The 115343-nt window shown below is 28.9% G+C and carries 109 protein-coding genes, 1 tRNA gene, 1 riboswitch and 1 other annotated feature (1 of these 112 running past the window's edge); of the genes, 17 read left to right on the forward strand and 93 right to left on the reverse strand.

The features are described 5' to 3' along the window. Positions 1 to 103 carry the 5' end (the start) of a metal-sensitive transcriptional regulator gene (locus CRIB_RS09775; protein WP_243633514.1) on the reverse strand. Its footprint begins 158 nt before the window's first position, so the window shows 103 of its 261 coding nt (coding positions 1–103); its start codon is at positions 101 to 103; its stop codon lies off the left edge, out of view. 298 nt (positions 104 to 401) lie between these two features. Between CRIB_RS09775 and CRIB_RS09780 the strand changes: the two genes are divergently transcribed. Next, positions 402 to 650: a small, acid-soluble spore protein, alpha/beta type gene (locus CRIB_RS09780; RefSeq protein ID WP_180702188.1), complete on the forward strand. Its 249-nt coding sequence runs from the start codon at positions 402 to 404 to the stop codon at positions 648 to 650. 103 nt (positions 651 to 753) lie between these two features. Here CRIB_RS09780 and aspS read toward each other — a convergent pair whose 3' ends face one another. The 24 genes from aspS to CRIB_RS09900 all read right to left on the reverse strand — a co-directional run bounded on the left by aspS (position 754) and on the right by CRIB_RS09900 (position 24970). After that, positions 754 to 2544: an aspartate--tRNA ligase gene (gene aspS, locus CRIB_RS09785; RefSeq protein ID WP_180702189.1), complete on the reverse strand. Its 1791-nt coding sequence runs from the start codon at positions 2542 to 2544 to the stop codon at positions 754 to 756. A gap of 216 nt (positions 2545 to 2760) precedes the next feature. Further along, positions 2761 to 4023, reverse strand: coding sequence for a histidine--tRNA ligase (gene hisS / locus CRIB_RS09790; protein WP_180702190.1), 1263 nt, complete (start codon positions 4021 to 4023; stop codon positions 2761 to 2763). Then, positions 4013 to 5485 (reverse strand): coproporphyrinogen dehydrogenase HemZ, encoded by a 1473-nt coding sequence (hemZ, locus tag CRIB_RS09795; RefSeq protein WP_180702191.1) that lies wholly within the window; start codon positions 5483 to 5485, stop codon positions 4013 to 4015. Before hemZ ends, hisS begins: the two co-directional genes overlap by 11 nt. Before the next feature lie 14 nt (positions 5486 to 5499). After that, positions 5500 to 6114 carry an MBL fold metallo-hydrolase gene (locus tag CRIB_RS09800; protein ID WP_180702192.1) on the reverse strand — a complete coding sequence of 205 codons (615 nt, stop codon included), beginning with the start codon at positions 6112 to 6114 and terminating at the stop codon, positions 5500 to 5502. Positions 6115 to 6126: 12 nt separating this feature from the next. After that, on the reverse strand, positions 6127 to 6576 hold the full coding sequence (gene dtd, locus CRIB_RS09805) for a D-aminoacyl-tRNA deacylase (protein WP_180702193.1): 450 nt from the start codon (positions 6574 to 6576) through the stop codon (positions 6127 to 6129). A gap of 9 nt (positions 6577 to 6585) precedes the next feature. Continuing rightward, positions 6586 to 8796, reverse strand: a complete 2211-nt coding sequence (locus CRIB_RS09810) for a RelA/SpoT family protein (RefSeq protein ID WP_180702194.1) — start codon at positions 8794 to 8796, stop codon at positions 6586 to 6588. 70 nt (positions 8797 to 8866) lie between these two features. After that, complete coding sequence (locus CRIB_RS09815) at positions 8867 to 9379, reverse strand: adenine phosphoribosyltransferase (RefSeq protein ID WP_180702195.1); 513 nt, start codon at positions 9377 to 9379, stop codon at positions 8867 to 8869. Positions 9380 to 9767: 388 nt separating this feature from the next. Then, a complete protein-coding gene (gene recJ / locus CRIB_RS09820) occupies positions 9768 to 11534 on the reverse strand; it encodes a single-stranded-DNA-specific exonuclease RecJ (protein ID WP_180702196.1) in 1767 nt (588 codons plus the stop codon). A gap of 70 nt (positions 11535 to 11604) precedes the next feature. Beyond that, positions 11605 to 13266, reverse strand: coding sequence for an ABC1 kinase family protein (locus CRIB_RS09825; protein ID WP_180702197.1), 1662 nt, complete (start codon positions 13264 to 13266; stop codon positions 11605 to 11607). A gap of 57 nt (positions 13267 to 13323) precedes the next feature. Further along, positions 13324 to 13824: a gamma carbonic anhydrase family protein gene (locus tag CRIB_RS09830; RefSeq protein WP_180702198.1), complete on the reverse strand. Its 501-nt coding sequence runs from the start codon at positions 13822 to 13824 to the stop codon at positions 13324 to 13326. A 6-nt stretch (positions 13825 to 13830) separates the two neighbouring features. Further along, positions 13831 to 15204 (reverse strand): thioether cross-link-forming SCIFF peptide maturase, encoded by a 1374-nt coding sequence (gene scfB, locus CRIB_RS09835; RefSeq protein WP_180702199.1) that lies wholly within the window; start codon positions 15202 to 15204, stop codon positions 13831 to 13833. A 223-nt stretch (positions 15205 to 15427) separates the two neighbouring features. Then, positions 15428 to 15937 carry an HD domain-containing protein gene (locus CRIB_RS09840; protein WP_180702200.1) on the reverse strand — a complete coding sequence of 170 codons (510 nt, stop codon included), beginning with the start codon at positions 15935 to 15937 and terminating at the stop codon, positions 15428 to 15430. Positions 15938 to 16110: 173 nt separating this feature from the next. Continuing rightward, positions 16111 to 17658 carry a murein biosynthesis integral membrane protein MurJ gene (gene murJ, locus CRIB_RS09845; protein WP_180702201.1) on the reverse strand — a complete coding sequence of 516 codons (1548 nt, stop codon included), beginning with the start codon at positions 17656 to 17658 and terminating at the stop codon, positions 16111 to 16113. A 185-nt stretch (positions 17659 to 17843) separates the two neighbouring features. Continuing rightward, complete coding sequence (locus CRIB_RS09850; RefSeq protein WP_180702202.1) at positions 17844 to 18032, reverse strand: hypothetical protein; 189 nt, start codon at positions 18030 to 18032, stop codon at positions 17844 to 17846. Between the two features lie 131 nt (positions 18033 to 18163). Beyond that, entirely contained in the window at positions 18164 to 18307 is a 144-nt protein-coding gene (scfA, locus tag CRIB_RS09855; RefSeq protein ID WP_071119480.1) for a six-cysteine ranthipeptide SCIFF, read from the reverse strand. Between the two features lie 67 nt (positions 18308 to 18374). Beyond that, positions 18375 to 18737 (reverse strand): TIGR04086 family membrane protein, encoded by a 363-nt coding sequence (locus CRIB_RS09860; RefSeq protein WP_180702203.1) that lies wholly within the window; start codon positions 18735 to 18737, stop codon positions 18375 to 18377. A 70-nt stretch (positions 18738 to 18807) separates the two neighbouring features. Further along, positions 18808 to 19101: a preprotein translocase subunit YajC gene (gene yajC, locus CRIB_RS09865; protein WP_180702204.1), complete on the reverse strand. Its 294-nt coding sequence runs from the start codon at positions 19099 to 19101 to the stop codon at positions 18808 to 18810. Between the two features lie 84 nt (positions 19102 to 19185). Continuing rightward, positions 19186 to 20307 carry a tRNA guanosine(34) transglycosylase Tgt gene (tgt, locus tag CRIB_RS09870; protein WP_180702205.1) on the reverse strand — a complete coding sequence of 374 codons (1122 nt, stop codon included), beginning with the start codon at positions 20305 to 20307 and terminating at the stop codon, positions 19186 to 19188. Positions 20308 to 20353: 46 nt separating this feature from the next. Beyond that, entirely contained in the window at positions 20354 to 20851 is a 498-nt protein-coding gene (locus tag CRIB_RS09875) for a phosphate-starvation-inducible PsiE family protein (RefSeq protein ID WP_180702206.1), read from the reverse strand. Positions 20852 to 20878: 27 nt separating this feature from the next. After that, positions 20879 to 21904 (reverse strand): tRNA preQ1(34) S-adenosylmethionine ribosyltransferase-isomerase QueA, encoded by a 1026-nt coding sequence (queA, locus tag CRIB_RS09880; RefSeq protein WP_180702207.1) that lies wholly within the window; start codon positions 21902 to 21904, stop codon positions 20879 to 20881. Between the two features lie 177 nt (positions 21905 to 22081). After that, positions 22082 to 23098 carry a Holliday junction branch migration DNA helicase RuvB gene (ruvB, locus tag CRIB_RS09885; protein ID WP_180702208.1) on the reverse strand — a complete coding sequence of 339 codons (1017 nt, stop codon included), beginning with the start codon at positions 23096 to 23098 and terminating at the stop codon, positions 22082 to 22084. Between the two features lie 17 nt (positions 23099 to 23115). Next, positions 23116 to 23718, reverse strand: a complete 603-nt coding sequence (ruvA, locus tag CRIB_RS09890) for a Holliday junction branch migration protein RuvA (RefSeq protein WP_180702209.1) — start codon at positions 23716 to 23718, stop codon at positions 23116 to 23118. Then, positions 23711 to 24220, reverse strand: coding sequence for a crossover junction endodeoxyribonuclease RuvC (gene ruvC, locus CRIB_RS09895; protein ID WP_180702210.1), 510 nt, complete (start codon positions 24218 to 24220; stop codon positions 23711 to 23713). The genes ruvA and ruvC overlap by 8 nt, the downstream gene beginning before the upstream one ends. Before the next feature lie 147 nt (positions 24221 to 24367). Beyond that, complete coding sequence (locus CRIB_RS09900; protein WP_180702211.1) at positions 24368 to 24970, reverse strand: hypothetical protein; 603 nt, start codon at positions 24968 to 24970, stop codon at positions 24368 to 24370. A gap of 145 nt (positions 24971 to 25115) precedes the next feature. Between CRIB_RS09900 and CRIB_RS09905 the strand changes: the two genes are divergently transcribed. Both CRIB_RS09905 and CRIB_RS09910 read left to right on the forward strand, forming a co-directional pair. Next, positions 25116 to 25436 (forward strand): hypothetical protein, encoded by a 321-nt coding sequence (locus tag CRIB_RS09905; protein ID WP_180702212.1) that lies wholly within the window; start codon positions 25116 to 25118, stop codon positions 25434 to 25436. Positions 25437 to 25571: 135 nt separating this feature from the next. Then, on the forward strand, positions 25572 to 25892 hold the full coding sequence (locus CRIB_RS09910; protein WP_180702213.1) for a DUF1540 domain-containing protein: 321 nt from the start codon (positions 25572 to 25574) through the stop codon (positions 25890 to 25892). Positions 25893 to 26510: 618 nt separating this feature from the next. Here the strand turns inward: CRIB_RS09910 and CRIB_RS09915 are convergent. Together CRIB_RS09915 and nadE are read right to left on the reverse strand one after the other, a co-directional pair. Further along, positions 26511 to 27233: a YebC/PmpR family DNA-binding transcriptional regulator gene (locus CRIB_RS09915; protein WP_180702214.1), complete on the reverse strand. Its 723-nt coding sequence runs from the start codon at positions 27231 to 27233 to the stop codon at positions 26511 to 26513. A gap of 138 nt (positions 27234 to 27371) precedes the next feature. Beyond that, positions 27372 to 28127 carry an NAD(+) synthase gene (gene nadE, locus CRIB_RS09920; RefSeq protein ID WP_180702215.1) on the reverse strand — a complete coding sequence of 252 codons (756 nt, stop codon included), beginning with the start codon at positions 28125 to 28127 and terminating at the stop codon, positions 27372 to 27374. A 336-nt stretch (positions 28128 to 28463) separates the two neighbouring features. Here nadE and CRIB_RS09925 point away from each other — a divergent pair, with 336 nt between their 5' ends. From CRIB_RS09925 to CRIB_RS09940, 4 genes are all read left to right on the forward strand, one after another. Next, complete coding sequence (locus tag CRIB_RS09925; protein ID WP_180702216.1) at positions 28464 to 29741, forward strand: DUF1576 domain-containing protein; 1278 nt, start codon at positions 28464 to 28466, stop codon at positions 29739 to 29741. 5 nt (positions 29742 to 29746) lie between these two features. After that, positions 29747 to 30103, forward strand: coding sequence for a hypothetical protein (locus tag CRIB_RS09930; RefSeq protein WP_180702217.1), 357 nt, complete (start codon positions 29747 to 29749; stop codon positions 30101 to 30103). 334 nt (positions 30104 to 30437) lie between these two features. Next, a complete protein-coding gene (locus tag CRIB_RS09935) occupies positions 30438 to 30815 on the forward strand; it encodes a sulfite exporter TauE/SafE family protein (protein WP_334293956.1) in 378 nt (125 codons plus the stop codon). Beyond that, positions 30815 to 31192, forward strand: coding sequence for a sulfite exporter TauE/SafE family protein (locus CRIB_RS09940; RefSeq protein WP_180702219.1), 378 nt, complete (start codon positions 30815 to 30817; stop codon positions 31190 to 31192). The genes CRIB_RS09935 and CRIB_RS09940 overlap by 1 nt, the downstream gene beginning before the upstream one ends. Positions 31193 to 31485: 293 nt before the next feature. Here the strand turns inward: CRIB_RS09940 and CRIB_RS09945 are convergent, their stop codons facing one another. The 4 genes from CRIB_RS09945 to hflX all read right to left on the reverse strand — a co-directional run bounded on the left by CRIB_RS09945 (position 31486) and on the right by hflX (position 35083). Continuing rightward, positions 31486 to 32130 (reverse strand): YigZ family protein, encoded by a 645-nt coding sequence (locus CRIB_RS09945; protein ID WP_180702220.1) that lies wholly within the window; start codon positions 32128 to 32130, stop codon positions 31486 to 31488. A gap of 295 nt (positions 32131 to 32425) precedes the next feature. Next, the gene (locus tag CRIB_RS09950) at positions 32426 to 32866 is read right to left on the reverse strand and encodes an NUDIX hydrolase (protein ID WP_180702221.1); all 441 of its coding nucleotides are present in this window, start codon (positions 32864 to 32866) and stop codon (positions 32426 to 32428) included. Between the two features lie 262 nt (positions 32867 to 33128). After that, complete coding sequence (locus CRIB_RS09955; RefSeq protein WP_180702222.1) at positions 33129 to 33791, reverse strand: HEAT repeat domain-containing protein; 663 nt, start codon at positions 33789 to 33791, stop codon at positions 33129 to 33131. Between the two features lie 8 nt (positions 33792 to 33799). After that, the gene (hflX, locus tag CRIB_RS09960) at positions 33800 to 35083 is read right to left on the reverse strand and encodes a GTPase HflX (RefSeq protein WP_180702223.1); all 1284 of its coding nucleotides are present in this window, start codon (positions 35081 to 35083) and stop codon (positions 33800 to 33802) included. Positions 35084 to 35214: 131 nt separating this feature from the next. Here hflX and CRIB_RS09965 point away from each other — a divergent pair, with 131 nt between their 5' ends. Continuing rightward, positions 35215 to 35478 carry a cysteine-rich small domain-containing protein gene (locus tag CRIB_RS09965; protein ID WP_180702224.1) on the forward strand — a complete coding sequence of 88 codons (264 nt, stop codon included), beginning with the start codon at positions 35215 to 35217 and terminating at the stop codon, positions 35476 to 35478. 23 nt (positions 35479 to 35501) lie between these two features. On the opposite strand, the gene CRIB_RS09970 is transcribed toward CRIB_RS09965, so the two are convergent. The 4 genes from CRIB_RS09970 to CRIB_RS09985 form a co-directional block, all read right to left on the reverse strand. Then, a complete protein-coding gene (locus CRIB_RS09970; RefSeq protein ID WP_180702225.1) occupies positions 35502 to 36131 on the reverse strand; it encodes a TIGR01906 family membrane protein in 630 nt (209 codons plus the stop codon). 25 nt (positions 36132 to 36156) lie between these two features. Beyond that, the gene (locus CRIB_RS09975) at positions 36157 to 37707 is read right to left on the reverse strand and encodes an ABC-F family ATP-binding cassette domain-containing protein (protein WP_180702226.1); all 1551 of its coding nucleotides are present in this window, start codon (positions 37705 to 37707) and stop codon (positions 36157 to 36159) included. A 97-nt stretch (positions 37708 to 37804) separates the two neighbouring features. Beyond that, the gene (locus CRIB_RS09980) at positions 37805 to 38512 is read right to left on the reverse strand and encodes a zinc dependent phospholipase C family protein (protein WP_180702227.1); all 708 of its coding nucleotides are present in this window, start codon (positions 38510 to 38512) and stop codon (positions 37805 to 37807) included. An 18-nt stretch (positions 38513 to 38530) separates the two neighbouring features. Continuing rightward, positions 38531 to 39325, reverse strand: coding sequence for an N-acetylmuramoyl-L-alanine amidase (locus CRIB_RS09985; RefSeq protein ID WP_180702228.1), 795 nt, complete (start codon positions 39323 to 39325; stop codon positions 38531 to 38533). 162 nt (positions 39326 to 39487) lie between these two features. Between CRIB_RS09985 and CRIB_RS09990 the strand changes: the two genes are divergently transcribed. Then, positions 39488 to 39853 carry a hypothetical protein gene (locus CRIB_RS09990; RefSeq protein ID WP_180702229.1) on the forward strand — a complete coding sequence of 122 codons (366 nt, stop codon included), beginning with the start codon at positions 39488 to 39490 and terminating at the stop codon, positions 39851 to 39853. Between the two features lie 327 nt (positions 39854 to 40180). Further along, positions 40181 to 41170, forward strand: coding sequence for a SpoIVB peptidase S55 domain-containing protein (locus tag CRIB_RS09995; RefSeq protein ID WP_180702230.1), 990 nt, complete (start codon positions 40181 to 40183; stop codon positions 41168 to 41170). Between the two features lie 51 nt (positions 41171 to 41221). Here the strand turns inward: CRIB_RS09995 and yunB are convergent, their stop codons facing one another. Beyond that, positions 41222 to 41899: a sporulation protein YunB gene (gene yunB, locus CRIB_RS10000; protein ID WP_243633515.1), complete on the reverse strand. Its 678-nt coding sequence runs from the start codon at positions 41897 to 41899 to the stop codon at positions 41222 to 41224. 232 nt (positions 41900 to 42131) lie between these two features. Between yunB and CRIB_RS10005 the strand changes: the two genes are divergently transcribed. Continuing rightward, positions 42132 to 44738 carry a transglycosylase domain-containing protein gene (locus CRIB_RS10005; protein WP_243633517.1) on the forward strand — a complete coding sequence of 869 codons (2607 nt, stop codon included), beginning with the start codon at positions 42132 to 42134 and terminating at the stop codon, positions 44736 to 44738. Between the two features lie 85 nt (positions 44739 to 44823). Here CRIB_RS10005 and CRIB_RS10015 read toward each other — a convergent pair whose 3' ends face one another. The 10 genes from CRIB_RS10015 to CRIB_RS10060 form a co-directional block, all read right to left on the reverse strand. Further along, on the reverse strand, positions 44824 to 45186 hold the full coding sequence (locus CRIB_RS10015) for a SpoVA/SpoVAEb family sporulation membrane protein (RefSeq protein ID WP_180702231.1): 363 nt from the start codon (positions 45184 to 45186) through the stop codon (positions 44824 to 44826). A 12-nt stretch (positions 45187 to 45198) separates the two neighbouring features. Further along, positions 45199 to 46212, reverse strand: coding sequence for a stage V sporulation protein AD (gene spoVAD / locus CRIB_RS10020; RefSeq protein WP_180702232.1), 1014 nt, complete (start codon positions 46210 to 46212; stop codon positions 45199 to 45201). 12 nt (positions 46213 to 46224) lie between these two features. Then, the gene (gene spoVAC / locus CRIB_RS10025; protein WP_180702233.1) at positions 46225 to 46665 is read right to left on the reverse strand and encodes a stage V sporulation protein AC; all 441 of its coding nucleotides are present in this window, start codon (positions 46663 to 46665) and stop codon (positions 46225 to 46227) included. 4 nt (positions 46666 to 46669) lie between these two features. Next, positions 46670 to 47086, reverse strand: coding sequence for a stage V sporulation protein AB (locus CRIB_RS10030; RefSeq protein WP_180702234.1), 417 nt, complete (start codon positions 47084 to 47086; stop codon positions 46670 to 46672). 12 nt (positions 47087 to 47098) lie between these two features. Beyond that, positions 47099 to 47686: a stage V sporulation protein AA gene (locus CRIB_RS10035; protein ID WP_180702235.1), complete on the reverse strand. Its 588-nt coding sequence runs from the start codon at positions 47684 to 47686 to the stop codon at positions 47099 to 47101. An 83-nt stretch (positions 47687 to 47769) separates the two neighbouring features. Further along, positions 47770 to 48537 (reverse strand): RNA polymerase sporulation sigma factor SigF, encoded by a 768-nt coding sequence (sigF, locus tag CRIB_RS10040; protein ID WP_180702236.1) that lies wholly within the window; start codon positions 48535 to 48537, stop codon positions 47770 to 47772. A gap of 26 nt (positions 48538 to 48563) precedes the next feature. Further along, positions 48564 to 48992 carry an anti-sigma F factor gene (gene spoIIAB, locus CRIB_RS10045; protein WP_180702237.1) on the reverse strand — a complete coding sequence of 143 codons (429 nt, stop codon included), beginning with the start codon at positions 48990 to 48992 and terminating at the stop codon, positions 48564 to 48566. Positions 48993 to 49005: 13 nt separating this feature from the next. Continuing rightward, positions 49006 to 49341 (reverse strand): anti-sigma F factor antagonist, encoded by a 336-nt coding sequence (gene spoIIAA / locus CRIB_RS10050; RefSeq protein WP_180702238.1) that lies wholly within the window; start codon positions 49339 to 49341, stop codon positions 49006 to 49008. A gap of 294 nt (positions 49342 to 49635) precedes the next feature. Beyond that, the gene (locus CRIB_RS10055) at positions 49636 to 51261 is read right to left on the reverse strand and encodes a DEAD/DEAH box helicase (protein WP_180702239.1); all 1626 of its coding nucleotides are present in this window, start codon (positions 51259 to 51261) and stop codon (positions 49636 to 49638) included. 128 nt (positions 51262 to 51389) lie between these two features. After that, positions 51390 to 52349: a calcium/sodium antiporter gene (locus tag CRIB_RS10060; RefSeq protein ID WP_180702240.1), complete on the reverse strand. Its 960-nt coding sequence runs from the start codon at positions 52347 to 52349 to the stop codon at positions 51390 to 51392. 303 nt (positions 52350 to 52652) lie between these two features. Here CRIB_RS10060 and pflB point away from each other — a divergent pair, with 303 nt between their 5' ends. Together pflB and pflA are read left to right on the forward strand one after the other, a co-directional pair. Further along, positions 52653 to 54884 carry a formate C-acetyltransferase gene (pflB, locus tag CRIB_RS10065; RefSeq protein ID WP_180702241.1) on the forward strand — a complete coding sequence of 744 codons (2232 nt, stop codon included), beginning with the start codon at positions 52653 to 52655 and terminating at the stop codon, positions 54882 to 54884. A 423-nt stretch (positions 54885 to 55307) separates the two neighbouring features. Next, entirely contained in the window at positions 55308 to 56051 is a 744-nt protein-coding gene (gene pflA / locus CRIB_RS10070; protein WP_180702242.1) for a pyruvate formate-lyase-activating protein, read from the forward strand. A gap of 205 nt (positions 56052 to 56256) precedes the next feature. Here the strand turns inward: pflA and thiI are convergent, their stop codons facing one another. Both thiI and CRIB_RS10080 read right to left on the reverse strand, forming a co-directional pair. After that, positions 56257 to 57429 (reverse strand): tRNA uracil 4-sulfurtransferase ThiI, encoded by a 1173-nt coding sequence (thiI, locus tag CRIB_RS10075; RefSeq protein ID WP_180702243.1) that lies wholly within the window; start codon positions 57427 to 57429, stop codon positions 56257 to 56259. Positions 57430 to 57470: 41 nt separating this feature from the next. Beyond that, a complete protein-coding gene (locus CRIB_RS10080; protein WP_180702244.1) occupies positions 57471 to 58622 on the reverse strand; it encodes a cysteine desulfurase family protein in 1152 nt (383 codons plus the stop codon). Between the two features lie 728 nt (positions 58623 to 59350). Between CRIB_RS10080 and CRIB_RS10085 the strand changes: the two genes are divergently transcribed. Beyond that, positions 59351 to 60343 carry an asparaginase gene (locus CRIB_RS10085; protein ID WP_180702245.1) on the forward strand — a complete coding sequence of 331 codons (993 nt, stop codon included), beginning with the start codon at positions 59351 to 59353 and terminating at the stop codon, positions 60341 to 60343. A 39-nt stretch (positions 60344 to 60382) separates the two neighbouring features. Here CRIB_RS10085 and CRIB_RS10090 read toward each other — a convergent pair whose 3' ends face one another. Then, positions 60383 to 62425, reverse strand: a complete 2043-nt coding sequence (locus CRIB_RS10090) for an ATP-dependent helicase (RefSeq protein ID WP_180702246.1) — start codon at positions 62423 to 62425, stop codon at positions 60383 to 60385. A gap of 106 nt (positions 62426 to 62531) precedes the next feature. On the opposite strand from CRIB_RS10090, the gene CRIB_RS10095 reads away from it, so the two are divergent. Continuing rightward, the gene (locus CRIB_RS10095; protein WP_180702247.1) at positions 62532 to 63446 is read left to right on the forward strand and encodes a ribonuclease H-like domain-containing protein; all 915 of its coding nucleotides are present in this window, start codon (positions 62532 to 62534) and stop codon (positions 63444 to 63446) included. 28 nt (positions 63447 to 63474) lie between these two features. On the opposite strand, the gene CRIB_RS10100 is transcribed toward CRIB_RS10095, so the two are convergent. The 28 genes from CRIB_RS10100 to CRIB_RS10235 form a co-directional block, all read right to left on the reverse strand. Continuing rightward, positions 63475 to 64122: an FMN-dependent NADH-azoreductase gene (locus CRIB_RS10100; protein WP_180702248.1), complete on the reverse strand. Its 648-nt coding sequence runs from the start codon at positions 64120 to 64122 to the stop codon at positions 63475 to 63477. A 245-nt stretch (positions 64123 to 64367) separates the two neighbouring features. Then, positions 64368 to 64460: transfer RNA gene (locus tag CRIB_RS10105), tRNA-Ser, on the reverse strand. A gap of 526 nt (positions 64461 to 64986) precedes the next feature. After that, positions 64987 to 66411 (reverse strand): sensor histidine kinase, encoded by a 1425-nt coding sequence (locus tag CRIB_RS10110; RefSeq protein ID WP_180702249.1) that lies wholly within the window; start codon positions 66409 to 66411, stop codon positions 64987 to 64989. Beyond that, entirely contained in the window at positions 66411 to 67094 is a 684-nt protein-coding gene (locus CRIB_RS10115; RefSeq protein ID WP_180702250.1) for a response regulator transcription factor, read from the reverse strand. The genes CRIB_RS10110 and CRIB_RS10115 overlap by 1 nt, the downstream gene beginning before the upstream one ends. A 219-nt stretch (positions 67095 to 67313) precedes the next feature. Further along, a riboswitch (cobalamin riboswitch) is annotated at positions 67314 to 67492 on the reverse strand. Between the two features lie 149 nt (positions 67493 to 67641). Beyond that, a complete protein-coding gene (locus CRIB_RS10120) occupies positions 67642 to 68505 on the reverse strand; it encodes an ABC transporter ATP-binding protein (protein ID WP_180702251.1) in 864 nt (287 codons plus the stop codon). Next, positions 68505 to 69587 carry a FecCD family ABC transporter permease gene (locus CRIB_RS10125; protein WP_180702252.1) on the reverse strand — a complete coding sequence of 361 codons (1083 nt, stop codon included), beginning with the start codon at positions 69585 to 69587 and terminating at the stop codon, positions 68505 to 68507. Before CRIB_RS10125 ends, CRIB_RS10120 begins: the two co-directional genes overlap by 1 nt. After that, positions 69587 to 70612 (reverse strand): ABC transporter substrate-binding protein, encoded by a 1026-nt coding sequence (locus CRIB_RS10130; RefSeq protein WP_180702253.1) that lies wholly within the window; start codon positions 70610 to 70612, stop codon positions 69587 to 69589. Before CRIB_RS10130 ends, CRIB_RS10125 begins: the two co-directional genes overlap by 1 nt. A gap of 92 nt (positions 70613 to 70704) precedes the next feature. After that, positions 70705 to 71001 (reverse strand): hypothetical protein, encoded by a 297-nt coding sequence (locus CRIB_RS10135; protein ID WP_180702254.1) that lies wholly within the window; start codon positions 70999 to 71001, stop codon positions 70705 to 70707. A 16-nt stretch (positions 71002 to 71017) separates the two neighbouring features. Continuing rightward, positions 71018 to 71434, reverse strand: coding sequence for a DUF3842 family protein (locus tag CRIB_RS10140; protein ID WP_180702255.1), 417 nt, complete (start codon positions 71432 to 71434; stop codon positions 71018 to 71020). Positions 71435 to 71448: 14 nt separating this feature from the next. After that, entirely contained in the window at positions 71449 to 71643 is a 195-nt protein-coding gene (locus CRIB_RS10145) for a CooT family nickel-binding protein (RefSeq protein ID WP_180702256.1), read from the reverse strand. Between the two features lie 172 nt (positions 71644 to 71815). Continuing rightward, positions 71816 to 73744 (reverse strand): corrinoid activation/regeneration protein AcsV, encoded by a 1929-nt coding sequence (gene acsV, locus CRIB_RS10150; protein ID WP_180702257.1) that lies wholly within the window; start codon positions 73742 to 73744, stop codon positions 71816 to 71818. A gap of 117 nt (positions 73745 to 73861) precedes the next feature. Next, positions 73862 to 74236: a glycine cleavage system protein GcvH gene (gene gcvH / locus CRIB_RS10155; protein WP_180702258.1), complete on the reverse strand. Its 375-nt coding sequence runs from the start codon at positions 74234 to 74236 to the stop codon at positions 73862 to 73864. 23 nt (positions 74237 to 74259) lie between these two features. Beyond that, entirely contained in the window at positions 74260 to 76386 is a 2127-nt protein-coding gene (gene acsB / locus CRIB_RS10160) for an acetyl-CoA decarbonylase/synthase complex subunit alpha/beta (protein WP_180702259.1), read from the reverse strand. Between the two features lie 46 nt (positions 76387 to 76432). After that, positions 76433 to 77245: a carbon monoxide dehydrogenase/acetyl-CoA synthase methytransferase subunit gene (gene acsE / locus CRIB_RS10165; RefSeq protein ID WP_180702260.1), complete on the reverse strand. Its 813-nt coding sequence runs from the start codon at positions 77243 to 77245 to the stop codon at positions 76433 to 76435. Between the two features lie 81 nt (positions 77246 to 77326). Further along, positions 77327 to 78700, reverse strand: a complete 1374-nt coding sequence (gene acsC, locus CRIB_RS10170; RefSeq protein ID WP_180702261.1) for an acetyl-CoA decarbonylase/synthase complex subunit gamma — start codon at positions 78698 to 78700, stop codon at positions 77327 to 77329. A 28-nt stretch (positions 78701 to 78728) separates the two neighbouring features. After that, positions 78729 to 79673: an acetyl-CoA decarbonylase/synthase complex subunit delta gene (gene acsD / locus CRIB_RS10175; RefSeq protein ID WP_180702262.1), complete on the reverse strand. Its 945-nt coding sequence runs from the start codon at positions 79671 to 79673 to the stop codon at positions 78729 to 78731. Between the two features lie 19 nt (positions 79674 to 79692). Further along, on the reverse strand, positions 79693 to 80463 hold the full coding sequence (locus tag CRIB_RS10180; RefSeq protein WP_180702263.1) for an ATP-binding protein: 771 nt from the start codon (positions 80461 to 80463) through the stop codon (positions 79693 to 79695). A gap of 58 nt (positions 80464 to 80521) precedes the next feature. Then, positions 80522 to 81919, reverse strand: coding sequence for a dihydrolipoyl dehydrogenase (lpdA, locus tag CRIB_RS10185; protein ID WP_180702264.1), 1398 nt, complete (start codon positions 81917 to 81919; stop codon positions 80522 to 80524). A 37-nt stretch (positions 81920 to 81956) separates the two neighbouring features. After that, the gene (locus CRIB_RS10190; protein WP_180702265.1) at positions 81957 to 82838 is read right to left on the reverse strand and encodes a methylenetetrahydrofolate reductase; all 882 of its coding nucleotides are present in this window, start codon (positions 82836 to 82838) and stop codon (positions 81957 to 81959) included. Positions 82839 to 82874: 36 nt separating this feature from the next. Then, positions 82875 to 83555, reverse strand: a complete 681-nt coding sequence (locus tag CRIB_RS10195) for a methylenetetrahydrofolate reductase C-terminal domain-containing protein (RefSeq protein ID WP_180702266.1) — start codon at positions 83553 to 83555, stop codon at positions 82875 to 82877. Between the two features lie 28 nt (positions 83556 to 83583). Further along, positions 83584 to 84456: a bifunctional 5,10-methylenetetrahydrofolate dehydrogenase/5,10-methenyltetrahydrofolate cyclohydrolase gene (locus tag CRIB_RS10200; protein WP_180702267.1), complete on the reverse strand. Its 873-nt coding sequence runs from the start codon at positions 84454 to 84456 to the stop codon at positions 83584 to 83586. Positions 84457 to 84529: 73 nt separating this feature from the next. Then, positions 84530 to 85162 (reverse strand): cyclodeaminase/cyclohydrolase family protein, encoded by a 633-nt coding sequence (locus tag CRIB_RS10205; protein ID WP_180702268.1) that lies wholly within the window; start codon positions 85160 to 85162, stop codon positions 84530 to 84532. 82 nt (positions 85163 to 85244) lie between these two features. After that, the gene (locus tag CRIB_RS10210) at positions 85245 to 86921 is read right to left on the reverse strand and encodes a formate--tetrahydrofolate ligase (RefSeq protein WP_180702269.1); all 1677 of its coding nucleotides are present in this window, start codon (positions 86919 to 86921) and stop codon (positions 85245 to 85247) included. A 102-nt stretch (positions 86922 to 87023) separates the two neighbouring features. Beyond that, positions 87024 to 87809, reverse strand: coding sequence for an ATP-binding protein (locus tag CRIB_RS10215; RefSeq protein ID WP_180702270.1), 786 nt, complete (start codon positions 87807 to 87809; stop codon positions 87024 to 87026). Positions 87810 to 87944: 135 nt separating this feature from the next. Then, on the reverse strand, positions 87945 to 89861 hold the full coding sequence (cooS, locus tag CRIB_RS10220) for an anaerobic carbon-monoxide dehydrogenase catalytic subunit (RefSeq protein WP_180702271.1): 1917 nt from the start codon (positions 89859 to 89861) through the stop codon (positions 87945 to 87947). Between the two features lie 150 nt (positions 89862 to 90011). Continuing rightward, entirely contained in the window at positions 90012 to 90923 is a 912-nt protein-coding gene (locus CRIB_RS10225) for a bifunctional enoyl-CoA hydratase/phosphate acetyltransferase (protein ID WP_180702272.1), read from the reverse strand. Positions 90924 to 91141: 218 nt separating this feature from the next. Continuing rightward, complete coding sequence (locus CRIB_RS10230; protein WP_180702273.1) at positions 91142 to 92284, reverse strand: tetratricopeptide repeat protein; 1143 nt, start codon at positions 92282 to 92284, stop codon at positions 91142 to 91144. A 9-nt stretch (positions 92285 to 92293) separates the two neighbouring features. Then, complete coding sequence (locus CRIB_RS10235; RefSeq protein WP_180702274.1) at positions 92294 to 94048, reverse strand: B12-binding domain-containing radical SAM protein; 1755 nt, start codon at positions 94046 to 94048, stop codon at positions 92294 to 92296. Between the two features lie 165 nt (positions 94049 to 94213). Here CRIB_RS10235 and CRIB_RS10240 point away from each other — a divergent pair, with 165 nt between their 5' ends. Next, entirely contained in the window at positions 94214 to 94414 is a 201-nt protein-coding gene (locus tag CRIB_RS10240; RefSeq protein ID WP_180702275.1) for a hypothetical protein, read from the forward strand. Positions 94415 to 94417: 3 nt separating this feature from the next. Here the strand turns inward: CRIB_RS10240 and CRIB_RS10245 are convergent, their stop codons facing one another. The 4 genes from CRIB_RS10245 to CRIB_RS10260 form a co-directional block, all read right to left on the reverse strand. Continuing rightward, entirely contained in the window at positions 94418 to 95341 is a 924-nt protein-coding gene (locus CRIB_RS10245; RefSeq protein WP_180702276.1) for a hypothetical protein, read from the reverse strand. A 235-nt stretch (positions 95342 to 95576) separates the two neighbouring features. Further along, positions 95577 to 97277: an arginine--tRNA ligase gene (gene argS / locus CRIB_RS10250; protein ID WP_180702277.1), complete on the reverse strand. Its 1701-nt coding sequence runs from the start codon at positions 97275 to 97277 to the stop codon at positions 95577 to 95579. A gap of 89 nt (positions 97278 to 97366) precedes the next feature. Beyond that, positions 97367 to 97813, reverse strand: coding sequence for a DUF523 domain-containing protein (locus CRIB_RS10255; protein WP_180702278.1), 447 nt, complete (start codon positions 97811 to 97813; stop codon positions 97367 to 97369). Positions 97814 to 97837: 24 nt separating this feature from the next. After that, positions 97838 to 100216: an endonuclease MutS2 gene (locus CRIB_RS10260; RefSeq protein WP_180702279.1), complete on the reverse strand. Its 2379-nt coding sequence runs from the start codon at positions 100214 to 100216 to the stop codon at positions 97838 to 97840. 183 nt (positions 100217 to 100399) lie between these two features. Between CRIB_RS10260 and CRIB_RS10265 the strand changes: the two genes are divergently transcribed. After that, the gene (locus tag CRIB_RS10265) at positions 100400 to 101851 is read left to right on the forward strand and encodes an aminoacyl-histidine dipeptidase (RefSeq protein WP_180702280.1); all 1452 of its coding nucleotides are present in this window, start codon (positions 100400 to 100402) and stop codon (positions 101849 to 101851) included. Positions 101852 to 101936: 85 nt separating this feature from the next. Here the strand turns inward: CRIB_RS10265 and CRIB_RS10270 are convergent, their stop codons facing one another. The 12 genes from CRIB_RS10270 to infC all read right to left on the reverse strand — a co-directional run bounded on the left by CRIB_RS10270 (position 101937) and on the right by infC (position 115128). Further along, on the reverse strand, positions 101937 to 102284 hold the full coding sequence (locus CRIB_RS10270; RefSeq protein WP_180702281.1) for a hypothetical protein: 348 nt from the start codon (positions 102282 to 102284) through the stop codon (positions 101937 to 101939). A 31-nt stretch (positions 102285 to 102315) separates the two neighbouring features. Then, the gene (locus tag CRIB_RS10275; RefSeq protein WP_180702282.1) at positions 102316 to 103458 is read right to left on the reverse strand and encodes an XRE family transcriptional regulator; all 1143 of its coding nucleotides are present in this window, start codon (positions 103456 to 103458) and stop codon (positions 102316 to 102318) included. Positions 103459 to 103755: 297 nt separating this feature from the next. Further along, the gene (locus tag CRIB_RS10280; protein WP_180702283.1) at positions 103756 to 106167 is read right to left on the reverse strand and encodes a DUF3656 domain-containing U32 family peptidase; all 2412 of its coding nucleotides are present in this window, start codon (positions 106165 to 106167) and stop codon (positions 103756 to 103758) included. Between the two features lie 94 nt (positions 106168 to 106261). Continuing rightward, positions 106262 to 106870 carry a cell division protein ZapA gene (gene zapA / locus CRIB_RS10285; protein ID WP_180702284.1) on the reverse strand — a complete coding sequence of 203 codons (609 nt, stop codon included), beginning with the start codon at positions 106868 to 106870 and terminating at the stop codon, positions 106262 to 106264. A 22-nt stretch (positions 106871 to 106892) separates the two neighbouring features. After that, positions 106893 to 109283: a phenylalanine--tRNA ligase subunit beta gene (gene pheT / locus CRIB_RS10290; protein WP_180702285.1), complete on the reverse strand. Its 2391-nt coding sequence runs from the start codon at positions 109281 to 109283 to the stop codon at positions 106893 to 106895. A 16-nt stretch (positions 109284 to 109299) separates the two neighbouring features. Beyond that, on the reverse strand, positions 109300 to 110319 hold the full coding sequence (gene pheS, locus CRIB_RS10295; protein WP_180702286.1) for a phenylalanine--tRNA ligase subunit alpha: 1020 nt from the start codon (positions 110317 to 110319) through the stop codon (positions 109300 to 109302). Positions 110320 to 110508: 189 nt separating this feature from the next. Beyond that, positions 110509 to 110738 (reverse strand) — a binding site (T-box leader). A 50-nt stretch (positions 110739 to 110788) separates the two neighbouring features. Continuing rightward, positions 110789 to 111586, reverse strand: a complete 798-nt coding sequence (locus CRIB_RS10300) for a TrmH family RNA methyltransferase (RefSeq protein ID WP_180702287.1) — start codon at positions 111584 to 111586, stop codon at positions 110789 to 110791. A gap of 2 nt (positions 111587 to 111588) precedes the next feature. Further along, positions 111589 to 112260: a potassium channel family protein gene (locus CRIB_RS10305; RefSeq protein ID WP_180702288.1), complete on the reverse strand. Its 672-nt coding sequence runs from the start codon at positions 112258 to 112260 to the stop codon at positions 111589 to 111591. Positions 112261 to 112300: 40 nt separating this feature from the next. After that, a complete protein-coding gene (locus CRIB_RS10310; RefSeq protein ID WP_243633520.1) occupies positions 112301 to 113677 on the reverse strand; it encodes a TrkH family potassium uptake protein in 1377 nt (458 codons plus the stop codon). Between the two features lie 221 nt (positions 113678 to 113898). Beyond that, a complete protein-coding gene (gene rplT / locus CRIB_RS10315; protein WP_071119399.1) occupies positions 113899 to 114255 on the reverse strand; it encodes a 50S ribosomal protein L20 in 357 nt (118 codons plus the stop codon). A 60-nt stretch (positions 114256 to 114315) separates the two neighbouring features. After that, positions 114316 to 114510: a 50S ribosomal protein L35 gene (gene rpmI, locus CRIB_RS10320; RefSeq protein WP_071119398.1), complete on the reverse strand. Its 195-nt coding sequence runs from the start codon at positions 114508 to 114510 to the stop codon at positions 114316 to 114318. Between the two features lie 27 nt (positions 114511 to 114537). Further along, positions 114538 to 115128 carry a translation initiation factor IF-3 gene (infC, locus tag CRIB_RS10325; protein WP_330404865.1) on the reverse strand — a complete coding sequence of 197 codons (591 nt, stop codon included), beginning with the start codon at positions 115126 to 115128 and terminating at the stop codon, positions 114538 to 114540. Positions 115129 to 115343: the final 215 nt, after the last annotated feature.

Raw genomic sequence — 115343 nt, forward strand, 5'->3', positions numbered from 1 at the left:
ATATATCTATGCAATATCTTTCTTCATCTATCATTTTTTGTATACCTTTGACTTGTCCTTCTATTCTATTTAACCTTTTTATAAGCATGTCCTTATCTTGCATGTTCACACCTCTCATATACTCTTATATTATATATGGTTAATTATATTTGTAATCTCATACATATACATTAAAATATTATATTTTTTTATCCTTAATTACCATTTATTATATCTTATTTCATAACTTCTTACAATTTTGCCTAGAACTCTTTTATTTTAACCATACTTCAAGCATATTATAATCTTTAAAAATATCACTTTAATATTATATTTTAGTATTTTATTTCTAAATTTTATGTTATAAGTTTTTTATTTTGAGTTAATGATATCTATATATGAAAAATTTAAGGAGGGGTAATATGGATTTACAAAGTAAAAATAATGCTAGAGAAGCTTTAAATAATCTTAAGATGGAGATATCTTCAGAATTAGGATATTACGATAGTATGAGAACTGACAAAATAGAAGGATTAATTCCACAAGGTACTTTAAATTCTGTAGCTGAAAATATAAAAACAGGTATTGAGGTCGGTGGAATGAGTAGTAGAAAGCTTGTTGAAATGGGTGAAAAGGCTCTACTTGATAAATGCGATAATAGTATTAAGTAATCTTAATAAGAATACACATAAAATTAATTTTAGCTCTATAAATTACATGTAATACTGTCCTTACATATAAAAAAGTACCTCAATATGAGGTACTTTATATATATTACTCTTTATCTTCTAAATCAAGTTTTATACTTAATTCTTTAAGTTGGTCTTCATCAGCAACTGCTGGAGCGTTTGTCATTGGACAAACTGCACTTTGATTTTTAGGGAATGCTATAACATCTTTTATGTTAGTAGTTCCTGCAAGTATCATTATTAACCTATCAAGACCAAATGCTATACCTGCATGAGGAGGAGTTCCATATTTGAATGCATCTAATAAAAATCCAAACTTTTCGTAAGCTTCTTCATCAGAAAGTCCTAATGCACTAAACATTCTCTTTTGAACATCAGAGTTGAATATTCTAACGCTTCCTCCACCTACTTCGTATCCATTTATAACTATATCGTAAGCCTTAGCTCTTAAAGATGCTTTATCTTTGCTCTCTAATTTATCTAAATCTTCATCTATTGGAGATGTAAATGGATGATGTTTAGCTATAAATCTACCAGTTTCTTCATCTTCTTCAAATAATGGGAATTCAGTTACCCATAACATTTTATATTCATTGTTATTTAATAATCCAAGTCTTCTTGCAACTTCAAGTCTAACTTGTCCTAATGCATCAAATACTACTGAATCCTTGTCAGCAACAAATAATAATAAGTCTCCTTCTTTAGCATTCATTCTATCAAGTATCGCTGTCATTTCTTCTTCAGTGAAGAATTTAGCTATTGGTGAAGTAACTTCTCTGTTTGCTCCAACTTTCATCCAAGCAAGACCTTTAGCTTTGTAAGTCTTTGCGTGGTCTTCTAATTTACCTATTTGCTTTTTAGTAAATTCTTCTGCTTTACCTTCTACATTTATACCTCTAACGCTCATACCTTTTTTAGTAGCATTTGCAAATACTCCAAATCCACAGTTAGCAACTATGTCAGATATGTTAGTTAATTCGTATCCAAATCTAGTGTCAGGCTTATCTGAACCGTATCTTTCCATAGCTTCAGAATAAGGCATAACTGGAAGTGGTAATGTAACTTCTACATTTAATACTTCCTTGAATATTCTTTGTATCATTTTTTCCATTATAGCTCTTACATCTTCTTCTTCAACAAATGACATTTCGCAGTCTATTTGAGTGAATTCTGGTTGACGGTCAGCTCTTAAGTCTTCATCTCTGAAACACTTAACTATTTGGAAATATCTATCCATACCACTTACCATTAATAATTGTTTGAATAATTGTGGTGATTGTGGTAATGCATAGAACTTACCTTCATTAACTCTACTTGGTACTAAGTAATCTCTAGCACCTTCTGGAGTTGGTTTTATTAAGAATGGAGTTTCTATTTCACAGAAATTATTTTCAGTTAAATAATTTCTAACTATACCAGCAACCCTACTTCTTAACATTAAGTTCTTTTGCATAGATGGTTTTCTTAAATCTAAGTATCTATATTTTAATCTTAATTCTTCAGATACATTATCGTCATCTTTTATATATATTGGTGGTGTTTCTGATTTATTTAATATTTTTAATTCAGTAGCAAATACTTCGATATCTCCAGTTGGCATGTTAGGGTTTTTAGATGATCTTTCTGCAACTTTTCCCTTAACTGCAACAACATATTCTGAACCTAATTTTTCAGCTTTAGCAAAAGCTTCTGCATTTACATCAGTATCGAATATTATTTGACATAACCCACTTCTATCTCTTAGGTCAACGAATACTAATCCCCCTAAGTTTCTTTTCTTTTGTACCCATCCCATAAGTACAACTTCTTCATTTATATTGCTTTCTCTTAAGTCCCCACAGTAATGAGTTCTCTTTAAGCCATTTAGAGTTTCCATTGCTTTGCCTCCAAGTATTTATTTTAACTATAAATAGTTATTTCTATATTAAATATATATTATATGTATAAAACTTTTTAAATCTTATCTATAAATATATTAATAATATTATCACTAATATATTTCTTTTGTCTAGCAAACAGAATATGACTTAAGTTTACATTTTAAAATTAAATCATATTCTGAATTTATTTAATTAAACTGTATATTAATTAATTACAGTCTAGTCTTTAACTCCTTTACTATTTCACTTAATTTTATAGTTATTTGTTCTGATGTTGACATATTTTTTAATGTAGCAGTATCATTAGCTAATTCATCATCACCTATAACTATAGTGAATTTAGCATTTATTTTGTCAGAGTATTTAAATTGAGCCTTTACACTTCTATCTAAGTGGTCATTTTCTGCACTTATGTGGTTAGTTCTTAAATCTTTAAGTAATTTAAAACTCTTAGTCTTAGCTTCATCTCCTATTGTTACTATAAATATATCAGTAGCATAAGGATTTTCTATTTCTATATTATTATTTTCCATAGTTAATAATAATCTTTCAGCACCTATAGCAAAACCTATACCGCTAACACCTTTAGGCCCCCCTAATTGTTCAACAAGTCCGTCGTATCTTCCTCCACCACAAACTGTACTTTGAGACCCTATATCATTTGATATTATTTCAAATGCAGTTTTTTTGTAGTAGTCAAGACCTCTAACTATTGTTTTATCAACTACAAAGTTTATATCCATTTCTTTTAAGTATGTTTGTAACTTTTCAAAGTGGTCTTTACAATCATCACATATATGATCAACCATGAAAGGTATATCTGTTAAGTTTTCTTTACAAGTAGGATTTTTACAGTCTATAACTCTCATTGGATTTTTATCTTTTCTCTCTAAGCACGTTTCACATAATACATCTGACTTAGCATCAAGATATTCTTTTAATTTAGCATTATATTCGGCTCTACAAGTAGGACATCCAACAGAATTTATACTTACTGCTAAATCTTTAAGCCCAACTTCATTGAAAAATTGTACAGCTAACGCTATAACTTCTGCATCTAATGATGGTTTATCACTACCTAATGCTTCTATTCCGAATTGATGGAATTGTCTTTGTCTTCCTGCTTGTGGTCTTTCATATCTAAAGCAAGGAGTTATATAGAATAACTTTGTTGGTTGAGTATCAGCATATAATTTATTTTCTATAAATGCTCTAACTACTCCTGCTGTTCCTTCTGGCTTTAAAGTTATATCTCTTTCACCTTTATCTGTAAATGAGTACATTTCTTTTTGTACTATATCAGTAGTATCCCCTACACTTCTTTTGAATAATTCTGTATGTTCAAATATTGGAGTTCTCATTTCTTCATAACCAAATAATGAACATATTTCTCTAAATTTATTTTCAACATAATTCCATTTATATGCATCTTTTGGAGTTATGTCTTTTGTTCCTCTTGGCGCTTTAGTTAACATTTTGATATATTTCCTTTCTCTTTCTTTCTATCATTTCATCAACTCTATCTATATATTGTTCAACATTCTTTACGTTTTCAACTCTTTCAATTCTATCTTCATCAACATATACAAATTTAGATATAGAGCCTGCACCTAATGCGTAATTACTTTGCTTTTCTTCCATAATTTGCATATTATATATACATTCATATCCTTCTTTTGCATATCCTATGTTTTCTAAGTTTCCTAGCATATGTTTTTGTCGATACATATAATATGGATTAAGTCCCATTTCCTTCGCATATTCCATAGATAAATCTATCATCTTTATCATTTCTTCGTATCTTGTCAGTTCGTAATTTTCTATATCTTCTTTTAATTTAGATGCTCTCTTAACTGCTAAAGTATGAACAGTTAAACTTTCAGGATTTAACTTTTTAATTTCTTCTAATGTATTTCTAACCATTTCTAAATCTTCATCTACTAACCCTAATATAAGGTCCATATTTATATTATCAAATCCTATTTCTCTTGCCATATTAAAACAATCGATTATATCAGAAACGCTATGAGCACGTCCTATTTTTTCTAAAGTTTCATCGTTCATTGTTTGAGGATTTATACTTATTCTACTTACATTGTGTTTTTTAAGAACTTCTAACTTTTCTCTAGTTATAGAATCTGGTCTTCCAGCCTCAACTGTAAATTCTTTTATTTTACTTAAGTCTAATTCTTTATATAAAGCAGTTATTAAAGTATCTAATTCTTCTTTTTCTAAGGCTGTTGGAGTTCCTCCACCAATGTATAAAGTTTCTATTTCTTTATTTGTATCTTTTAAAATTTTTGCCATTCCTTTAACTTCTTCTATAAGCTTTTGTACATACTCTATCCTTAAATGACCAAACTGCTTTAATGGATTTGCTGTAAATGAGCAATAATAGCATCTTGTAGGACAAAATGGTATTCCTATATATAAAGATATTTTATCTTCATCAATAGGATATATAAAAGTTCTCTCTCTTTTTGCTATTTCTAGAGCTAATTCTATTTTTTCATCCATTATAAGATAGTTTTCTTTTAAGTTTTCTCTTATAGAATCATCATCCATACCTTTATCTAATAAAGTGTGTACTATCTTAACAGGTCTTATTCCTGTAAGTATACCCCACGGTACATAAGTATTAAATTTCTTTTTTAATACCTTAAACATACTTCTCTTTATCATTTCTTTAGTTAGCTTCTTTATTTCTTGCTCATTTAAACCATCTATTTTTATATTTTCAGATGAATCAAATCTAAGCTCATAATTTTCATAGTATTTAGTCGTTGATATTAATGTATTGTTATACTCTAGAAGGTTATTTTCTAAAACCATTCCAAAGCTTTTGTTATCTACAAATTGAAATTCTGAAGTAAATAATTTTATAAGTTCCGCAACTTCGTACTTAAAATCATGATTTTTTAATATTACGTTTAACATTTTAACGTCTCCTTTTACATATAAGGATTACTCATCTTCTCTATACCAAGCGTTGAACTTGGCCCATGACCAGGATGTATTTTTACTTTATCTTCAAATTTAGATAGCTTCTTTAAAGATTTTTCGATTTGCTTATAGTCTCCACTATAAAAATCTGTTCTTCCTATACTTCCTGCAAATAGAGTATCTCCTGTAAACATATCATCATTAACTCTTATACACATACTTCCTTTTGTATGTCCTGGTGTATGAATAAAACTTAATTTTAAATTTCCAAGTTCTAATTTATCTTTATCATTAACATAAATATCTGCATCTAACTCTTGTGGACCACAGTGCATAGAATAACTTAGATTTTTTCTATTATCATTTAATAATTCTTTTTCATCACTATGAGCTACTATTGTAGCATTAGTTTTAGACTTTATATAATTAACTGCTCCTATATGATCCCCATGTCCATGAGTCAGTAGTATATATTCTAAATCTAAAGAATTTTTCTTTATATAATTAAGTACTTTCTCACTAGCTCCTCCTGGGTCTATAACTGCGCACTTTTTAGTTTCTTCATCTATTAATATATAAATATTTTCCCCAAAGTATGGTTCAACTATCTTATCTATTATCATAATTGCACCTCCTTAAAAATCTCTATTTGATTCAAGTAATATAGTAACCGGACCATCATTAGTTAAATCGACCATCATATGTGTACCAAATCTACCTGTTTGTGTTACTATGCCTTCTTTTCTTGATTTTTCTATAAACTCTTCATATAACTTTGTTGCAACTTCTGGCCTTGCCGCACTAGAAAAACTCGGTCTTCTTCCTTTTCTACAATCACCATATAAAGTAAATTGAGATACTACTAAAAGTTCTCCCTGTACATCTTTTAATGATAAGTTCATTTTTTCATTTTCATCTTCAAATATTCTTAAGTTAAGTACTTTATCTATTATATAATCTACATCTTTAGATGTATCTTCATGAGTTACACCAAGTAAAACAAGTAATCCTTTTTTTATCTCACCAGTAACTTCTCCATTTACCGTAACCTTTGAAGAAGATACTCTCTGAACAACTGCTCTCATAATAACCTCCTAGTTAATCACTCTATAAATATTTTCAACACCAGGAATTGATTTTATCTTTTTCATTAGTGTATTTAATGCGTCTATATTATTAACTTCCACTAGTAGATTTACGCTTACTATATTATCTTTTCCTTTTCTTGCACTTATACCATTTAAAGATAACTTATCCATCGCTACTATATGAGTTATATCATTTATTATTCCTCTTCTATCAGAAGCTTTTATTTGTATTTCAGCTTCAAATTTACTAGAATCTGAGTTACTCCAAGATACATCTACTAATCTCTTTTTGAATGAATCCCCATTAGTATTTACATTAGGACAATCTGCTCTATGTATAGCAACGCCTCTTCCTTTAGTTATATAACCTATAATCTCATCACCAGGAAGTGGATTACAACATTTAGCGAATCTTATAAGTATATTATCTAATCCTTTTACAACAATTCCTTGTGAATTATTTTTCTTTCTCTTTTGCTTATATTCCGCATCACTTATATTGTGCTTTTCAATATCATTTATCTCTTCTTTTGATTCTTTCTGAACTTTTTTAACTTCTTTCTCATATAAGTCTCTTATTTTAGGAACTACATGTGATGGCATTATTCCACCATATCCAATAGTAGCTATTAAATCTTCTACTGTTGTTTGGTTAAATTTCTTAGTCATTTGTTGCATATATTTCTCTATATTAGGATCTTTTGGTGGTATATGATATTTCTTAAATTCTTTTTCAAGTATTTCCGTTCCTCTTTGGATATTTTCTTCTCTTCTTTCTTTTTTAAACCATTGTCTAATCCTACTTTTTGCATTAGGTGTTTTAACAATACTTATCCAATCTCTACTTGGTCCATTAGAATTTGAAGAAGTTAGTATTTCAACTATATTACCATTTTGAAGTTTATAATCAAGAGGGACTATCCTTCCATCTATCTTTGCCCCTACACATTTATTTCCTACATTTGTATGTACTCTATATGCGAAATCTATTGGTGTTGATTCTGCTGGAAGTTCTACAACATCTCCCTTAGGTGTAAATACATATACTTGACTACTGAATACATCTTCTTTGAGTGCATCCATAAATTCTTGTGGGTCTTTTAAGTCTTTTTCCCATTCCATCATCTGCCTTAACCACTGAAGTTTACCTTCTATATTGCTTTGTTTTTGACTAACATTACCTTCCTTATACTTCCAGTGTGCTGCTATCCCATACTCAGCTATAGTGTGCATTTCTTTAGTTCTTATTTGTATCTCTAAAGGCTCACCGTCTGGACCTATAACTGTAGTGTGTAAACTTTGATACATATTTGGTTTTGGCATAGCTATATAATCTTTAAATCTGCCTGGCATAGGAATCCATAAAGTATGTATCATACCAAGAACTGCATAACAATCTTTTACCGTATCAACAATTATCCTAACTGCCATTAAATCATATATATCTTGGAAATTCTTATTCTTATTTTGCATTTTTCTATATATACTATAAAAATGCTTTGGTCTTCCATATACATTACACTTAATATTTGCATCTTCAAATAATTTGTTTAATATATTAAGTACATTTTCGATATAAGCTTCTCTTTGGCTTCTTTTTTTAGCAACTCTATCAACTAAATCATAATATCCCTCAGGATCTATATACCTTAAAGCTAAGTCTTCAAGTTCCCATTTAATCATAGATATCCCTAGCCTATTTGCTATTCCACCGTATATTTCAAGTGTCTCTATAGCTTTTGATTTAGCTTTCTCTGGAGGCATATATTTTAAAGTTCTCATGTTGTGTAGTCTATCAGCTAATTTTATAAGTATAACTCTTATATCCTTCGCCATAGCAAGAAACATTTTTCTTAAGTTTTCAGCTTGTGTTTCTTCTTTTGACTGATATTTTATTTTACCAAGCTTAGTTACTCCATCTACTAAATCGGCAATTTCTTTAGAAAATTCTCTTTCTATATCTTCATATGTATATTCAGTATCTTCAACTACATCATGAAGCAAACCGGCTATTATAGTTTCTATATCTAATTCCATATCACATAAAATATTTGCTACTGCTACCGGATGTATAAAATACGGTTCCCCTGACTTTCTAAATTGTCCATCATGTGCTTTTTTTGCAAAGTAATAAGCCTTTTCAACTAAACTAACATCTGCATCATTTGCATATTTCTTTATCTTTTCTATAAGTTCTTGAATTTCTTTATCTTGCATAATATCACCTATTTCAAGTATAAATTTATATATTAAAATAGTTGGCTATATACCAACTATTTTCAAAGTACTAGTACTTTATTAAAGAATTTACTTCGTATTGAGATAATTTTTCTCTTCCGTTTAAGAACTCTAATTCTATTAAAAATTGCATAGAAACCACTTCTCCACCTAACTTTTCTATTAGTTTTGCTGCAGCTTCCATAGTTCCTCCTGTAGCTAATAAATCGTCTACTATAGCTACTCTTTGTCCTGGCTTTATTGCATCTTTGTGTATTTGTAATGTATCACTTCCGTACTCTAATCCATAGCTATAACTTATAGTTTCTGCTGGAAGTTTACCCGGTTTTCTAACCGGAACAAATCCAATCCCTAATCCATAAGCAACTGGAGTTCCCATTAAGAATCCTCTAGCTTCTGGTCCTACTATCACATCTACATTTTTATCTTTTAAATCATTTATAAATGCATCTATTGTGTACTTAAAAGTTTCTCCATCTTGCATTAATGTTGTTATATCTTTAAAGTTTATTCCTTCTTTTGGGAAGTTTTCAATTTCTCTTATTGCCTTTTTTAAGTCCATGATGACCTCCTAATAGCGTTTAATGTTCTATTTTTATGATTATTAGATATTAAGTTCTCACTTTCATCTATTTTATTAACTGTATTATTCAATTTATAATTAGATACATTTTCTACTATAAATGATTTTACTTTTTATGAAATTTAATTTACATATTTTTTACTACTTTGTCTAAATAACTATTAATAACAATATTATTATATCTTTTTAGGCAATTTTTATCAATATTTGGTTAAAATATAAGTTTAGACAATCATCGATTTCGCCCGAACTTTCATTATAGTTTATTATTAATTATCTGTCTATAGTTACTACTTTATATATTGGTTTAGTTTATCCATTTATTTCATTTATTATTAATTTTTTGATAAGTGATTTTTATATCTTTCTATCTAATACCATTGACTATAATTTGAATACTTTTATTTCCATTCCATTCATTTATTGACGGATAGAATGTAAAATCCATAGATATATTATTATTAAATTTATTATATAAATTATCTAATCCTTCATTGCCATACTTTTCTATTACTTTATTTTCAAAATTCTCTAAATCATTAAATATCATAGCATCTATAGTAAGGTTATTATTTGTTAAAAGCCTTAACTTTAAAATATTTTTATCTTTTCCAAGTAGCATAGCCTTAGTAACTTTTACATCTCTAACACCAAATACTGGCTTAGCATTACCTTTACCAAAAGGCTCTAATACATCTAATTCTTTAATAAGATTTATATTTAAATATTCTAGAGGAAGGGATGCATCTATCATTATCTTTCTAGTTAAATCTTCATCTGTTAATTTACATTTATTATTTAACTCTTTTCTTAACTCATCAACCTTATCTTCTTGTAACGATAGACCTGCTGCCATAGGGTGTCCACCAAACTTATCAAGTAGTTCTTTGCAAGCCAATAATCCTTCAAACATATTATATTCTTCTATTGACCTTGCAGACCCTTTTACACCTTCTTCAGACTTTGTAAGTATTATAGTTGGCTTGTTGTACTTTTCTTTTACTCTACCTGCAACTATACCAGCAAGACTTTCATGTATGTCAGGTATGTATACAACTAATATTTTATCATTAGCAATCTCTGTACTATCAATTATATTAATAGCTCTATCTACACCTTCTTTTGTCATTTTCTTTCTTGCATCATTTAAATCTACTATTTCTTGTGCTAGATTCTCAGCTTCTTCATAATTTTCCATTAATAATAATTCTAAACCTTTTTTAGCAGAATCTAGTCTTCCCGATGCATTTAAACATGGACCTATCACAAAACCTAAGTGATACGCTGTAATTTCTTTATCTTCTAACCCAGATGCTTTTTTTAATGCTTTTATACCAATATTTGTTGTATTATTAAGCATATTTAATCCATTTTTTACAAATATTCTATTTTCATCTATTAGATCAACTACATCACAAACTGTTGCTATAGCTACGAATTCAATTAATTTATAGCACTCTTCTTTATTCATTCCTAGCTCTTCATATAATACTTCCATTAATTTAAATGCAACACCAGCTCCACATATACTTTTAAATTCGTATTCACATTCTATTTGTTTTGGATTTATTATTGCATCTGCTTGTGATGATATAAATGTTCTTACTCCATTTTCTTCTACAAATGGAACATCATGATGATCTGTAACTATTACCGTTAACCCTAAGTTTTTAGCATATTGTATTTGATCTATTGCTGAAATTCCATTATCACAAGTTATTATAGTATCTACATCTTCATCATAAGCTGTCTTTACTATATTTTCATTTATCCCGTATCCATCTTTAATTCTATCAGGTATTTCATAATCTACATTTGCACCACACTCTTTAAGTGCTGTGTATAATATAAAAACGCTGATTATCCCATCCACATCATAGTCACCTATAATTCTAATTTTCTTATTTTCTTGTATTTTTCTTTTTATAATATCTACCGCAAGCGCTATATCTTTCATAGTTTTAGGCGAATGTAAATTTTCATATACAGGATTTATATAACTATTTATTATATTATCATCAGTTATATCTCTATTTACCATCAACTTACAAAGTAATTGACTTATTTTATATTTATCTGACATAGCTTTTAAGTCAACTTTTCTATTTCTAAGTAACCATTTTTCATTACTCATTTTTATCCTCCATGTCATATACTATCTAATTAAGCTTTTATATCTATCTTTATTACTATAACTTTATTTACTATTTTCTATATTGACTTCTAAAAATTTTAATAATTAATAATATTCCTATTATAAATGATATAAAGAAACCTATTATTGCCATCATTTTTATCCAAATATTTTGATTTACATTTTGTGATGATATTATAAGGGAAGAGCCAACAACCATAGCTGCTAAAACTAAACTTAGTGAAATTTTTGTAGCCAGATCAATTATGCATCGTTCTAAACTAGTAAACTTTACATCTTCCATTTTTATTTTAAGATTATTATTCTCTAAATTTCTAAGTATAGATTTTAACTGTCTTGGAATTGCTCTAATATCAAAAAGTACTTCCTCTGTGCTATCTTTAGCTCTAAGTAATGTCTTATCTATGCTAAGCTTCTCGATATAATAATATTGAATAAATTCTTGTGCTACTGATGATATTGAAAAATCTGGATCTAAACTTCTAGCAGTTCCCTCTAAAGTTATTACAGTTTTTGCAAGCATAGAAAGTTGAGGTGGTATATATACTTTATATCTTCTAAGAAATCTGAACATCTCATTTAAAATATTAGATATACTTAATTTCTCTATTGGTACATCATAATAATAGTGCATTAAATATAATAAATCTTGTCTAAAGCTACTAGTATCTATATCTGAATTCAACATATTCATATCTATCAACGAACGAATCACTCTATCTATATTTTTCTTACTTATTGCAATTGCCATATGATTTAAAAAACTTAAAGTCTTGCTGTCTATAATACCGATCATTCCAAAATCTATATATGATATACAATTGCTACTTACTACAAATATATTTCCTGGATGCGGATCTCCATGAAAGAATCCATATTCAAATACTTGTTTAAATAGCGACCTTACACCTATTTCAGCTATATTTTTCGTACTCCAACCTAGCCCTCTTATTTTTGAAATATCACTTAACTTTATGCCTATTATTTTTTCCATTATTAATACTTTTTGAGTACTATATTCACTATATATAGATGGTATATATACTTCTTTACTATCTTCAAACATCTTTTTAAATTTAATAGCATTCATAGCTTCAAAATTATAGTCTAATTCCCTAATTAATTGAGTATTAAACTCTTCTATTATCTGCTTTAAGTCTATATCAATATCTTTATATAAATCTTTTAATGCTGAAGCTATACTCCTTAATATTTCTATATCAGATTTTATAGTTTCTTCTATATTAGGTCTTTGTATCTTTACAATTACATCTTCATTATTTTTTAACTTACCTTCATAAACTTGACCTATAGATGCAGATCCTATAGGAGTGTCATTAAATTCCTTAAAAATATCATCTATATCTAATCCAGTCTCATTTTTAAATATAGCTTTTGCTATATCTGTATCAAATGGTTCTACACTGTCTCTTAATTTAGAAAGCTCATCTATTATATCTTGATCAAATAAATCTTTCCTTGTACTTAATAACTGCCCAAATTTTATATATGTTGGTCCTAATTCTTCTATAACGCATCTAATCTTTGTGGCTGTAGACATGTTCTTTATCTCTTCAGAAGGATTTGTAATAGGTATTTTATACGCTATATCTTCTATATTTAGCTTTTCCACAATAAATGAAAATCCATATTTAATTAATATATGTACGATTTCTTTATATCTTTTTAAGTTCTTATAACTTATTCTCACTAGATTCCACTCCTAAAATTTTAAAGGGACAATATAATAATTGCCCCTTTAATTTTGTTACTTATGATTGTTTGCAAGTTTTACATATTTTAATGCTGATTTAGTAAGATTTTCTTTTTCTTGCTCTGAAAGTTCTCTTATTACCTTAGCCGGTGAACCCATAGCTAATACACCTGATGGTATTTCTTTTCCTGGCGGTACTAAACTTCCAGCACCAAGTAGTGTAAATTCTCCAACTTTAGCTCCATCTAAAACGATTGAACCCATACCTATTAATGTGTTATCTCCAATTTCACATCCATGAATTATTGCTTTATGACCTATAGTTACATTATTGCCTATAATAGTAGGGTATCCCTCTGATATATGCACTACACTTCCATCTTGTATGTTTGTATTTTCACCTACAGTTATGTAGTTATCATCTGCTCTTAACACCGATCCGTACCATATATTTGTGTTTTTCCCTATATTAACTTTACCTATAACATCAACACTTTCTGCTATAAATGCAGTTTCATCTATTTTAGGTTCTATTCCTTGGTATCCTTTTATCATAGATTATTATTCACCTTCTAACATTAATTTTGCTTGTATCATTATAGAACATTCTGTTCTTTTCTTTTGCATTTCACAACCTAATTCATAGGGCTTCATAACGTCTCCATTGAAGTTAGTTGCATTTGCATGACATCCACCTGAGCAGTAGAATTTATTCCAACATTTTTTACAATCTTCTTTGCTATATACATGAGCATTTTTAAAACTTTCTGTTAAATCATGAGGGAATACTATTTCTTCGTTCATTATGTTAGATAATTTATAATCTTCATTTCCAACAAATTGGTGACATGGGTATATATCTCCCTCTGGAGTTATAGCAAGATATTCATTTCCTGCCCCACATCCTGTTATTCTCTTTATTACGCATGGTCCTTGATTTAAATCTATCATAAAGTGGAAGAATTTAAAGTCTTTTCCATCTTTCAACATATCTGCATATTTAATTGCTAAATTTTCGTATTCTTCAAATACTTTAGGCATATCTTCTTTTCTTAATGCATAAGGATTTGATTCATCTCCAACAACCGGTTCAACAGAAGTAAGTGCAAATCCTTCATTTGCAAAGTGCATAACATCATTAGAGAAATCTAAATTCTCTCTTGTGAATGTTCCTCTTATATAATAATATTTATCTTTTGGTCTAGTTTCTATAAGCTTTTTAAATTTAGGTAATATAATATCATGACTTCCTTTGTCATTCAATGTAGGTCTCATATTATCATTTACTTCTTTTCTACCATCTAAACTTAATACTACATTATGCATATTCTCATTTATATACTCTATCTTTTCGTCATCTAATAGTATTCCATTAGTAGTTATAGTAAATCTTATATTTTTGTTATTTTCTTTTTCTACACTTCTTCCATATTCAACCAATTGCTTTACTACATCAAAATTCATTAGTGGCTCTCCGCCAAAGAAATCTATTTCTAGGTTTCTTCTATTTCCTGAATTAGCTATTAAGTAATCTATAGCCGCTTTACCAACTTCAAAGCTCATCATTTGCTTTTCTCCGCCGAAGTCACCTTGTGCAGCAAAACAGTATTTACATTTTAAATTACAGTCATGAGCCACATGTAAACATAAAGCTTTAACTACTTTTTTTCTAGCTACGAAACTTGGATGGAACTGATATGTATCCTCTGTGTATAAAAGACCTTCTTCTTCTAATGTCTTTATTTCATCATAAGCTTCATTTATTTGCTCTACTGTATAATTTTCTTTTAGACTTTCTATTATTTCTTCTTTAGTTTTTTCCTTATATAAGTCAACTAGATTATAAGCAACTTCATCTACAACATGAACTGCCCCTCCGTTAACATCTAGTACTATATTGTATCCGTTCATTGAGAACTTATGTATCATACTCATTTTTCTCTCCTTTACATTATCTATTCGATTTATCTATATCAAAACACACCTTACTCGAATTAAAATTAATCTATTCTTCATTATATAACTTATATAAAGTATACGCAAGATTATTACCAAATTCACCTTTTAACCATTTAATTCTATTTTTTATTATTTTTAAATTTGGTATTTATATAAAATTACTCTATCTTTTACTACTTAATTATATATAGATAAATATCTAGTTCTTGTCATCTATTTGTTTAAAAAAACTAACTACATTATTTGTTTCGTCACTATGATGATTTTTAACTATATCTAATATAATCTCATCATCAATAATATCTTTTAAAATTGCATATCCGTAACTACTATGATTATAATAACACTGTATTTTTTTAGATTTTTTCAATTTTTTTAATTTACCATTAGTCAATTTATTTAATATAACTATTACAGATTTATCAATTACATTTAATCGTTTAGTAATTTTTCCTATATCATGTAATAAAGCTGACTTAATTAATATATTTTTATTTTTTAATATTTCTTCATCTTTAATTTCCTTATTATCTATAGTAAATTCTATATCTTTTGCTATTCTGATACTATGCTTTTGTTCTGATTTAGATAACTTCATGAATAATTCCAATTCTTTACTATTCAATATTTCCTTAGCATAATCATAATCTTTTTTAGTCATCTTATCTGTCACATTAACATAAAATTGCTTTACTCTTTTAGGTATCATGATTATCTCCTTCTGCTATTCATTAAGGATTTTTAGTTTATTATATCAAAATTTTATTTATATTACTTACATTTATAATTTATCTAAATTTTTTAAAGTATTATAATATCCTTAAGCGTAAAAAATGGAGTATTTTAAAACAAGTGTTTATTTTAAAATATCTCCATCTCCATTTATCTTTTATTAAGCTTTTCTCTAACTTTATCTAAAATTATATTAACTTCATCTACTTTAAGTATTATTATACTTATACCATAAACTATTGCACCTATTGCTACTGATATTACTAAAGTTATAGCCTCTTTTATAAATCCACTACCTATCAGGTTAGCCATAGTATTATATGTAAATAAAGTTACTACTGCCATTATAATACCTGAAATTAAAGACTTAATCATACCTAGTGCTATAGATTTTCCGCCGAAACTACCTATTTTTCTTTTCAGGCTTATAAATAATAATGTTATAGTAAATAAAGCTGATATACTAGTTGCAAATGCAAGACCTGCAAGTTGCATGTTTGTAAATTTAACAAATAATATGTTAAGTGTTATATTCAAAATCATTGCTATTACTCCATTTATCATAGGAGTTTTTGTATCCTGTATTGAGTAAAATACTTTTCCCAATATATCTCTAAGACCATATCCTATCATACCAATTGAATAGAATGTAAGAGCAACAGCTGTCATATGAGTCGCTCTAGCATCAAACTCACCTCTTTGGAATAACAACTTAACAATTGGATTAGCAAGTATTATCGCCCCAATAGATATAGGTATAACTAGCAATGTAACTGTATTTACCGATGTTATTATTGATTTATTAAACTGTTCTTTGTTGTTTTCAGATGATAACTTTGACAACATAGGATATACAACAGATGATATAGAAACTATAAACATACCCATAACAAACTGATTTAGCTTCGTAGCATAGTTTAATGCCGATATACTACCTTCAACCAATGTAGATGCTATAGTTCTATCTACTATAGTATTTATTTGATTAACTGCAACGCCTATTAAAACTGGTGCTATAAGCCAAAGCATTCTCTTAAGATGCTCATCTTTTACATCTATGTACGACTTATATCTATATCCTTTTTTCATTGCAAAAGGAAGTTGGAATAAAAATTGAAGTGATAATCCAATTAGAGTACCCCAAGGCAATAAATAAGGACTTATCTTTACACTTATAATTATTGATGTAATTATAAGAATATTATATGGAACTGGCATAAGACCTGGTATTATAAAATTTTCTTTTACTTGTAAGTATGCCATCATAATATAACTCATTCCTAAAAATGCTAATCCTAATATCATTACTCTTGTAAAATAAACTGCTAAACGAAGTGTTTCACCTTCAAATCCTACCGCAAATATTTTTACTATTTGTGGTGTAAATATTGCTCCTATCGCTGAAAGTAATAAACATATAATTACAACAATATTAAATACATTATTTGTAAACTTATTAGATGCTTTCTCTCCCTTATTCGCATTTACTTCACAATAAAGTGGAATAAATGCAGTTCCTAGAGATGTACCTATAGCAGTAAATATTACTGCTGGTATGTTCATAGCCACTAAAAATGCATCACTAACTCCTGATGCTCCATATGCTGAAGCTAGGGCTAATTCTCTACCAAAGCCTAAGATTTTAGCAACTAAAGTTGCCGCCATTAATCCTACAGCCGCCTTTGCTACTTTTGACATAATTTTTCTCTCCTATACGCTGTTAAATCTTATTTATTTGATTATACACCATTTTAACATAAGATATAATGGTTGATAAAGTATAAACTCATCTTTATATATTAAATATATAGTAATTACATATTTATATTTTATAGTTCATAGACTTACTCAACATTAATTAATAATTAAAATTTAACTGAAATTTACTTCTTTTTACTGTCAATTTTATATTCCTTACTTAAATTTTTTATATTATCTAATTCTAGATAAGTTACTAGATTTTGTGATGTATTATCTATATCATTTGATATATCAAATAAATTTCCTATAAAAGCATTCCCTAATATTTCAGATGTTAACTCTTCTATATTTTTGTTTTTTTTATTCTTCATAACTATGCCTCCTCTTATTTTGAATATATATATTATTGGCAATAGTTATGGTTATTACTCCCCTATATAATTTATAATAAACACAAAAAGACGCCATAGTAATGACGTCTTTTTGTGTTTATCATAAATTATTATCTTTCACACTCTTGGTTTGCAACTGTACAAGAAGTTTTGCAAGCTGATTGGCAAGAAGTTTGACATTCTCCACATCCACCTTTTGCAGCACTTTCCTTTAAAGTAGCACTAGATAAAGTTTTTACATGTTTCTTTTCCATACTTAAGTTCCTCCTACTCAAAAGTTTCTTAACTGATTATATCATATAATTTTCTAAATGTGGAATATTATTTAAAGTTTACACCTAAAACTCCGCCTATACCACCAGCTAAAGATACTAGCAATATTTTATATAATATATCCATTTCAAATTCAAAGCTATCTTTAGCTAAAAATACTATTAATGTAAGACATACTATATACATAAGACCAACTAGTAGGCCATATATAAGACCTTTTTCTTTTATCTTCTTTGATGCATAAAATCCACCAAATGCTGATGATGCTGTAGTTATTGCTGATGATGCTACAGCTATAGAATTTCCTGATAAATTAGTAAAAGTAAGGGCTAAGTTATATATTAATAGTGTTGCTAGTGTTAATATGTACGAATATCCTAAGCCCTTTAGAATATGATTTGCTTTATCCATAAAAAATACCTCCCCTCAAATATATACTCGTTAATATATATTCAAGAAAAGGTACAAACATTACTATTTATTATGCTTCTTTAGATTCTTTAGATTCAACAGTTCCTATAGCCCATTTTTCAAATGGTACTTTAGTTCTGTTTGGTCCTATTTCTAATATTACAGCATTTTCTTCAACCTTAGCAACGTGAGCTATTATACCACCTATAGTAGTAACCTTATCTCCAACGCTTAAGTTTTCTCTCATCTCTTTTAACATTTTATCTTTTTTCTTTTGTGGTCTTATAAGTAAGAAATAAAATACTCCAAATACTGCAACCCACATAAGTAATCCCATGATCATCTGTTGTGTTTGTGCACTCATCTGTTCCACTCCTTCAAAGTTTATAATTATTTTAATATATAATATTATATATTAAAATAATTATAATTAATAGTATATTTTAATTTATTTTGTGTATCCATATGCCTTGAAGAATTCTTCCTTGAAATCTAATAATCTATCTTCCATTATCGCTTCTCTTACTTGCTTCATTAAGTTTAATAAGAAGTATAAATTGTGAGTAGTTATTAATCTTGATGCTAATATTTCATTAGCCTTGACTAAATGTCTTATATATGCTCTTGTATAATTTCTACAGCAATAACAATCACAGTTTGGATCTAGTGGACTAAAGTCTCTTGCATATTTTGCATTTCTAACAACTACTTTTCCAACACTAGTCATTGCCGTACCATTTCTAGCTATACGAGTAGGTAACACACAGTCAAACATGTCTATTCCCCTTATAACACCTTCTAATAAATCATCAGGACTACCAACACCCATTAAATATCTTGGCTTATCTTCTGGCATTAAAGGTACTGTATAATCTAATACTTCATACATTAATTCTTTTGGCTCTCCAACACTTAAACCACCAACTGCGTATCCTGGTAAATCTAGTTCTAATATTTCTTTAGCCGATTGTTCTCTTAAATCTTTATACATTCCACCTTGAATTATACCAAATAAAGCTTGATTTTCTGTATTCTTATGAGCCTCTTTACATCTTTTTAACCATCTTGTAGTTCTTTCTAAAGAGTTTTTAACATATTCTCTATCAGCTGGATATGGAGCACATTCATCAAATGCCATCATTATATCTGAACCTAAAGCATTTTGAATTTCCATAGCCTTTTCAGGACTTATAAAGTGTTTTGATCCATCTATATGTGATCTAAAGTGAACACCCTCTTCTGTTATCTTTCTAAGTGGACCTAAGCTAAATACTTGGAACCCTCCACTATCTGTAAGTATTGGTCTATCCCAATTCATAAATTTATGTAATCCACCAGCTTCTTTAACTAAGTCGTGACCTGGTCTCATATATAAATGATATGTGTTACTTAATATTATTTGTGAACCAATTTCTTTAAGTTCTTCTGGCGTCATTGATTTTACCGTTGCTTGAGTTCCAACCGGCATAAATATAGGTGTTTCTATAACACCATGTGGAGTATGAAGTCTTCCAAGTCTTGCCCCACTTTGTTTACATGTTTTTATAAGCTCGTATCTTATTGCACTCATGTTTTTTGTCTCCTTAATCTAGTCTTTTGTTTATCTATATTGAAATTTATATATTTGCTGTATCTAAAGTTTTGTCATCTTCTATAGGGTCTTTATCATCTGTAATATCATCATCACTGTCATAATGTATACTTGTTATATTCAGATTGCTGTTATCTTTTGTTAATAAATATTTTCTTATTATAAATAATCCGGCTATTGCAATTACGCCTAATAATACTTCTGACATACCTCCACTTTTCGGAAGTAGTATCATCTTTCTTGCTATTGCATATAATAAAACTTCTATTATTGTTCCTGGTATATGCAAAGATAGCATAACCACAAATTCTAAAGCTATAACTAAAAGAAGTATTTGTGCTAGTATATCATTTAATTGACTGTATGCAACAGGAATCTGATATTCAACGATATATGCAGTCCATATCGTTCTTAGAACGTCTATTGTTCCTAAAAATACTGCTATTAAAACTACCATGGCTAATATTGATTCAAATATATACGCTACTCTTAGTGATATATTACTTTTATCTATATTTTTCATAGTTCCCCCTATATATTCTCTATTTAACTATTTTACAATCATAGCATCTCCAAAACTAAAGAATCTATATCTTTCTTTTACAGCCGCTTCATAAGCATTTAGCACATTCTCTTTGCTAGAAAGCGCACTCACTAACATAATTAATGTTGATTCTGGTAAATGAAAATTAGTTATAAGTTTATCTACCATTTTGAATTTATATCCTGGATAAATAAATATATTAGTCCATCCGCTAGTTTCTTCTATTATCCCGTCTTCATTAGTTGCTGATTCTACTGTTCTACAACTAGTTGTTCCTACACAAACTACGTTATGTCCATTTTTCTTAGCATTATTTATCTTTTGTGCAGCTTCTTTATCAACCATATAATATTCTGAATGCATCTCATGTTCTAATACATTATCAACCTTAACTGGTCTAAAAGTTCCAAGTCCTACATGAAGGGTTACAAATGCTATATCTACGCCCTTATCCTTTATTTGTTGAAGCAATTCTTCAGTAAAGTGAAGACCTGCTGTCGGTGCTGCTGCGGAACCATTATGCTTAGAGTAAACAGTTTGATATCTTTCTCTTTCTTCTAATCTTTCTGTTATATATGGAGGTAGTGGCATATTTCCAAGTTCATCTAAAACTTCCTCAAATATTCCTTCATAATGGAATTTGATTATTCTAGAACCTTCTTCAGCTAAACCTACTACTTCTCCTATAAGCTTTCCATTTCCAAAAGAAAACTTAGTTCCTATTTTCGCTCTTTTACCTGGCTTTACTAATGCTTGCCAAGTATCTTCTTCAGTTCTTTTTAATAATAAGAATTCTATCTTACCACCTGTGTCTACTTTTTCACCTATAAGCCTTGCCGGTATTACTCTAGTATTGTTAAGTACTAAGCAGTCTCCAGGATTTAGATAATCTATTACATTTTTGAATGTTTTATGTTCAATTTCTCCAGTTTCTTTGTCTAGTACCATTAATTTAGAACTTGATCTATCTAATATAGGTACTTGAGCAATTAACTCTTCTGGTAAGTCAAAATAAAAGTCGCTTGTTTTCAATTTAAACTTCCTTTCCAAAATTTTATACAGTTACCATAATAACAAAAAAAGTATATTTTTTCTATACACCTATTAAATATATATTGTGTGTATTTTTTAGAAATTATAACATTTTACCTTGTTATATCAAAATTAAAGTAACTTCAAAATTATTGTATTATATTTTATGTCTATGTTTTATTTTGTAGGATAAGGTATATTAAGATGATCATATGCTAATGGCATAGCTATTCTTCCTCTTGGGCCTCTATTTATAAATCCTAACTGAAGTAAATATGGTTCATAAACATCTTCTATAGTATTTCTGTCTTCTCCTATAGATGCTGCTAGTGTGTCAAGTCCAACCGGACCTCCTCTAAACTTTTGTATTATAGTCATTAAAAGTTTTTCATCTACATAATCAAGTCCTAAACTATCTACACCTAATAACTCTAATGCTTTATTGGCAACATCATCAGTTATATTACCATCTGCTCTAACTTGAGCATAATCTCTTACTCTCTTTAAAAGTCTATTTGCTATTCTTGGTGTTCCTCTTGAACGTCTTGCTATTTCAGTTGCTCCACCTATTTGTATTTTTGCACCTAAAATTTCTGAGGATCTTACTACTATCTTAGCTAATTCATCAACTGTATAATAATCTAGTTTACATATAACTCCAAATCTATCTCTAAGTGGGTTTGTAAGCATACCAGCTCTAGTTGTTGCGCCTATCAATGTAAACTTAGGTAAATCAAGTCTTATACTTCTTGCCGATGGACCTTTTCCTATTATTATATCTAAACAAAAGTCTTCCATAGCTGAATATAAAACTTCTTCCACACTTCTATTTATACGATGTATTTCATCTATAAATAACACATCATTTTCACTTAAATTTGTAAGTATTGCTGCTAAATCTCCAGCACGTTCTATTGCTGGACCCGATGTTATTCTTAAATTTACACCCATCTCATTAGCTATTATACTTGCTAAGGTTGTTTTTCCTAATCCAGGAGGTCCGTATAAAAGAACATGATCAAGTTGTTCATTTCTACTTTTTGCAGCTTCTATAAATATCTTAAGCTGCTCTTTTGCTTTTTCTTGACCTAAATAATCCTCTAAAGATTTTGGTCTTAAACTATTTTCAACATCTACATCTTCATTTTGCATCGTTGATGTTATTATTCTATCTTCATCTTGAAAATCAAACATTAAAACTCATCTCCTTTCTATCTTAAGGATTTACTCATTATATAAGTTAATGATTTCTTTATTATATCTTCTGTATTTAATCCATCCTTTTTACAATTATCAACTGCTTCTTTAGCTTCTGATGATGAGTATCCAAGTGCTACTAACGCATCTACTGCTTCATCTTTAGATACAGCTATTGGTTCACTTGAAAGTAATGTCGGTTCAAACTCAACATTATTTTTATCGACTTTATCTTTTAATTCAAGTACTATTCTCTCTGCTGTTTTTTTACCTACACCTGGTGCTTTAGAAAGTTTTGATACATCCTCACTTAATATATATGCACCAAGCTGTCCTGGGGATGCAAATGATAATATGGATAAACCTACTTTAGGTCCTATTTTTGATACTGAAGTCAAAAGTTCAAACATCTTCATTTCTTCTTTAGTAGCAAATCCACAAAGACTCATATCATCTTCTCTTACTATTAATTTAGTATAAATTTTTGCCATACTTCCTAAATGTAAGTCTTTTATAGTATTACTAGATACATTTATTTTATATCCTATATTGTTATTGTCTATTACTACATAATCTAAGTTAATTTCTTCTACCGTTCCTTTTATATAACTATACATAACTTCCCCCTATATTCTTTAGAGTTTTTTCTAACTTATTAGCATGCGCATGACAAATTGCCACTGCCAAGGCATCTGCTACGTCATCTGGTTTTGGTACTTTTTTTAGATTTAAAAACGATGTAACCATTTGCTGTACTTGAGCTTTTTGTGCTCTTCCGTATCCAACTACACCTTGCTTTACTTGTAAAGGTGTATATTCATAAACAGGTTTATTATTATGAGCACAAGCAAGCATGGTAACTCCTCTCGCTTGAGCAACTGTAATTGCTGTCTTTACATTTTTATTAAAGAACAACTCTTCTATGCCCACTTCATCTATGTTGTAATTTTTTATAAGCATATCTATTCCCTTGTAAACAAGTTCTAATCTTTTTAATACATCCATTCCTGCAGGAGTAGTTACTGCTCCATAATCTATTACTTTAAATTTACTATTTTTATATTCTATTATTCCATATCCAACTATTGCTATTCCTGGGTCTATACCTAGTATTATCAAAGTGTCAGCTTCCTCCTAAAAAATTTTTATTTATCTATATCAATAATAATATATATTTTTACATAATATGCAAAACTTACGTTCTAATATATTATATCATAAGTTTTTATATACACAAAAAAACAACCTTATATTAGGTTGTTTTTATTAACTTCCGAAACTTTCAAGTCTTGAATATGCATCATCTTGAGTATCAACTACTACACCTTTTTGAATTTCTTCTTGAACTGACTGTGGCAAAGAATCTAATTTTATTTCCGTATTTTCGATTAGCTCTCGCTTTCCATTTATATCATATTTATAAAGTCCTATAAATCCATCTTCTACTTCTAAAGAATATTTATTACTTCTTGATACATCATTTAAAGGAGCTTTTTCCGATAATACGATTTCATGTTGTGTTATACTATCAATCTCTTTATCTGGATATTTTTCAGATAAGTATGTTCGTATTTCTTCTTTTGTTTTATCAAGTAATTCTTCCGGTACAATTCCTATCATACTAGGCTCTGAATTTATTAAACTTCCTTCTTCACTACGATTGTATAACCAAATCTCACAATTCTCACTTAATTCAAATGAATCTTTAGTTTTTTCATTTTCTTCATTTATTATTTCATTATTAAATGCTGGTTTCTCTTCTACTTTTCTAGTTTTTATCCCTACATAAATACCTCCACTCAGTACTAATATTCCAGTTAATATTAATATAGGTGTCTTCCATTGGAAGGGCTCTTTTCTCTCGAACATATAAATAACCTCCTTATATCAAATATTGTTTCCATAACCTATATTTTTATACATTTTATCCAAATATTAGTATTTTTTGTTTCACTATTAATAATATATACATATTATAAGATATATTTTGAATATAATCTTAGGGGGTGATAGTTTGAGCTCATATATTCAAATAATTTATGATAGATTAGATTTTATCGAATTTAAACAAAACTTAATTCTTTTAAAACAGCCTCAACATAAAGCATCTGTATTTTATAAACTTACTTTAGATGATTTTTTGAAAATAAGAGATTTAACCTTTGAGTTTGAAAATCAAATCAAATCAGGAATAAAATTATCAATTTCAGATTATGAAAATAAACTTTTTGAAATATGTCCGATAATAAAATCTTATCCAACTTCATCTACATTAATAGCAAAAATACTCATGAGTGAGGACATATTTAATTCTCTTTTCTCTTCTTTAAATTAAAATTTTCACAAAAGAGGAATAGTTTTATACTTTCCTCTATTTTTTATTATATATTTTTTTATTTATTGGCTATATTTTTATTTAAATATGTCCATACTCCTTATAGATTAAAATATTTATTGGGAGGTAAGTTATATGTCTAGTATAAACTGTAATGTAAATAACTGTGGTCATAATGATAGTGGTATGTGCTATGCTAATAAGATTTCTATAAATGGTAAGAAGTCTCGTACAAGCACTCATACTTGCTGCAATACTTTTGTAGAACAATCAAATGAAAGCTTTACTAATAATGCTGATAATTCTAGTAATAATACATTAATAGGATGTAATGTAAAAAGTTGTGTTAATAATGCTGGGACGGTATGCGTTCTTAGTAATATAGGTGTAACTACATCTGCTCCAATAACTAACGCAGCATCAGAAACTTATTGTTCTAGCTTTAAATGTAAATAATACATAGGTTGCTTGAATACACAATACACCTTCAGGCAAATTTTAAATATTATTAATTTTAATCCACTGATAAAAATAATTTTTCTATTAAAAAAGTATCTCTAAGAAATTTCTTAGAGATACTTTTTTATTGTCTTACATGATACAATACTAATACAGTATAATTTTATAGGTGGTGTGATATGAACAAAATTTCTTTCTTCAACTGGATTCAGATAATATTGATTGTGCTTTTATCTATAAATATTATAGTCAAGTTAATACATTTATTTTAAACAGTGTATTTTATATACTGTTTTTTATTACAGTGCTTTATATTACATTATATATGCACAATGTCTTATACTTATCTAATATCTTTTATTAAGTCATCTAATAACATAGAAAATAGCCTCCTTCATTAAGTTTCTATTCTTGTTTAATCAAGACTTTTAACTTAACAAATGAGGCTATTTAAATGACTTCATATATCGTTAATTTGTCATAGTAAAAATTATTGAATATTGGTATATATGTCATAAAAAATTGATTTTCACTTCATATTTCCCTATAATTTCAATTATCATTTCACTGCTAAAACTATTGTAAATACTAGCTTTAACTGTTTATATATTGCTATTATTCAGCTATTTCCCAGTTATGATAAACATTTTGAACATCATCATCATCTTCTAACATATCAACTAACTTGTTCATCATTTTTAATTGAGTTTCATCAGTTAATTCTGTAGTTGTTTGAGGTATTAACTTAACATCTGCAGATATAAATTCATATCCCTTAGCTTGTAATTCATCTCTAACTGCTGCAAAATCTTCTGGTGCAGTAACTACTTCATATCCATCTTCTTCTGCTATGAAATCTTCCGCTCCCGCTTCTAACGCAACTTCCATTAATTCATCTTCAGATACATCGTCGTTAGCTTCTATTAATATTTGTCCTTTGTTATCGAACATAAATGATACACATCCGCTAGTTCCTAAGTTACCACCATTCTTATCGAAGTAGTATCTTACATTACCAGCAGTTCTATTTTTGTTATCAGTTAAAGTTTCAACTATAACAGCAACTCCACCTGGTCCGTATCCTTCATAAACTATTGTTTCATAGTTTTCGTTAGCTCCAGCTCCAGCACCTTTTGCTACAGCTCTGTCTATATTATCATTAGGCATATTATCAGCTTTAGCTTTTTCTATAGCTGTTTTTAATGCTGCATTATAATCAGGGTTTCCTCCACCTTCTTTAGCTGCAACAGCTATCGCTCTAGCATGTTTAGTGAATATTTTAGCTCTTTTAGCATCTTGTTTACCTTTTTTGTTTATTATATTTCCTATACGTCCCATAATTTCCACTCCTTAATACGTATAATTAATTTATATATCTTAGGGTTATTGTTTACATATTTACCCATATTATTAATTAATATCTAGATATTTTATCTTTCCATTGTAAATTTTAACATAAATATTTATTTTAGTAAATTAGAACTTAGGTGGTGCTGATGCTGTATGTCTTTTATGCTCACTTATTCTATGCAATCTTGCTATCACCTCTTGATCTTTTTGTGGCACTTCATCTAGTCTTCCTTCAATAACCGCATCTATCATATCATAAGTTGTTCCCATTTCTATTTCATCAGTTTGACCTTCCCAAAGTCCAGCAGATGGCGCTTTATTTATTATATCATTGTGAACTCCAAGTACTCTAGCCCATTCATATACTTCTCTCTTTGTAAGATTTGCTAACGGTATTAAATCAACTCCACCATCACCATGTTTAGTAAAATATCCTGTATGTATTTCAGCAGCATTATCCGTTCCTACAACTAAGTATCCTAGATTGTTAGCTACAGTATAAACAGTACTCATTCTAACCCTTGCTCTTAAATTTGCATCTGTCATTTTTAAATTATCTTCTTTATATAATTTTTTCTCTTTTAACTTAGATGTAACTTGTTCAAGTATCATATTTTGCTCAGTGGTAAGATCTAAGTCAATATAATCTATATTGCATCCATTTATAACTTTAAGTGCATCTTCCCTATCCTTTGGATTACTTTTTATGCTCATAATCACTCCCATAGAATTTTTAGGAAATGCTTTTTTTATTAAATATGCAACTACTGCTGAGTCTATCCCACCTGATACTCCAACTACAAGACCATTACAGTTAGCTTCTTTCACTTTTTCTCTTAACCACTCAACTGTCTTGTCTATTTTTAAATTTATTTCACTCATGTCCTTCTCCTCTCTTGATTAAAAAATATCAATAATTATATTATATCATAATCTATTTTTTAATTTTATTATATAATTAACTCGTTGTGCTAGTTAAATATGATTATTGAAAACACTAGAGCCTAGTAAACTATACTTTTATAGTTTAAAAACTTTATATAGTAATTTCAATATATTTAGTAAAATAACTAGCACAACAGATTAATTAGTGTCTTTAATGTATTTTATTTATATAATCTTTTACATTTATATATTATAAATGATATAATCTATGTAAATCTACTACATTCACCCAAATAAATTTAAATAGCTTTAGAATTAAAGAGGAGGATATGAATGTATATACACAAGTACCAAGAAAAAGAATTGCATAAAGAACAAAAACTCAAAATATTATTTATATTTCCACTAACATTTATGATTTTAGGAATACTATTTTCATATTTTGATGGTGAAACAAACTTAACATTATCATCTGGATTAAAAAATATTTTGAGTTCACCATCCATATTAATTACAGATTTCCTGTCTGTTGGTGGAATCGGTTCTACTTTTGTTAATGTTGCCTTAATTAGTTTTTATAATCTGTATTTATTAAAAAAATATAAATTAAGAATCAATGGACTTATCTTAGCTGCTTTTATGACCGTTATGGGGTTTTCATTTTTTGGAAAAAATATATTTAACATTATCCCAATATATATGGGAGGTTATTTATATAGTTATCATAAAAAAATAGATTTTAAAGATATAATAGTATCAATTATGTTTGCTACAGCTCTTGCACCTGTAATTAGTGAAATTAGCTTTTCCAATATGTTACCAAGTAAAATAGCTATTTTATTAGGTATTGGTGTTGGTATATTTATAGGATTTATAATCACACCACTAGCATCTCATATGGTAAAGTTTTATGATGGTTATAATATTTATAACCTTGGATTCACAGCAGGTATATTAGGTACTATACTAACAAGCGCTCTTAAAAGCCTTGATATTAAAATAGAATCTGTAAATATTTTATATTTAGAAAATAATATATTTTTAATATTAATATTAGCAGCAATGTTTATTTACTTGATTTGTATAGGTATCTCAGTAAATAAAAATACTTTAAATGAATATAAACATATCTTCAACTATAGTGGAAGAGTTGTTACAGATTACACTTTTTTAATGGGATATGGAGTAACTTTCTTTAATATGGGCCTTATGGGTTTACTTTCACTATCATTTGTACTTTTAATAGGTGGTGTCGTAAATGGTCCTGTAGTAGCAGGTATATTTACAGTCGTCGGATTTAGTGCTTTCGGAAAACATATAAAAAATTGTTTGCCTATTGTCTTAGGGGTAATAGTAACTGCATTATTTTTAGGACGTGATATATCATCAACAGGAGTTATTATAACTGTATTGTTTTCAACAACTTTAGCTCCTATAGCTGGAGTGTATGGTTATAAAATAGGATTTATCGCTGGAATATTACATTTCCTTTTAGCAACAAATGTTGGTATAATACACGGTGGAGTAAATTTATATAACAATGGATTTGCAGGTGGACTAGTTGCAGGTTTCTTACTACCTATACTCGATGCATTTGTAAAAAGGAGGTAACTTAATTGCAAAACGAAGTAAAAAAGATAACAAGATTAGTTGATGAAGTGACATCTTTATTAATGAGAAGCGGATCAAATGATATAAATGTTCGTATAAAAAGAGATTCAGAATTATCAACTATAACTATAATAGATTATAATTCAGCTTATCCAAATGATGAAATTTCATCTCTTAATGATGTTTTAAATATTCAAAGACAATGTGAAGTCGAAGAATTCTATTGGGAATTAATGGGTGATGATTCCCATGAAGATGAATTATTCTTAGTAGGTTCTATGGTGGATAAAGCTACAGTAAATAAAATAGATAACGATTTACACATAGTTATGTATAGATACTTAACAAAATTCAAGAAGTAAATTACCTTAATCTAAATATCATAACTATATAAAATAAAGAAGGTTAACTCCTATACGGAGTTAACCTTTTTTGTTCAAAATTTATAAGTTTATCTTCATCAATAGCAAAACTTTTTACAATTATATTTTGAATTATATCTATAATTTTTTGTAACTCATTCACTATATAATATTAAAATTAACTGATTTATTCATATATAATCACCACAACACTATATAATTGTCAGATTTTATACAGTTAAATTATAGTAGTTATTAATTAATTTCCTGTACAAATTTTATGATTAATTATATAAATATATTTTCTAATTTCTGCAAACACTATTAAAAGAAGGTGATTAAATTGAAAAATAAGCATTCTAGCTTTAATATTAAAAATTCTATAATAGGTATTTTTACAGGTTTTGTTAACGGAATATTTGGATCCGGTGGAGGTACTTTACTTGTACCTATACTAAATAATATCGTTAAAGTAGAAGAACATAAATCTCATGCTACAGCCCTTGCTATAATAATATTTTTAACTAGCGCTAGCTCAGTAATATACATTTCAAAAGGTACATATGATATTTCATTAACTTTAAAAGTAGCCATAGGAAGTATAATAGGAGGTATTTTAGGGGCTAAGCTTTTATCAAAAGTAACTGGTAAATTTCTTAGGATTACATTCGGAGCAATAATGATAATAGCAGCTATAAGGATGGTGTTTTAATGTTTTTAACTATATTAGGATTTCTTGCAGGTATTATTGGAGGTATGGGAATGGGTGGTGGAACGATATTGATTCCAGCACTAGTACTATTTGCACATATTGACCCTAAAATAGCACAAAGTGTAAATTTACTTTCATCTATACCTATGACCATATTTGCTTTGATAATACATATAAGAAATAAAAATGTCGTATTTTCATTAGTTATACCAATAGCTATATTCGGTGTTTTAGGTGCAATATGTGGCTCTTTTGTAGCTAATTACTTGTCTTCTGAAATTTTAAAGAAAGTTTTTGGTGGATTTTTATTAATAGTTGGTTGCATAGAAATAAAAAAAGGATTTTGTGACCAAAAAAAAGAAAAGTGTGGAAAATAATAACTAAAACTTAAAGTATTTATACAATAAAAACTAAAAAATATTTTTTAGTTTTTATTGTATATTATATTATAGTTTGATGGCAACACTTATCTCAATCGACGTATCAACAAAACACTTTATATCGTCAACGACTTCGTCTGTTGCTTGAGCCACTGCGTGGGTGAAGTATTTCAAAATCTTTTTTACTCTCAAAACCAATTTGTTGATATTACTTACATTCAGAATTTATCCACATTTTTTTAATATTATAATATCCTTAAGCGTAAAAAATAGGTTATATACAACCTATTTTATAATATTATATTTCCATTTTGCTCCGATAAATAAAACTCTTCACCTAGATTTATTTCAGCTGTAGCGCTTGTTATATCAATCATTCTATCGGTTAGAACTTTCACTTCTTCCAATCTTGAATATACTATTATTTCTACATTATCTTCATATATTATATCTTTAACAAAATAATTCATATTCATTATTTCATTTTGTACTTTTCCAAGTTGATTATAATCTATCTTAATCCTAACTTCTCTATACATTACTTTTTCTATTACTTTTGCAGCATCTATTCCAATTTTAGCACCTTTAGTATAAGCTCTAACTAATCCTCCGGCACCTAACTTAACTCCACCAAAATATCTCGTTACAACAACTACAACATCTCTTAAATCTTCCTTTTTTATAACTTCTAAAGTTGGAATTCCTGCTGTACCTTGTGGTTCACCATCATCACTATATCTTTGTATATTCATAGTTTTTCCAACAGTATATGCCCATACATTATGAGTAGCATCTTTATGCTTTTTCTTTATTTCATTTATAAATTCAATAGCTTCTTCTTCTGTTTTTATAGGTTTTGCATATCCAATAAAAGTAGATTTTTCTATTATAATTTCATCCATTCCAAACTCATGTAATGTTTTATATGTACTCATTTATATCCTCCAACTTATCTAAATAAACTTCTATTGTTATTATAGCCAATATATTTTTTAGGTACAACTTTAAATAAAATTTGATTTACTTGATCGAAGTGTCGTCGAAGCATTTCATGTCGCCAATTACTTTATCTGTTGTTTAAGCCACTATGTGAACGAAGCATTTAAAAATATTTTTCACGCTCAAAACTAGTTTATTTATATTAGGAAATTATCCATAATTTTCAAAGTATTATAATATCCTTGAGCGTAAAAAAAAGAAAGGATATATCCTTTCTTTTTTATTAATATCTTAAGTTGTAGCTAACCCATCTTCTATATTATTTTTTCTTAGCTTTTTATACTTCTTATATGAAATATCCACTAAAGATTTTTCTTGACTATGAGTTAGCATATCTATAGCTTCTTTAACTTTATAAAAACCACCATCAGTAAACTCATCATTTAGCACATAATCATTACAGTCAGTTTGCATTATATACCATGTGATAGCATTACATACTTCTTGTTGTCTACTTCTTGAAAAAAATTGGTACATTGTATTACCAGCAGTTTCTAAAATACTAGCATCTACCCCTGTTTCATCTTTAACCCTTGAAACTGCACTAGAATGTTTTAATTCATCTTGGTGTATTTTTCCTTTTGGTAAAGTCCATTCTCCTCTGTCATTCTTAATAAGTAACACCTTATTAGCATAAAACACTACTCCACCTGCACAATGTCTTACTATCATTTAAACCCCTCCTATTAACCATCTTTTTGGATTTAAGAAATTTATGATTTATTTGATTTTAGTTGTACTATAAATTTCAATCGCTATACTTGAAATTATTTGCTAAGATGTTACTATAAGAATTTATGTATTTCTTAATTCTCATAAACCCTCTTTACGCTCTAACCCTCAAGTTAAGCGAATTTTTATATTAACTTTTGGAGATACACTATAGATAAATATCTTACTTTAATGAATTATATGTTAAATAAAACTAAATATGTTAAATATCTTCTTCTAATGTACTTATTGCTTCTTCATATGCTCTTAGTACATACTCTTTTTCAAAATTTTTCTTATTTCTAAGTTGTTTTAACATCTTTAAGCTATTTTTATTACCTATTTTAGCAAGAGCTTTCGCACAGTATTGTCTTGTTTGAGGATTACTATCATAAAGTCCTCTTTGTAAGTACTCTCTACTACTTTGAGATTCTATTTTTCTAAGTGCTGAATATGTTATTCTCCTTACATCAGAGTGTCTATGGCTCGTAAGAGGATGTAGTAATGTTAAAAATCTTTCATCCTTTAACTCACCTGTGGCCCATATTAATATCATTAAGTCCTCTGCATTTTTTTCAGTAATTATTCTTTTATATAGCTTTCTTTTAAAATCTAGTATTCTTTCTTCATTTAGATTATCCATAAATTTCAGCCTATCATTTTTATTAAGAACTAAAAATTTATCTATAACATCCTTAGACAATTCTACTTTGTCTTTTAGCATAGATTTTATTTCTAGCTTAGCTTTTATTAATTGATCATTTACTTGAGAAATTGATAGATTTCTTATTTTACTGATTTGAGATACGGTCCTAGATTCTTTATATAGAAGATATGTTATATAATGATCTTCTAACTTGTCTATATTATCCCAACTTATATTCATAATGCTCCCTACTTTTCTAAAATATAATCTATATATATATTATAGTCTTCTTCTTCTAAATTTACATCTAGCGTTATTCCATTTTCTACATATTCAAAGTTCTCTATATTATATTTATTTTTTAGCCTACTAAATATATCTCCTCTTTCATAAGGTAACATTAAAGTTACATCATAAGTATTTTTCATTATATTATCTTGTATAATTTCTATTAACTTATCCATATTTATACCTTTTTTAGCAGATATATATACTATATCATCATGATTTTTAGGATAGATATCTAGTTCTAATCGGTCTATCTTATTATACACAAGCACAGTTGGCTTAGTATCTGCACCTAATTCCTTAAGTACTTTCTCTGTAGTACTTTTTTGTAATTCATAGTTTGAATTTGTTGCATCTATTACATGTAAAATTAGGTCTGCATATTGAACTTCTTCTAAAGTTGCTTTAAATGCTTCTACTAAATCATGAGGAAGTTTACTTACAAATCCAACTGTATCTACAACTAAAAACTCTTTTTTATTAGGTAATAGCGCTTTTCTTAAAGTTACATCAAGAGTTGCAAATAACATATCTTTTGCCATTACTTCTTTTTCTACATCATAATCTTTATGAGTCTTTATAAGTTCATTTAATAAAGTTGATTTACCTGCATTTGTGTATCCAACAAGTGCTACTATAGGTATACTAGATTTTAAACGTTGAACTCTTTGCGTTTCTCTTATTTTTTTAACTTCTCTAAGCTCACGTCTTATATCAGCAGCTTTATTAAGTATATTTCTTTTATCTATTTCAAGTTTTTGTTCACCTGGACCCCTAGTACCTATACCAGCTCCAGTTCTACTCATTTGACCACCCATTCCATATAATCTAGGTAATCGATAATTTAATTGTGCTAACTCAACTTGTAGTTTTCCTTCTTTGCTAAGTGCTCTCTGAGCAAATATATCAAGTATTAGTGTAGTTCTGTCTATAATTTTTATTCCTACTACCTCTTCTATATTTCTTATATGAGCTCCTGATAACTCATCATTAAAAATAACTACTGTAGCTCCTAATGAATCACTATATGCCTTTATTTCCTCTACTTTTCCCTTTCCTACATAAAATGCAGCATCTCTAGATTGTCTATTTTGAATCAAACTTCCTACAACTTCTGCTCCTGCAGCTTTTGCTAATTCTTTTAATTCTGCCATGGATTCATTTATATCTATATCATCAATTTTTCTTGCTGTAGATGTGATATTAAGCCCTACAAGCAAAGCTCTTTCTTTTTTTTCTTCCATAAGTAACACCTCGTTTATAGATTTGTATAATATTTTTAGTATTATATTGTACTTTTATTTTTCTTATTATATCATTAATGTAAATGTTTAGTATAATTATATTAATATTGTAAAACTAAGGAGATAATAATATGAGTGATAATTATAAATTTTTTAACCATAAAAAATGCGAATTCTTTCCTTGCCATAAAACTGATAATCCAAATGAATTTAATTGCTTATTTTGCTACTGTCCCTTATACGCTTTAGGTAAAAATTGCGGTGGTAATTTTAAATATACAGATAAGGGTATAAAAGACTGCTCTAATTGTTTATTACCTCATAATAAGAATAATTACGATTATATTATGAGTAAGTTTCAAGATATTATTAAGATTGCTGCAATTAATGATTAGTATATTTTTTAAAAGAGAGCAGATTACTGCTCTCTTTTTAAAAGTCTATATATTAAGTAATTAGTTAAGCTAGCTATAATTATAAGAATCAAAATCATAAGACCTGCATGAAAAAAAAATTCTTCAGGTAAAATATTTATTACAGGATCTAAGTTAGGATCAAATATCCAATAATCATTATTAAACATTATCTTGTGAAATAGTACAAAACTACCATCAAAATTCACAACTATAGGCAAAATTAATATTAACGGTATTAATATTAATGCTCTTGATGTAATTTTCAAAAACTCAATATTTTTATTTAGTATATTTATTACTAATCCTATTACAGACAGTACCAATGATATATTGAATATCTTATTTAATATTTGAAATATATCTCTAACTTCTTCAAAGTGAATTTTACCATTCTCTGAAGATTTTATACTTGGCAATTCAAATTCCTTCTTATCTTTATCTAAGTTATAATCAATCATATAGTCATAGTTCTTTTTTATGTCTTCTTTAGATAAACCCGATAAAGTAGGTATATTTAAATAATCTATATCAAAATAATAAAGTTGCTTAAATCCTACAGTAAATTTTACTATTGTACTTATAATTAATACACTAAAAATAACTGAGAATATTACATTAATATTTTTTTTCATATATTCAATACTCCAAGGTATCCTGTTATACTATTTTAGTTGTAAAATCCTCTATATTCCATACGTCATCTACTATATCCATATAAAATTCTGGCTCATGACATACTAAAAGTACAGTTCCTTTAAACTCTTTTATCGCCTTTTTAAGTTCATCTTTTGCCTCTACATCTAAGTGATTTGTAGGTTCGTCTAGAACTAGTAAGTTTATATCCTTTAACATTATCTTACATAACCTTACCTTAGCTGCTTCTCCTCCACTTAAAACTCTCATTTGACTTGTTATGTGTTCATTTGTAAGACCACATTTAGCAAGGCTTTGTCTAACTTCAAAATTCGTAAGCCCTGGGAATTCTGCCCATACTTCATCCATCGGAGTATTATAATTATCCCTTGAACTTTCTTGTTCAAAATAACCAACTTCTAAATAATCTCCATGTTTTACCTCTCCATCAAATGGCTTTATTATTCCAAGTAATGTTTTTAACAATGTTGATTTTCCTATACCATTCATACCTTTTAAAGCTATCTTTTGGTTTCTTTCTAATATAAAGTTTAAAGGCTTAGTTAAAGCTTCATTATAACCTAAAACTAACTCATTCGTTTCAAATACAAATCTACTTGGAGTTCTAGCTTCCTTAAAAGCAAAAGTAGGCTTTATCTTTTCTTTCGGTCTTTCTAAAATCTCCATCTTGTCTAATTGCTTTTGTCTACTGTTTGCCATACCACGAGTAGCAACTCTAGCTTTATTTCTAGCTATAAAATCTTCTAGCCTTTTTCTTTCTTCAACTTGCTTGTCATAAGCTTGTTCTTCTTGACGTTTCTTTATTTCATTAAGTCTTACAAACTCATCATAGTTTCCTTTATATCTATTTAATTCTCCATTTTCCATATGATATATTACATTACAAGTATTATTTATAAATGGTATATCATGTGATACTAATACAAAACTATTTTCATATTCTTGAAGATATCTTGTTAACCAAGTTATATGTTCTTCATCTAAATAGTTAGTAGGCTCATCTAATATCAGTATTGTAGGATTTTCTAGCAATAATTTAGTAAGAAGAACTTTCGTTCTTTGACCTCCACTTAAATCAGTTACATCTCTATCTAATCCTATTTCTCCAAGACCTAATCCATTTGCTATCTCTTGAATCTTAGCATCTATCATGTAGAACCCGCTATTTTCTAAAATTGTTTGTATTTCTGCTGTTTCCTCCATAAGTTTAGCCATTTCCTCATCATTAGCTTCACCCATCTTATCATACATAGATAGCATTTCTTGCTCTAAATCAAACATTGATTTAAACGCTTCTCTTAATATATCTCTTATAGTCTTTCCTTTTTCAAGAACTGTATGTTGGTCTAAGTAACCTACACTAACTCTTGATGACCACTTTATATTTCCTGCATCTGGCATAAGTTTTTTTGTTATTATATTTAAAAAAGTTGATTTACCTTCTCCATTTGCTCCAACTAACGCTATATGTTCACCTTTTCTAAGTCTAAATGAAACATTTTCTAGTATAGTTCTAGCTCCGAAGCCATGACTTACATTTTCTACTACTAGCATTTTGACACCTCTTCATAAATTTTATCTATATTCTATACTATAATATATTCTTTTTTGACTTAAATCAAGTGCACTGCATATGTTACATTACCTTAATTTAAATATAAAGTAAATCATTATAAAACATAATCATACATCCTGCACTAGTTCTTTGAGCTAATTTTAAACTTTTTAAAGCTACTAGATAAAACTTTGTATCTAAATCATTTATATTTTTATACATATAATCTATTTTAAGAGCCGTTAATGAATTATGATTTGCATAATCTGCAACAGATTTCAATATTATAGGCTCTTCTCTACTCTTAAATCGATTTATTCTTCTATAATTTTCCTTAACATATGATTCAAATTGTCTATGATTATCAAATAATTTCCCTTTAGCGTGTTGTGGTACTGTTAAATCTTGAATTATATGACATGTAGCACCAAAGTAAAACATACTTTTATCATAATCTTCTAATGTAAAGTATTTCAAAGCTTTTAAATAATAACCTCTAGCTATAGTAAGTGCGTTATCCTCGTATCCATACATACCTTTTTCTTCTTTTGGATTATAAAAATGATGATAACATTTAAAATCTTGATCTGCCCATACCAAGCCTTCATCTATCTTAGATTTATATTCTTTAAATAGTTTATATTCGTCATTATAACCATTATAATTTAAAATTTCTAAAGCATTTTCTTGTATATATAAATGTACTTCACATTTAGTTTTTTTAATTGTTCTTTTAATAGGGCTTATTACTTTAAATGTACCAGTTAATGCTTTTGCATAGGCACTTTCTAGCTTACTTTTCATTGACATCACCTATATATTTTATTTATTTGTAAAATATTCATCAAGTCCATTAGATATAGCTTGCATTAACTTTCTTTGATATTCTGGATTTGACATCATTTGGTCTTCAGTATAATTGCTTAAAAATCCCATTTCTACTAAAACTACCGGAACTTGTGACCAATTAAATCCTGTTAAATCTCCTCTCTCAAATATTCCATTTACCTTTATACCTGCTTCCTTCATCTTATCACTAATTAGATTTGCACAATTTTTGCTATCTTCATATATAGCTGTTGTGTATTTACTTTCTTTCGCTGGTATCAGAATAGATGCACCTGTTTTTCCTGAATCATTTAAACTATCTGCATGTACTCTTACTACCATATCTGCTTTATTATTATTTGCAAATATAGCTCTTTCTGAGTTACTTATATTAACATCATGACTTTCTCTAGTCATTATTACTTTATATCCCTTATCTTCTAGTATATGTTTTAAAACTGTAGATGCTTCTAAATTTAATATATATTCTGGTTTTTTAGTAGCTACTCCTGTAGCTCCGGAAGATACCCTAGCTTTCTTAACATAAGAACCAGGCGCTACAGGTTCTGAATTGCTATCACCCTTTTCTTGGTGACCAGGGTCAATACATATTAGTATATCTTTTTCTACTTCTTTTTTACTTTCATTCTGTTCTTTCTTATCATCTACGATTATACCTTTACTAATTAAGTTACTAGCTTTATAAAGATTTTTAGCAAAATCCGAAGTCCCTATAATTCCTATAGATACTGCTATTATAATACCTACTAATACTCTATATTTTTTCATATGATCGTTCCCTTCTTGTTATAAAATTTTAAGTCTGATTCATAGAATATTATCTCCATTATCTATAATTTTTATAAACAGTAGATAAATTTAGAATTTGTTATAGTTTTTATTTTTTAAATACAAGCATATATATTTTATATATTATTTTTAGGAGGTTTTATGAAAAAGGTAATCTCAAAAAATATGAAGCGAAATCAGAATTCACCTAGTTCTAAGCTATGTGCTTTTAGCTCATTAGACTATATTGTTTTAGCATCTACATTAGCTGTGGCGTTAGGTGAGGAACTTAGCTCTAATGATATAAATATATTGGCTACCTTTTTTGCGGTTTTATCTGATGAACTGGCTTTAATAGCTGCGGTTGATGCATGCCCATCTTCTAATGAAAATGATGATACATTTCCAGCACCAACTCCAGATGTCGCTATGACTAGATCAAAAATAAATAATACAGGATGTAAAAATAATCCTTATAAGAAAAAAATAATTAAAAAAAGAATAAAACGAAAAAAAACACTTGATTAAATTTAATTTTATTAAGTGTTTTTTTGTTTTATATTACATACTCTTCCTTCATTTATTTTTTAACTTTATTATTCTTATATATTTCATTAACATAATTCGATATTTATCTCACTAAATATCTAATCTATTATTTTTTAATTCTATTTTTGTATGATATAATTTCTAATTTTCTGACTTATTTATTATTTTTGTAATCTACGGTTATTCTTCTTCTGTTTTCCAAGCATTAAAATATTATTAATGCAAAATATAATATTAAATAAAAGCACCACGACTTATAAACCATGTGACAAAAATTCGACTTATTTGACGAAAGGATGGTGTTTTATGTTTTATAAAAATAGTAGAAAAAAAACTATCAATACAAAATTTTCATTAATTGCATGTTTGTTATTTTTATTATATTTTTTCTCAAATAATTTAATTTATGCAGCATCAATTACAAATACTGAAAATGATTTTTTAATTCCTATTGGTAACATACTTCATATAGAAGCTCAATTAGAAAATGTAATTGTTCGAAGTTGTATAAAAGATTCGCCTTTTGCGTTAGGTGACGAAATATTAAATATAAATAATAGTACAATTAATAACTATTGTGACTTTTCAAATATTCTAAATGCGTTACCTAATAACACGAATATTGTTGAGGTTACTTTAAAAAGAAATGATCATATTGTAAACATAAAAACTGTAAAAGAAAAATTAGAAGAAATAAACTCTACTGATAGTATATCTGGATTTGCTACTTTAACTTATATAGATCCAATTAGCAAAAAATTTGGTGCTGTAGCTCATCCAATAAGTTTAGGAAATTCGAGAAAAATTAAGATAAAAGAAGGCTATATTTCAACTACTTCTAACTTAAATATAGAAAAATCATATAGAGGAAGTGTTGGTTGTATTAGTGCTCAACCTAAAGATTATATAGGTAAATTTACAGATAATACAGACTTTGGTATCAAAGGAGACGTAGCAACATTTGATATATCTCAATATGAAAAATATAAAATAGCTTCATTAAATGAAGTCAAAAGAGGAAAAGCTCAAATAATTTTACAAACTAGTGATGAAGGTTGTAAAAAATTTGATATTGAAATTTTAAATATTGAAAATCAGAAAAACCCAAAATCTAAAACTTTTAAAATTCGCATAATTGATAAAGAACTTTTACAACTTACAGGAGGAATAGTTCAAGGTATGAGCGGAACTCCTATAGTACAAGATGATAAAATTATAGGTGCTATTTCACATGCAGTAGAAAATGATCCAACTACTGGATATGCCGTTTTTATTAAATGGATGGTCGGTAAATAGTAGAATTAATAAAGAAGTGACTAATCAACTTTTAGTCACTTCTTTAAGATATTAATCATGTAACATATTAGGTAGAATTTCTTGTGGTACATTAATATAACTTTCTGGAACTTCTCCCACTATTATAGTTTCACATATTGGAATTTGTGCTTTTACTTCCTTAGTTGATGTAGTAAGAGGTATAACTACTTTTACTTGAGTTTTAGCCTCTAAATAAATTCTATGTCTAGTTTGATTTATACCTGCTGACTCAAAACTAGTTTTAAAATTAACAGATACATTTCCTATAGGTTCTATTGATACTTTTAACTGAGGTCCATACTTGGCTAGTATAGGACTTTTTAAAGCAGTTCCTATTGGTATATATGCTGTTGTAGTTTTTACTTGTTTTAATTCATTCTGTATTTCTAATGCAACATCTGATGCTATTTGATTCATTAAAATAGTATTTGATTGTATCATAGATATTTTACCTTGAGAATCTAATTTTGTATATATTAAGTCTGAGTAATCTATTTTGTCTTTAACAATTTCACCAACTGCTTTATTTATAGATCTATTGGCAAGCTCTATAGCTTTGGTTTCAGCAAGAACTGTAATAGTTGGTCTAAGACTATTATCAACATATATAAAACTTCCTATAAATACAGATACTATAAATATCATTATAAATGTAACTATAATTCTTTTAAAATCTCCTAATTTGGAGTCTATTAATCTTTTCCCCAAAATAATCCCCCTTATTATTTTATGTTAGAGTGTATTATAGTATTTTCTTATTTTTAAATATTTTATATCTTATATACATCTTCCACATATTTTTAGTATATAAGTAAAAAATAATTAATAGTATAAATTTAGGATAGATATATAAAGTTACATGCATTCTATTTTATGTATTAATTAGAAAATAATGAGTATATGTGGTATAATATTGCATTAGGTAAGGAGGTTAAGCTTAATGAGTAATGATAACAATGGAAATAACAATAAAATAAGAAGAAAAAAAGTAAGTTCTTCTAATAGTAAAAGTACTACTTCTAAAAGTACTAACTCTAATTCTCCTAAAACTAAGTCTTCCAAAACTAAATCTTCTAAAAAGAAAGATAAATTTAAAGCACTTAGAGTAACAGGAATAGTAATTTTAGCTATGCTAGTATGCTTGTCTGCAATAGGAACAGGTTTAGTATTTGCATCCTTAAGAGATGTTAAGCCAGTTACTAAAGCGCTCTTAGATGAAGAGACTTACCGAACAACTGAAATTAGATATGCTAATGGAGAATTATTATCCAATGCTCCTAGTGTAAATAAAAAAGACCCTATTAAAATCGATCAGATGCCAAAGGATATAATAAATGCAGTTGTTTCAATTGAAGACGAAAGATTTTATGAACATAATGGTGTAGACATAAAAGGGTTGTTAAGATCTGTTGTCAAGACTTTATCAGGTAATAAACAAGGTGGTAGTACAATACCTATGCAGGTATCTAAAATGTTACTAACTACAGATAAGCAAACTTTAACTCGTAAAATCAAGGATATCTATTATGCTTATGAAATGAGTAAAACTCTAACTAAAAATGAAATTCTTGAGGCTTACTTAAATAACTTTTTCGTAGGTAGAGGTCTTGCAGGGGTGCAAGCTGGTGCAAACGGATACTTTAGCAAAGATGCAAAAGACCTTACACTTTCCGAGTGTGCGCTGCTAGCAGGATCTACAAAAAATCCATCAAGTTATGCTGCTTATGCAAGTTCTAAACTTGACGGAACAGAAGAGAAAAGTGATGTAGAATCTAGACTCTTATTCTATATTAATACTGCTGATGATAATCTTGATGATCCTACGCAAGTTGAACTTGATATGGTTGATAAATTAAATGAATGGGGATTAATACCTAGCCAAGATACATATAAACAATTAAAATCAGGAACTATGGTTGTAAGAAAAGCTGTTAGCAACCCAAAAGCCATAGAAAGAAGAAACATTGTTTTAGGAAAAATGTTAGAGCTTGGATATATTTCTCAATCAGAATATAATGAAGCCGTAGCTGAACCTATAAATATAAAACTACCTAAAGCTGCAGATAAAGTATCATCTTCAGTAGAAGATCTTATAGAATATAAAGTAATAGACGCTTTAGTTGAACAAGGACATACAAAAGATGAAGCTTATAATATGTTCTATAATGGTGGTTTAAGAATAGATACTACAATAGATCCAACTATGCAAGAAACTTTAGAAAAAGAATATGAAAATGATAACAACTTCCCTAATTCTAGAGTTGATTCTGATGGATCACATCAGCCTCAATCTTCTATGGTTATTTTAGATTACAGGACTGGTCAAATAAAAGCTTTAGTAGGTGGTAGACATATTACAGGAAGAAAAACCTTAAACAGAGCAACTACACCTCAGCAACCTGGTTCTACCATAAAGCCTTTATCTGTATATACTCCAGCCATAGATACTTTAAAAATAACTCAATCCACTGCTGTAAGTGATGCTATGGGCGGATATAAGTTTAAGGATAATAATAGATGGAATCCTAAAACTACTACAAGTGGTTCAGGTTCTATGAGTTTACGTAAAGCTTTAGCATATTCTTCTAATACAATTGCCGCCAAAACTGCAGAAATGTTAGGTAGCACTTATGAAGAATGTGTAGATATAATGATTGGCTACTTAAGAGAGTTTGGTATAACAACTCTACAATCCGATTCAATGGATAGATCATTCGCATCTTTAACTCTTGGAGGTATGTCTCAAGGTGTCTCTCCACTTGAAATGGCTGCAGCTTATGGTACTTTAGCTAATGGAGGTACTTATATAGAACCAACAATATTTACTACAATTTCTACTTATGATGGTCAACTTATAGTAAAAAATACACCAGAAGAACATAGGGTTGTAGATGCTGAAGTAGCTTATGTGTTAACTGATATGCTACAAGCAGTTGTTACAGAAGGTACTGGAAAAAAAGCTGCATTATCAAACGGAATGCCAGTTGCTGGTAAGACAGGTACGACTAATAACTCTTTAGATGCATGGTTTGTGGGATATACTCCTTACTATGTTGGTGCTACTTATATTGGTGATGATGCTGGTAGAAAAAATCCAAACGGTAATACAATCTCTAGAAAAAGTATTTCTGGTGGTAGTGGATCTGCAGCGAAGCTATGGTCTACAGTAATGGATAAAATCCACAAAAATTTAACTAAAACTAAATTTAAAGTCCCTAAAAATATATACTTTGCAAGAATAAACTTAATAGATGGTGGAAGATCTTCTTCTGGTTCTAATGCTGCATTTATAACAGGAACAGGACCAAGCAGATATACTTCTCAATCAACTAAGCCATCAAAAACTGAAGAAAATAATTCTCAAACAGAAACTCCGACTACACCAGAAGCTCCGACTACACCAGAAACTCCGACTACACCAGAAACTCCTACTACACCGGAAACTCCTACTACACCGGAAGTTCCTACTACACCGGAAGCTCCTACTACACCGGAAGTTCCAGCTACACCAGAAGCTCCGGCTACACCAGAAGCTCCGGTACAGTAAAATTAACCATAAAAATAGGCAATCTATATTTTAAGATTGCCTATTTTTTATTATTTAAGAATTATAAAGTATATATACTATTTAATCAAGGCTTTGCCTTTGGAGTAAATACTACTGCCATAATATAACCAAAAAATATAGCGGCAGCTATGCCTCCTGCACCAGCTACTGTCCCTCCTGTAAAAACTCCTAATAGTCCATCTTTAGCTATAGCTGTCTTTACTCCATTAGCCAATAAGTATCCAAAACCTATTATAGGTACAGTTGCGCCTGAGCCTCCAAAATCAACAATATGTTCATAAATACCTAAGAAAGTTAAAATTACACCACTTGTAACATAAGTAACCATTATGTATGGATTTTGTATTTTAAAGTAATCCATCATTATTTGCGCAATTAAGCAAATAACGCCACCTACAAAAAATACCTTTATATAATCTAGTAACACTTTAATTCACTCCTAATCATTTTCAATCACTACTGCATGTGCAACACATGGTATTGTTTGTTTTTGTAGTGTACTAGTTGGTGATAATAGTGCACCTGTAGATACTAACATTACCTTATTAAATTCTTTATTTAATAACTTCTGATAAATATATCCTGCAAATACAGTTGCTGAACAGCCACATCCACTACCACCACAATGTACATCTTGTTCTTCTAAATCAAATATTTCTATACCACAATCAGTATATACATTTGATATATCAATTCCTTTTTCTTTTAATAGATCTTCTGTTATTTGCTTTCCTAATAGTCCTAAATCTCCAGTCGCTATAATATCAAAACTATTTGGATCATCCTTAGTATCATTAAAATATGAATATATTGTATCTATAGCTGCTGGTGCCATAGCTGCTCCCATATTATTTCCATCATCAATACCTTTATCTATTACCTTTCCAACAGTTACATATCTCACTTTGGGTCCCTTTTCATTTGGAGCTATTAATACTGAACCTGCTCCTGTTACAGTCCATTGAGCTGTCATTGGCTTTTGATTTCCTAATTCTAAAGGAAATCTAAATTGTCTCTCTGCTGTACAGTAATGACTTGAAGTTCCTGATAATATTAAATCTGCAAAACCTCCATCGATAAGCATTGCACTCAAGCACATTCCTTCTGCCATAGTTGAGCAAGCTCCGTATATACCAAAAAAAGGTACACCAAGTTCTCTTGCAGCAAATGATGCAGGGAGTATTTGATTTATTAAATCGCCACCTAAAAGATAATTTACATCCTCTAGTTTTTTATCTGCTTTTTTTACTGCCATTTGCATAGCAGTCTGAACCATTTTACTTTCAGCTAGCTCCCAAGATTTTTCTCCATATAAATCATCTTGTAAGACAAGATTAAAATAATCTTTTAGCGGTCCTTGTCCTTCTTTAGGTCCTACTACAGATGCTGCAGATATTATAGTTGGGTTATTTTGTAACCTTACAGTTCTTTTTCCTACTCTCTTATTCGCCATATTTTCATCTCCTTATTTTATAAGAGTAAAAATATAATAGAAAAATCCACATATAATAGATGATCCTATTCCATATACTAATACTGGTCCTGCAATTTTAAATAAATTAGCTCCAACACCTAATACAAATCCTTCTCTTTTATACTCCATTGCTGGAGATACTATAGAATTAGCAAATCCCGTTATAGGTATTATTGATCCAGCTCCGGCTCTCTTACCTATTAAATCATATACACCTAATCCAGTTAAAAGAGCACCTATAAATATCAGTGTTATAGAAGTTGCTGTTGATGCTGGTATCTTGTCTAAATTTCCTACTTTTAAATATAAATCATTGATTATTTGTCCTATTACACAAATAATTCCACCAACGATAAATGCTAATGTATAGTTTTTTAAATATTTTGGCTTAGGGCTAATTTCATCTACATATTTTTTATAATCTTTACCCAACTTTTTATCCTCCTTGTATTATTTTCCATCCTATAAAGGAGCCTATAACTTTTCCTATTAACAAAGATATTATTATATATTTTAAATATAGAGTTGGTATTTTTAATCTTCTTGATACTATTGGTATATAATCTAATATTTCAGCTAATCCAGAGCTTAAAAAACCTACAAATACACCATATGCTAGACCAAATACTAAAACACCAATTTTACCTATCGATATATGTATATTTTGAATCGATATTAAAGCTCCAAGAAAAGTACCTATTACTAGTATTTTTTCATAAAAATTCACAAATGACCTTGTATTACTTATCTGTGACATTCTTGGTATTATACCAACTAGTATCAATAATGCAATCACTCCAGAACCTACCATTATTCCTGATGATAATCCAAAAATTATTAAAAATAACTTCACATTTAATCCTCTTTACTTAGTATTCCTTAGTTCATTTTCAATTTCTTTATTTAAAGATTTCATTTTTAAATCTAAAGGGCTTGGTTCATTTTTTGCATATGTAGGAATAAACTTATTAAAAAAAAGTGCAACTCCTACCCCTATACCAATAGAATATGGTATTTGAAAATATGGTAGATACTTTTTAGGATTTTTAGTTAATGCATTTACCATAGTACTTTGAGATTGTACCATATTTACATCAGCGTGAAAGTTCATTATTCCCATTACAGATCCCATAAGAACTACTATAGATACCAATAAAACCCTTAGATATTTAGTTCTATCTTTTTTATTGTCATTGAAAAATATTACTATATCATCAGTTTTTAAAAATGTTATGTGTGCTGTAGATATCTTTTTCTTTACTTCGTCAATTACTTCACCTATATGTATAACATCATAGTTTGAATCTTTTTTTTCATAAGTTCTTATACATATATTTCCTATTTTTTCTTCATACTCTTTTGGATATATACAATAAATATCTTTTAAATAAATATTTTGTGTAGTAAAGTTAAATGGCTTTAACTTTATGGGTATTAAGTAAATATCTTCCATATAAGACCTCCCTTTTATTTATTATGTCTTAAATAAAAAAAAATAAACCCTTAATCTAAACTTAAATTAAGGATTTATTTTAATTAACTAATATATGATCTTAGCTTTGACAATACTTTTTTCTCTATTCTAGAAACTTGAACTTGAGATATGTTTAATAATTCTCCAATTTCACTTTGAGTTCTATCTTCAAAATATCTTAACATTATTATTTGTCTTTCTCTTTTTTCTAGTTTCCCAAGTACCTCTTTAAGTAAGAGGTTTTCTACAACTTTTTCTTCTTCACTTTCTCCCTTTTGACTTATCTTATCTATAAGGCATATTGGAGACCCCTCTTCTTCATGAATTACACCATGTAAATATTCAACAGAAAAATTAGATTCCATTGCCATTACTAAATCTTCTTTTTCAACATCTAATTCTTTAGCTAATTCATCTATACTTGGCTCTCTTCCTAGTTTTTTGCTTAAAATCTCACTTGTTGTTTTTGCTTTTATTGCTATTTGCTTTAGAGATCTAGATACTTTTACCATACCATCATCTCTTAAGTATCTTTTTATTTCACCTAAAATCATAGGAACTGCATATGTAGAGAATTTCACATTAAACCTTGAATCAAATTTATATATAGCTTTAATTAATCCTATAGACCCTAATTGGAATAAATCATCTCTATCATAACCTATGTTTAAGAATTTTGATACAACACTTCTAACTAAACCTAAATTATTTTCTATTAGTATTTCTTTAGCCTCTTCATCGCCTGCACGTTGAACTTTATCTATCAAATCAAGCGTTTCTTCATGGCTAAGTAATGTTCTTTTTTCTTGTTTATTTGCAGTTATCCCCATAATAAAACCTCTATTCTTTTTGGTCTTTATTCAGGCAAGTTTATTTTTTTTGTCATAACTACTTTTGTCCCTTCATCCTTTATTGAACTTACCGTTACATCATCCATAAAACTTTCCATAACAGTGAATCCCATTCCTGATCTTTCAAGTTCTGGTTTTGATGTGTAAAGTGGTTGCATAGCCATTGAAATATCTTCTATACCATGTCCTCTATCTTCTACTACTACTTTTATAGTACTTTTATTTATTTCACATCTTAAATATACAAATTTTGAATCATCTTCATCATACCCATGTATAATAGAATTTGTAACAGCCTCTGATACAGCAGTTTTTATATCTGCTAGTTCATCTAATGTCGGGTCCAATTTTGCAGCAAAAGATGCAACTATAACTCTTGCTAAGCTTTCATTTTCAGACTTTGCAGAAAATTTTACTTCCATAATATTATTCATAATATATTCCCCCTTACAAAGAACTTGCTACTTCTTCATATGTATCGTAAATGTTAATTATTTTATTCATACCTGATAAATTAAATATTTTTTTTACTCTATCATTTACATTTACTACCGATACTTTTCCACCTTCACTAGAAATTTTCTTGTATCTTCCTATAATTACACCTATACCAGATGAATCCATAAATCTAATATTTTTAAAATCAAATATTATATTCTTTATTGATTTAGAATCTAATATTATATCTATCTCATCTCTAACTTCATTAGTTATATGGTGATCCAATTCACTAGTCAAAAATTCTATAACTAGATTTTTCTGTTCTAAAGAACATCTTATCATTAGTATTCCCCCTTATCTTCTCTAAAAGTATTAACCTATTATGAATTCTATAGAAGTAACGCTTCTCCTTCAATGAAATTTAACTACTTTTGTTTTATTATGTCTGCAAAGTTTTTATTATATATATTTACCTCAATTTATATATTTTTTATCTTTCGATTAAAGGTTTGCAACATCACTATTTTTTATACCTTTATTATTTTCCATTTTTTAGTTGATGCATACCTTAATATTCCTTTTATCCTTTAAATTTTCTCAAAATAAAAGGAGTACCAAATAGGTACTCCTAATTAATTACTTCTTTTTTCTATTAGCTCTTTCTATATTTATCTTATTTCCTTTTATCTTTATATCTTTCATTTTTTCTAATACTTTTTTAGCATTTTGCTTAGGCACCTCAACGAAAGTATACTTATCATATATATCTATTGTTCCAACTAGTTTACCAGGTATTCCAGCTTCTCCAGCTATAGCCCCTAATATATCCTTAGCTTGAACTCTTTGATTTCTACCAACATTTATAAATAGTCTTATCATACCTTCGCTAGCTCCAGTATCTCTTGACTTAGAACGACCTTCTTTGCGAGTTCTTGATGGTTCTTCAACTATTTCTTGTTTTTCTTCATCTCCTAAAGCTATCTTTAAAAGAGCTGCTGCTATATCTACTACACCGTACTCAGATTCCGATTCTGAGCAGAAGTTTTCTAACCATTGTATTTGTTTAGTTAAATGACCTGCTTCTACAACTTCTTTAACTTGATTGAAGAATGTACTTACCTTCTTTTCTTCAACATCTGCAACTGATGGTATATCATGCTTAACTAATTTTGTTTTAGTATATCTTTCTATATCTCTCATTTTTCTCATTTCTTTTCCGAATACAAATGAGAATGATATACCATTTCTACCTGCTCTACCTGTTCTACCTATTCTGTGTACATAGTACTCTTCATCTTGAGGTAAATCATAATTAAATACAGCTTCAACATCGTCAACATCTATACCTCTAGCTGCAACATCTGTAGCTACTAATATATCTATTGTTCCATTTCTAAATTTATCCATTACTATATCTCTTTGAGTTTGCTTTAAGTCCCCATGTAATGCATCTGCAAAGTATCCTCTAGCTTGTAAATCGCTAACTAATTCATCTGCACCCTTTTTTGTGTTACAGAAAACTACAGATAATTTAGGGTTGTATACATCTATTAATCTACTTAATACTTCTAATTTGTTAGCCGATCTTGTTTCTATATAGTATTGCTTTATATTAGGAACTGTAAGTTCTTTTCTAACAACTTTTATATGTTCTGGGTTCTTTTGATATTTTTTAGTTAACTCTAATATACCTTTCGGCATAGTCGCTGAGAAGAAAGTAGTTTGTCTTTCTTCTGGAGTTTTACTTAGAATCATCTCTATATCTTCCCTGAATCCCATATCTAACATTTCATCAGCTTCATCTAATATAACCATTTTTACATTATCCATTTTTAATGTTTTACGGTTTATATGGTCTATAACACGCCCTGGAGTACCTATTACGATTTGAACTCCACCCTTTAATGCTTTTATTTGTCTTTCTATTGGTTGTCCACCGTATACAGGTAAACTTTTTATTCCGTGCATGTATTTACCTATTTTTCTTATTTCAGTTGAAACTTGTATTGCAAGCTCTCTAGTCGGACAAAGTACTACTGCTTGTAAATTTTTCTCTTCAGGATTAATCATTTCTAATACTGGTATACTGAATGCTGCTGTTTTCCCCGTCCCTGTTTGAGCTTGTCCGATAACATCTTTCCCCGATAAAATCACAGGTATAGACTGTGATTTTATCGGAGATGGTTCTTCAAATCCCATTTCTATTACAGCTCTTTTTATATCATCACTTATTGGTAAATCTTCAAATTTTATTATATTCATATGTTGCTTCCTTTCCGTTATCATTTTATCTAACCTATCCATTATATATTTATTTCAGATAATATGCAATTAATATTTTCTCCTTCACATATGTATAATATTCAAGATGATATAAAATATATTTCTTATTATATGTACATAGTATATAAAATTCCTATATAAATTAAATAAACAATAAGCATTATCAAGCCTTGAAATCTATATAACTTATTCTTTTTAATAGTTGGTAATATCAATATAAGTAATAACACTATCATAAATGGAAAATCAATTCTCATATTTTGAGATAATATAGGTATATCATTTGGTATAGATGATATACCTATTACAGATACTATATTTAATATATTTGCACCTAATATATTTCCAACAGATATTGCATGATGATTTTTCTTTATTGCAGTTAATGATGATACTAATTCAGGTAAAGATGTTCCAAGTGCTATAACTGTAAGGCTTATAACTCCTTGAGGAACTCCAATCCACTCGGCTATTATTACACCATTATCTACTAATAGCCTAGAACCTAGTACCATCATAATTAACCCTAATGCAAAAAGTAAAACTATCTTTACCCATTCACCTAAATTATTATTTCCTTTAACTTTAGATGTATTATTTATCCTAGATTTGCTTCCCTTTTCAACTACACTTTTATAATTCGAATACATATATATAGCAAGCATAGTTAAAAGTAGTATTGAATCTATTTTTGTTATACTCTTATCTATTCCTAATAATAGCAATAATATAACACAAATTAATAGCAAGACAGATTTAGAAAAAAACATCTTCTTATCAACACTAAAAGGACTTATAAATGCTACTAGCCCTAAAACTAACCCTGTATTGCAAATAATAGATCCTACTGCATTTCCTAAACTCATTGTAGTATGCCCATCTAAAGAGGCAAATAAGGATACAGTAAGTTCCGGCAATGTAGTAGCAAAACTTACTATAGTAGCCCCTAATATAATTTCTGATATCTTTGTTTTCTTTCCTATATCTACTGTACAGTTTATAAAAATGTCAGCTCCTTTTGTAATTAATACAAATCCAATTAAAAATAATATTATTTTAATAAACATATACAAGCACCCCCTTATATTAATAAGTATTCAGTAGGCAAATATATATGCTATTCTTTTAACTTATGTAAAAATAATTTATAGTTATAAGTTTTAAAGATATAATATCTGGGTATATATTTTAATGTAAAAACATTAAATAAATTTAATCATCATAATACAATATTATATATATTTTTTATGTATACAAAATACGAGTCATATGTTATTATTATATTGTTAAAATTTATCTAGCTAGATTTAATATAAATATAACAAACTCAAAAAAATTATTTTAAAACCTTAACTAAGGAGGCTATTCAAATGAATGCATGGCAAGGATTTAAAGAAGGTAGATGGACTAAGGAAATAGATGTTAGAGGGTTCATCCAAGCAAACTACACTCCATATGAAGGAGATGACTCTTTCTTAGCTGGTGCTACTGAAAACACTAAGCAATTATGGGAAGAAGTAATGGAATTATTCAAAAAAGAAAGAGAAAATGGTGGTACTCTTGATGTTGATACTAAAACAGTATCAGCTATAGATGCTTATGCACCTGGATATATAAATAAAGATAAAGAAACAGTTGTAGGTTTACAAACTGATGCTCCTTTAAAAAGAGCTATAATGCCAGAAGGTGGAATAAGAATGGTTGAAAGTTCTTGTGAAGCTTATGGATTCAAGTGTGACCCATTAGTAAGTGAAATATTCACTAAGTATAGAAAAACTCATAACCAAGGTGTTTTCGATGCTTATACTACTGAAATGAGAGCTGCTAGAAAATCTGGTATAATAACTGGTCTTCCAGATGCTTACGGAAGAGGAAGAATAATAGGTGACTACAGAAGAGTTGCTTTATACGGTGTTGATAGATTAATAGAAGACAAAAACGAGCAAAAACTTTCTTTAGAAGTTTCTTGCATGGATGAAGATACAATAAGATTAAGAGAAGAAATATCTGATCAAATAAAAGCTTTACAAGCATTAAAGAGAATGGCTGAATCTTACGGATTCGATATATCTAAGCCAGCTACTAACTCAAGAGAAGCTGTACAATGGTTATACTTTGCTTACTTAGCAGCTATAAAAGATCAAAATGGTGCTGCTATGTCAATAGGTAGAACTTCTACTTTCTTAGATATATACTTCGAAAGAGATTTAAAAGCTGGAACTATAACTGAAGAAGAAGTTCAAGAATTAATGGACCACTTCGTTATGAAATTAAGAATGGTTAAATTCTTAAGAACTCCTGACTACAATGAATTATTCTCTGGAGACCCAACTTGGGTAACTGAATCAATCGGTGGTATGGGTGTAGATGGTAGAACGTTAGTAACTAAAAACTCATTCAGAGTTTTAAATACTCTTTACACTCTAGGACCTTCTCCAGAACCAAACTTAACAGTACTTTGGTCAAAAGATTTCCCACAAGGATTCAAAGACTTCTGTTCTAAAGTATCTATAGATACAAGTTCAGTTCAATACGAAAACGACGACTTAATGAGACCTTACTGGGGAGATGATTACGGTATAGCTTGTTGTGTATCTGCAATGAGAATAGGTAAGCAAATGCAATTCTTCGGAGCTAGAGTTAACTTAGCTAAAACTTTATTATACGCTATAAACGGTGGGGTTGACGAAAAATCAGGTGCTCAAGTAGGACCAAGATTCGAGCCAATAATGGATGAATACTTAGATTACGATAAAGTAATGGAAAGATTCGAACCATTCACTGATTGGTTAGCAAACTTATATGTAAATACATTAAATGTAATCCACTACATGCATGATAAGTACTCTTATGAAGCATTAGAAATGGCTTTACATGATAGAGATGTATTCAGAACTATGGCTTGTGGTATAGCTGGTTTATCAGTTGCTGCTGACTCATTATCTGCTATAAAATACGCTAAAGTTAAAACTATAAGAAACGAAGCTGGTGTAGCTGTTGACTTCGAAATAGAAGGAGACTATCCAAAATACGGAAACAACGATGATAGAGTTGACGAAATAGCTGTATACTTAGTTGAATCTATGATGAACAAAATAAGAAAGAACAAAACTTACAGAAATTCTGTTCATACTCAATCAGTATTAACAATAACTTCAAACGTTGTTTACGGTAAGAAAACTGGTAACACTCCATGTGGTAGAAGAGCTGGTGCTCCATTCGCTCCAGGAGCAAACCCAATGCACGGAAGAGATAATAGTGGTGCTTTAGCTTCATTAGCATCTGTTGCAAAATTACCATATGAGCATTCTCAAGATGGTATATCTAATACTTTCTCTATAGTACCTGGTGCTTTAGGAAAAGATATGAATGAAAGAGTTAGAAATCTTTCTTGTATGATGGATGGATACTTCACAGATGGAGCTCATCACTTAAACGTTAACGTATTTGATAGAGCTACTCTAGAAGACGCTATGGAACATCCAGAAAAATATCCTCAATTAACTATAAGAGTTTCAGGATATGCTGTTAACTTTATAAAGTTAACTAAAGAACAACAATTAGACGTTATAAACAGAACATTCCACGGAAAAATGGCTTAATTTATAATTTCTAAATAATTTATAAACTTAAATTCTTGCATCAGAGTTTTCAAGTTTACAATCAGTCAATCAAAGTATATTATTTTTCAGAGTGTAAGTCTCATCAACTTACACTCTCTTTTTTTATTAACATAATCTTATTTTATCCAAATCTAATACATTTATTCTTTATTATTTTTTACCTTTCTCTACTTTCCACATTATCTTATTAATACGTTACCTTAACCTGTTATATAGTATATAAATTTAGTTTTATTCTTAATATCTGGGGTATTATTATAATATAAAAATAAAATAATTAATCATAAATTTATATAGACTTAAAACAAGTAATATCATATAATTTAATTATATTGTTTTGTATACAGTATATTAAATTCTATCGGAATAATTTTAATTAAAATCAACTTAGAGGTGACTATTATGATAAAAGGAAGAGTTCATTCAATAGAGACATTTGGAACAGTAGATGGTCCGGGAATAAGATTTATATTATTTATGCAAGGATGCGCATTAAGATGTAAGTATTGTCACAATAGAGATACTTGGGATACAAAATTAGGAAAAGAATATACAACAGATGAAATAATTACTCAAGCTTCAAAATACAAATCATATATGAATGCTTCAGGGGGAGGAATAACTGTATCGGGTGGTGAAGCAACTTTACAACCTGAGTTTTTAAATGAGTTATTTGTTAAAGCTAAAGAAAATAAAATACACACTTGTTTAGATACATCTGGATTTGTAAATATTGATGTTATAGATCCTATATTAGATAATACTGATCTTGTATTACTTGATTTGAAGCATATGATAGAAGAAGAATCAAAAGATTTAACTGGTGTTGGAGTTGAAAAATCACTTAAGTTAGCTAAACATTTAGATGAAAGAAATATACCGGTTTGGATAAGACATGTATTAATTCCAGGTATAACAGATACTAAAGAAAACTTAGAAGCTCTAGGTGAATTTGTATCTAAACTTAATAATGTAGAAAGATTTGAATTCTTACCATATCATTCTCTAGGTGTTCATAAGTGGGAAGCCATGGGATTAAATTATGAATTAAAAAATATTGAAGATGCTACTAGTGAAGATGTTGCTAAAGCTAGCGAAATAGTAGAAAAATTCGGTGTTAAAGTATTCAACAATAAATCTAAATAAATCATAAAAGGACTATCTTAAATGTAAGATAGTCTTTTTATAATATGATTCTCTTTTGCTATAAATTTATATAATAACTATCTATTCTCTTTAATAGTACACTGCTATTAAGTTTTATAATTTTTTATTATATTTAAGTAATGTAAAATTATTTTAACAAAAAATCCATTATAATAAATAATCATTATAATGGATTTTATTTATATTAAAACTCTATATCTTCAACTTCTATATTATCTATTGCATCTTGTATTAACTTTTCTACATCTAATGCATTTTCAGATCTTTCAATTCTATCTAGCTTAGGTTTTGTAACTGGTTTCTTAGGTGAAAACACTGTACAACAGTCCTCTTCTGGTAATATAGATGTTTCGAATGTTCCTATTTTTTGTGCTATATCTATTATCTCAGTTTTATCCATAGCTATAAGCGGTCTAAATACCGGCATACTTACTGATGCATTTGTACAAGTTAAGCCTTGTATTGTTTGAGATGCAACTTGTCCTATACTCTCTCCTGTAACTAATGCATCACAATGTCTACTCTCTGCCACCTGTTGTGCTATTCTCATCATAAATCTTCTTGAAATTATAGTCATTTCCTCATCTTTACAATTTAAACCTATAGCCTTTTGTATTTCTAACATATTTACTTTATGAAGTCTTACTCTACCACAATACTTAGATAAAATTTGAGCTAAATCTCTAACCTTCTCCTGTGATTTTTCACTAGTGAAAGGATAACTATGGAAATGTATACATTCTAATTCCATACCTCTCTTAGCCACCATCCACGATGCTACTGGAGAATCTATACCTCCTGATAAAAGTGACATTGCTCTACCATTAGTTCCTAACGGTAGTCCTCCATAACCTGGAATTGTATCACTATATACCATTACATGATTTTGTCTTAATTCACAATGTATTTTTACTTCTGGATTTCTAACATCTACTGCTATTTTATCCTTTACTTGAGATACTAGGTATCCACCTATATCTAAACTCATCTCTTGAGAAGTTAGCTTAAAGTCTTTATCTCCTCTTCTTGAATCAACTTTAAAAGATTTATATCCCTGGTCTATTTTTTCTTCTAACATTTTTAATGCTAACTCTTTTAATAAATTGTAGTCTTTTTCTGCTCTTACAGCTGGACAAACTCCAACTATACCAAATACTTTTCTAACTTCCTCTACTATTTCTTCATAATCATATCCATCTAAATCAACGTATATTCTTCCATATTCCTTGTATACATTAAACTTTCCTATAGGCTTTAATATATTTTTTACATTTTTTATAAGCTTATTTTCAAATATATATCTGTTTTTGCCCTTTACACCTATTTCTCCGTACTTAACTATTAATATATTATACAATTTTTCCACCTCTTAACTTAATTTTGTCATTCTTAAATTGATTATCTTCTTCTCATTATCATTCTTAAATCACTTACTGATTCTTTAACTACTTTAACCGCTTCTTTTATTTCTTCTTCTGTATTTAAATCTGATAAACTAAATCTTATCGCACCTTCTATTTCTTGAGGAGAAAGTCCCATAGCATTTAATACATGACTACCTTTTTTCTTAGATGAACAAGCAGATCCAGTAGATACATACACACCTTTTTGTTCTAGATAATGAAGTAGCACTTCTCCTTTTATTCCATAAAAAGTAACATTTAATATATGGCAAACTCCATCTTCTGGAGAGTTTAATTTTATATTTTCTATATTTTCTATTATCTCTCTTTTTAATAAATCTCTTAGATTTTTTATTTTTTCTATTTTACCATCTAAATCTTCATTTATTATTCTTATAGCTTCTCCTAAGCCATATATACCTGGTGTATTTTCTGTCCCAGATCTTATTCCTATTTCTTGTCCCCCACCAGTTAAAATAGGCTTTATTCTATTATTTTCTCTAACATACATGAAACCTATTCCTTTTGGTCCATGTACCTTATGACCACTAACACTCATAAAATCTATATTATATTTTGATGGTTTAAAGTTTATCTTAGCATAAGATTGAACAGCATCTACATGTAAGAATACCTTGTCCTTTAATGTTTTAAGATGTTTGCCGATCTCCTGTATTGGTTGTATGCTACCAACTTCATTATTAACATGCATTATTGTAACTAAGCAAGTTGTTGGCTTTAATGCATTTTTAAACTCTTCTATATCTATTTTACCATCTTTATCAACTTCTAAATATGTAACTTCACAACCTTCAGATTCTAAATCCTTTAGAGTATTTAATACCGATGGATGCTCTATAGTAGTAGATATTATATGGTTTTTTCTTTTTTTATTTAAAGCTACAATACCTCTTATTATGGTATTGTTAGACTCTGTTCCTCCAGATGTAAAGTATATTTCTTTATCTTTTATACCTAGAGTTCTAGCTATACTTTGCCTTATATTTTTTATATTCTTTTCAACTTCTACACCTTTTCTATGTAAAGAAGATGGATTTGCATAGTCTGTATTAAGCGCATAAACCATTTTATCTATAACTTCTTTATATGGCTTCGTTGTAGCACTATTGTCTAAATATATATCCATACATTGCACCAACTTTCTATTTATATACATTTTATTATTTATTTTACCAACTTCATCTATTAATTATCAAAAATATTAAAAATTCAATTTATATAAATATCTTTTATAAAATCGTATCTATTTATTATATCATTAAATTTTTTATTTTTTAACATATAATAAATTTTTCATTACATAAAAATATTATCTACACTACAAAGATGTAATATTTTTGATATTCTTGTAAAAAACTATTGATTAAACTGTCGAACTTTGTTATTATAAATATATGGTTATCCCCCTGATAACCTTAGTAAAATCTCTATTCCCAATACCCCTTTAAATGAATAATTTATATTCATTTATGGCCTACTTCACGATCGGATGCGAAGTAGGTTTTTTTATTTTATATTTTTTCATATTTTTTTGAAAAACTATTGATTTTAGTGTCGAACTTTGTTATTATAAATACATGGTTATCCCCCTGATAACCTTAATTAAAATCTCTATTCCCAATACCCCTTTTGAACGGATAGACTTTATATCCATTATTGTTAAGTTGACAACGGAAGTCAATTTAGCGAAAAAAGAGCTTCCCCAAGCTCTTTTTTTTATATTTTTTTAACGCTAGACTTAAATAGTTTTTTTTTGATATAATTTATATATATATATTTATTTATATGTTTTTAAATAAAAAAATGTAAAATAATTGTATTTGTTTTTTAATATAAAAGGTGGGTGATATTGTAATGAATAAGAAAAAAGTCGCTATAATATTTACTGGTGGTACTATTTCTATGACAGTAGATGAAAATGTTGGTGCAGCAATTCCTACTCTATCAGGAGAACAAATAATGTCAATGGTTACAAACATAGACAAAGTTGCTGATATCGAAGTATTTAATTTTGCTGAAATACCTGGACCTCATATGACGCCAGAAAGATTAATAGAATTAAAGCATTACATTAATAATTTACTTGAAAGAGAAGATATTTGCGGTGCTGTTATAACTCATGGTACTGATAGTTTAGAAGAAACTGCTTACTTCCTAGATTTAACTATATCTAGTGAAAAACCAGTTATAGTTACTGGAGCCATGAGAAGTAGCTCTGAACTTGGATATGATGGGCCTAGCAATTTATCTGCAGCAGTTTGTACAGCTATATCTGATAAAGCTGTTGGAAAAGGTGTACTTATAGTTTTAAACAATGAGGTTTTATTAGCTTCTGAAGCAACTAAAACTGATACATTAGCCTTAAATACTTTTAAATCATTAAGTAAAGGCCCATTAGGTTTAATTGACTGCAATGAATTAGTACTATTTAAGAATACTGAAGAAAGAACAATAATAGATACTGATAAAGTTGAAACAAAAGTTGCTTTAATCAAATCTGGAATTGGAATGAATGATGACTTTATAAAGTTTGCAGCTGATAGCGGTTATAAAGGAATTATAATTGAAGCAATGGGTAGAGGTAATGTACCTCCTAAAATGTATGAAGGTGTTAAATATGCTAGAGAAAAAGATATCCCCGTTGTTATAGTTTCTAGATGCCATTCAGGTAGAGTCTTTGATAGTTATGGTTATTTAGGTTCTGGTAGAGATTTAAGAAATATCGGATGTATATTCGGTGGAGAACTTCCAGGTCAAAAAGCTAGAATAAAACTTATGTTAGCACTTGGAAAGACTGATAATTTAGACGAAATAAAAGATTTCTTTGAAAAAGGAATATATTATTAAAATAAAAAAGGGGTTATCTCTTAATAGAGATTAACCTCTTTATATTTTCCATATTATTCTCTTTGTTAAACATACCTTTGAATTTAACGCTCTATCTCTATCTTTAAATCTTATTTTGATAGAATCACCATTCTTTTCTACTATGGTACCTTCTTTAAATTTTTTGTGATATATTTTATCTCCTATACTTATACTATCCATTTCTTTTTTAGTTGGAGCTTTTATATCTTCTACAAACCTTGATTTAGAAACTCTTTTACCATACTTATTAACTGGCGAACTTATACATATATTTTCTTCCGCTCTAGTTATTGCTACATACATAAGTCTTCTCTCTTCTTCTATTTGATCATTTTTCTTTGCTTCATCATCTATATCATAAGATTTTTCATGTGGTATTGTCCCTTCATTAGCACCTATAATATAAACATTTTTAAACTCTAATCCTTTTGCGCTGTGCATAGTTGTAAAAATAACACCATCTGTTTCTTTGTTATTTTTATTATCTACTAATTCAGACTTTACTCTTTCTATATGCTCTAAATATTCTTGTATAGTTTTAAAGTTTGTAGCTGAACTTTCAAGCTCATTTAGTATTTCTATAAGTCCATTCGTTTTTATTTTTCTATTCGCGCAATAATCCAAAATATATCTATCATAATCTAAAGTTGTTCTAATATATGATATTGCATTTTTAGGACTTAGCCCCTTTACATAACTTATATCTATATCTAAATCATTTATAGTTTTCACTTGCTTAGGATGTAAGTCACACTTATTAATCAATGAATTTATAAAATCCGGTTCATCCTTTATCAAATTTAAATTGTCTTTAGAAATATATCTAAAAGGTTTATTTATAATTCTTATCCAATCTTTATTAGAATTTGGATTAACTCCTATTCTTAAGTAAGCAAGTATGTCTTGAGCAGCCCAGTGGTCATATATAGTAACTATTGAGTCTTTAACTACAAATGGGATTCTCATATCCATAAATACATCAACTAAAGCTCTTGATTGTATATTAGTTCTATATATTACTGCAAAATCAGTATACTCCGTATACATTTCCTGAATCTTATCTTTTATATCTTTTGCTATATATACAGCCTCTTCCTCTGAATCTTCGGGCGAAATATAATTTACCTTAGCACCATTGCCTTGACCACATTTTATAACTTTCTCATATCTATTTGTATTTTTTTCTATTAATCTATTAGCTATATCTATTATTTCACCTTTAGATCTATAATTAATATCCAATAATACTTTTGTTGTATTAGAAAAATACTCTTCAAATTCTAATAAGAAATCTGGTCTAGATCCCCTAAATCCATAGATACTTTGATCTTCATCTCCTACTACAAATATATTATTATTTGGATTTGCTATTAACTTTAATGCTTCAAATTGAACCTTATTTATATCTTGAAACTCATCCACAAGAATATATCTATAAACACTTCTCACTCTATCTAAAGCTGCCTTATTATGTTTTAATAATTCATATGTTTTTATTAACATATCATCAAAGTCTATTTTATTCATTTGTTGTTTGTATTCTTCATAAAAATTATATACCTTTATGAATTCATCATTAGTCAATACCTCTGATTTAAAATCTCTTTTATCCATCAATTCATTTTTCACATATGAAATTTCATTTATAACTTGTCCAATAGTTTCATCATCATCTGAATTTTCTATATTTAATCCCTTTAATATGCTCTTTAATCCAATCCTCTTTGTTTTTTCATCTAGGATACTTTCAATATTATAATTTTCAAAATACCTTAATATCCTAAAAAACACGGAATGAAATGTTCCATATGTAACCTTATTCATTCTAAAGTCATTACTTAAAGCTAATGCTCTATTTTTCATTTCTATAGATGAAGCTTTTGTAAAACTTATTGCAAGTATGCTTGTAGGCTTTATGTTTTTATTTACAATCATATTAGCTATTCTATATGTTATAACTCTAGTCTTTCCTGAACCTGGCCCTGCAAGCACCATACAAGGTCCATCTATGTGTTCTACAGCCTTTAATTGATTTTCATTTAATTTATCTATACTTATCATATACTACCTACCTTGAAGTATTATTTATTTCATTTATAATAATGTTAAGCATATTTGCTTAACCTAATAATTATTATAATATATAATTGGAGAAAGGAGAAATTTTATGGAAGTAATAACTAAAACTTTAGATGAATTAATAGATATACCTCCTAACCATTTTGTATTTGATATAGAAACTACAGGCCTTAACTCAAATTATTGTAAAGTTATTTTGATAGGAATTCTTTTTAATCAAGATAATAAAACTGTTATTAAGCAATTTTTTGCTAATACAGAAGATGATGAAAAAGAACTTCTACTTACTTTTATTAATACTATAAAAAATTATCAAAATCATATTACTTTTAATGGGCTAACTTTTGATATTCCTTTTTTAAATACTAGACTAAAAAAACATAATATCGATTTTTATCTATCTAAAAATGATGATATTGATATCCTTAAACTTATAAGACCCTTTAAGGAAAAACTTTCTCTATCTGATTGTAAACTAAAAACTATAGAAAAATACCTTGGTATTCATAGAGAAGATACCATTTCTGGTAAAGAAAGCATTGATTTATATAAAGATTATTCTGTTAATCAAAATATAGACTTAAAAGAAAAAATACTTCTTCATAATTATGAAGATATTTATTATTTAGGTGTCATTTTTAAAATAAAAGATATTTTAAAACATAAATTAAATGTTTTATGTATAGCTACAAATAATTTATCATTAGAATTAGTTCCAGGATCATTTAAAATATCCAAAAACATACTATCGATTATATATAATACTTTTGAAGGTAACGTATTTAACATAAATATATATAATGATTCATACTCTATAATCTCTGATGAGAAAAATCTAATATTAAATGTATCGCTAGACAAAGGTCGAGACTCAAATAATAACACAATTTTATTTTATAATTTATATAAAATAATTCCATTAAAGTTTAATGACTCATTCTTAGAAGATAATATATATTCATTATGCAATTACCTAATAAAAAAAGAGTTATCGTCCTTATAATATGGACTATAGCTCTTTAACATTTATATTAAAATTTCATTGAATCTATAACATCGTCAATCTTACTAGATGCTTTATTTATTGCTTCTTGTTTTTCTTCTTCTGTAAATCCAGTAGCATCAACTAATAATTCTTCAAACTTCTTAATTCCCATAAATTTCATTATATCTTCTATATAATTAAGTCCTTTATTCATAATTGGTCTTAACATCCAAGGCACATTTCCACCTGAAGATTGAATATATACCATGGTTCTTGGTTTATCATTTAGAAGGGGTTCTATTTTTTTACCTTCAAATTTTATAGTTTTTTGATCTTGCATTATACAGTCTATATATTCTTTAAGTGGAGCTGGAAATGACAAACTCCACATTGGAGCTGAAATTACATAAGCATTAGCGCTTATAAATTGATCACATAGTTCTCTTATTTTTTTTATTTCTCTTTGTTCTTTATCACTTAGTTCTTTAGCATCACTCTCATTTATTATACAATTTCTCTTTTCAAAATATTGATACTCAAGTCTAGGTATATGCTCTTTATATAAGTCTATCTCTTCTAATTGGAAATCTTTATTTTTTTCTAAAAATTTATTTATAAATTTTCTAGCCACAGTTTTACTTGCAGATAAATTTTCAGGCTTAGAGTTTACACTTATATATAATAACTTTTTCATAATAGTACCTTCCTTCATATATTATATCTATTGATATAGTTTTTCTATAAGGTACTTTTTTATTCATTTACAATAAAAAATTCGCTTCGCTCATGTCGCCAACGACTTCGTCCGTTGCTCAAAATCCTTTTTATGCTCAAAACCAATTTATTGATATTACTTACATTCAGAATTTATCCACATTTTTTTAAGTATTATAATATCCTTAAGCGTAAAAAAGACTATGAAATTCATAGTCTTTTAACTGGCGGAGAAGGAGGGATTCGAACCCTCGCACCAGTATAACCCAGCCTAAACCCTTAGCAGGGGTTCCTCTTTAGCCACTTGAGTACTTCTCCTTATTTAATTTATACCTTAATTATACAATCTAATAACAATATAGTCAATAGTTTATATAATTTTTTTGAAAAATTTTACTATTATTATGTAAAGTAGAGATATTACACTCTACTTTATATAAATACTTTATAAAATACACTCAAAATATCTCCGCCTTCATCCTTATTAATTTAGAATCTATTTCATATACTTTCTTTATTAATTTTCTAGTTAAAATATTTTTAGGATTTCTATATGCTATTATAATTCCATCTTTTAAAACATAAATCTTATCACGATATAAAAAACTCTATTTAAATCATGACTAGCACCAATAATTTTTATTTTCTAGCTTTTTGAATATATTCATTATTTGATAGAATAATATTATTTTAATCTATTATGCTGGTTATTTTACTAAACATATTGAAATTACTATATAAAGTTTTTGAACTATAAAAGTATAGTTTAATAGACTTTAGTATTTTCAATAATCATGTTTAACTAGCACAACGAGTTATTTTAATAATATCAATATGTAATAAATTACATGTAATGTATAGTAAAAGTAAATTTAGAACCTCTTCCAATTTCTGATTCAATATAAATGTTCTCATTTAGATGCTTAATTATTTCATATGCAATAGATAAACCTATCCCCGTTCCATTTGAATTATGAGATTTATCTGCTTTGTAAAATCTATCAAAGATAAAAGGTATATCTTCTTTATCTATTCCTATTCCAGAATCTATAACACTAATTTCTAAATATTCAGTTTTACTAGAAACCTCTAAACACACTACTCCTCCTGAGGCTGTAAATTTAAATGCATTATCTAAGAGGATTATAAGTATTTGAACTATTCTATTATAATTAGTATATATACTTGGTATATTATCTAAATTTTTAGGGGTTATAAAATCAATATCTAAATCATCTGCCATAATTTCAAATTTTTCAATAACTTCATTTATAATATCGTTTACACTTACATATGACTTTTCAAAAGCTATGTTACCAGATTGAAGCCTAGATAATTCCAACATATCCTTAATTAGAACCTCTAACCTTATCGATTCTCTAAGAATCATACTATAATATTTATTCTTATCTATACTATCCTTAAGTTCATCATCATTAAGTATTTCAGCTATAGCCCTTATCGATGTTACAGGAGTCTTTAACTCATGAGATACATTTGCAACATAATCTTTTCTCATTTGATCTAGCATTTTTGATTCTTCTTCACTCTTTTCTAAGTTATCTGCTAAATAATTAAATTTTCTAACTAACTCCCCAATAACATTGTTTTGATTAGCTTCTACCCTAATAGAAAAATCTCCCTTAGACATTAATATTGTTGCATCTGTCATATCTTCTATTGGCTTAAATTCTCTTTTTATAAAAATATAAATAGATACTATAATAGATATTAATACTAAAGTCATACTTATTATAATAACTATGTAAAATACTATTAACCAATTGGTAACGTCGCTTGTTGATTTTATTATAAATATTGCTCTGACTACATCATTATCTTCATTGATAGGCTCACCAATTAACATACAATCGCCCTTAATTCCATATAACTTAATCACATCTTTTATTGAACTTCCGCCTAAAACTGTTTCTATATACGGATCTAATACTTTTGATATTTTTTCATCAGAAATATAGTTATCTTCATATTTAAAATTATTAAATTTATATGTAGCTTTTTCTTGGCTATCATAAACTCTTATAATCAAATCATTACCTAATCTTCGCTGTATATTTTTAAATAAAAGATTATCGTCTTTTTCATAATTAGATACAGCGTGCTTAACCTTATATTGGATATCATTTAAGTTAATTTTCAAAAAATATACCTTTATAATTATGCTACAAAATAATACAATAGTTAATACAGTAACCATACTAGCCCTAATTATTATTCTAAATAATTTCTTAAATAGTTCTTTATTCATTAAGATACCTCAAATTTATATCCAACACCATATACTGACTTAATTCCCCAATTTAAATTATCCATATCAATTTTTTTCCTAAGCCTTTTAATCTGAGTATCAACTACTCTAGTATCGCCAAAGTAATCATATCCCCATACTTCAGACAATATATACTCTCTTGATAAAGTAGTTCCTTTATTCAATGCAAGTGTATAGAGTATCTTAATTTCTTTAGGCGTAATATTTAATATTTCATTATTTATATATACCTCATGATTATCTAAGTTTATTCTAAGATTATCATAATTCAAAATATTTTTAGGCTTATATATATTTGATGAATGTATACGTCTAAGTACAGTTTTCACACGTGTAACTACTTCTCTTGGTGAGAATGGTTTGCTTATATAATCATCCGCTCCTATTTCAAGACCTATTATCTTGTCTACAGTTTCTCCTTTCGCTGTAAGCATAATAATAGGAACATTACTATTTTTTCTAATCTCTTTACATACATCTGTGCCAAGCATCTTAGGCATCATTAAATCTAGTAATACTAAATCGATATCCAAAGTCTTAACTTTTTCTAGGGCATCTAACCCATCAAAAGCAGATACATACTCCATACCTTCTAACTTTAAATATTCACCTATAGTTTCATGTACTGATTCTTGGTCATCACATATTAAAATTTTTTTCATTAATTTAATACCTCTCCCCACTATTTAATTAAAAATAAAAGTAAAAAAATGCTTTAGTATTGCAGCTAAAGCATTTTTAAGGATAAGTTTTATTTATTTAAAGAAATTTGCTTAAAGTCATAATTAAAAGCCCATCAAGATATGATGAGCTTATATAAACATATATAATAATACAACTTTACTATATATTAATAAATAAGAACCTTCCCCATCCCGAAGAATTTCTATATACTATAGGCAGATATCCTGGCTTAGCTTCATCCTACTAGTTTCCCTTCCCATGAATATTCACAGTGGTTTGAAACGTTCGTCCACCTTACAGTAGCGGGTGCTGCAAAGGACTTTAACCTTTTTCCCTTTTAACTCAACTTGTGAGCACCTATAATATTTCTTTAGTTGTCATACTATAATAGTATACTATATTATCTATAATATCAATAAGTTATTTTATTTTCTTGATTTCCAAATAACCTTATGTACTCCCTATCCTCTAGCTATCAGAAATTATATCATTTATTTTACAAAAAAGATTATCAATCATCTAACCTTAATATGAGCATTTATTATTATAATGATAATGCGTATGTTTTCCAGTAAATCCATCTTCATGTATATGGTCATGACCCACACCATTTATATGTTCATGACTATGCATAAATGAAACTTGTAATTTATTATTTATAGGATTTATACCTACATATGCATTTACACCAAATATTTCTTTTAACATTTCAGATGTTATTACATCTTCAACTTTTCCAAAATCTTTTATTTGACCATTTTTCATAATTATTAAATAATCACAATACATAGATGCTATATTCATATCATGTATAGCTGATAGAGTTGTTATATTGAGGCTTTTAATAAGATCCATAAGCTGTATTTGGTAACCTATATCTAAATGATTTGTAGGTTCATCTAATATTAAAAAATCTGTATTTTGAACTAAAGCCCTTGCAATCAATGTTCTTTGTTTCTCTCCTCCAGATAAGTTAGAAAAATTTCTATTGCTATAGTTATTTAATCCTACTTTCTCTAACATATCTTTAACCATCTGAAGATCACTCTTAGAATAATCTTCAAAAATAGATTTATATGGATAACGTCCCATTTTTACTATTTGTTCTACAGTAAAATCAAATTGTGAATTACTTTCTTGAGCAAGTACTGCTATTTCTTTTGCACAATCTTTATCTTTCATCTTAGCTAAATCTTTATTGTCCAAAGTTATACTTCCACTAGATGGTTTATATAGTCTGTATATATTTTTTAATAAAGTAGACTTCCCACAACCATTTGGGCCTATAATTCCTACAAAGCTTCCTCTTGGAACTTCAAAAGATATATCTTTCAGTATTTCTTTTTTATCTATAGTAAATTTTAAATTTTCAACCTTTACTTTAATCATTAATCATTTCCTCCAAATGAGTAATTTTTATTAGAAATTAAATATAAAAAGAATGGTCCACCAACTAATGATGTTATTATTCCTATAGGAATTTCTATTGGAGGAAAAATCCATCTAGCAACAACATCTGATAATATTAAAAATATTGATCCTACTAATGATGAAAGTATTATTAACTTCTTATGGTCACTTCCTGCTATAGTTCTACATACATGTGGGACGACAAGACCTATAAACCCTATAGCTCCAGTTATAGCAACCAATGTTGATGTAAGTAGAGTTGCTAAAATTAATATAACTGATTTTACTAATTTAACATTTATGCCAAGTATTACTGCACTATCATCTCCTAAAAGAAGAATATCTAATGACTTAGACATTATAAATGATACTATAATAACAAAAACTAAGGCTATAAATGGAATCAATAAAATATCCCACTTAGCACCACCTAAACTTCCTATAGTCCAAAATAATGCATTTTTTGCTTGGTTAGAATTTTTCGCTGAGTATATAAGAAGATTTGTTAATGCACTAAATATAGTTGATATTGCCATCCCAGACAAAACTAATCTGGTAGTAGATGTTATTCTTCCCATTTGCGTACCTATTACAAAAACTAAAACACCAGATATAATTGATCCAATAAATGCTCCACCTGTGATACTCGTTATTCCAATAGATGACATTCCTCCAAGAATAATAATAGCTACTGCACCACAAGATGCTCCAGAGGATATTCCAAGTATATATGGCTCTGCTATTGGATTTTTAGTAACGCATTGCATAAGTACTCCACAAAGAGCAAGACCTGCACCACATATTGCTCCTAGTAATACTCTTGGTAGCCTAATTTCCCATATTATATTATCAAACATTATATTCCAAGTTGAATCAAATATATTTTGATTTAAAAGTTTATTTATTAATACTTTATAAACTACTCCAGGTTCTATATATGTACTACCTATAGCTATTGCGCCTATTATAGTTGCTATTAATACTATAGTTAAAAATATAGTCCAAAACGAGAACCCTCTCTTATATGAAAAACTTCTCGTTTCTTGTGAATTTATATCCACTAGTTATTTTCTCCGTAGAAATATCCGTACATTTTTTCTATAACCATAGGATTTCTAATTCCTGGAGATAAATCAGCTAATCCTACAACATATATTTTATCATTTTTTATTGCATCAATATCTTTTAGTGCTGGATGACTTTTTAAAAATTCAATCTTTTTTTCAACAGGAGACCCTGCTAAATAGTCTGTCACAATTATAACTTCTGGATTTTCAGCTACTACACTTTCCCATGTAGCATTTATATATGGTTGACTTTCTTCACCAAATATATTTTTTCCTCCTGCAAGTTCTATTAAGTTATTTGCCAAACCTGATCCAACTGCCATAGCTTTATCTTCACCAGAATCATATACCATAACTCTTACCTTGTCTTCCTCTTTTACTTCACCAAGTTTATCTGTTATTTTTTTTATATCACTTTTCATTTTATTTATTACTTCAGTTGCTTGATCCTCTACATCAAATATTTTTCCTAACAATTCAAAATCTTCATATACTGTTTCAACTGTAGCATCTGGAGAATATGACTTGGCTAAGAAAGGCGTTATATCTTTTTCTATAAGTTCATCTGGGCTACCTGTTGTTTGATCTGATATAGACATATCCCATCCACTGACAAAATCAGCCCCAGTTGCTATAAAAGCTTCTTTGGATATAGAATGACCTTCACTTATTTCTAACTCAGGTATTTTATTGTATGCTTCTTCAAACTCGGGAAGTATTGGATTATCTAAAAGAGCTGTTCCAACCATTTTATCTCCTAAATCAAGAGTTAATAACATTTCTGTCATAAATTGAGATAATGTAACTGCCTTTTCTCTTGGTTTTTCAACTTTTACATCATATTCTTTCGCTCCATCTGAATATGTAAATTCTACTGGCGTAAAATTAGTTTCTTCTATCTTAGTTTCTGATACTTTATCTTTATTATCACTACTTGATGAACACCCAACAATACTTATGGTTAATCCTACTATTGATAGTACTACTAAAAATCTCTTTAAACTATAACTTTTTATCATTTATATACTCCCCCTTTGTTAAATATTATATATAAAACATATTAAAAAACCATGAAGGATATTAATATTTTACCTTCATGGTATAAGTTCTTCTACATATGTTTTTTAGCTTCGATTAACATTTCATTGGCTTTTTGAAAATATTCAATAGCCTTTTCAATATTATTTGCTGTTTCATCTTTTCCCATATTTCTAGCTTTATATACCCATTCTCTAAATCCTTCTTCATGTGATTCATTGTGATTTACCCAATGAACTAGAAGAATTTTTAAAAGTTTTTCATCTTTATTTTCTATAGCATCACCATGAGAATGATTATTTTCATGTATATGGTCATAATCTTGGTCATGTCCATGATGATATCTTACTCTTTGTTTTCCAGATATCATTTATTTATCCCCCTATTTATTTTATATTAAATTCATTTTTTATTAATTTTATTGAATCTTTAATAAGTAATGCTAATGGTTTATTCTCTAGTCCTACTAACTCTATATTCTCTGGAATAATTGGTAAAAGTATTTTTAAAGCCTCAGATTCAATAACAGCTTCACTAACTTTACTCGTTACTTCCCCCATCATCGAATTTGGCATCGTTACGGAAACTGGTGCAACTATTATATTAGCCTTTTTTACTGATGTTATAATAGCATTCTCTCCTGTTGCTCCTTTATTTGCATGAGCTTTCATCATAGCGCTAGTTGCAATAGAATTTGTTCCAAGTGCATATATATCTATATATGTAGGTAGTTCTTCTCTAAGATTAGATACTATTTGAGCACCTATTCCTCCACCCATACCATCTATAACTGCTATTACCATATATCTATCCCCTATTATCTTTTATTTTCCTTTATTATTATCTTATGATCCATTAGTCTTATTTCTTTTATTTCGCCATCTATTATTTTTTGTTCTCCTAATAAATCTGTTAAATATACCTTTCCTTCAAATGGATCTACGCTAACAACATTATCCATTATTCTCTCCATTCCATCTTCTTTTAAAATATAAGCAGCAGATTCACACATATTATTTCCCCCTTTAGATTATACTAAAAAAGGTTTCTTCAGGTATTTCAATACACCAAAGAAACCTTCATGATTTCGCTTTTTATTATTTATTTATACTTTGAGTATAGCAGTGTAATTTATAAAAAGTCAACTAAATTTAACTACTTATAATAATCTTATTTTTAATATTTTATTCTCCTAATTTTGATTTAATCGTTGGAAATTGCTCTATATTTGTATGTGGTAAAAAACATGCTGATATAAATTCATCCATATATGTAGGATAAACACTTAATTCAACATATGTTATTTCACTTCCTATTTCTTGAAGCTTTTTCTTTGCATCTTTACTTATTAATGCAAGATAAGAACCTACTAATGAACTATTTCCTATATATATAAACTTCTCTCGTTCTATATCTGGGAGTAAACCTATTAATATTGAGTTTTCTATATCTAGGTTATTTCCAATTCCACCAGCTATATATACTTTGTCTATTACACTAAAATCCATACCTAAGCTTTCTATTAAAACTGAGGCTCCTGAATATATCGCGCCTTTAGCTTTTATAAAATTATCTATATCAACTTCATTTATAGTTATATCCTGATCTAAATTATATTCTTCTTTAAATGCTAATACATATTCGCCTGTCTCATACTCATTAAATATTATTCTTTCATTGTCTATATCTCTATGTATTTTACCTCTTCTATCTATTATTCCAGTAAGTAACATCTGACATATTAAGTCTATTATACCTGAACCACATATTCCTATAGGAGAAACATCCCCTATTGTTGTAAGAGTTGGTTTTAAAGTTTCTTTGTCTATTTTTACTTTTTCTATAGCTCCATTTGAAGCTCTCATTCCACAACTTATTCCTCCACCTTCAAATGCAGGACCTGCAGAACAAGCGCAACTCATCATATAATCTCGGTTTCCAAATACTATCTCTCCATTAGTACCTAAATCAATGAATAGTACATTTTCTTCACTAGACCAAATACCTGCCGATAATACGCCCGCAGTGATATCTCCGCCTACATAACTTGCAACAGAAGGCGCTATAAATACATATGCACTATCATTAATATTTAACCTTACATCTTTTCCTATTAATCTAGGAGATTTTAAAAATGGTGGTATAAATGGTTCTTGTCTTAAGAAATCTGTATATACTCCTAAAAATAGACTTGTCATAGTTGTATTTCCTGCTACTACAAGGCTTACAACATTATCTTTATCTACGCTATTTCTAGTATAGATTGAATCTAATAACGGATTTATAGTTTCTTCTACTACAGCTTCATTTAATTCTTTTAATCCATTTTTCTTTGTTGAATATACAATTCTATGTATGACATCTGCTCCATATTTTATCTGAGCATTTCCAGATGAAGCTTTATCTACAATTTCTTTTGTATATAAATCAACTAAACATATAACTACAGATGTTGTTCCTATATCTATGGCAACTCCATAAAGCTTATTTTCTGTATTTCCTGATTCTATATTAAGTATAGTTATTTTATTTTTCTTTTTAATGTACGTTATAGTTACTTTAAAATTATCTTCTCTTATTACTGTAGGGACTTTTCTTAGTAATTCTATAGTGAAATCTATTTCATCATATCCTAAATGATTTCTTACATATCTTTCTATTCTATCAATATCACTTATATTATCATCTAATGTTGGTTCATCTATCTCTATATAAGTTTTTACAATATTAGTCTTAAACTCAAAATTATTTTCTTCAATTATCTTCTTTGCTCTATCAAAAACTTCCTTATCTTTTTTCTTATCACTACCTTCTATTTTCATTCCATGCATAGATGCTGATAATTTTGAAGGTACTTCTATATCAATATCTTCTATTACTTTTGTATTACATGCTAATATATACCCTTGATTCCATTCCTCATCTTTAATATGATGAGTTTTCTCTGTATCAACTTTCCCTTTAATTAATCTTACCTTACATTTCCCACAAGATACATTTCCATTACAGGGTGCATCTATAAATATTTCTGCATCTCTTGCAACATCCAGTAATTTCTCTCCCTTATTACAGTAAATCTCTTTATTATGTGATGTAAAAGTTACTTTCACCATATCTAATTCCCCCAATATGCTTTTCTAATATAAATTTAGCATATATTATATTTATAGGTATCAATAAGGAGTATGAAAGATTTGCGTGCACTCAATCCTTTCATACTCTTATTTTAATTAATCTATACTAGCTTCGTAACTCTTTGAATTTAATAAGTTTTCTAACTCATCTTCATCAGCTACTTTAACTTTCACTATCCATGCATCATATGGATTTTCATTTATATATTCTGGTTCATCATCTAATTTTTCATTTATATCGACAACCTCTCCAGATACCGGAGCTATTAAATCTGATGCTACTTTTGAGGATTCAACTACGCCGTACTCTTCACCTCGGTTTAATTCATCCCCAATCTCTGGCATTTCAACAAATAGTACTTCTCCTAATTGATTTTGAGCATAGTCTGTTATTCCTATATATGCAAATTCGCCATCTATTTTAACCCATTCATGTTTGTCAGTATATTTTAGATTTGGTATAACTTTCATAGTAATCCTCCCGATATACTAAATTACATTAAATATTCCATTGATAATGCTGGGTGTCCTTTTTCTTCTAAAAATGCCAATACTCCTTCAGAATCACTAGCTATAGTCTCATCACATATCATATCTACAAAGTTTTCTATACCAGTCATTTCTTTAACTGTAGCATTTAATTTATCAGCTACATAGTCTTTTAATTCTTTCGGCATCCAAACTATTCTTTCTGGTCCGCCCTCTGCATAAGCAAACTTTTTAGAAGATATGAAATGTCTTCCGTGTCCCATAAATCCTGGAGTTTGAACCCCTCCACCTGTCATAGAAGCAAGTTCTCCAAATGTCATACCAACAGGAGTTATTTGAGAGAATTCTCTATTTACTATAATAAATCCGTTAGCTTCAGGCATTATACCGCAAATACATTCAAAACATCCACATGAAGTCATTGGATCTTCAAGTATAGAATATAATGTAACATTTTCAACAGCACCTTGAGATATCTCAGATACTGTATTATCAACTGATTGCCATTTTCCTAGTCTATCATCTAGGCACTCACCTTTAACTATAGGTTGGCAAGGTCCAGTTGGATCTAGTTCTTTAGTTGCCTTAGCATCTAACCAACTAACCGCTCCACAAAGTCCAAGCCTTTCAGGAGTAACAACACAAACATGTGCTGGTGCGAAAGATTGGCAAAGGTTACAAGAATAGAACTCTTCAACACTTTCATCAACTAATGAAGCTAACCTTTCATCTCTAGCATCGTATCTAGTTATAGCTTGAGATTTTAATTCAGAAACTTTTTGTTCATCTGTTACTATTGTTATTTCACACTTATCAACAACAGATTCAAATTCATCTCTCATTTTAGCATATAAAACTTCTCCTATATGCTCTAATCTAAATCCTTTTTCATAAGCATCTTTAGATATTCTTATCCAAGACATATCTCTCTGACCAACATGCATTACACCTTCTATGTAGTTTAAGAAGTAATGTAATCTTCTTTCAAGAACTGGTTCAAAGTCTTCTTGCATCGATTTACCTGCTATATTAACTATAATAGCAAGTGGTAATCTTACTACACCATTTGATTCTACTTCATCTATATTAGGACCTATTACTGATATTTTATGGTCTTCAACTTCACTTAACTCTCTCTTTATAACAAGTTCCCAAGCTTCAGTTTTATTTCCACCAAATTCAGCAAACATGTCGTTCTTTCTAATTCTTTCACCTTCAAATGCAGCTGCAAATGATACTGGTATTGGTATATCTGTTATTTTTATTTTTATTCCTCTAGCTTCTAATGAAGTTGCTACAAACTTATCATAATCCTTTTGAGTCAATAAATTCATTGGAACTTCTAGAACTGTTTGATCAGTTATAACTGGAAATCCTAAAGCTATAGCTCCAGCTCCAGCAGATATAACTAATTCACTTAATGGTCCAAATGCATTTACGAATGCTGGAACTCTCTTAGAAGTATATTCTAATAATCCTGGTAAATCCCCTGGCGTTAAATTTCCAAATATTAATGCCGCTCTTACTGCAACAGATACTACATGTATAACTGATGTTACATCATATCCTAAAGGTATAACCCTTAGTTCTAACCCCATTTTTATTCCAGCTTCTATAACTTGATCTATTACTTTACCAACTAAGAAAGTAAGTAAACCTTTAGCTTGGTAATCTTTTATTATTTTAGATGCAGTTTCAGCGTCTGGGCATTCTCCAAGAACGACTGCAACACCTGGTATATCTCCTGTAACTAGTGGAACACCAAGTGATCTTATTATAGGGTCAGTTATATGACCTGTGCAAGGTTCACTGTATGGAGCATCGCTAGTTGCATATTTTATAGCCTCTATAACTTCAGCTGCAAGTGCTGTAGCTAATCCTGAATTTAAAGCATGTTCTAATAAATGAGTTTTATTTATTAAGCTTTCTACTATTTCAAGAGCACCTTCTAAGTCTCCTAAACAGTTCATTTTTTTCCCTGTAGCTGCATATATACACGGTAACGAATATGCAGTATCAGGGAATGATACCGTATGCTCTCTTCCATTTGATTCTATTGCTTGATTTAATAAACCTCTTGCAGCTTCTAAAGCTTGCTCAGATCCTGTAAAAATTATATTATATAGGTTCACTCTATATCCCCCCCTTTTTAGGCTTTTTCAATTATATTTTTATATCTTATATGTTAAATGCAAATGAACCTTCATTTAACTCTAAAAATGAGTCTGCATATAGAGAAGCTCCTCTTATTATGTCACAAGATTTTACTGTTCTCATTAATCCTTCATCACAAGGATTTACTATAGCTGAACTAAATCCATTTGCCATAGCCATTGCTAAAAATGCACTGTCAAGTATTGGTCTTACATGTTTTGGGCATCCATTAGATACATTCGATAATCCTCCTGTAGTTAATAATCCCATTTCTGTCATCATTCTTATAGCTTCTAAAACTTCTACTTGCTTATCCTGCATTCCTTTTATAACTAAGCATAATGGATCAAATAACATATCTTCAGGTTCTAATCCTACCATTAGACCTTGCTCTAACATTTCTTGGCAATAAGCCATACGCTCATCATTATCTTTTGGTATACCTTCTTTAGCGCATAAAGCTATAACCTTAGCTTCATATTCTCCTGCTAAATCTATTAAATCTAATCTTGAACCTGCATCAGCAGAATTTATTATTGGTTTAGCATGAGTTCTATTATATACTTTAAGTCCCGCTTCTATAGCTTTTCTATTTGCAGTATCTAAAGCTAAAGGAACATTATTAAACTCTTTTTGAAGCAATTGAACTCCCCAAGTCATTAAATCTTCTCCATCTCTTTCAGCAGGACCTATGTTAAAATCTATATAGTGCGCTCCAGCTTCTAATTGCTCCTTAGCTCTTTTTAATATTGGTTCAGGATTTCTCTCAGCTAAAGCTTTTCTTATTACTGGTGATATACAGTGTATTCTTTCACCTATTATCATAAACTTTTCCATTTGATTTATCCCCCTATAAGTTACTTATTATATTTTGTAACAGTAACTAAATGATATTTAACTACAATTTGAATTTATATACTATGCATTTGATACAGCTTCTCGCTTAGCTTTATATTCTTTTAGGAACTTCGGTATCTCCATAGATTCTTCTGTTCCTATTATTACATTCCATCCTGGTAAATTATCTTCTATATCTCCTTTTAATACAGCAACTTTTCCTGGTATTATTAAATCTCTATTCTTAGTCATCTCTTCTATTTTACTTTCTTTTATAAATTTAGCTATACTACTTCCACTAAACTTACCTGCAGACCAAGCAGTTAATACAGAATATCCTCCTGCATCTGGTATTGCTAAGTATGTTGGAACTTTAGATCTTTCTATATCTCCTGATACTATGAAATAAGTTAATGCAAAGTCAACAGTAACTATTACTGGTGAATTTTCATCTGCATTATTTATTGAGTAAACTTTTGGTTCAACTCTCATTGGCCTTTGTGGATCAGTGTATATATTTTGTCTTAATGCGAATAATGGTAATGCTTTTGAGTAATCTATGTCATCTATTACTATTATAGATCCATATTTTATTGTAAATATTGATGATATGGCTACTTCCATTTGTGGGTCGTTATTTGATAGTTTGTTTGCAAATACTATTGACGGGTATCCAAATGTTCTGTCTTGTTCTTTTAAAGCTATTCTTCTAACTTGAACAGCATTTGTAAATGTATCTTTTATATTTTCTCCTGTTACATCTAATAATAATTCTCTATATCCTAATCCTTGAATTGCTTCTATAGTAGAGTATAACTCTTCTAAGTTAGCAGCCTTTACACCTAGAGCTAATTTAAGATCTTTTACTAACTCAACCATTCCCTTGTAATTTTCTTTATTAGCCCCATAAACTATTGGTTTTTTATCTTTTAATATTTCTATAGCTTCTTTAGCTATATCTACATCTTCACATACTATTATATGAGTTACATCTAATCCGCTTTCGTTAACTCTATTTACTAAGTTTAAGAATCCATCTTTATTATAGCGATATTCTAAAACTACCATTTCAGCTTTCATTTCTTCGCCTATTCTTATATAGTTAACAGCTTTTATATTAGCTATTTTAAAATCTATTTGTTCATTAGTCATAGAATCATCAAATGCTACTGCATATCTATTTCTATTTACTAATGTTTTTTCATGTCTAAATAATACTGTTTCAGCGCCTAATTCATACTCAGAAGTTCCACTTCCTACTTTTAAAGTTCTCATTAAAGGTGCTGTCGCTTCTGATAATTTTGCTATTGAATCATCAGACATATGTGGACACTTACTTACTTCTACGGCTCCTGAAGCAACTTTCATAGAGAAAGCCATACAAGTTGGAAATCCACAATCCTTACAGTTTTTCTTTGGTGTTAATTTAAATATATCTAAAGCTTTTAATGCCATTATTTTTCCCCCTAACCTTACAATTTAATTAAGCTAACGCACTAACTAATTCTTTTATAGTCTCTACTGATTTTGGATGACGAAGTATAACCGCATTTGCTCCACAAACTAAAGCACTTGCTGCAGTAGATACTTCCATATTTATACCTCTTTGTTCTGCACATCCCCATTGTGGTTCATCTTCAATGCTTGCTACAGATTCTTTAACATGCCAAGATTCAAATGAAACTGGAGTTACTATAGGCATTTGTAATGTTTTATCATTTTGACCAAATGCGGCAAGTCTAATTCTATCCATAGTAGATGCAACATACTCATATCCGTAACCAACAGCCGAGCATCCTACTTGCATAACTATATTTTCAGGTTTAACACCCAATTGATTTAATAATACGTTTAATTGTTTAGCTAGGTTTATATCAACCGAAGATTCAGCTACTACTTTATGATTATACGCCATTGTAGATGCAGCTCCAACTGCTTTGTAATTATCTTCTGTAGCTGATAAAAATAAACAGTTATTTCCATCAACAGCTTGAGCTATCTTTTCAAATACCTTAGCATCTTTTTCATGATTTCCACACCCTGCTATAACCATAGGTAACTTAACTGATTCAACTACATTTTTAGCAACTTTAGCACATTCTTCTGGACTTCTATCTAATCCATTTGGATCAGAACTTTCAAGCCTTAAACATATAAAGTCTGGTTTTAAATTTTCCTCTATGTATTTAGCCCATTTAACTGGACAATCACAAACATCTTTATACATTTCTTTAAATTCATTAGTCCATCCTTCTGGATATACATCTAACATTTCTATTCCCACTTTTGGGGTATTTCCAGTATCTCCATCAAAGCTATAAAATGGTAAAGTACTTTCTCCACCTATTTTTATTGCCTTTTCCCCTCTCCCTATTTCTACTTCTGATATCTTTCCAGAATATTTTTGAACAGACATCTTAAATGCCATAGTTTTATCCCCCTTAAGCCTAATTTAATTCTAACTTATTCATTATATCATTTATAGCTATCTTAGCTTTTGAATCCTCAGGTAAATTAACCAATGGTATTCCTGAAGAATCATATTCATATATCATTTCATCCATAGGTACTACACCTATAAGATTTAGATTATGTTTAGCAATTTCCTCTTTTATTCCTTCATTTAATTTTCCATTTGGAGCTTTATTTATAATTAAGTATATCTCTCCTACACTTAATTTTAATTCCCTCGCTAAATCTCTAATTCTAGCAACAGCCTGAACACTTCGTCTTGAACAATCACTAACTAATAAAAGTTTATCTATGTGTTTTGTCGTTTTTCTACTTAGATGTTCCATTCCGGCTTCATTATCTATAACTAAATATTCATAAGCATCAGATAGTTTATCAGTTTGCTCTCTTAATATTCCATTTACATAGCAATAACAACCTTCTCCTTCAGATCTTCCCATTACTATTAAGTCATATCCATCGCCTTCTGCTAAACAAGTATTTAATCTATATTGTAAATATTGAGCTTTAGTCATACCTCCTGGAAAAGCATTGCCTTGTTTTTCCCTTTGGTTAACTTCTTCTCTGATTGAACCTATAGTAGTTTCAACCTCTATACCTAATACTTCATTTATATTAGCATTTGCATCTGCATCAACAACTAATACTGGCCCCTTATTATTAGCTGTTAGGTTATCAATTAAAAGCCCTGTAAGACTAGTCTTTCCAGTTCCACCTTTACCTGCCACTGCTATATTATATCCCATATTAAGATTTCCCCCTTTTATTTGTCAAAACAGAGCTTTTAATATACTCTGTTTTGTATTAAACTTTCGCCTTTTTTAATTTTGGAGCTGCATGAACACATTCACCATGCACATCGTGAAGAGCTTCCATTAAGCCTTCTGATAACGTTGGATGTGCGTGTATAACATCTCCTACTTGCTCTACAGTTAATCCTAAATGTACTGCAAGTGATAATTCTGTTAATAGATCTGTTGCATGAGGACCTACTATTGATGCCCCTACTATCTTGTCTTCACTATCTGCAAGAACTTTTATAAATCCTTGTATACGACCTATAGCTTGAGCTTTACCTAATCCTCTAAATTCAAACTTACCTACATTATACTCAATACCTTCAGCATCTAACTGCTTTTGAGTTTTCCCAACAGCAGCAACTTCAGGTTCAGTATATACACATCTTGGAACTGTTGTGTAATCTACTGTTTTATATTTACCAAAAGCATTTTCTGCAGCAACTATACCTTCTTTAGAAGCAACGTGTGCAAGCATTGGAGTATTGATTAAATCTCCTATTGCGTATATACCTTCTATATTAGTCTCAAGGTTTTCATTAACCACTATTTTACCTCGGTTTAACTCTATTCCTAATTCTTCAATTCCAGATCCTTCAATATTAGGTTTTCTTCCTATTGCAACTAATACATATTGAGTATTTACCTTTTTTCCGTCTGATAATGTTGATACTACTTCGTCCCCTACTACTTCGCAAGAATCAACTCCACTATTTAGTAACACTTTAATTTTATCTTTTTTAAATTGTCTCTGCAACTGCTTCACAATATCTTTATCTTCATATGGTAATAGCTGTTCACCTCTTTGAACTATAGTAACTTCAGTGCCTAAAACTCCAAAGAACTGACCTATTTCACATCCTATTACCCCTCCACCTATTATTAACATAGACTTAGGTAATTCAGAAAGTTCTAGCACTTCGTCACTAGTGATTATACGCTTTTTATCATATGGAAACATTGGAGGTACTATTGGAACAGATCCATTAGCTAATATTATTTTATCAGCTTTTATAGTTTCTATTGTTCCATCTTCTTTGGTAACTTCTATAGTGTTTTTATCTACAAGCTTACCAAATCCATTTACTAAATTTATCCCTCTTTTTTCAAATAAAAATTCTATTCCACTTACTAATTGATCTACTATTTTATCTTTTCTTTTCATTACCGATAAAAAATCTGCAGTAATTTCTCCATCTATATTTATACCAAAGTCTTTGGCTTCTTTTATATTCATTAACATTGAAGAAGATGCAAGTAATGCTTTAGTAGGTATACAGCCAGCGTTTAAGCAAGTTCCTCCTACTTTTTTCTTTTCTATAACTGTTACTTCAGCTCCAAGCATCGCAGCTTTTATTGCTGCAACATATCCTCCTGGACCGCCCCCTATTACTACTATTTTCATATCTATTCCCCCATATCACAATTAATTTTAGAATTTTTTATAATCCAGCTTCGTCTAATATTGCTGGAACATTTTCCTCTGCTCCAATTGCCATTATATGAACACCATCACATAAATCTTCTTCTCTTAATTGCCTTATAAATTCTCCTGCCATCTTTATACCTTCTGATACCCAGTTTTCTTTTCCTACAGCTCTTAATCTTTCTATTTGTTCATCTGGAACAAATATACCTGGAACATTTGCAGTCATAAACTTAGCCATGCCTGGAGATTTCAAAGGTACTATACCAGCTAATACTTTACAGTCCATATCTTTAGTTAATTTCCTAAATTCTCTCATATGTTCTATATCATATACAGCTTGAGTTTGGAAGAACTTAGCCCCTGCATTTATTTTCTTTTGCATCTTAATTAATTGTATTTCTATTGGAGCGTACTCTGGAGTGACTGAAGCTCCCAAATAAAATTCTGGAGATCCCTTTAACTCATTACCAACTAAGTCTTTTCCACCCATTAAGGTTTCAGCCGTTTGAAGTATACCTATACAATCTAAATCAAATACACCCTTAGCTTGTGGATGATCTCCAACTACTGTATGATCTCCAGTTAAAGCTAACATATTTTTTATTCCAAATACACCAGCAGATAATAGTTCCCCTTGTATAGCTATTCTATTTCTATCCCTACCAGTTATTTGCAATACCGGTTCTAACCCAACATCTTTTAATAATTTACATGTAGCAAGTGAAGTAGTTCTCATGACTGCAGATTGAAAATCTGTAACGTTTGCTGCATGAACTCTTCCCACTAGTGGTTTAGCACATTCTATTAAATGTGAAAGGTCTGTTCCTTTTGGAGGTGCCATCTCAGTTGTAACTGCGAACTTTCCACTTTCTAATGTTTCTCTTAATAAGCTCATTAAAAATTTCCTCCCTTTATAACCTTTTAGAAGTCCTTATGCCTTTGCATTAGATTTTTGATTTTGTTTTTCTTTTAAATTTAAATATCTTGGATTGTTTTGTTTGGAGTAGTCTTTCATTGGTCTCATTTCTAAAAGATTATCTAATTGATTTATATCTTTTAATCTTTCATATATCATCACCCAGGCACAATCATTATCTTTACTTATCTCACACTTACCATTTTTAGCCCCACCACATGCACCATTTATTAATCCTTTAGCACACATAGTTACAGGGCATATTCCACCTGTCCATCCAAGCTCACATTCTCCACAAGCCTTACAGGCTTCTTCAAATTCTCCAACTCTCTTTGTCTCCCCTATAAACATAGTGTTGTTTGCCGGATAAACGGGTATCTTTTTTAGATTTTTAACTATAGTTTGTGTTCCATCTCCACAAGCTAAAGATAAAACTGCATCTGCATCTGCTAATTCAGATTTTAATGACTTTAAATCTTTCTTAGATTTCAATAAATTGCATGCAGGATCTAATATAATATATCCTAAAACAGTTTTTCCCTCTGATTCTAATACTTCTTTCATTTTAAGAACTTCTTCTTCACCACCACTTTTACAAGTTGCAGCACATTGATTACATCCAACTAAAACTACCTTTTCTGCATTTTTTAAAAATCCTAAGATTTCATCCATAGGCTTATTTTCAGAAATTATCATCTCTATTCCCCCTAAAACTTACAATATATTATTTATTGTTTTGAGCCTTACAAGCCTTAACTACATGCTTAGCAAGTATAGATGATGTAACAGAACCTACTCCTGCAGGAACTGGAGTTATCATAGATGCCTTATCAAAAACAGCTGATGTATCAACATCCCCACATAATTTCCCATCTTCATCAACATTTATACCTACATCTATTACAACTGCTCCTTTTTTTATAAAGTTTTCTTTTATCATTTTAGCTCTACCAACAGCAGCTATTAATATATCAGCTTCTGAAGTTACCTTTTCTAAATTTTTAGTTCTAGAGTGGCATATAGTAACAGTTGCATTTTCATTTAATAAAAGCATTGCAGTAGGTTTACCAACTACCATACTTCTTCCAAGTACTACTATATTAGCACCTTGTAATTCAACATTATAATGTTTTAAAATTTCTACAACTGCAGTTGGAGTACATGGTGGGAATCCTGATGTGTCACCTTCCATTATTTTTGCAGAATTTATTGGACTAAAGCAATCTACATCTTTTTCTGGTGATATAACGTATTTTATTTCTTCTTCATTTAACTGTTTAGGAAGTGGTCTAAAGCATAATATGCCATGAATATCTTTATTTTCATTTAAATTTCTTAAAGCCTTTTCATATTCTTCTTGTGTTATATCCTCTGATAATTCTATAACTTCAGTTTCTATACCTATAGTTTGACATCTCTTTAATGCCCCTCTTTCGTAAGCTAAATCATTCCCTTTAGCTCCTACTCTAACTATAGCTAACTTAGGATTTATACCTTCTTTAACTAATTCATTAACTTCTTTTATTAAATTCTCACTTATTTGATCAGCTACCGGCTTTCCTTTTATTATTTGACCTTTAGTTGCAGTTACTTCCATAAAAAATGCCCCCTTAAATTTTAATTTATATAATACACAAGTATATCTTGTATTAATTTTCTTATTTAAATAATTATTTTACTAGAGCTTTTTCTACTTTAGCGTAAACTTCATCACATATTTTTACGCCTTCTTCTACTAAACTATTTACTTCTTTTCTTATTGCTTCAACATATTCCATATCTTTTATCGAGTTTATATTTATTACTACGTTTAACTGACCACTAAGTATTGCAGCCCTTAAACATTGAACTCCAACACCTACATCACTTATAGCTAGCTTTGAACCTTTATCAACTAAATCTTCATGTAATTTTATAGCATCAAAGCATACTCTTACTATGTCTATCGGAACTTCACAAGCTACCTTTAATGCATTTTCCATAATCTCTTCTTTTATTTTCTTCTCTTCCTCAGTTGAATTAGGAAGTCCATAAGCTTTTGAAAGAGGTAGGAAATTTTTTGCATCTTTATCAATCATACTTAATAATTTCTTTTCTATTTCTCTTGCTTTTACTAATATTTCATTTACGCTTTCTTCATATTCAGCATATTTTTTCTTTCCTATCGTTAAATTGCAAACCATACTACCTAAAGCCATTCCTATAGCACCAACTAAAGCTGCTGCTCCACCGCCACCAGGTACTGCTGACTTTGAAGCTAATACATTTACAAATTCAATACAAGTTTTTTCAGATATCTTCATGATTTCCCCCTTAAATCCCCTAAAGATACTAAATTACTATGTAGTGGGGTGTGGAAATTTCCACACCCCACATTATTATTTATTAGAATAATCCTGATATTATTCCATTTTCATCAACATCAATTCTTTCCGCAGCTGGAACTTTTGGAAGTCCTGGCATTTTCATTATTGCACCAGTTAACGCAACTATAAATCCAGCACCTGCTGATACTGTTAATTGTCTAACTGTTATTCTAAATCCTGTAGGTCTACCTAATTTAGTTTGATCATCAGTTAAAGAATATTGAGTTTTAGCCATACATATAGGCATATGTGAAAATCCTAATTTTTCTAATTTTTCTAATTCTTTTCTAGCTTGAGGAGTAAAATCCACACCATCTGCTCCATATATCTTAGTAGCTATAGCATTTATCTTATCTTCTATACTTAAATCATCTTCATAGCAAAATTCAAATTCATTTGGTTCACTAGTTAATCTTATAACTTCTTTAGCTAGTTCAATTCCACCTTCTCCACCTTTTGCCCATACTTGAGATAAAGCAACGTTAACACCTAATTCTTTACATCTTTCTCTTACTAAGTTTATTTCTGCTTCTGTATCCGTTGGGAATTCATTTATAGCAACTACTGCTGGTAACTTAAATACTTGAGTTATATTTTCAACATGCTTTAATAAATTTGGAAGACCAGCCTCTAAAGCTTCTAAGTTTTCATTGTTTAACTCATCTTTTGGTACTCCACCATTGTATTTTAGCGCTCTTACTGTAGCAACTATTATAACTGCATCAGGCTTTAAATCAGCCATTCTACATTTTATATCTAGGAATTTCTCAGCACCTAAATCAGCACCAAATCCACCTTCAGTTACTACATAATCAGCAAAGTGCATAGCCATTCTTGTAGCTATAACAGAGTTACATCCATGAGCTATATTTGCAAATGGTCCACCATGAACAAATGCAGGTGTTCCTTCTAATGTTTGAACTAAGTTTGGCTTTAATGCATCTTTTAATAATGCAGCCATAGCTCCATTAGCTTTTAATTGCTCAGCAGTTACAGGCTCACCTTGGAAATTGTATCCTACTATTATTCTTCCTAATCTAGCTTTTAAGTCAACTATATCACTTGCTAAACAGAAAGCAGCCATTACTTCCGAAGCAACTGTTATATCAAATCCATCTTCTCTAGCTACACCATCTGCTCTTGATCCTAAACCATCAACAACATTTCTCAATTGTCTATCGTTCATATCAACACATCTTCTCCAAGTTATGCTTCTAGAATCTATTCCTAATTCATTTCCTTGATGAATGTGGTTATCTAGCATAGCAGCTAATAAATTATTTGCAGCTCCTATAGCATGAAAATCACCTGTAAAATGTAAGTTTATATCTTCCATTGGAACAACTTGTGCATATCCTCCACCTGCTGCTCCACCTTTAATACCAAATACAGGACCTAAAGAAGGTTCTCTTAACGCAACTAATACATTTTCACCTAATTTAGATAATCCATCTGCAACTCCTATAGTAGTAGTAGTTTTTCCTTCTCCTGCTGGAGTTGGGTTTATAGCTGTAGTTAATATTAATTTTGACTTTTTACCGCCATTGTCTCTTTTTAATAAATTATAGTCAACTTTAGCTTTATACTTACCGTATAATTCTATATCATCTTCTCCTAGGCATAGCTTTTTAGCTATTTCTCTTATATCTTGTATTTTAGCCTCTTGAGCTATTTCAATATCTGATTTGAATCCCATAATTTGTATCCTCCCCTATAATTTAAATATTTAATTTCACTATGTGTAAATTATTTATCCTTATTAAATAATCTATCTAAATAATGATTTCTTTGTAGCATTTTAATTACAGGACACGCTTAAGCCCATCAACTTATTTTTTATTGCTTCAATTTGTTCTCTAGTTTCTTGGCTAGTGTCATATGGAGATTTATTACTTCTATCTGAATCTATAACATCTTGGTTATAATATATAAAGCCTAAAGCTTCTCCATCCTCTAAGTTAGACATTATAAATTCTTTATCTTCTTTATTTCTAATTTTGTTGCCTACGACAAATACTTGTTTAACACCTATATCTTTACCTAAACTTTTAACTTTTCTATAAGTTTGTAGACTTCTTTCACCTGGTTCAACTACTACTATAAAGGCATCAACCCCCTGTGCAGTTCCTCTTCCCAAGTGCTCAATACCTGCTTCCATATCCATTACTACTACATCTTTATTTTGTAATATTAGATGCGAGCAAAGCCTTTTTAATAATACATGCTCTGGACAAACACAACCTGAGCCACCAGAATCCACAGTACCTAAAGTAAGTAATCTAACACCATTGTATTCTTTACAATAATTTTTAGGTATATCATCTACCTTAGGATTCAATTTAAACATTTTATTAAAAGTTCCTGTTTCTGCAGCAGTTCTTTCTGAAACTAATTTTTTCATTTCTGATATTGGAACTATAGAATCATATACTTCTTTTGGAAATCCCAAGGCTAAACCTAAATTAGCATCAGGATCTGCATCTACAGCAACTACCCTGTATCCATCATCTGCAAACATTCTAGACAACATAGAAGAAAAAGTTGTCTTTCCTACTCCACCTTTACCTGTTATCGCTATCTTCATATTATACCACCTTTTGCTATAGATAAACCATACAATAATTTGCACATTTATCTTTTTTTTTATCATTTTGTACGTTTATTCATGAATATTATTATTTTTTTAATATCAAATATTCCATTTATATTCATATTATTATTAAGCTTCAACTACATGATTCATTTTTTCTTCAACTAATTTTTCAAAACGAACACGTTTCTTTTCTATATCAGATATTATTATTTGTGCTAATTCTTCTGGATTTTCATTAACTGTAAACTTAGCTCCTACCATATCTTGTAATTCACCACATAATATTTCTACCGCTCTTGATGAACCTTTTACTGGAGGCATTATTCCTAAGTATGTGTCTATACCAGAAGCTACAACATAAGTACCTATAGCAACTGCCTTTTCAGACATCCATTCTGGTGCAACTCCTACTACTGGAAGATCACACATATCCATATCTAAAGCTTTCGCAGTTTCACTTACTACCTCCAATATACGGCTACAATCAACACAAGAACCTAAATGTAGAACTGGTGGTATATCAACTAGTTCACAAACTGTTGCTAAACCTTTACATGCTAGCTTTCTAGCTTCCTTAGTCATTAAACCAAATTTAGCTGCAGCAGATGCACCACATCCAGTGGTAACAACAAGTATGTCATTTTTAATTAATTCTTTCATTATTGTTATGTGAGCTTTATTAGAAATGCCTTTAGCATTATTACATCCAACTACACCTGCAACTCCTCTTAATACTCCAGATTTTAAACAATCTGCTAATGGTTTAAGAGTACCTGCCGGATCTATTTGTGAATTTACAACCCTATCTAATTGACCAAGTATTGCATTTAGACTATATCCTACTGTTGCACTTGACTTTAATTCTGGTATAAGTACTTTTGATTTGTCTCTATTTTTAAAGTTTAATATCGCTTCTTTAACTATATTTCGTGCATCTTCATATGCAGTTTCTTCTGAGAATTCCATATATGTTGATTCCGCTATTTTAGCCTTTGGAGATGTTGTTATGAATTTTGTGTGATAGCATTTAGCAACCTTTGCTAATGCTGGGAATATACATTGAACGTCAACTATCATTGCTTCCACTGCACCTGTAACTATTGCAAGTTCTTGTTGGTGGAAGTCTCCTGCAGTTTTTACACCATGTCTCATTGTAACTTCATTACCTGTACAGCACATTCCTGCTAAGTTTATTCCTTCTGCTCCAACTTCTTTAGCTAATTCAACTAATTCTGGATCTTCAGATGCTAAAACTATCATTTCAGACAATGAAGGTTCATGTCCATGTAATATTATATTTACTTTATTTTCTTCTAAAACTCCTAAGTTTGCTTCTGTTTCTCTTACTGTTGGAGTTCCAAATAATATATCACTAAATCTAGTTCCGATCATAGATCCAGCCCACCCATCTGCTAAAGATGTTCTAAGTGACATATGTATTAAGCTATCTATGTCTGCTGTACATCCTATATGAGTTGAATGCATTATAGTAGTGACTTCTCTGTCTATTGCTCTTGGTTCTATTCCAAGGTCTTTCCATACTTTTTGTCTTTTTGCTGGAGCATTCTTTAAAAATCTTGCTACTCCGTAAGGTTTACCAAATTCCATTAATGCAACATCTGCAACCTCGTGAGCTATATCGTATATATCTCTACCTTCTGTTTCTACATCCCACTCTTTTGCTAATGTTATTAATTTTGCTTCATCTTTTATTGTATAATTACCATCTCTACTTGCTAATGCCATTGTATGAGCTATATCTCTTGCATGATCAGAGTGAGCTGCAGTCCCACCTGCAACCATTCTTGCATAATTTCTCCCTACTATAACATGTTCATCAGCACCACATAGACCTCTAGGTGTTTTTGGTGTTATCCTACAAGGTCCCATTCCACATATTCTGCAACAGTTACCTTGAAGACCAAAACCACATTGAGCCTTAAAACTTTGTTTTCTATCATACATTGTCTCTACGCCATCTCTTTCAGCCTTATCTAATAATACTTGGCTGTTTAAGTCGATAGTCATCATTTTCTTATCCATATTCCTATATCCCCCTCTAAATTGATTTATAAATCCTAGGATGAATAAAAAATATGTCAATTAAAAATTAAGTCTCTATACTAGCTAATTTGATTATATACTAATTCAAATTAAATTTATTATATTTCTAATACTCTTTTAATAATCTAATTATTTAATATTTTTAGCTATAAGAGCTCCATATGCTATAGAATATAATTTTGATTCTGCACTATCAGCTCTTGAAACTAAAACTATTGGTGCCTTCGCTCCCATGATTACACCTGCTGATTTAGCATCTGCCATATATGTAAATGATTTACCTATCCCATTACCAACTTCTATAGTAGGTACTAATAAAATATCAATATCTCCTGATACTTCACTTTTAAAACCTTTTATATCGCTAGCTTCCTTTGATAAGGCTATATCAAAGGATAATGGTCCTTCAACTATGACATTTTTACCAAATTTACCATTTACAAATGCCTTTTGTAATAAATCTGCATCTACAGTGGCTTGCATTTTAGTATCTACTTTTTCTTTAGCAGCCAGACATGCTACTTTTACAGTATCTAATCCTAAAACTTTAGCCGCTTGTATCGCATTTTTAAGTATCATCTCTTTTTGTTCATAATTAGGTGAAATATTCATCCCACCATCTGTTAATAATAATAATTTATGATAATTCTCTATTTGATATGCCACAACATGGCTAAGGAGACTATCAGTTCTAATTCCATAATCTTTATTTAATACAGATTTGAGAAGAACTGAAGTATCTAAAATGCCTTTCATTACAAAATCTGCATTTTTAGTTGATACTAACTCAACAGCTATTCTAGCACTCTCTTCTATACTATTAGAATTTAAGATTTTTATTCCAGTTAAATCAAAATTTATTTCTTCTGAAATCAACTTTATTTTATCCTTATCCCCCACTAGTATAGGTTCTATTATTTGATTTTCTACTGCATCTTTTACAGCCTGTAAAACTTCTTTCTCTTCTGCTGCCGCTACAGAAAGAATTACTTTTTCTTCCCCTTTAAGTATATCTAAAATATCTTTTAATTCTTTTATCAAATTAAAGCCCCCTTTTATATAATTAATACGTCGTGTTAATTATTTTACTAATCATATTAAAATTACTATATAAAGCTTTTTACTATTAAAATATGCCTATTAAAATCTAGTATTTCCAATTATTATATTTAATTAGCACAATGAGTTAATTAAATAATAGCACACGTGCATAAAAAAACTTCTATAATTAAATAGAAGTTTTTAAATTTATATATACTTTATCTATACATATCTAATTCTCTTAAACATGCTATAGTTATCTCATCTTGTGGATCTAACTCATAAGCTCTTTCTATATAATATATAGCATCATCTAAATCTCCATTATTTAAATACGCCATACCTAAATTACATAATATTTCTGGATCTTCTTTTATCTTAGCTGCAGTTTCAAAATATTCTATTGCTTTTTCCATATTAAAAGTACTTGCTTCGCAAAGACCAAGTTCAACCATAGTATCAACTTGATGTGGCTTTATTACTAATATTTTTTCAAAATATTTTTTAGCTGTCTCAATCTCATTCATATTTTTATAGGCTAAACCTATCATGAATAATAAATTCCACCAATCTGAATTATCTTCTTCTAAAGGTAATAATTTTTCTAATCCTTCTTCATTTCTTCCTTGGAATACTAAATTATATCCTTCTTCATATTGAACTTTAAAGTCCATCTTACCTATATTTTCTTGTATTTCAGATGTTGTATCTTCATCTAATCCTAGCTTTAATGCTTCTTCCCATATTACTTTAGATTTTACATATTGACCTTGATTATAATAATGATAACCTAGATGATAATATCCTAATGCAAATTCTGGATCTAAATCTATTACCATTTCTAATTTATTTAATGCTTCTAATAAGAAATCATTCATAGCCTTATCATCATTATCTTTTTGATACTTCTTAGCCATTTCCTGACATACTATAGCATAGTGATATAATCCATTTATATCATCATTATTTATAGTTATAAGGGCTTTTAAGTATATTAAAGAGTCAGTATATTCTCCAATATCAAAATACTTTTTTGACATATATCCCATATATGCATTTAAATCTAAGTTTACTTTATTTTTAAACGCATTTAAGAACTTCTTATATTCTTCATTATATCTAAATTGACTATCTATACCTATTATGTATATCATTGCATCAACAATAGACATTGCATTTATATTATCTTGTGCTGTTTTTTCTTTTATACCCTTTACTAACACTTCATTTTTTATAGGTACTTGTAATCCTTCGCTTGGAATATTATATCCTTCTACTTTAAATTCACTATCATGTTTTATAGTTATAAAAGATAACTCTTCAGCTTTTTTTAATATATATTTTTCTATTTTAAACTTCATACTAACCTCCTAAATACTAACTCTATAAGCCTTTGATTTCTCAAATATCTTTTTATCATCATATACAAACATTACTACATTATCTTCTTTATCTATCTTTTTATTTATATCTTTTTTAAGTTCTAGTATGTCAAATTTAAAAGGTTCAAAGTGAACATATTTTATAATATGTTTTGCAGGCTTATCATAAAAGTCTTGTAAATACTTTGATATATTACTTTCATCTTGTAAAAATATATGACATCTATTTTTAAAATCTTCCATATCTAATTTATTAAAGAATTGCGGTAAATTTGATGTTTTACCTAATGATATATAATCATACTTTAGTATATCATTAAACAGCTCATTATCTTTATTTATTACAGAATTATAGAAGTCTAATAAAATTTTATAAAGCTGATTTTTACCTTGAGCAGCATCAAAATATCCATTTTGATCAAAATAGGTCGCAAACTCCTCAAAGAATTTAAATGGACTTTCTTTATAGTAATTAAATATTATATATCTCATAGATAATACAAAATTCTTAGAATTATAATATCTTTCTAGTATTTCTTCTATATCTTTTAATTTTAAAATCTGAGAATAAGAAATATAATCATTGTATAAAACTTCATATGGTGGATAATCTTTATATTTATATCCATGCTCATCTGCAGTTTTTCTTACTCCTGTTCCTTTTATCATCTTTAGAAACCCTAACTGTAAATGTTCTATTCCTAAATTAAATACATCGTTAAATGAATTTTCAAAACTAGCATAATCTTCATAAGGAAGTCCTGCTATTAAATCTAGATGTTGATGGATATTTCTATATAAAGCGATTTGCTTAACAACTTTAGATAACTTACTAAAATCATCTCTCCTTCCAACGGCATCTAATACCTTTTGATTAGTTGTTTGAACACCTATTTCAAATTGGAATAATCCTTCTTTGCAGTTTGATAAAAATTCTAACATATCATCATCTAATAAATGTGCCGTTACCTCAAAATGATATGTAGTATAATCATTATCATTTTCCATTAGAAAATTCATTATCTCTTTTGCAAACTTCTTATTTGCATTAAAAGTTCTATCTATAAATTTAATTTGTGACACTCTCGCATCTATTAAAGCCTTTAAATCCTTTTTTACTCTATCTATACTAAAGTATCTTAATCCTTTAAGTGTAGATGATAAACAATATTGACAATCAAAAGGACATCCTCTTGATGTCTCATAGTAAACAATTCTATTTTCATACTCTTTAGAATCTAGATTTTCATATGGACTTGGTATCTCATCTAAGTTTTGTAATAACTCCTTAGGTCTATTTACAATTATTTCTCCATTATTTCTATATACTATACCTTCCACATTTTCTATATTCTTATTACCTTGAAGGTACATAACCAAATCTCTAAATACTAATTCACCTTCACCGCATAATATATAATCTACAAATGGATATTTTTGCATAGCATTTTCGCTATCATAGCTTACTTCTGGTCCGCCTAAACCTATAATTGTGTTTGGTTTTACTTTTTTTATATTTTCACAAAGATTTACTATATCTAATATATTCCAAATATATGTTGAGAATAATATTACATCATAATCATTTTTGTATATGTCTTTTAATATATAATCTAAATCATTATTAATAGTGTATTCTCTTATGTCTACGTCAATTAAATCTTTAACATATGATTTTAAATATCTTATAGCTAAATTTGTATGTATAAACTTAGAATTCAATGTTGTTAATAAAATTTTCAATTATTTCACCTCTTTATTAATATTATTGTATATTTTTATGTTGTTTTTAGGTTAAAATAATATGTGTAAAACATTATCTAATTATTTTTTAATAGAAGGTTTTTACATATATTTTGTAGAATATTAGTATTATTATAATTATATAACTTAGAAAAGGAGTTTTTTATGGAATTAATTGACCAAGTATCTATCAACGCTTTATCAAAGAAAGACTTATTACTTATTCTAAAGGCATTAGAATATACTCATGAAAATACAGGTCTTGAAGATTTTATCGACCTTAGAAATAGTATAGTAAAAGAAATCTGCTTTTTAACTGAAACAGCAGAAATAGACTTTATAAACTATTTAGAGTCAAATAACTAAATTCTATGCTTTTTTAAATTTCAATGCATATAATCCAGATTTAGATTTAATATTTATATTTAGTATATTATTATTAAAATTCTTAGATACAATTTTTATCTGATTGAATATAGGGTCATTACATGTATCACCTTCATTAAGATTTATTAAGTATCTAGGATCTGAGTTTTTATCGTATACTTTTTTATTAATTTTATACTTTCTTAATTTAACTATATATTCTGACATCGATAAAATAAAGTCTATATTATCTATATTGTAATTTTCATCAAATCCTAATATAGATAGTATAGATTTTTTTATACTCTTACTTCCAAAATCTTTAACTTCTCTATCTTCAATATATATATCATATAATATATTTAATAAACTACCTAAAATTTTCTCATCGTCATAATCTTGGACTTTTAAATCTATATACTTATCTATTTGCTGTATCGCATTTATTCTTGCCATATGAAACTTTATAGTATTTGCTTTATCTAATGAAATAGTAAATCCTATAATTCGTTCCTTTATTTTTTGAAGCAAATCTTTATACTCTATAGTACTATCTTCTATTATATTATGAATAATTGAGTTGTATAAAACAGAAGATAATATGTATTCAAATAAGTAATCTTCTTTTTTAAAATATCTAACATATTTTTGGATTAATTCTAATACTTCATCTTCACTTTTCTTAATGTTAGTATTCGAAATTATTACAGGTAATAAAAGGTTAAGTATATTATTATAATTTAGCTTTTCTCCATAAAACTTATAATATATTAATTCATCTCTTAATCTATTGTCATCTATATATACACATCTTTGTATATTATCATCTATTAAACATTTTGTGTTGACTACTATTAAGTCTTTTAAATACTTATCCTCTATATCAAATGCTGATATATAGGCTTTTTTTATTAAATTATCTTTCATAAATATTATTTTCCTTGTAATATTTTATAATTATTATTTTTATCAAGTAATTAGTTTAATATACTATATTGTAGCCTATACGAATCAAAAAAAAGAGACAGCTTATAAGCTGTCGTTTATACAGGGGAATAGCAGTGTACAAACGAGTACATACTACTATCTTACTATCATTATACAATATTACATTTTTAGATGTAAAGTATCGATTTTCGACATCCCTGTACTCTTATATAAATTACATTCTTTCTGGTGCTTGCATTCCTAATAATTTAAGACCATTTTCTAATGCTTGTCTAGTAACTGCAACTAAAGCAAGTCTAGCTTTTCTTAATTCAGTATCTTCTACTAATATAGAGTTATCATGGTAGAATTTATTGAATGCTTGTGCTAAATCTAAAACAAATCTTGTTATTATATGTGGCTCGTTCTTTCTCATAGCATTAAGTATAGTTTTATTGAATGATGCTATAACTTTTAAAACTTCCGCACTATCTACATCATTTAATAATTCATAGTTAATATCTGTTGTAACTTCTTCTTCAGCTTTTCTTAAAACTGCACAACATCTAGCATGAGTATATTGAACGTAAGGACCTGTTTCTCCTTCAAAGCTTAGTGTTCTTGACCATGAGAATGTGTAATCTTTTATTCTACTGTTAGATAATTCTTGGAATACTACTGCTCCAACCCCAACTTGTTTAGCTATTTCATCAACATTTAAAGCATTTGGATTTTTAGCAAGCATAGTTTCTTTTGTCTTCTCTATAGCTTGTTTTAAAACATCTTCTAAGAAAACTACTCTACCTTTTCTTGTAGACATAGTTCCTTCTTCTAGTGCAACCATACCAAATGGAACGTGTATCATATCCTTAGCCCATTCAAATCCAACAAGTTCTAAAACTTTAAATAATTGTTGGAAATGTAAGCTTTGTTGTGAACCAACTACATATATACATTTTTCAAAATCATAATTTTCTTTTCTATATAATGCTGCTGCTAAATCTCTTGTCATATATAATGTAGATCCATCATTTTTAGTTATAAGTGCTGGCGGCATATTATATTCATCTAAATCTACTATATTAGTTCCTTGAGATTCTTTAAGCAATCCTTTGTCCTTTATTATATCTATAACTCTATCCATCTTATCTGAATAGAAACTTTCTCCATTGTATGAATCAAATTCTATATCTAATAAATCGTAAACTCTAGCAAATTCTTTTAAACTTTCATCTCTGAACCATTGCCATAATTCTTTTGCTTCTTTATCTCCATTTTCCAGTTTAGTAAACCAAGCTCTTGCTTCATCTTCCATTTCTGGATGCTTTTCAGCTTCATCATGGAATTGTATATATAATTTTAATAACTCTGGTATTGGATTAGCTTCTACAGCTTCTTTATTACCCCATAATTTGAAAGCTACTATAAGCTTACCAAATTGAGTTCCATAGTCTCCTAAATGATTGATTCTAACTGTATTGTATCCTTGAGAATCATATATTTTGTATAAAGCATTCCCTATAACTGTAGTTCTTATATGCCCTATATGGAATGGCTTTGCTATATTAGGTGATGAGAAATCTATTACTATAGTTTTATCCTTACCTAAATCACTATGTCCATACTTTTCTTTCTTTGTTAATACATCCTTTATAACTGTTTCTGCTAATTGAGATTTATTAACAAAGAAGTTTATATATCCACCTAAAGGAGTAACATTAGATATAACTCCTTTAGGCTCTATTTTTTCTGATAATTCAGCCGCTATCATATTAGGTGCTTTTCTAAATACTTTTGCTAATTTAAAACATGGAAATGCAAAATCTCCCATTTCCTTATTTGGTGGCACTTCTATAAGCGCTGTTATTTCTTCTAAAGTCAATTCTTCTATATGTTCTTTTAAGCATGTTGCTACTGCTACCTTAAAGTCTTGCATTATATTGCTCCTCTCTCTTTATTATTATTTTATGGTAAATCAAATTCTAAGTTTTTTCAAGGTATTTGACACTATTTACTATTATATATCTATATTATATCTTTTTCGCTAACAACTTCTATCCCATTTTGTCTAAGTAAAGCTGTTGTTACTCCTTCTCCAGGTACTTTTTTACCTGTAAAAGTTCCATCATATATACAACTAGATCCACATGAAGGGCTACCTTCCTTTAAGATAGCTTTTTTACAGCCATAAAGTTTTGCTATTTTTAAAGTTTCCATAGCCCCTTGTTTAAATTTCTTTGTTACATCTAATCTTTTATTACTAATCACACTGGTCTTTCCTTCTATAACAGCTTTGCCATCTAACCTTATAATCTCTGATGGATTACGCGGTGTTGATAGCCCTCCTAATTGTTCTGGACAAACTACTATAAACTGCTTGTCTTTAAGATATTCTTCTACTTTTTCATTTTTATTATTATCGCCATTATATTTACAGTTTATTCCAAGTAAACAAGCTGATACTAGTATCACATTTATCACCTTATTAGTATTAATTTATTTTAGTGTAACTATTGTTACCCCTGCTCCACCTTCGCCGTATTGACCGGCTCTTTGTGATTTTACATGTCTGTTTCTTCTTAATATATCTTGAAGTCCTGATTTTAAAACACCTGTACCTATACCATGTATTATTGTTACATTTTCTAGACCTGCAACATACGCATCATCTAGGTATTTCTCAACTTCCATAATTGCTTCTTCTAAGTTCATACCTCTCAAATCTACTTCACTCTTTACATTACCAGACTTAGATTTTATTATATTTCTAGTTGATTTTGTTACAGTTTTCTTAACATCTTTTTTAACTTTCTGTAATGATTTAAACGGTAGTGTCATTTTCATTATACCAATTTGCACTACAGCTTCTTTTTTATTCTTATCAACAGAAACAACAGTACCTTCTTGATTTAAAGTTATTACTCTTACATCTTCTCCTGCCTTCAAATCAGTTATTTCTTTACTTGCAACTTTAGGAACTATCATACTCTTAACCGTAGGCTGTAAACTGCCCATAGTACTTGTTAATTCTTTTCTAAGAGCTTCTATTTGTTGATTCTTTTCCTTTGATGCTCTTTCTTCTTCTAATCTTCTTAATTCTTTTATTATATTATCTACTTCTTCTTTTGCTTGTCTAGTAATTCTAAATGCTTCTTGTCTTGCTTGCTCAAGCATTTTTTCTTTTTGATTTGCAAACTTTTCAAGTTTATCATCATATTCTATCTTTAGTTTTTCTATACTTTCTCTTAGTTTCTCAGCTTTTATTCTTTCTTCTTCAGCTTTTATTCTATTTTTTTCTGCACTTTGTAATATATCTTCTAATTCTATATTATCCGTATCTATAAATTCCTTAGCTCTAGTTATTATATAATCACTAAGTCCTAATTTTTTAGATATTTCAAAGGCATTTGATTTACCTGGAACACCTATTAATAATTTATAAGTAGGGCTTAATGTATCTAAATCAAACTCAACTGCAGCATTTTCTACACCATCTTTAATAAGTGCATAATTTTTTATTTCAGTGTAATGAGTTGTAGCTATACATCTAGCTCCAGCCATAGCTACATCTTCAAGTATTGCTATAGCAAGTGCTGCACCTTCTATAGGATCTGTACCTGCACCTAATTCATCAAATATAACTAAAGAATTTTCAGTTACATCTTTTAATATAGACACAATATTTGTCATATGAGATGAGAATGTTGATAAACTCTGTTCTATACTTTGTTCATCACCTATATCCGCAAATATGTTGTCATATACACACATGCTACTTCCATAGTCTGCAGATATATGAAGCCCACTTTGAGTCATAAGAGCAAATAATCCAACAGTTTTTATTGTTACAGTTTTACCACCTGTATTTGGCCCAGTTATAACTAAAGTATGAAAATCTCTTCCTAAATACACGCTATTAGGTACTACTGTTTTTCTATCTAATAATGGATGTCTACCATTTTTTATATTTATAAACTTATCTTTATTTAATGTAGGTTCTACACCTCTCATTTGCATTGATAATTTTCCTTTTGCAAAAGCAAAATCAAGTCTACCTAATATCTCCTGATTTGATATTAAATCTTCGCTTACTTCACCAACCATAGATGATAATTCTTGTAGTATTCTTTCTATTTCTTCTTGTTCACTAAGTCTTAATTGTCTAAGTTCATTGTTCATGTCAACTATACTCATAGGTTCTATGAATAATGTAGCTCCTGATGAAGATTGATCATGAACTATCCCTGCAACTTGAGATCTATATTCAGCTTTTACAGGAACGACAAATCTATCTCCTCTTACCGATATTATTGCATCCTGTAGATACTTTTGATATGTAGTTGATGATATTATAGAGTTTAACTTAGATCTTATAGATTGATTCTTTTGAACTATTCGTCTTCTAATGTCTCTAAGTGTTGATGATGCATTATCTGATATTTCTAATTCACTTATTATTGCATTATATATTGCATCTTCTATCTCTCTATATGCATATAATCCATTTGATAAAGATTGTATTATTGGATAATTAAAATCTTCTTCATCACTACCTGATAGACTATTTCTTAATGTTCTAGCAGTTCTTAATGTATCTGCTATCATTATTAAACTCCCTGGATCAAGACTTGCTCCTACTCCAGCTCTTTTAACTTTATCTTCTATATCATGTATACCTTGTAATCCCACATATCCCCTTTTGGTAAGTATTGATTGCGTTTCACTTGTTTCTTGTTGCATATACTTAACTTCTTCAAAATCCGAACTTGGAACTAACTCTTCTATATATTTTAAACCTAACGAAGATGAAGCTTTACTTTTCAATAATTCAATTATTTTATTGAATTCTAAAACTCTCAGCGATTTTTGGTTCATAATTCCTCCTTAATTTTTCATTTTTTAATTTCTATTTTACTATGTGTATTTTACACATTTTGTATTATACTATTTATATGGCTATTTTATATTATACATAATGATACTTTGTTTGTGATATAAAAATATTATTTACTATTTTTAAAGTATCTATTTTAACTTAATCTAAAAGGAGTTGTTTTTATGGAAAATGTTTTAAAGGGGTTACAACCTGAGCTTGTTTTTAAATATTTTGAGGAAGTATCCCAAATACCTCGTGGTTCTGGAAATGAAAAAGCTATAAGTGATTATCTAAAAAAGTTTGGTGAGGATTTAGGACTTGAAACTATACAAGATGATTCTCTTAATATAATAATAAGAAAACCAGCTACAAAAGGATACGAAAACTGTCCTGGTGTAATACTTCAAGGTCATATGGATATGGTCTGTGAAAAAAATAAAGATACTGACCATAACTTTGTTACTGATCCTATAAAATTAAGAGTTGAAGATGATATGATATATGCAACTGGAACTACTCTAGGTGCTGACAATGGTATAGCTGTGGCCATGGGAATGGCTGTACTTGCATCTAATAACCTAGACCATCCTGCGATAGAAGTTTTAATAACTACTGATGAAGAAGCTGGTATGAGTGGTGCTATGGATTTAGATGGTTCTTTATTAAAAGGACAATACATAATAAATCTTGACTCTGAAGAAGAAGGATACTTACTAGTTAGTTGTGCTGGTGGAGTTACTGCTTTATCTGAACTAAATGCTGAATATACTAGTGTTAATGCTAATAAACAAGCTTTATTAGTTGAAATAAAAGGATTACTTGGTGGACACTCTGGAATGGATATAATAAAACAAAGAGCAAATTCTAATAGATTAATGGGAAGACTTTTAAATTTATTATGTGTTGATTACGACTTAGCTAAAATTCAAGGTGGTTCTAAAAACAATGCCATACCTCGTGAGTGTGAAGCTATAATAGTTGTAGATAAAAATGATGTTGAAAAAACTAAGAATTGTATAAATGAAATAATGAATACATTTAAACATGAATTCAGTACTTCTGACCCGGATATAAATATAGAATGTGCTGAAACTACTGTTGATAAAGTATTTACTGATAAAACAAAAACAAATGTAGTTAATTTACTAAACTTAATACCTAACGGAATCCAAACTATGAGTATGGATATAGAAGGTCTTGTTGAAAGTTCAACAAACTTAGGTGTTGTTCATACTACTGAAAACTCAGTTACATTTGAATGTGCTGTTAGAAGTTCTGTCAAAACATTAAAAGACGATATAACTAATAAAATGGACCTACTTGCTACTAACTTAGATGGAAAATTAATTTTAGATAGTGATTATCCAGCTTGGGAATATGCTAAAGGTTCTAAATTAGAAGAAATATGTATTGATACCTATGAGAAATTAACTGGTAAAAAACCAATTATAATGGCCATACATGCTGGTCTTGAATGCGGATTATTATTAGATAAAATGCCTCATGCACAGGCTATATCTCTTGGACCTGATATGTTTGAAGTTCATACACCTAATGAGCATTTAAATATATCTTCTACTAAACGTACTTGGGATTATTTAGTTGCTATCTTAAAAGGTATGAATCAATATTAATATATACGTTTCTCGTTAAACATAACAATGAGCTATATGCAAATTTAATTTGCATATAGCTCATTTATTTTTATATAATTTATATCTATTCTGTTATAATCTCTCCAGTGTATTTATCTATCTTTATATTTCCTAGACTTTGTCTATGTATATGTGTTTCATGACTTACATCATCTCTATCTTCTACTTCAACATAAACATCTATGAAATATAAATCTCCTATTAATTTTATATCCTTATCTTCAACTAATATATTATCTCCATACTCTGCCTTTAATATATTTATAGCTGTATCTTTTGATATAGGATTTATGCTATCTTTATCTATACTATTTAAATTAATATCATTATTTTCTTGAAATTTACTGCAACCAAATATAAATGAAGTTATTATTAATATAAATAAACTTATGCCTATAATTTTTTTATTCATAAAAAGCTCCTACTACTATATAAGTGCTTAATTATCTTTTTTTAGATTTAAAGTTAACTTTTGTAACCTTCGCTTTTTTGTTATTTGTAGTATTTTTTTCTGTAGTTAACTTTCCTTCTTTAAATCCTAATAATACTTCTACTTCATCTTGATTCAAATGTAATCCCCAATTTGATAAATTCATTACCAAACTAGCCTTACTCATTATATTATTATCTATTAATACATCTATAGATTTTTTTAATAGCATCGGACTTGTAGCTTTTATATTTTCTTCTAGTGGTTCTTTCTTTAACCATCCCTTTTTATCCATTTCATTCATTAAGTACATATATTTTTTGTAACTTATTTCACCTAATTGATATGCTCTTAATATTATAGCTGATATTGGAACTATCCATTTCTTTTTTAACTCAACATAATCTTCTAAATCATTTACCATTTTTAAATCTTGTATAAAACTTTCTTTAGGCATTAAAAATGCACAAGCAAATTCATCCTTAGAAAATTTCTTTGACTGTATATTCGCCTCAGTTGCTACAATATATGCTAATTCATATGCTAAATCATAGTTTCTTGTACATGCTGATTTTTTATCATTACCTAAAGATATAAAGTATCTACTATTTCCATTTACAGTTTGCTTTTGACTAAATGATAATGCTCCTTTTTTTTCTATATTAGCATCTGATACAACTATCCCATTTATCTCAAGTAAGGTTAACATGTTACCTATAATCCCATCACCTAAATTCCAGTATCTTCTTACCTTAGTAGCTAACTCTTCTATATCTTCATTTTTATTTAAATCAGTTGGTATATTCATTTGTGGGAATTGGATATACCCTTCTAAAAATGTTAATATCCTATGAGTCATAGCTAGTTTTTCTTTAAAAGCTATTTGTTCTACTTTCGGTATTGTACATTCCGGTCTTATATGTGTAGAATCTATAGTCATTTTTATATTGTCTGCATATTTAAAGAATTCTCTTGGAAATCCTAATGTATTTGATAACTTCATTTCATTTTCTAATGTTGGCTTATATTTCTCTTCTTCAAATGCAATTATATCTTTTTTATTTATATTAGTTTCTTTAGCTAATACATCTATTGTTTTACCTCTATACATTCTAGCTTCTCTTAATTTTCTTCCTATAAATACTTTTTTGCTCATATTTAAGTCTCTCTTTCATTGTTTATAGAATTTATTTTAATAAAAAATTCGCTTCGCTTGAGCGACGTGTCGGCGAAACACTTCATATCGCCAACGATATGACACTCGCTACCACTTTGAGCAACATGTTGGCGAAACATTTCAAAATGTCATTTTTTAAATTTCTTCATTTTTAAATTATTAATGCTCTGGATAATTTTATACCCAGAGCATTATTTAACTTTTATTATTTTGTAATATTATCATATTTGCTTAATATAGTCAATTTTACATATTATAGCACTAAAATATAACTTATTATTCTACACCTTTGTAGTAATGACCTGCTGTTGTACCCTTTTCATCTAATTTATTATAAAGTTTAGTAGCTTTTGTTCCTAATTTATAATCATTAGATAAAACTTCTTGATAGGCTTCTATAACTTCTTTAACAGTCTCTTTATCTTCTAATGCAAAGTCTAATCTAAGTACATTTATACCTATTTCATGTAATTCATATAAGTTGTCTAGCATACAAGTTACATTTGAATTATATATTGTACTCCTACAGAATATATCTTGTGAAACTCTGAATTCATCACCTTTAGAATTTCTTAATGCATATATACTTTCTTTACATTTAGCAACTCTTTTATCCTTTTTACAATCACGAACAATTACTCCCATAGGACAGTATTCTGTTATCATAAGTGGAGTATATCCATAAACTACAGATTCTATATTTATATCAGTGTACTTTATTGTTTCTTTTATCTCGTTTATATTTAACTCTTGAGATATACATAAAGTATCTGCACCTATTTCTTTGTAGTAATTTATAGTTTCACTATTAAATGCATTTAAGTAGTAATCTATATTTAATTCTTTACCTTTAAAGTAATCTATTGAACCATAGTTTCCTACTTGTACAGATGCTACACCTGCATTATTAGCTTTTGCTAAATGATTGTATTCTTTGTTTCTTATTATTCTAGGTGCAGAGTATATTACCTTTTTATTATATTTCATAGCTAAGCTCATAGCTTTATCTATGCTATTAGTATCTTCGTAATATATTCTATCTATATTGCACTCTAATGCACTTTCTAATTGTTCTAAATTTTTAACTTTAACAGATATTTCTTGTTTTTTGTTTCTATTGTATTGTACTGGTTTATACTTAACAACTTTATCTTTATATTTTCTATTTTTTATGCTTATTCTTTCTTTATCTAAAAGTTCAATACAATCTCTTCTCATTTGATTTAATAAACTTACTGGTAAACTAACATTATCATCTAATTCAATTTCTAATAAATCTAATTCATAAGGTGTATTTCCAAGTTTTCTTAGTTGAGCTTCTACTTTTTCTTTGCTTAAAGCAACCTTCATAGCTTCTTCAACTATTTTATCACATTCTATAGTTGCTTCATTACCATGTCTATCTTTTAATGTAAGTATTGGCTTTTGACCTAATTTTATAGTAATTTTTGCATCAATTATATTTTTTACAAGTTCTTTATCTTGTGTAAATGTAGCTTGAACTCTATCCATTAATTCACTATCTGATGTTTTAAATACTATTTGCCCTTTTCTTGCTTCGCCAACAAAGTCTAATTCAATAGTTTCACCTTTGTATCCTATAGTTTCTATGTTTCCATTTTTTATTATTCTACCTATAGTACCTCCGCCAAGATTTATACCATCACCTTTTTTAAGAGTATTTGCTAGTTTTATTTTTAATCTTTTTGCTTTTTTATTATAATCTACTACTGTACCAACATATAGACCTTGGTTATTAGGAAGTTGCGAGTTCATCATATCCTTACCAACATCACCTAGTAATAATCCTTTAGTGAATTTTCTATTAAATATAGTATATAAATCATTTATTGTTTCATCTGAAACATTTAATTTATTTGTAGCTAAATATTCATCTATAGTTTTTCTATATCCATCTATAACTGTTGCAACATACTCTGGTCTTTTCATTCTACCTTCTATTTTTAAAGAATGTACTCCTGCATCTATTATCTTATCAATTTCTTCTATTGTACTTAAATCCTTAGGACTTAGTAGATAGTCTCCATTACTGTTTACGACTTCTCCTGTATATACATCAACAAGTTCATATCTTTGTCTACAAGGTTGTGCACATCTTCCTCTATTTCCTGATCTATTCCCTATCATAGAGCTCATTAAACATTGTCCAGAATAACATACACACAATGCTCCGTGGACAAAAACTTCTATATCTGCTTTACAGTTATCGCATATATATTTAATTTCTTCTACTGTAACCTCTCTCGCAAGTACTACTCTATCAAATCCTACACCTTCTAAATATTTAACATCTTCTAATGAATGTGCCACCATTTGAGTACTTGCATGTAATTCAAAATCAGGTAATTCTCTTTTTATAAGTCTAGCCATACCTATATCTTGAAGTATTATTGCATCTACATCTATATCATATAAAAACTTTACATATTCTAAGAAATCTTCTATTTCATTTTCTTTTCTTAGTGTATTTGTAGTTACAAAAACTTGTACACCTCTTATATGAGCATATTTTACAGCGTCTTTTAACTCATCTCTATCAAAATTATTTGCGGATGCCCTTGCTCCAAAATCTTTTCCTCCAAGGTATACTGCATTTGCACCATTTTGTACTGCAGCTTTTAATGCTTCAAAAGACCCAACAGGTGCCAATAATTCTACGTCTCTCATATTGTCCTCCTTTAAGGAATATTTATCCTCTTTATATAATATCCTTAAATTTTAAAATTAAAACCTTCAGGTTCCCCTGAAGGCTTAATTTATTTTATCTTTTTGCTTTAAAAAATTTCAATTCATTTTCAATCTCTATTTTTTCCAATTGCACTCTATATGCGTCATTTTGGAACTTTGAAGACATTTGCTCTGCAACTCTGGCTTTCTCCTCAGCAATTTTAGTTAAATCTTTAAGTTCATCAACTTCAACCTTATACTCTTTAATTTGTTTATCTTTAGATTGAATATCATTTTCTAACTTAGAAATTTTACTTTTTTGCTCTTCAATTAACTTATTTAACTCATCTATCTTCGTCTTTAAGTCTTCTTCCGATTTAGCTTTGCCTTGTAGAGATAATTCTAATTTTTTCATCTCTAATTTTAGTTCTTCTTCTCCAGTACCAACCTTTTTGTTAAGTTCTTCATTTTCTTTTAATAGTTCCTCATTTTCATCACAACATTCAAAGAATACATCCGCTATATTTATAGCTGATAATATTGATGCTGATGATGTGCTTAATTTTGGATTTGCAGTTGTTATTTTTCTAATTTCCTGATCAACATATCTTGCTACTCTTAGCATATGTTCTTCTGATTTTGGACCAACCATTGGATATTCAGAACCATTAATTTTTACTATAACTTTATTCATTTCCTTCATACTAACACGCCCCCTACGTTAGTTAGTTTGATCTTAAGTTTGCATTTAATTTTTCACTTAGCTCACTTAATATCTTCTCATGTACTTTTGCTACATCTTCATCAGTTAAAGTTTTTTCTTTACTTCTATATGTTATAGAATATGCTATAGACTTATGTCCTTCTTCTATTTGAGCACCTTTATAAACATCAAATAACTTATAGCTTTCTACTAAGTCTCCCCCATTAGCTTTTATTATATCTTCTATCTGCTTAACAAATACTTCATCTTTAACTATTAATGCTATATCTCTAGATGTAGATGGATATTTTGGTAATGGATTATATGACTTAGTTAAGTTTAAGTTTTCAAATACTGTATCTATATTTATTTCAGCTACATATACTCTTTGTCCTAAGTTATAGTTTTCTATAACATCTGGATGTAATTCTCCAAAAGTTCCTATATATATATTATTATACACTATTTTTGCACATCTTCCTGGATGGAATGTTAAATTTGTAGTTTCTGGTTCTATTTCATAACCTTTTAATCCTACGTTGTTAAGTATAGATTCTACAACTCCTTTTAATACAAAGAAGTCTACTTCTTTACCATACATTCCAACACAGTATTTCTTAGTCTCTATTGGTAATCCTTCTTGTGGTATAAAGGTATTTCCACATTCAAATGCAGATACTTCTTCAACTTTATGAGATATATTTGTAGATATAACATCTAACATATTAGGTATTAAAGTAGTTCTCATTACAGAAGTTTCTTCACCTAATGGGTTCATTATTTTAACAAAGTTTCTCTTTTCATCATCAGCTGGAAGATTTATTTTATCTACACCTCTTGGGCTTACAAATGAATATGTTAATATTTCATTTAATCCACAAGCTATAGAGTTAGATTTTACATTGTCTATAAACTTTTGTTTTTCAGTTTTTACACCTGCAGTAGCATTTCCTTCTAAAGAAGCAGAAGGTATATTGTCATATCCATATATTCTAGCTATTTCTTCTAATATATCTGCATCTTCAGTTATATCTAATCTAAATGTTGGAACTTCTAGCTCTAAAACTTCAGAAGATACTAAATTACATTTAAATTCTAAGCTTTCTAATATGTTTATGAATTGGTCCATAGGCACGTTAACACCTAATAATTTATTTATTCTAACTGGGTTAACTGTTACTTTTTGAACTTCTTCTTTTTGTGGATAGTAGTCAAGCATTCCATTAAGAACTGTACCACATCCTAACTCTTCTATTAATTGACATGCTCTATTAACAGCTTCTTCTGTTAAGTTTATGTCTATTCCTTTTTCAAATCTTGAAGATGCTTCTGTTCTAAGACCTAATTTCTTAGAGGTAGCTCTTATGTTTTCTTTAGCAAAACTTGCTCCTTCTATAAATATAGAAGTTGTTGTATCTTTTATTTCTGAGTTTTCTCCACCCATTATACCTGCTAAGTCTAATGTCTTATCTTTATTTCCTATAACTAACATATCTGATGTTAAAGTTCTTTCAACACCATCTAATGTAGTGAACTTTTCACCTTCTTCTGCCATTTTAACAGTCATTTTATTGTATTTTATATCATCTAAATCAAATGCATGAAGTGGTTGTCCAAGCTCTAACATAACGTAGTTTGTTATATCCACTATGTTACTTATAGGTCTCATTCCAGCTTCTATAAGTTTTCTTTGCATCCAGTATGGAGATGGCCCTACTTTAACATCTTTAACTACTCTACCGCAGTATCTTTTACATAAATCTGTTTGTATATCTATTTCAAATGACATTTCTTCATCGCAAGCCTGAACTTTTATTTCAGGATATTTTAATTCTTTTCCTAAAGTAACAGCAGCTTCTCTAGCTATACCTATTATAGATCTACAGTCTGGTCTGTTTGAAGTTATTTCAAATTCTATTAGTGCATCATTTATTCCTAAAACATCTCTTACATCCATTCCTAATTCAAATGAATCTTGATGATCTAGTATATATATTCCATCTTTTTTATGGTCTTCAACAAATGCAGATGGTATAGTTAATTCTTCAGCACCACAGAACATCCCTTCTGATAATACTCCTCTTAACTTGCCTTTCTTTATTTTGAAATCTCCAGGTAGTACTGCACCTATTCTAGCAACTGGTACAAAATCTCCTACTTTTATATTTGTAGCATTAGTTACTATTTGAAGTATTTCTCCGTTTGCAACTTCAACCTTTGTAACTTTTAATCTATCAGCATCTGGATGTTGTTCTATTTCAAGTATTTTACATACTTCAACTCCATTTGTTTCTTTTCCAAAGAAATCTACTTTTTCAACTTTTGAACCTGTCATAGTCATCATATCAGCAAATTCTTGTGTATCTATATCTATGTCAACATAATCTCTAAGCCATTTTAAAGGTACTAACATATTCAAACCCTCCTAATTAAAATTGATCTAAAAATCTCATATCATTTTCAAATAATAATCTTATATCATCTATTTCGTATTTAAGCATAGTTATTCTATCTACACCCATACCGAAAGCAAATCCACTATAAACTTCTGGATCTATTCCACAGTTTCTAAGTACGTTTGGATGAACCATACCTGCACCTAATATTTCTATCCATCCTTCTTGTTTACACATAGGACATCCAGCGCCTTGACACTTAAAGCAAGTAACGTCTACTTCTGCACTTGGTTCTGTGAATGGGAAGTTATGTGGTCTAAATTTAGTTTTTGTATTTTCTCCAAATAACTTCTTAACGAACATATCTAATGTTCCTTTTAATTGAGCCATTGTTACATCTTTTCCAACTACAAGTCCTTCTATTTGATGGAACATTGGAGAATGTGTAGCATCTGGAGCATCAAATCTAAAGCATCTTCCTGGTGCTATTATTTTTATAGGTAACTCTTGATCCTTCATTGTTCTAACTTGAACAGGAGATGTTTGTGTTCTAAGTAATAATTCACTATTTATATAGAATGTATCACTCATATCTCTTGATGGATGATCTATTGGTGCATTTAATGCATCAAAGTTATTTTCAACAGTTTCAACCTCTGGACCTTCTGCTATAGAGAATCCCATTCCCATAAATATTTCACTTACTTCATCTATTATTTGAGATATAGGATGTTTCTTTCCTACTTTAACAGCTTTAGCTGGCATAGTAACATCTATAACTTCTTCAGCTAATTTCTTTTGCTTTTCTATAGCTTTTAATTCTTCTTTCTTTGAAGATATACTTCCTTCTATAGATTCTCTTACCTTGTTAGCAACTTGACCTATAACTGGTCTTTCTTCTGCTGATAACTTACCCATTTCTTTAAGTATAGCAGTTATTTCACCTTTTTTACCTAAGTACTTAACTCTTAGGTTTTCCACAGCTTCTATACTAAAAGTATCTTTAATTTCATTTAAAGCCGCTTCTTGTAAATTAAGTAATTTTTCTTGCACTATATATCACCCTTTCACTATTTATTTACATAAAAATTCGCTTCGCTCATGTCGCCAACGACTTCGTCCGTTGCTCAAAATCTTTTTTACGCTCAAAATAATTTATTGATATTACTTACATTCAAAATTTATCCGCATTTTTTTAAGTATTATAATACCCTTAAGCGTAAAAAAAGCCCTTCATCCCAACCTAGGGACGAAAGGCTACTATTTCGCGGTACCACCCTAGTAGTCTAAAATTATAAATTTTAAACCACCTCAAATAAACTTAACGCGTTTTAACGTTAAAGCCTACTATTAATTTCAGCTTTAATACTCCAGAGGGAACTTCTTTTGAATTCTTATAAAGTACTTTCAGCCTTGATACTTCTCTCTGTGCTAAGTTGATTCAAAATACTTTTCTCTTTCATTGTATTTTAAAATATATTTTTAGATAATTATAACATATAAAATGTATAATTAACAACTTTTAAACTAAGTATTTTTTTATCTCATACATCAGTATTGCAGAACTTATAGCTGCATTTAAAGATTCTGCCTTACCATATATAGGTATCTTAACCAATACATCTGATTTTGATACTAATTCTTCATTTATTCCATTAGCTTCATTACCTATTACTAGTGCAGTTTTATAATTATACTCCACCGTATTATAATAATTATTTGTATCTAAGTAACTAGATACTATATCAAATTTCTTTAGCTTAAGTATCCTTAATGCTTCTTCTTGAGTAGCATGAATTACATTCATATCAAATATAGACCCCATAGTTGATCTTATTACTTTTGGATTATATATATCTACACATCCCTTTAATGCAATTATTGTATCTACTCCAGCAGCATCTGCAGTTCTTATTATCGTTCCCATATTACCAGGATCTTGTATTCTATCTAATATTAGTACAAATCTACTTTCATCAGTTAAATTTTCTTCTAGTGTTCTTTGTTTAAATTTAACTACACCTATTATCCCTTGAGTATTTTCAGTATCTGTTAAATCTTCAAAAATCTTATTTGTAGTTTTATATACCATTATATCTTTTTTCTTAAGTATTTCTAAAAATTCTTTATGTTCTTGCTTTTTTTCAAAATCTTCATTTATAAATACATAATCTAACTTAGCTTTACATTCTATCGCAAGAGTTAATATTCTATATCCTTCTATTATAAATTTTGATTCTTTATTTCTATTTTTTGACTTTAATAATGACTTCGTGTATCTTACTTTATCATTATCTTTAGATGTTATTATCATAGACATAACTACTTTCTCCTAATTATATCTTTATTTTCAGAAGTAATACTACTTATATTGCTACTTTGACCAATCACAACTAGTATACTTCCTGCTTTAAGTTCTTCATCTGGTGATGGTGTTACATTTATACTCTTGCCATTTTTTATAGCAAGTACAGTTATTTCATATCTTGCCCTTAATTCTAAATCAACTAGAGTTTTTCCTACCCAACTAGTTGGAGTAACTATTTCTACTATAGAATATTCTGGATCTAATTCAATGTGATCTAGTATGTTATCTGAAACTAAGTTATGAGCAACTCTAACTCCCATATCTCTTTCTGGAAATACTACTCTATCCGCCCCTATTTTATAAAGAACTTTTGCTTGTAATTCATCTTTTGCTTTACATACAATTTGAGACACTCCCATTTCTTTAGCTATAAGAGTTGCCATTATAGATGCCCTTATATCAGATCCTATTGCTATTATAGCTACATCAAAGTTTCCTAATCCTATTGATCTTAAAGATTGTTCATCTGTAACATCTACTATAGCCGCATGAGTAACTTTATCAACTATGTTTTGAATTATTTCTTCACTTTTATCTATAGCCATTACTTGATGACCTAAAAGATGCATAGTTGTTGCTAACGATGCTCCAAATCTTCCACATCCTATAACTATATATTGTTTCATAACTTTTACCTCTCTATATTTTAAATAAATTTATTTTAATTTATCCAACTATTATTTTACCTTCTGGATATCTAATAGGAGGATTTTTCTTTATTCCTCTTGATGCTAACGCCATAAATATAGTTAAAGATCCAACTCTTCCCATAAACATGAATAACATTATAAATATTTTTCCTAAAACACTAAGATTCGGACTTCCACCTATACTAAGTCCAACCGTAGCAATAGCAGATACTACCTCGAATCCAACTTCAAGTAAACTAAAACCAGGATCAGTTATAGATATAATAAGAGTTCCCATCACGACTAGAGTTATACCTATTAAAAATATTCCTAATGATTTCTTAACCGTAGTTTCACTTATTCTTCTTTCACATACTTCTATATCTTGCTTTCCTAGTATAAACGACTTTACAGTTAATATTAAAGTAGCTATTGTAGTTGTTTTTACTCCTCCACCTGTCGAAGCTGGAGATGCACCTATAAACATTAATATTATCATGAAAAATATACTATTCTCTCTCATAGCGGCTAAATCTATTGTATTAAATCCAGCAGTTCTAAGTGTTACTGATTGAAATAATGAGGCTAATATTTTTCCTCCAAATCCTAATTGACCTAGGGTATTTGGATTATTATATTCTAATACTAGTATAAATAACATTCCTAATACTATTAAAACAGCTGTACTAAAAAGAACAACTTTAGAATGTATGTTTAATTTCGATAACTTTTTATTTCTTATAACGTCAAGAATTACAGGAAATCCTATACCACCTAAAATAATTAATAGTGATATTGTTATAGTTATAGTAAAGTTATTTACATAATATGTTAACGATGAAAATGGACCGCTAACTACTCCCATTAAATCAAAGCCAGCATTACAAAATGCCGATATAGCATGAAACATACTATACCAAATACCTTTTAAAACTCCAAATTCAGGTATAAATACAGTTGACAATAATAAGGCTCCTGTACCTTCAATTAAAACCGTTGTAATTAATATGTACCTCGTTAATCTGACTAGTCCAGATAAATCTATTTGATTCAAAGATTCTTGTATCAGAAGTCTTTCTTTTAAATTTATCCTTTTCTTGATTATAAGGGCAAATAATGTTGTCATAGTCATAAATCCTAATCCACCAATTTGTATTAAGGTTATAATTATTAATTGCCCAAAAAAACTCCAATAAGTCGAGGTATCAACTGCAATTAATCCTGTAACACAGACTGCCGAAGTTGATGTAAATAATGCATCTAAAAATCCTATACTTTCTCTATTTTGAGTAGATATTGGCATACTCAATAAAATTGCTCCTATCAATATTACAATAGCAAATCCCATTACCATTATCTGAGTAGGTTCCATTTTATTTATAATTTTAGAAAGTTTCTTAATAATTTTTCTCACTATTTTAAACCCTCCTTTATACTTTGAGATTAATTTCAAAATAGTTAATAATTATTATTTTATTATATTCCAAAACTTTAGTAAAAACAACAATACCTATATTAATTTATATAATTATATTATATATATTTGAGAGACTTTTTATTTATTAAGTAATTAAAATATATATAAATATAAAAAAAGCTCTTGAATATAAAATTCAAAAGCCTTTTTCTATATGATTAAGCTAATTTAGATTTAGCAACTTCTACTAACTTAGCAAATCCTTCTGCATCATGTATAGCCATTTCAGCTAACATTTTTCTGTTAACTTCAACACCAGCTAATTTTAATCCGTTCATGAATCTTGAGTAAGATAATCCATGAGCTCTTGTTCCAGCGTTTATTCTTTGTATCCAAAGTCTTCTGAAGTCTCTCTTCTTTAACTTTCTTCCTATATAAGCGTTCTTTAACGCCTTCATTACAAATGTATTTGCTGGTCTATATAATTTGCTTCTTGATCCTATAAATCCTTTTGCAAGTTTTAATACTTTCTTATGCTTCTTACGAGCGTTCATAGCTTTTTTAACTCTTGCCATCGTTATGACCTCCTTCGTCTTCCTCTGTTATTAATTGTTTATCTATTTTTTATCCGATTTTTAGTATGGTAATAATTGTGCTATTCTTCTAGCATCACCTGCTGTAACTATTCCAGACTTTCTTAATTGCATCTTAGTCTTAGCAGCTTTCTTAGTTAATATGTGTCTTCTGAAAGCTTTAGCTCTCTTTAATTTTCCAGTTCCAGTCTTTTTGAATCTTTTAGCAGCACCTCTATGAGTTTTCATTTTAGGCATGTTAATTTCCTCCTCTCAGTTAATCATTTATTTCTTTGGATCTATCATTACAACCATATTATTCCCCTCAAATGCTGGGGCTTTAGTTGGTTCACCAAACTCTTTTACTATATCTATAAACTTTAACATTACTTCTTTACCAATGTCTTTATGTCCTAATTCTCTACCTCTAAATCTAAGTTCAACTTTAACTTTATCTCCTTTTTTAAGGAACTTAATAGCTTGATTAGCTTTAGTATTTAAGTCATTAGATTCTATACCTGGTCTTAATCTAACTTCTTTTATGTTTACTACCTTTTGTTTTTTCTTAGATTCTTTTTCTTTTCTAGATTGTTCATACTTGTACTTACCGTAGTCCATTATCTTACATACTGGCGGATTAGCATTAGGTGATATCATTACTAAATCTAGATTTTTATTATTAGCTATTGTTTGAGCTTCTTTAGCAGACATTACTCCAAGTTGCTCTCCATTGTCTGAGATAACTCTTATTTCTTTATCTCTTATTTGTTCATTGATTGCTAGTTCCTTACTAATGGTAGGACACCTCCAAATTTTTATAAAAATAAAAAGCGAATGATTAAAATCATCCGCATATAAGTTAACACATTCAAACAAGCTTTATACATTTAAAATTATAAAAGCTTAACTTATATTTACACTTACAACTCTTATCGCAAGGTGAGAAGCGGACTTCTTCTTTATTTTCATTATTTATTACTTTATTTACTATATCACTTATTAAATTTTTTTTCAAGTATTTTTTTTAATTTTATCTAAATAAAATAATTTAATTAAGTAATTAGATAAGTAGTTTATGGTTATACTCTAAG

The sequence above is a fragment of the Romboutsia ilealis genome (genome assembly GCF_900015215.1).
In the GTDB taxonomy this organism is placed as follows: Bacteria; Bacillota; Clostridia; order Peptostreptococcales; family Peptostreptococcaceae; genus Romboutsia; species Romboutsia ilealis.

Coding starts and splice junctions, on each gene's coding strand:
- hisS (WP_180702190.1), bottom strand. CDS start 4,023: ATGTTAACTAAAGCGCCAAGAGGAACAAAAGACATAACTCCAAAAGAT.
- pflA (WP_180702242.1), top strand. CDS start 55,308: ATGATAAAAGGAAGAGTTCATTCAATAGAGACATTTGGAACAGTAGAT.
- pheT (WP_180702285.1), bottom strand. CDS start 109,283: ATGTTAGTACCTTTAAAATGGCTTAGAGATTATGTTGACATAGATATA.
- CRIB_RS09970 (WP_180702225.1), bottom strand. CDS start 36,131: ATGAAAAAAAATATTAATGTAATATTCTCAGTTATTTTTAGTGTATTA.
- spoIIAB (WP_180702237.1), bottom strand. CDS start 48,992: ATGAATAATATTATGGAAGTAAAATTTTCTGCAAAGTCTGAAAATGAA.
- CRIB_RS09780 (WP_180702188.1), top strand. CDS start 402: ATGGATTTACAAAGTAAAAATAATGCTAGAGAAGCTTTAAATAATCTT.
- nadE (WP_180702215.1), bottom strand. CDS start 28,127: ATGAGTGAAATAAATTTAAAAATAGACAAGACAGTTGAGTGGTTAAGA.
- acsE (WP_180702260.1), bottom strand. CDS start 77,245: ATGGAAAAGTTTATGATAATAGGTGAAAGAATACACTGTATATCACCA.
- acsC (WP_180702261.1), bottom strand. CDS start 78,700: ATGGCATTAAAAGCTTTAGATATATTTAAATTAACACCAAAGAAAAAC.
- CRIB_RS10180 (WP_180702263.1), bottom strand. CDS start 80,463: ATGGGATATAATATAGCAGTGGCAGGTAAAGGTGGAACTGGAAAGACT.
- CRIB_RS09940 (WP_180702219.1), top strand. CDS start 30,815: ATGTTTTTAACTATATTAGGATTTCTTGCAGGTATTATTGGAGGTATG.
- tgt (WP_180702205.1), bottom strand. CDS start 20,307: ATGAGTGCAATAAGATACGAGCTTATAAAAACATGTAAACAAAGTGGG.
- CRIB_RS09850 (WP_180702202.1), bottom strand. CDS start 18,032: ATGAAGAATAAAAAAAACAAAAATATAGAAGAGTTAACATCTGAAATA.
- CRIB_RS10090 (WP_180702246.1), bottom strand. CDS start 62,425: ATGATAAGTATAGATAAATTAAATGAAAATCAATTAAAGGCTGTAGAA.
- CRIB_RS10270 (WP_180702281.1), bottom strand. CDS start 102,284: ATGAATAAAAAAATTATAGGCATAAGTTTATTTATATTAATAATAACT.
- CRIB_RS09810 (WP_180702194.1), bottom strand. CDS start 8,796: ATGCAAGATAAAGAAATTCAAGAACTTATAGAAAAGATAAAGAAATAT.
- dtd (WP_180702193.1), bottom strand. CDS start 6,576: ATGAGAGCAGTTGTTCAGAGAGTATCTTCTTCAAAGGTTACGGTAAAT.
- CRIB_RS10230 (WP_180702273.1), bottom strand. CDS start 92,284: ATGAAGTTTAAAATAGAAAAATATATATTAAAAAAAGCTGAAGAGTTA.
- ruvB (WP_180702208.1), bottom strand. CDS start 23,098: ATGTTTGATTTTCAAGATGAAGATAGAATAATAACATCAACGATGCAA.
- CRIB_RS09815 (WP_180702195.1), bottom strand. CDS start 9,379: ATGGACTTAAAAAAGGCAATAAGAGAAATTGAAAACTTCCCAAAAGAA.
- CRIB_RS10035 (WP_180702235.1), bottom strand. CDS start 47,686: ATGGAAGATATTTACTTAATACCCATAAAGTTAAAGCCATTTAACTTT.
- acsV (WP_180702257.1), bottom strand. CDS start 73,744: ATGGTGAAAGTAACTTTTACATCACATAATAAAGAGATTTACTGTAAT.
- pflB (WP_180702241.1), top strand. CDS start 52,653: ATGAATGCATGGCAAGGATTTAAAGAAGGTAGATGGACTAAGGAAATA.
- CRIB_RS09860 (WP_180702203.1), bottom strand. CDS start 18,737: ATGGATAAAGCAAATCATATTCTAAAGGGCTTAGGATATTCGTACATA.
- CRIB_RS10195 (WP_180702266.1), bottom strand. CDS start 83,555: ATGATAATTTCTGAAAATAAGCCTATGGATGAAATCTTAGGATTTTTA.
- hemZ (WP_180702191.1), bottom strand. CDS start 5,485: ATGTTAAACGTAATATTAAAAAATCATGATTTTAAGTACGAAGTTGCG.
- CRIB_RS09875 (WP_180702206.1), bottom strand. CDS start 20,851: ATGAAAAATATAGATAAAAGTAATATATCACTAAGAGTAGCGTATATA.
- cooS (WP_180702271.1), bottom strand. CDS start 89,861: ATGGATAAGAAAATGATGACTATCGACTTAAACAGCCAAGTATTATTA.
- CRIB_RS10145 (WP_180702256.1), bottom strand. CDS start 71,643: ATGTGTGAATCTGCTGCTTATATTTTAAAAGAAGATGGAATGGAGAGA.
- CRIB_RS10265 (WP_180702280.1), top strand. CDS start 100,400: ATGGAAAATGTTTTAAAGGGGTTACAACCTGAGCTTGTTTTTAAATAT.
- CRIB_RS09900 (WP_180702211.1), bottom strand. CDS start 24,970: ATGTTCGAGAGAAAAGAGCCCTTCCAATGGAAGACACCTATATTAATA.
- scfA (WP_071119480.1), bottom strand. CDS start 18,307: ATGGAAAAGAAACATGTAAAAACTTTATCTAGTGCTACTTTAAAGGAA.
- ruvA (WP_180702209.1), bottom strand. CDS start 23,718: ATGTATAGTTATATAAAAGGAACGGTAGAAGAAATTAACTTAGATTAT.
- CRIB_RS10095 (WP_180702247.1), top strand. CDS start 62,532: ATGGAAGTAATAACTAAAACTTTAGATGAATTAATAGATATACCTCCT.
- CRIB_RS09925 (WP_180702216.1), top strand. CDS start 28,464: ATGTATATACACAAGTACCAAGAAAAAGAATTGCATAAAGAACAAAAA.
- CRIB_RS10275 (WP_180702282.1), bottom strand. CDS start 103,458: ATGAGCAAAAAAGTATTTATAGGAAGAAAATTAAGAGAAGCTAGAATG.
- CRIB_RS09980 (WP_180702227.1), bottom strand. CDS start 38,512: ATGAAAAGTAAGCTAGAAAGTGCCTATGCAAAAGCATTAACTGGTACA.
- spoIIAA (WP_180702238.1), bottom strand. CDS start 49,341: ATGATAAGATGTTCTTTAGAACAGAAAAATCTAGTTATAGAATTTTTG.
- CRIB_RS10245 (WP_180702276.1), bottom strand. CDS start 95,341: ATGAAAGATAATTTAATAAAAAAAGCCTATATATCAGCATTTGATATA.
- recJ (WP_180702196.1), bottom strand. CDS start 11,534: ATGAGTAATGAAAAATGGTTACTTAGAAATAGAAAAGTTGACTTAAAA.
- CRIB_RS09800 (WP_180702192.1), bottom strand. CDS start 6,114: ATGATAATAGATAAGATAGTTGAACCATACTTTGGGGAAAATATTTAT.
- CRIB_RS09950 (WP_180702221.1), bottom strand. CDS start 32,866: ATGATAGTAAGACATTGTGCAGGTGGAGTAGTGTTTTATGCTAATAAG.
- sigF (WP_180702236.1), bottom strand. CDS start 48,537: ATGGGGATAACTGCAAATAAACAAGAAAAAAGAACATTACTTAGCCAT.
- CRIB_RS10210 (WP_180702269.1), bottom strand. CDS start 86,921: ATGGGATTCAAATCAGATATTGAAATAGCTCAAGAGGCTAAAATACAA.
- zapA (WP_180702284.1), bottom strand. CDS start 106,870: ATGAAGGAAATGAATAAAGTTATAGTAAAAATTAATGGTTCTGAATAT.
- CRIB_RS10060 (WP_180702240.1), bottom strand. CDS start 52,349: ATGTTTATTAAAATAATATTATTTTTAATTGGATTTGTATTAATTACA.
- CRIB_RS09945 (WP_180702220.1), bottom strand. CDS start 32,130: ATGAGTACATATAAAACATTACATGAGTTTGGAATGGATGAAATTATA.
- CRIB_RS09830 (WP_180702198.1), bottom strand. CDS start 13,824: ATGATAAAAGGATACCAAGGAATAGAACCTAAAATAGATGAAACTGCA.
- CRIB_RS10085 (WP_180702245.1), top strand. CDS start 59,351: ATGAATAAGAAAAAAGTCGCTATAATATTTACTGGTGGTACTATTTCT.
- lpdA (WP_180702264.1), bottom strand. CDS start 81,919: ATGAAAATAGTAGTAATAGGGGGCGGTCCAGGAGGATATGTTGCAGCA.
- CRIB_RS09915 (WP_180702214.1), bottom strand. CDS start 27,233: ATGGGACGTATAGGAAATATAATAAACAAAAAAGGTAAACAAGATGCT.
- CRIB_RS10215 (WP_180702270.1), bottom strand. CDS start 87,809: ATGAAGATAGCGATAACAGGTAAAGGTGGAGTAGGAAAGACAACTTTT.
- CRIB_RS10110 (WP_180702249.1), bottom strand. CDS start 66,411: ATGAATAAAGAACTATTTAAGAAATTATTTAGAATAATAATTAGGGCT.
- spoVAD (WP_180702232.1), bottom strand. CDS start 46,212: ATGGCGAATAAGAGAGTAGGAAAAAGAACTGTAAGGTTACAAAATAAC.
- murJ (WP_180702201.1), bottom strand. CDS start 17,658: ATGTCAAAAGTAGCAAAGGCGGCTGTAGGATTAATGGCGGCAACTTTA.
- CRIB_RS09840 (WP_180702200.1), bottom strand. CDS start 15,937: ATGATACCTAAAAGAGTAAAGCAATTTTATGTTAATGTGACAGATAAG.
- CRIB_RS10005 (WP_243633517.1), top strand. CDS start 42,132: ATGAGTAATGATAACAATGGAAATAACAATAAAATAAGAAGAAAAAAA.
- CRIB_RS09995 (WP_180702230.1), top strand. CDS start 40,181: ATGTTTTATAAAAATAGTAGAAAAAAAACTATCAATACAAAATTTTCA.
- CRIB_RS10190 (WP_180702265.1), bottom strand. CDS start 82,838: ATGAGCTTATTAAGAGAAACATTAGAAAGTGGAAAGTTCGCAGTTACA.
- gcvH (WP_180702258.1), bottom strand. CDS start 74,236: ATGAAAGTTATACCAAATCTAAAATATACTGACAAACATGAATGGGTT.
- aspS (WP_180702189.1), bottom strand. CDS start 2,544: ATGGAAACTCTAAATGGCTTAAAGAGAACTCATTACTGTGGGGACTTA.
- CRIB_RS10240 (WP_180702275.1), top strand. CDS start 94,214: ATGGAATTAATTGACCAAGTATCTATCAACGCTTTATCAAAGAAAGAC.
- CRIB_RS10055 (WP_180702239.1), bottom strand. CDS start 51,261: ATGAATATAATAAAATTTGAAGATTTACCAATAAGTGATGATATAAAA.
- CRIB_RS10140 (WP_180702255.1), bottom strand. CDS start 71,434: ATGGTAATAGCAGTTATAGATGGTATGGGTGGAGGAATAGGTGCTCAA.
- rplT (WP_071119399.1), bottom strand. CDS start 114,255: ATGGCAAGAGTTAAAAAAGCTATGAACGCTCGTAAGAAGCATAAGAAA.
- yajC (WP_180702204.1), bottom strand. CDS start 19,101: ATGAGTGCACAAACACAACAGATGATCATGGGATTACTTATGTGGGTT.
- scfB (WP_180702199.1), bottom strand. CDS start 15,204: ATGAGTATGATACATAAGTTCTCAATGAACGGATACAATATAGTACTA.
- acsD (WP_180702262.1), bottom strand. CDS start 79,673: ATGGCATTTAAGATGTCTGTTCAAAAATATTCTGGAAAGATATCAGAA.
- rpmI (WP_071119398.1), bottom strand. CDS start 114,510: ATGCCTAAAATGAAAACTCATAGAGGTGCTGCTAAAAGATTCAAAAAG.
- CRIB_RS10205 (WP_180702268.1), bottom strand. CDS start 85,162: ATGAAGATATCTGAAAAAACTTGTATTGAATTTGTAAATGTATTAGCT.
- CRIB_RS10100 (WP_180702248.1), bottom strand. CDS start 64,122: ATGAAAAAGTTATTATATATAAGTGTAAACTCTAAGCCTGAAAATTTA.
- CRIB_RS09955 (WP_180702222.1), bottom strand. CDS start 33,791: ATGAATATAAGTTGGGATAATATAGACAAGTTAGAAGATCATTATATA.
- CRIB_RS10130 (WP_180702253.1), bottom strand. CDS start 70,612: ATGATAAAAAGTTATAGTTTAAAGAGATTTTTAGTAGTACTATCAATA.
- CRIB_RS09965 (WP_180702224.1), top strand. CDS start 35,215: ATGAGTGATAATTATAAATTTTTTAACCATAAAAAATGCGAATTCTTT.
- CRIB_RS10200 (WP_180702267.1), bottom strand. CDS start 84,456: ATGGAAGTAACTGCAACTAAAGGTCAAATAATAAAAGGAAAGCCGGTA.
- CRIB_RS10135 (WP_180702254.1), bottom strand. CDS start 71,001: ATGATATCTGGAAAACAAAGAGTAAGATATCATCATGGACATGACCAA.
- CRIB_RS09910 (WP_180702213.1), top strand. CDS start 25,572: ATGTCTAGTATAAACTGTAATGTAAATAACTGTGGTCATAATGATAGT.
- CRIB_RS10305 (WP_180702288.1), bottom strand. CDS start 112,260: ATGAAACAATATATAGTTATAGGATGTGGAAGATTTGGAGCATCGTTA.
- hflX (WP_180702223.1), bottom strand. CDS start 35,083: ATGGAAGAAAAAAAAGAAAGAGCTTTGCTTGTAGGGCTTAATATCACA.
- CRIB_RS10120 (WP_180702251.1), bottom strand. CDS start 68,505: ATGATTAAAGTAAAGGTTGAAAATTTAAAATTTACTATAGATAAAAAA.
- CRIB_RS10260 (WP_180702279.1), bottom strand. CDS start 100,216: ATGAACCAAAAATCGCTGAGAGTTTTAGAATTCAATAAAATAATTGAA.
- CRIB_RS09975 (WP_180702226.1), bottom strand. CDS start 37,707: ATGCTAGTAGTAGAAAATGTAAGTCATGGCTTCGGAGCTAGAACTATA.
- CRIB_RS10300 (WP_180702287.1), bottom strand. CDS start 111,586: ATGTCTATGATAATAACATCTAAAGATAATGATAAAGTAAGATACACG.
- CRIB_RS10080 (WP_180702244.1), bottom strand. CDS start 58,622: ATGGATATATATTTAGACAATAGTGCTACAACGAAGCCATATAAAGAA.
- CRIB_RS10115 (WP_180702250.1), bottom strand. CDS start 67,094: ATGAAAAAAATTTTAATATGTGATGACCAAGAATCAGTACATGAAACT.
- CRIB_RS10280 (WP_180702283.1), bottom strand. CDS start 106,167: ATGAGAGACGTAGAATTATTGGCACCTGTTGGGTCTTTTGAAGCATTA.
- CRIB_RS09985 (WP_180702228.1), bottom strand. CDS start 39,325: ATGAAAAAATATAGAGTATTAGTAGGTATTATAATAGCAGTATCTATA.
- argS (WP_180702277.1), bottom strand. CDS start 97,277: ATGCAAGACTTTAAGGTAGCAGTAGCAACATGCTTAAAAGAACATATA.
- CRIB_RS09990 (WP_180702229.1), top strand. CDS start 39,488: ATGAAAAAGGTAATCTCAAAAAATATGAAGCGAAATCAGAATTCACCT.